At 34.6% G+C, this 115343-nt stretch carries 110 protein-coding genes, 3 pseudogenes, 1 riboswitch and 2 other annotated features (2 of these 116 only partly in view); of the genes and pseudogenes, 78 read left to right on the forward strand and 35 right to left on the reverse strand.

The genetic code is table 11. From position 1 onward, the window contains the following. The 7 genes from NX902_RS05375 to NX902_RS05405 all read left to right on the forward strand — a co-directional run. Positions 1-400 carry the 3' portion of a chromate transporter gene (locus NX902_RS05375; RefSeq protein ID WP_095330222.1) on the forward strand. 137 nt of this gene lie to the left of the window's left edge, so 400 of the gene's 537 nt are visible here — the last part of the coding sequence; the start codon falls outside the window, past its left edge; it ends in the stop codon at positions 398-400. A gap of 13 nt (positions 401-413) precedes the next feature. After that, positions 414-1409: a formylglycine-generating enzyme family protein gene (locus tag NX902_RS05380; RefSeq protein ID WP_095330221.1), complete on the forward strand. Its 996-nt coding sequence runs from the start codon at positions 414-416 to the stop codon at positions 1407-1409. 636 nt (positions 1410-2045) lie between these two features. Then, positions 2046-2882 carry a helix-turn-helix domain-containing protein gene (locus NX902_RS05385; RefSeq protein ID WP_171509389.1) on the forward strand — a complete coding sequence of 279 codons (837 nt, stop codon included), beginning with the start codon at positions 2046-2048 and terminating at the stop codon, positions 2880-2882. A 110-nt stretch (positions 2883-2992) separates the two neighbouring features. Beyond that, complete coding sequence (locus NX902_RS05390; RefSeq protein ID WP_341160593.1) at positions 2993-4396, forward strand: sucrose-specific PTS transporter subunit IIBC; 1404 nt, start codon at positions 2993-2995, stop codon at positions 4394-4396. Positions 4397-4412: 16 nt separating this feature from the next. Further along, on the forward strand, positions 4413-6653 hold the full coding sequence (gene bglX, locus NX902_RS05395) for a beta-glucosidase BglX (protein WP_341160594.1): 2241 nt from the start codon (positions 4413-4415) through the stop codon (positions 6651-6653). Then, positions 6654-6854: a hypothetical protein gene (locus tag NX902_RS05400; RefSeq protein ID WP_095330218.1), complete on the forward strand. Its 201-nt coding sequence runs from the start codon at positions 6654-6656 to the stop codon at positions 6852-6854. Between the two features lie 458 nt (positions 6855-7312). Beyond that, positions 7313-7783 carry an NUDIX hydrolase gene (locus NX902_RS05405; RefSeq protein ID WP_123259868.1) on the forward strand — a complete coding sequence of 157 codons (471 nt, stop codon included), beginning with the start codon at positions 7313-7315 and terminating at the stop codon, positions 7781-7783. 326 nt (positions 7784-8109) lie between these two features. Here the strand turns inward: NX902_RS05405 and NX902_RS05410 are convergent, their stop codons facing one another. From NX902_RS05410 to NX902_RS05420, 3 genes are read right to left on the reverse strand one after another with little or no spacing between them, the layout of a single operon-like run. Then, on the reverse strand, positions 8110-8637 hold the full coding sequence (locus NX902_RS05410) for a permease (protein ID WP_163188062.1): 528 nt from the start codon (positions 8635-8637) through the stop codon (positions 8110-8112). Then, positions 8634-9116, reverse strand: a complete 483-nt coding sequence (locus tag NX902_RS05415; RefSeq protein WP_163188064.1) for a hypothetical protein — start codon at positions 9114-9116, stop codon at positions 8634-8636. Before NX902_RS05415 ends, NX902_RS05410 begins: the two co-directional genes overlap by 4 nt. Then, positions 9109-9450, reverse strand: coding sequence for a PadR family transcriptional regulator (locus tag NX902_RS05420; RefSeq protein WP_123259041.1), 342 nt, complete (start codon positions 9448-9450; stop codon positions 9109-9111). Before NX902_RS05420 ends, NX902_RS05415 begins: the two co-directional genes overlap by 8 nt. 295 nt (positions 9451-9745) lie before the next feature. On the opposite strand from NX902_RS05420, the gene NX902_RS05425 reads away from it, so the two are divergent. Then, the gene (locus NX902_RS05425) at positions 9746-10243 is read left to right on the forward strand and encodes an AAA family ATPase (protein WP_123259867.1); all 498 of its coding nucleotides are present in this window, start codon (positions 9746-9748) and stop codon (positions 10241-10243) included. 109 nt (positions 10244-10352) lie between these two features. Next, the gene (locus NX902_RS05430) at positions 10353-11876 is read left to right on the forward strand and encodes an SIR2 family protein (protein WP_123259043.1); all 1524 of its coding nucleotides are present in this window, start codon (positions 10353-10355) and stop codon (positions 11874-11876) included. Positions 11877-12323: 447 nt separating this feature from the next. Here NX902_RS05430 and NX902_RS05435 read toward each other — a convergent pair whose 3' ends face one another. Further along, on the reverse strand, positions 12324-12851 hold the full coding sequence (locus tag NX902_RS05435) for a TetR/AcrR family transcriptional regulator (RefSeq protein ID WP_163188066.1): 528 nt from the start codon (positions 12849-12851) through the stop codon (positions 12324-12326). 131 nt (positions 12852-12982) lie between these two features. Between NX902_RS05435 and NX902_RS05440 the strand changes: the two genes are divergently transcribed. Then, on the forward strand, positions 12983-13909 hold the full coding sequence (locus NX902_RS05440) for a 2-dehydropantoate 2-reductase N-terminal domain-containing protein (RefSeq protein ID WP_163188068.1): 927 nt from the start codon (positions 12983-12985) through the stop codon (positions 13907-13909). 877 nt (positions 13910-14786) lie between these two features. Here NX902_RS05440 and NX902_RS05445 read toward each other — a convergent pair. After that, the gene (locus tag NX902_RS05445; RefSeq protein WP_047942800.1) at positions 14787-15164 is read right to left on the reverse strand and encodes a winged helix-turn-helix transcriptional regulator; all 378 of its coding nucleotides are present in this window, start codon (positions 15162-15164) and stop codon (positions 14787-14789) included. A gap of 167 nt (positions 15165-15331) precedes the next feature. Between NX902_RS05445 and NX902_RS05450 the strand changes: the two genes are divergently transcribed. The 8 genes and pseudogenes from NX902_RS05450 to NX902_RS05485 all read left to right on the forward strand — a co-directional run bounded on the left by NX902_RS05450 (position 15332) and on the right by NX902_RS05485 (position 21072). Continuing rightward, on the forward strand, positions 15332-16078 hold the full coding sequence (locus NX902_RS05450; protein ID WP_123259046.1) for an SDR family NAD(P)-dependent oxidoreductase: 747 nt from the start codon (positions 15332-15334) through the stop codon (positions 16076-16078). A 57-nt stretch (positions 16079-16135) separates the two neighbouring features. Next, a pseudogene (locus NX902_RS05455) lies at positions 16136-16272 on the forward strand (cysteine hydrolase); the annotation flags it as partial. A gap of 269 nt (positions 16273-16541) precedes the next feature. Continuing rightward, positions 16542-16955, forward strand: coding sequence for a DUF2992 family protein (locus NX902_RS05460; RefSeq protein WP_163188070.1), 414 nt, complete (start codon positions 16542-16544; stop codon positions 16953-16955). Positions 16956-17165: 210 nt separating this feature from the next. Beyond that, the gene (locus NX902_RS05465) at positions 17166-18080 is read left to right on the forward strand and encodes an alpha/beta fold hydrolase (RefSeq protein WP_235850272.1); all 915 of its coding nucleotides are present in this window, start codon (positions 17166-17168) and stop codon (positions 18078-18080) included. Between the two features lie 11 nt (positions 18081-18091). Further along, a complete protein-coding gene (locus NX902_RS05470; RefSeq protein ID WP_095330203.1) occupies positions 18092-18643 on the forward strand; it encodes a hypothetical protein in 552 nt (183 codons plus the stop codon). 68 nt (positions 18644-18711) lie between these two features. Continuing rightward, positions 18712-19038, forward strand: a complete 327-nt coding sequence (locus NX902_RS05475; RefSeq protein ID WP_095330202.1) for an antibiotic biosynthesis monooxygenase family protein — start codon at positions 18712-18714, stop codon at positions 19036-19038. 271 nt (positions 19039-19309) lie between these two features. Further along, complete coding sequence (locus tag NX902_RS05480; protein ID WP_061797809.1) at positions 19310-20134, forward strand: AraC family ligand binding domain-containing protein; 825 nt, start codon at positions 19310-19312, stop codon at positions 20132-20134. Between the two features lie 35 nt (positions 20135-20169). Beyond that, entirely contained in the window at positions 20170-21072 is a 903-nt protein-coding gene (locus NX902_RS05485) for a DMT family transporter (protein WP_163188072.1), read from the forward strand. Positions 21073-21517: 445 nt separating this feature from the next. Here the strand turns inward: NX902_RS05485 and NX902_RS05490 are convergent, their stop codons facing one another. Beyond that, positions 21518-21874: an MmcQ/YjbR family DNA-binding protein gene (locus tag NX902_RS05490; RefSeq protein ID WP_095330201.1), complete on the reverse strand. Its 357-nt coding sequence runs from the start codon at positions 21872-21874 to the stop codon at positions 21518-21520. Between the two features lie 217 nt (positions 21875-22091). Beyond that, on the reverse strand, positions 22092-23147 hold the full coding sequence (locus tag NX902_RS05495) for an AraC family transcriptional regulator (RefSeq protein ID WP_341160595.1): 1056 nt from the start codon (positions 23145-23147) through the stop codon (positions 22092-22094). A 496-nt stretch (positions 23148-23643) separates the two neighbouring features. On the opposite strand from NX902_RS05495, the gene NX902_RS05500 reads away from it, so the two are divergent. The 7 genes from NX902_RS05500 (at position 23644) to NX902_RS05530 (ending at position 31868) form a co-directional block, all read left to right on the forward strand. Then, a complete protein-coding gene (locus NX902_RS05500) occupies positions 23644-25017 on the forward strand; it encodes an MFS transporter (RefSeq protein ID WP_095330199.1) in 1374 nt (457 codons plus the stop codon). An 87-nt stretch (positions 25018-25104) separates the two neighbouring features. Next, positions 25105-26892: a beta-glucuronidase gene (uidA, locus tag NX902_RS05505; protein ID WP_163186772.1), complete on the forward strand. Its 1788-nt coding sequence runs from the start codon at positions 25105-25107 to the stop codon at positions 26890-26892. 60 nt (positions 26893-26952) lie between these two features. Beyond that, positions 26953-27870 carry an ROK family protein gene (locus tag NX902_RS05510; protein WP_341160596.1) on the forward strand — a complete coding sequence of 306 codons (918 nt, stop codon included), beginning with the start codon at positions 26953-26955 and terminating at the stop codon, positions 27868-27870. 148 nt (positions 27871-28018) lie between these two features. Beyond that, complete coding sequence (gene uxuA, locus NX902_RS05515) at positions 28019-29068, forward strand: mannonate dehydratase (RefSeq protein ID WP_163186776.1); 1050 nt, start codon at positions 28019-28021, stop codon at positions 29066-29068. Positions 29069-29080: 12 nt separating this feature from the next. Beyond that, the gene (locus tag NX902_RS05520) at positions 29081-29935 is read left to right on the forward strand and encodes an SDR family oxidoreductase (protein ID WP_123259851.1); all 855 of its coding nucleotides are present in this window, start codon (positions 29081-29083) and stop codon (positions 29933-29935) included. Between the two features lie 155 nt (positions 29936-30090). After that, on the forward strand, positions 30091-31005 hold the full coding sequence (locus tag NX902_RS05525; RefSeq protein ID WP_123259053.1) for a class I SAM-dependent methyltransferase: 915 nt from the start codon (positions 30091-30093) through the stop codon (positions 31003-31005). A 158-nt stretch (positions 31006-31163) separates the two neighbouring features. After that, the gene (locus NX902_RS05530; RefSeq protein WP_163186778.1) at positions 31164-31868 is read left to right on the forward strand and encodes a dihydropteridine reductase; all 705 of its coding nucleotides are present in this window, start codon (positions 31164-31166) and stop codon (positions 31866-31868) included. Positions 31869-31926: 58 nt separating this feature from the next. On the opposite strand, the gene NX902_RS05535 is transcribed toward NX902_RS05530, so the two are convergent. The 3 genes from NX902_RS05535 to NX902_RS05545 form a co-directional block, all read right to left on the reverse strand. Further along, positions 31927-32526, reverse strand: coding sequence for a response regulator transcription factor (locus NX902_RS05535; protein WP_095330192.1), 600 nt, complete (start codon positions 32524-32526; stop codon positions 31927-31929). Beyond that, entirely contained in the window at positions 32523-33656 is a 1134-nt protein-coding gene (locus tag NX902_RS05540; protein WP_163186780.1) for a sensor histidine kinase, read from the reverse strand. The genes NX902_RS05535 and NX902_RS05540 overlap by 4 nt, the downstream gene beginning before the upstream one ends. Positions 33657-33795: 139 nt before the next feature. Continuing rightward, complete coding sequence (locus NX902_RS05545) at positions 33796-34827, reverse strand: fatty acid desaturase (protein WP_095330241.1); 1032 nt, start codon at positions 34825-34827, stop codon at positions 33796-33798. Positions 34828-35050: 223 nt separating this feature from the next. Next, positions 35051-35279, forward strand: a binding site (T-box leader). 37 nt (positions 35280-35316) lie between these two features. Further along, positions 35317-35544: a binding site (T-box leader), on the forward strand. A gap of 51 nt (positions 35545-35595) precedes the next feature. On the opposite strand from NX902_RS05545, the gene thrS reads away from it, so the two are divergent. Then, positions 35596-37506 (forward strand): threonine--tRNA ligase, encoded by a 1911-nt coding sequence (gene thrS / locus NX902_RS05550; protein WP_163186782.1) that lies wholly within the window; start codon positions 35596-35598, stop codon positions 37504-37506. A gap of 41 nt (positions 37507-37547) precedes the next feature. Here thrS and NX902_RS05555 read toward each other — a convergent pair whose 3' ends face one another. Beyond that, positions 37548-37970, reverse strand: a complete 423-nt coding sequence (locus NX902_RS05555; protein ID WP_095330189.1) for a DUF4395 domain-containing protein — start codon at positions 37968-37970, stop codon at positions 37548-37550. A gap of 73 nt (positions 37971-38043) precedes the next feature. Further along, positions 38044-38433 carry a helix-turn-helix domain-containing protein gene (locus NX902_RS05560; RefSeq protein WP_095330188.1) on the reverse strand — a complete coding sequence of 130 codons (390 nt, stop codon included), beginning with the start codon at positions 38431-38433 and terminating at the stop codon, positions 38044-38046. A 169-nt stretch (positions 38434-38602) separates the two neighbouring features. On the opposite strand from NX902_RS05560, the gene NX902_RS05565 reads away from it, so the two are divergent. The 9 genes from NX902_RS05565 to NX902_RS05605 all read left to right on the forward strand — a co-directional run bounded on the left by NX902_RS05565 (position 38603) and on the right by NX902_RS05605 (position 50891). Further along, on the forward strand, positions 38603-38824 hold the full coding sequence (locus NX902_RS05565) for a helix-turn-helix transcriptional regulator (protein WP_095330187.1): 222 nt from the start codon (positions 38603-38605) through the stop codon (positions 38822-38824). 33 nt (positions 38825-38857) lie between these two features. Further along, complete coding sequence (locus NX902_RS05570; RefSeq protein WP_095330186.1) at positions 38858-39175, forward strand: hypothetical protein; 318 nt, start codon at positions 38858-38860, stop codon at positions 39173-39175. A gap of 92 nt (positions 39176-39267) precedes the next feature. Further along, the gene (gene proC, locus NX902_RS05575) at positions 39268-40083 is read left to right on the forward strand and encodes a pyrroline-5-carboxylate reductase (protein WP_095330185.1); all 816 of its coding nucleotides are present in this window, start codon (positions 39268-39270) and stop codon (positions 40081-40083) included. A 294-nt stretch (positions 40084-40377) separates the two neighbouring features. Continuing rightward, entirely contained in the window at positions 40378-41988 is a 1611-nt protein-coding gene (locus NX902_RS05580; protein WP_095330184.1) for a response regulator, read from the forward strand. Between the two features lies 1 nt (position 41989). Further along, entirely contained in the window at positions 41990-43027 is a 1038-nt protein-coding gene (locus NX902_RS05585) for a HEAT repeat domain-containing protein (protein WP_095330183.1), read from the forward strand. Position 43028: 1 nt separating this feature from the next. Continuing rightward, positions 43029-44441, forward strand: coding sequence for a glycosyltransferase family 2 protein (locus tag NX902_RS05590; RefSeq protein ID WP_095330182.1), 1413 nt, complete (start codon positions 43029-43031; stop codon positions 44439-44441). Then, positions 44438-47671 (forward strand): hypothetical protein, encoded by a 3234-nt coding sequence (locus NX902_RS05595; protein WP_095330181.1) that lies wholly within the window; start codon positions 44438-44440, stop codon positions 47669-47671. Before NX902_RS05590 ends, NX902_RS05595 begins: the two co-directional genes overlap by 4 nt. A 3-nt stretch (positions 47672-47674) precedes the next feature. Beyond that, entirely contained in the window at positions 47675-48040 is a 366-nt protein-coding gene (locus NX902_RS05600) for a response regulator (protein WP_095330180.1), read from the forward strand. Next, entirely contained in the window at positions 48030-50891 is a 2862-nt protein-coding gene (locus NX902_RS05605) for an ATP-binding protein (RefSeq protein WP_095330179.1), read from the forward strand. The genes NX902_RS05600 and NX902_RS05605 overlap by 11 nt, the downstream gene beginning before the upstream one ends. Positions 50892-50941: 50 nt before the next feature. Here NX902_RS05605 and NX902_RS05610 read toward each other — a convergent pair whose 3' ends face one another. Further along, complete coding sequence (locus NX902_RS05610) at positions 50942-51514, reverse strand: YitT family protein (RefSeq protein ID WP_341160597.1); 573 nt, start codon at positions 51512-51514, stop codon at positions 50942-50944. A gap of 701 nt (positions 51515-52215) precedes the next feature. Between NX902_RS05610 and NX902_RS05615 the strand changes: the two genes are divergently transcribed. After that, positions 52216-52452 carry a hypothetical protein gene (locus NX902_RS05615; protein ID WP_341160598.1) on the forward strand — a complete coding sequence of 79 codons (237 nt, stop codon included), beginning with the start codon at positions 52216-52218 and terminating at the stop codon, positions 52450-52452. Between the two features lie 92 nt (positions 52453-52544). Here the strand turns inward: NX902_RS05615 and NX902_RS05620 are convergent, their stop codons facing one another. Then, positions 52545-53543 (reverse strand): inorganic phosphate transporter, encoded by a 999-nt coding sequence (locus NX902_RS05620; RefSeq protein WP_095330175.1) that lies wholly within the window; start codon positions 53541-53543, stop codon positions 52545-52547. 14 nt (positions 53544-53557) lie between these two features. Beyond that, entirely contained in the window at positions 53558-54175 is a 618-nt protein-coding gene (locus tag NX902_RS05625; protein ID WP_047942753.1) for a DUF47 domain-containing protein, read from the reverse strand. Positions 54176-54461: 286 nt separating this feature from the next. Between NX902_RS05625 and NX902_RS05630 the strand changes: the two genes are divergently transcribed. The 4 genes from NX902_RS05630 (at position 54462) to NX902_RS05645 (ending at position 57020) form a co-directional block, all read left to right on the forward strand. Then, positions 54462-54608: a hypothetical protein gene (locus NX902_RS05630; protein ID WP_341122690.1), complete on the forward strand. Its 147-nt coding sequence runs from the start codon at positions 54462-54464 to the stop codon at positions 54606-54608. Positions 54609-54725: 117 nt separating this feature from the next. Further along, complete coding sequence (locus tag NX902_RS05635) at positions 54726-55565, forward strand: oxidoreductase (RefSeq protein ID WP_095330177.1); 840 nt, start codon at positions 54726-54728, stop codon at positions 55563-55565. A 110-nt stretch (positions 55566-55675) separates the two neighbouring features. After that, complete coding sequence (locus tag NX902_RS05640; protein ID WP_095330174.1) at positions 55676-56506, forward strand: aldo/keto reductase; 831 nt, start codon at positions 55676-55678, stop codon at positions 56504-56506. Positions 56507-56765: 259 nt separating this feature from the next. Then, complete coding sequence (locus tag NX902_RS05645) at positions 56766-57020, forward strand: GlsB/YeaQ/YmgE family stress response membrane protein (RefSeq protein ID WP_061797736.1); 255 nt, start codon at positions 56766-56768, stop codon at positions 57018-57020. Between the two features lie 66 nt (positions 57021-57086). On the opposite strand, the gene NX902_RS05650 is transcribed toward NX902_RS05645, so the two are convergent. Beyond that, positions 57087-58010 (reverse strand): RluA family pseudouridine synthase, encoded by a 924-nt coding sequence (locus NX902_RS05650; RefSeq protein ID WP_095330173.1) that lies wholly within the window; start codon positions 58008-58010, stop codon positions 57087-57089. Positions 58011-58184: 174 nt separating this feature from the next. On the opposite strand from NX902_RS05650, the gene NX902_RS05655 reads away from it, so the two are divergent. Beyond that, positions 58185-58592, forward strand: coding sequence for a DUF5365 family protein (locus tag NX902_RS05655; RefSeq protein WP_095330172.1), 408 nt, complete (start codon positions 58185-58187; stop codon positions 58590-58592). A gap of 101 nt (positions 58593-58693) precedes the next feature. On the opposite strand, the gene NX902_RS05660 is transcribed toward NX902_RS05655, so the two are convergent. Further along, positions 58694-59167: a thioredoxin family protein gene (locus tag NX902_RS05660; RefSeq protein WP_095330171.1), complete on the reverse strand. Its 474-nt coding sequence runs from the start codon at positions 59165-59167 to the stop codon at positions 58694-58696. Beyond that, positions 59164-59610 carry a disulfide oxidoreductase gene (locus NX902_RS05665; RefSeq protein ID WP_095330170.1) on the reverse strand — a complete coding sequence of 149 codons (447 nt, stop codon included), beginning with the start codon at positions 59608-59610 and terminating at the stop codon, positions 59164-59166. The genes NX902_RS05660 and NX902_RS05665 overlap by 4 nt, the downstream gene beginning before the upstream one ends. A 210-nt stretch (positions 59611-59820) precedes the next feature. Between NX902_RS05665 and NX902_RS05670 the strand changes: the two genes are divergently transcribed. Together NX902_RS05670 and NX902_RS05675 are read left to right on the forward strand one after the other, a co-directional pair. Next, the gene (locus NX902_RS05670) at positions 59821-61359 is read left to right on the forward strand and encodes a bifunctional GNAT family N-acetyltransferase/carbon-nitrogen hydrolase family protein (protein ID WP_095330169.1); all 1539 of its coding nucleotides are present in this window, start codon (positions 59821-59823) and stop codon (positions 61357-61359) included. A gap of 303 nt (positions 61360-61662) precedes the next feature. Further along, on the forward strand, positions 61663-62937 hold the full coding sequence (locus NX902_RS05675; RefSeq protein WP_047945042.1) for an IS110 family transposase: 1275 nt from the start codon (positions 61663-61665) through the stop codon (positions 62935-62937). 496 nt (positions 62938-63433) lie between these two features. On the opposite strand, the gene NX902_RS05680 is transcribed toward NX902_RS05675, so the two are convergent. Further along, positions 63434-63679: a YhdB family protein gene (locus NX902_RS05680; RefSeq protein WP_061797721.1), complete on the reverse strand. Its 246-nt coding sequence runs from the start codon at positions 63677-63679 to the stop codon at positions 63434-63436. Between the two features lie 205 nt (positions 63680-63884). Here NX902_RS05680 and NX902_RS05685 point away from each other — a divergent pair, with 205 nt between their 5' ends. The 5 genes from NX902_RS05685 (at position 63885) to NX902_RS05705 (ending at position 68681) form a co-directional block, all read left to right on the forward strand. Then, positions 63885-64889 carry a M14 family zinc carboxypeptidase gene (locus NX902_RS05685; RefSeq protein WP_144546724.1) on the forward strand — a complete coding sequence of 335 codons (1005 nt, stop codon included), beginning with the start codon at positions 63885-63887 and terminating at the stop codon, positions 64887-64889. A gap of 24 nt (positions 64890-64913) precedes the next feature. Beyond that, positions 64914-65246: a DUF3889 domain-containing protein gene (locus NX902_RS05690; RefSeq protein ID WP_163186794.1), complete on the forward strand. Its 333-nt coding sequence runs from the start codon at positions 64914-64916 to the stop codon at positions 65244-65246. Between the two features lie 146 nt (positions 65247-65392). Further along, positions 65393-65494, forward strand: a riboswitch (purine riboswitch). 191 nt (positions 65495-65685) lie between these two features. Further along, positions 65686-66141: an IS200/IS605 family transposase gene (gene tnpA / locus NX902_RS05695; protein WP_095330205.1), complete on the forward strand. Its 456-nt coding sequence runs from the start codon at positions 65686-65688 to the stop codon at positions 66139-66141. 201 nt (positions 66142-66342) lie between these two features. Continuing rightward, on the forward strand, positions 66343-67638 hold the full coding sequence (locus tag NX902_RS05700) for an NCS2 family permease (RefSeq protein WP_144546720.1): 1296 nt from the start codon (positions 66343-66345) through the stop codon (positions 67636-67638). A 245-nt stretch (positions 67639-67883) separates the two neighbouring features. Continuing rightward, on the forward strand, positions 67884-68681 hold the full coding sequence (locus NX902_RS05705) for an aminoglycoside adenylyltransferase domain-containing protein (protein ID WP_163186796.1): 798 nt from the start codon (positions 67884-67886) through the stop codon (positions 68679-68681). A gap of 294 nt (positions 68682-68975) precedes the next feature. Here NX902_RS05705 and NX902_RS05710 read toward each other — a convergent pair whose 3' ends face one another. Beyond that, a complete protein-coding gene (locus NX902_RS05710) occupies positions 68976-69725 on the reverse strand; it encodes a tautomerase family protein (RefSeq protein ID WP_328283652.1) in 750 nt (249 codons plus the stop codon). A gap of 110 nt (positions 69726-69835) precedes the next feature. Here NX902_RS05710 and NX902_RS05715 point away from each other — a divergent pair, with 110 nt between their 5' ends. From NX902_RS05715 to NX902_RS05780, 14 genes and pseudogenes are all read left to right on the forward strand, one after another. Beyond that, positions 69836-70717, forward strand: a complete 882-nt coding sequence (locus NX902_RS05715; protein WP_047942737.1) for a LysR family transcriptional regulator — start codon at positions 69836-69838, stop codon at positions 70715-70717. A gap of 462 nt (positions 70718-71179) precedes the next feature. Further along, positions 71180-71734: a TetR/AcrR family transcriptional regulator gene (locus NX902_RS05720; RefSeq protein WP_047942735.1), complete on the forward strand. Its 555-nt coding sequence runs from the start codon at positions 71180-71182 to the stop codon at positions 71732-71734. A 1-nt stretch (position 71735) separates the two neighbouring features. Continuing rightward, positions 71736-72092, forward strand: coding sequence for a DMT family transporter (locus NX902_RS05725; protein ID WP_047942879.1), 357 nt, complete (start codon positions 71736-71738; stop codon positions 72090-72092). Between the two features lie 142 nt (positions 72093-72234). Beyond that, positions 72235-72660, forward strand: a complete 426-nt coding sequence (locus NX902_RS05730) for a YvaD family protein (protein ID WP_047942734.1) — start codon at positions 72235-72237, stop codon at positions 72658-72660. Positions 72661-72671: 11 nt separating this feature from the next. After that, positions 72672-72866, forward strand: a pseudogene (locus tag NX902_RS05735) (IS1595 family transposase); the annotation flags it as partial. Between the two features lie 7 nt (positions 72867-72873). Beyond that, positions 72874-73014, forward strand: a complete 141-nt coding sequence (locus NX902_RS05740) for a hypothetical protein (protein ID WP_204259874.1) — start codon at positions 72874-72876, stop codon at positions 73012-73014. Further along, positions 72995-73828: an alpha/beta fold hydrolase gene (locus NX902_RS05745; protein WP_047942733.1), complete on the forward strand. Its 834-nt coding sequence runs from the start codon at positions 72995-72997 to the stop codon at positions 73826-73828. The genes NX902_RS05740 and NX902_RS05745 overlap by 20 nt, the downstream gene beginning before the upstream one ends. An 853-nt stretch (positions 73829-74681) precedes the next feature. Then, positions 74682-75686, forward strand: coding sequence for a DUF3231 family protein (locus NX902_RS05750; RefSeq protein ID WP_144546714.1), 1005 nt, complete (start codon positions 74682-74684; stop codon positions 75684-75686). Between the two features lie 391 nt (positions 75687-76077). Then, a complete protein-coding gene (locus tag NX902_RS05755) occupies positions 76078-77025 on the forward strand; it encodes a helix-turn-helix transcriptional regulator (protein ID WP_047942729.1) in 948 nt (315 codons plus the stop codon). Positions 77026-77092: 67 nt separating this feature from the next. After that, entirely contained in the window at positions 77093-77632 is a 540-nt protein-coding gene (locus NX902_RS05760; protein ID WP_047942728.1) for a DinB family protein, read from the forward strand. 11 nt (positions 77633-77643) lie between these two features. Beyond that, positions 77644-77787: a hypothetical protein gene (locus tag NX902_RS05765; RefSeq protein ID WP_235973255.1), complete on the forward strand. Its 144-nt coding sequence runs from the start codon at positions 77644-77646 to the stop codon at positions 77785-77787. 250 nt (positions 77788-78037) lie between these two features. After that, positions 78038-78421, forward strand: a complete 384-nt coding sequence (locus tag NX902_RS05770; RefSeq protein WP_047942727.1) for a VOC family protein — start codon at positions 78038-78040, stop codon at positions 78419-78421. Between the two features lie 232 nt (positions 78422-78653). Next, positions 78654-79229 carry a hypothetical protein gene (locus NX902_RS05775; protein WP_445668894.1) on the forward strand — a complete coding sequence of 192 codons (576 nt, stop codon included), beginning with the start codon at positions 78654-78656 and terminating at the stop codon, positions 79227-79229. Between the two features lie 177 nt (positions 79230-79406). Then, entirely contained in the window at positions 79407-79796 is a 390-nt protein-coding gene (locus NX902_RS05780; RefSeq protein ID WP_047942725.1) for a tautomerase family protein, read from the forward strand. A gap of 210 nt (positions 79797-80006) precedes the next feature. Here the strand turns inward: NX902_RS05780 and NX902_RS05785 are convergent, their stop codons facing one another. Further along, the gene (locus tag NX902_RS05785; RefSeq protein ID WP_341160600.1) at positions 80007-81014 is read right to left on the reverse strand and encodes a DUF3231 family protein; all 1008 of its coding nucleotides are present in this window, start codon (positions 81012-81014) and stop codon (positions 80007-80009) included. 286 nt (positions 81015-81300) lie between these two features. Here NX902_RS05785 and NX902_RS05790 point away from each other — a divergent pair, with 286 nt between their 5' ends. The 5 genes and pseudogenes from NX902_RS05790 (at position 81301) to NX902_RS05810 (ending at position 85963) form a co-directional block, all read left to right on the forward strand. Further along, the gene (locus NX902_RS05790; protein WP_047945070.1) at positions 81301-81756 is read left to right on the forward strand and encodes a GNAT family N-acetyltransferase; all 456 of its coding nucleotides are present in this window, start codon (positions 81301-81303) and stop codon (positions 81754-81756) included. Between the two features lie 107 nt (positions 81757-81863). Then, positions 81864-82703, forward strand: a pseudogene (locus tag NX902_RS05795) (tyrosine-type recombinase/integrase). 185 nt (positions 82704-82888) lie between these two features. Continuing rightward, the gene (locus NX902_RS05800) at positions 82889-83311 is read left to right on the forward strand and encodes a cytidine deaminase (RefSeq protein ID WP_047945071.1); all 423 of its coding nucleotides are present in this window, start codon (positions 82889-82891) and stop codon (positions 83309-83311) included. A 302-nt stretch (positions 83312-83613) separates the two neighbouring features. Continuing rightward, the gene (locus tag NX902_RS05805; RefSeq protein ID WP_047945072.1) at positions 83614-84516 is read left to right on the forward strand and encodes an alpha/beta fold hydrolase; all 903 of its coding nucleotides are present in this window, start codon (positions 83614-83616) and stop codon (positions 84514-84516) included. Between the two features lie 172 nt (positions 84517-84688). Continuing rightward, positions 84689-85963 (forward strand): IS110 family transposase, encoded by a 1275-nt coding sequence (locus NX902_RS05810; protein WP_341160568.1) that lies wholly within the window; start codon positions 84689-84691, stop codon positions 85961-85963. 1542 nt (positions 85964-87505) lie between these two features. Here NX902_RS05810 and NX902_RS05815 read toward each other — a convergent pair. From NX902_RS05815 to corA, 9 genes are all read right to left on the reverse strand, one after another. Next, the gene (locus NX902_RS05815; RefSeq protein WP_047945004.1) at positions 87506-87688 is read right to left on the reverse strand and encodes a hypothetical protein; all 183 of its coding nucleotides are present in this window, start codon (positions 87686-87688) and stop codon (positions 87506-87508) included. Next, positions 87681-88403 carry an ATP-binding cassette domain-containing protein gene (locus NX902_RS05820; RefSeq protein WP_053215823.1) on the reverse strand — a complete coding sequence of 241 codons (723 nt, stop codon included), beginning with the start codon at positions 88401-88403 and terminating at the stop codon, positions 87681-87683. Before NX902_RS05820 ends, NX902_RS05815 begins: the two co-directional genes overlap by 8 nt. A gap of 11 nt (positions 88404-88414) precedes the next feature. Then, positions 88415-90115 (reverse strand): hypothetical protein, encoded by a 1701-nt coding sequence (locus NX902_RS05825; RefSeq protein WP_341160601.1) that lies wholly within the window; start codon positions 90113-90115, stop codon positions 88415-88417. Positions 90116-90269: 154 nt separating this feature from the next. Further along, a complete protein-coding gene (locus tag NX902_RS05830) occupies positions 90270-90623 on the reverse strand; it encodes a PadR family transcriptional regulator (RefSeq protein ID WP_047945006.1) in 354 nt (117 codons plus the stop codon). 378 nt (positions 90624-91001) lie between these two features. Beyond that, positions 91002-91982, reverse strand: coding sequence for an ABC transporter permease subunit (locus NX902_RS05835; protein WP_144545347.1), 981 nt, complete (start codon positions 91980-91982; stop codon positions 91002-91004). Continuing rightward, entirely contained in the window at positions 91975-92889 is a 915-nt protein-coding gene (locus tag NX902_RS05840) for an ABC transporter ATP-binding protein (RefSeq protein ID WP_082138465.1), read from the reverse strand. Before NX902_RS05840 ends, NX902_RS05835 begins: the two co-directional genes overlap by 8 nt. Next, a complete protein-coding gene (locus tag NX902_RS05845) occupies positions 92882-93676 on the reverse strand; it encodes a GDSL-type esterase/lipase family protein (RefSeq protein ID WP_047945008.1) in 795 nt (264 codons plus the stop codon). Before NX902_RS05845 ends, NX902_RS05840 begins: the two co-directional genes overlap by 8 nt. Before the next feature lie 194 nt (positions 93677-93870). Beyond that, complete coding sequence (locus NX902_RS05850) at positions 93871-94716, reverse strand: YitT family protein (protein ID WP_371000152.1); 846 nt, start codon at positions 94714-94716, stop codon at positions 93871-93873. A 175-nt stretch (positions 94717-94891) separates the two neighbouring features. Continuing rightward, complete coding sequence (corA, locus tag NX902_RS05855; RefSeq protein WP_163188163.1) at positions 94892-95839, reverse strand: magnesium/cobalt transporter CorA; 948 nt, start codon at positions 95837-95839, stop codon at positions 94892-94894. 219 nt (positions 95840-96058) lie between these two features. On the opposite strand from corA, the gene NX902_RS05860 reads away from it, so the two are divergent. Continuing rightward, a complete protein-coding gene (locus NX902_RS05860; RefSeq protein WP_047945011.1) occupies positions 96059-96757 on the forward strand; it encodes a response regulator transcription factor in 699 nt (232 codons plus the stop codon). 196 nt (positions 96758-96953) lie between these two features. Here the strand turns inward: NX902_RS05860 and NX902_RS05865 are convergent, their stop codons facing one another. The 3 genes from NX902_RS05865 to NX902_RS05875 form a co-directional block, all read right to left on the reverse strand. Next, positions 96954-98330, reverse strand: coding sequence for a hemolysin family protein (locus NX902_RS05865; RefSeq protein ID WP_328283604.1), 1377 nt, complete (start codon positions 98328-98330; stop codon positions 96954-96956). A gap of 505 nt (positions 98331-98835) precedes the next feature. Then, a complete protein-coding gene (locus NX902_RS05870) occupies positions 98836-100167 on the reverse strand; it encodes a hemolysin family protein (RefSeq protein ID WP_249928588.1) in 1332 nt (443 codons plus the stop codon). 306 nt (positions 100168-100473) lie between these two features. After that, positions 100474-101022, reverse strand: coding sequence for a GNAT family N-acetyltransferase (locus tag NX902_RS05875; protein WP_095330142.1), 549 nt, complete (start codon positions 101020-101022; stop codon positions 100474-100476). A 311-nt stretch (positions 101023-101333) separates the two neighbouring features. Here NX902_RS05875 and NX902_RS05880 point away from each other — a divergent pair, with 311 nt between their 5' ends. The 6 genes from NX902_RS05880 (at position 101334) to NX902_RS05905 (ending at position 109225) form a co-directional block, all read left to right on the forward strand. Then, complete coding sequence (locus NX902_RS05880; protein ID WP_341160602.1) at positions 101334-102632, forward strand: methyl-accepting chemotaxis protein; 1299 nt, start codon at positions 101334-101336, stop codon at positions 102630-102632. Positions 102633-102870: 238 nt separating this feature from the next. Next, positions 102871-103323 carry a helix-turn-helix transcriptional regulator gene (locus NX902_RS05885; RefSeq protein ID WP_095330140.1) on the forward strand — a complete coding sequence of 151 codons (453 nt, stop codon included), beginning with the start codon at positions 102871-102873 and terminating at the stop codon, positions 103321-103323. 109 nt (positions 103324-103432) lie between these two features. Further along, positions 103433-103735, forward strand: coding sequence for a hypothetical protein (locus tag NX902_RS05890; protein ID WP_303981656.1), 303 nt, complete (start codon positions 103433-103435; stop codon positions 103733-103735). Between the two features lie 10 nt (positions 103736-103745). Continuing rightward, complete coding sequence (locus NX902_RS05895; protein WP_303981653.1) at positions 103746-105035, forward strand: MFS transporter; 1290 nt, start codon at positions 103746-103748, stop codon at positions 105033-105035. A gap of 420 nt (positions 105036-105455) precedes the next feature. Further along, the gene (locus NX902_RS05900; RefSeq protein WP_303981650.1) at positions 105456-107216 is read left to right on the forward strand and encodes an ABC transporter ATP-binding protein; all 1761 of its coding nucleotides are present in this window, start codon (positions 105456-105458) and stop codon (positions 107214-107216) included. Then, positions 107213-109225, forward strand: a complete 2013-nt coding sequence (locus NX902_RS05905; RefSeq protein WP_341160603.1) for an ABC transporter ATP-binding protein — start codon at positions 107213-107215, stop codon at positions 109223-109225. The genes NX902_RS05900 and NX902_RS05905 overlap by 4 nt, the downstream gene beginning before the upstream one ends. Before the next feature lie 183 nt (positions 109226-109408). Here NX902_RS05905 and NX902_RS05910 read toward each other — a convergent pair whose 3' ends face one another. Together NX902_RS05910 and NX902_RS05915 are read right to left on the reverse strand one after the other, a co-directional pair. Beyond that, entirely contained in the window at positions 109409-109531 is a 123-nt protein-coding gene (locus NX902_RS05910; RefSeq protein WP_341160604.1) for a hypothetical protein, read from the reverse strand. A gap of 151 nt (positions 109532-109682) precedes the next feature. After that, on the reverse strand, positions 109683-110492 hold the full coding sequence (locus NX902_RS05915) for an alpha/beta hydrolase (RefSeq protein WP_341160605.1): 810 nt from the start codon (positions 110490-110492) through the stop codon (positions 109683-109685). Between the two features lie 127 nt (positions 110493-110619). On the opposite strand from NX902_RS05915, the gene NX902_RS05920 reads away from it, so the two are divergent. From NX902_RS05920 to NX902_RS05935, 4 genes are all read left to right on the forward strand, one after another. Beyond that, entirely contained in the window at positions 110620-112239 is a 1620-nt protein-coding gene (locus NX902_RS05920) for an ABC transporter substrate-binding protein (RefSeq protein WP_341160606.1), read from the forward strand. Between the two features lie 103 nt (positions 112240-112342). Next, positions 112343-113299 (forward strand): iron-hydroxamate ABC transporter substrate-binding protein, encoded by a 957-nt coding sequence (locus NX902_RS05925; protein WP_123259078.1) that lies wholly within the window; start codon positions 112343-112345, stop codon positions 113297-113299. Between the two features lie 90 nt (positions 113300-113389). Continuing rightward, positions 113390-114412: a FecCD family ABC transporter permease gene (locus NX902_RS05930; protein ID WP_172860140.1), complete on the forward strand. Its 1023-nt coding sequence runs from the start codon at positions 113390-113392 to the stop codon at positions 114410-114412. Between the two features lie 25 nt (positions 114413-114437). After that, on the forward strand, positions 114438-115343 hold the 5' portion of the coding sequence (locus NX902_RS05935; RefSeq protein WP_163188177.1) for a FecCD family ABC transporter permease. Its footprint extends 87 nt past the window's final position; 906 of the gene's 993 nt are visible here — the first part of the coding sequence; it begins with the start codon at positions 114438-114440; its stop codon lies off the right edge, out of view.

A 115343-nucleotide genomic window follows, 5' to 3' on the forward strand; every position in this document is an offset into this window, starting at 1 on the left:
GGCGATTGCCGGCATGTCTCCAGGTCCAATTGCAACAAATAGTGCCACATTAGTTGGCTATCAGCTAGCAGGAGTTCCTGGAGGAATTATTTCTTCTTTAGCAATGACGATTCCTTCCCTGGTCATCATCCTGTTAATGGCTATTTGTTTTACAAAAGTAAATGAATATAAATTAGTAAAACAGAGTTTTTATGGACTAAGACCAATTGTTACTAGTTTAATTGTTTATGCTGCTTGGAAATTTGCTTATTCGAATCATGTTATTTCTTTAAATGTTAATATGGAAATGATTTCTCTTTTGCTTATATGTTTGGTCTCTCTCTATTTTTTATGGAGATGGAAGGCTCATCCTTTATTTGTTCTATTAGGTGCTGGCATCGCAGGGATTTTTGTTTTTTAGGAAGGAGACAAGTATGGATAAGGAATTACAAAGCAAATCATGTTGTTCTGCAAGTAGAGAGTCAATGGACTTTATAAATTTCGGAAGAGAAGATGCTACTTTCACAAAAAATAGTTCTTACTCCCGCAAAAATATGCTTCTTCTTCAAGGAGGAGAATTCTTAATGGGAACAGAGGATCAAGATGGTTTTCCCTTAGATGGAGAAGGACCAATCAGGAAAGTTAAGATAAGCCCCTTTTATATGGATAAATATGCAGTTACTAATGAGGAATTTGCACGTTTTATAGAAGAAACAAATTATAAAACAGATGCAGAAAAATTTGGCTGGTCCTTTGTATTTCATTTGCTGTTAGCAAAGGAAGATGCTGCTATATATACAAGAGCTCCCAGAAATACACCTTGGTGGCGTGTAGTAGAAGGAGCATATTGGAAAAAGCCAGAAGGTCCCAATTCTTCGATAGAAGATCGTTGGAATCACCCTGTTGTTCATATATCTTGGAATGATGCCATGGCTTATTGTAAGTGGGCTGGAAAAAGGCTGCCAACAGAAGCTGAATGGGAGTATGCAGCCCGCGGAGGATTAGAACAGAATAAATATCCATGGGGGAATGAGCTAAATCCGAACGGGAAGCATATGTGTAATATTTGGCAAGGGGAGTTTCCTACAGTGAATACCATAGAAGATGGTTATTTAGGGACAGCGCCAGTAGACAGTTTTGAAGAGAATGGATATGGTTTCTACAATATGGCGGGAAATGTCTGGGAATGGTGTTCAGACTGGTTTCATCCCACATACCATCAGAAAGATTCCCTGCAAGATCCAAAAGGACCTCCAAATGGTAACACAAAATCGCTGCGTGGCGGATCCTACTTATGCCATGATTCCTATTGTAATCGCTATCGAGTGGCAGCAAGGACAAGCAACACGATAGATAGCTCGAGTGGCAATTTAGGTTTTCGATGTGCCGCAGATGTGGATGAAGTAGAAGTAAATCAAAACAGAAAATGAGTATTTAGCAAGATGATATAGATGGAATTAGAATTAGACTCTACATTAATGTACAATCATAATATCTATAAGTTTAGGAAATACGAAAATTAAGGTTGTGAATGAATGATAGAGTTTTTTGCTATTTTTGGTTTTTATTTACTACCAGTTTATTGCATTATTTTCTGTTTAAATCTAGTATCCTTATTAAAGAAAATACAAGAGGAAGATAGCACTACTAAAAATACAATATGGTTTACCATTTCTTTTATTTTTATCATAATGACCGTTGCCTCCCTTATAGCTGTTAATTAAAAGAGGATGGAAGTAATGATGGGGAAAGGCTTAGTCTTTTAATCGTTTGATTAAAGATAAGCGTAAAATCAAAAAGCTAGAACGAGATTCCAGCTATTGAATATATTTTGAATAAGATCTGTATGAAAAGCAATATGAAATGGGACTTTCTTTTAAAGGAGTCCTTTTTTTGTATTAGAATAGACGGCATCAGAATTCAAAGATTATTAATAAATTCTGTTTGAAATGAGAAAACGATTAATAAGTTTTTATTAATACACTGATTATTTTAAATTCCTTCATTTTATTAATCTGCTATAATGTATGGAAAATGTTTAATAGGGGAGAAAGGATAAATTACTGATGGGTGAACTATATGAATATATTGAAATAAATCAGAAAAAAACAATAAAATTTTTCTCATTCAAAGCCAAAGATACAGAAAGAATTATACCTATGCATTGGCACGATAGTCCTGAACTAATTTATTGTGTAGAAGGAAAGCTAAAAGTCTGGTATGAAGGGAAAATTGTTACCCTAGGAAAGGGAGATTTGCTATTAATCAATTCTAATACCCCACATTCTACCCAAAGTATAACTCATAATAATGTATGCATTATTCAGTTTCCTGGAAATTTTCTTGAAGAAGAAAAAAAATCGATTCATTTAAGCACTTGCGAAAACAAATATGATGCGCAAGTAATAGACTATACTAGGAAAATAATAACTGAAATTATAGAATACCATGTATCGACGAACGAATATGACTACTTATTGGAACAGAGTAAAATACTTCATTTAAAATATTTATTGGTAACAAATTTTTCCTCTGGAGCTAATGGGAAATGTGAAGATAATAATCGCAAACAATTAAAATTGAAGCAACTTGAAATTGTAATAAGGCATCTAAAAAATAACTATAAAGATAATCCTAGCTTAAAGGAAATTGCCAATGCTTGTGGATATTCTGAAGCGTATCTCTCTCGATTATTTCATACAATAACAGGACAGACTTTCATAGATTTTAAAAGAAATCTTTGTTTAGAAAAAGCAATTGAGCTTATGAATACAACAGATAAAACCATTACACAAATTGCCTATGAATCAGGTTTTTCAAATGTAAAATCATTTAGAAACTATTTTCGATCAACTATGAATATTAATCCCAAATACTATAAAAGGTCAAAAAATGACCCTTAATTAGTAAGAAAATGCAACGTAATGTAAACGTATTCCTGTTATCCTTATTTGTGTGGTTAGCTAAATTACACGTGTTTTTGATAATTAATAAACAGAAATGAGGGGGAGAAATGAGTAATAAAAATTATAAAAATATTGCTCAAGAAGTAATACGTGGTATTGGTGGGACTGACAACATTATTTCGATGGCTCATTGTGCTACTAGGCTAAGATTAATTGTAAAAGATAGGGATATAATTGATGATGAATTGATTGAAAATATTGATTTTGCTAAAGGTTTCTTCTTTACTTCTGGTCAATATCAAATTATTTTTGGAACGGGTACAGTAAATCATGTTTATGATGCGATGTTACAAGAAGGCGTATCTGGAACAACAAAGTCTGAATTGAAAGAGATTGCTTCAGATAAAGATGATAATATCTTTTTAAGAATGATACGTTTGTTCGGCGATGTATTCGTGCCAATTATACCGGCATTGGTAGCTACTGGGTTATTTATGGGAGTAAGAGGATTGATTTTACAACCTGATATCCTCGCAGTATTTGGTTTAACGCCAGACCATATTTCAGATAATTTTATTAAGTTTACTCAAATATTAACAGATACTGCTTTTGCATTTCTTCCTGTATTAGTTTGTTGGTCTGCTTTCAAAGTATTTGGAGGTTCGCAATTATTAGGAATTCTGTTAGGGTTAATGCTTGTACATCCAAGTCTACCCACATCATGGGATGTTGCACAAAATGTAGCAGAACCTTTAAAGTTTTTCGGAATTATAAAAGTTGCAGGCTATCAAGGCTCTGTTCTTCCTGCATTTATTGTTGGGGCCTTGGGAGCAAAGGTGGAAGGATTTATTAGAAAAAGAGTGCCAAGTGCTCTCGATTTAATTTTATCTCCGTTCTTCACTTTATTAATTATGATAGTTTTAGCGTTTTTCTTAATTGGCCCTGTTTTTCATGAAGTAGAATTATTATTATTACATGCAGTAACATATGTTTTAGAATTACCATTTGGTATTGGTGGTTTAATTTATGGTGGGATTAATCAAGTAATCGTTATAACAGGATTGCACCATCCTCTTAATTTAATTGAAATCCAAATGCTTGCTGATACAGGAAAAAATTTGGTTAACCCGATAAGTACTGCTTCGATCTGTGCTCAAGCAGGAGCTGCATTTGCAGTCGCGGTTAAATCAAAAAATATGAAAACTAAGGCTATTGCATATCCCTCCACTATGTCTGCATTACTAGGGATTACTGAGCCAGCTATTTTTGGTGTTACATTAAGATACGGGAAGCCTTTTATTATGGGATTAATAGGGGGTGCTGCTGGTGGATTTGTAGCTGGGTTAATGCACTTATCAGCCACAGGAATGTCTATTACAGCTATTCCTGGGACTTTGCTATTTCTGAATAGTCAAATTTTTGGATATTTATTAGTATCCCTAATCGGATTTGGTGTGGCATTTATTCTTACCTATCTTTTTGGATATAAAGACAACCAACAAGCAAAATAATAAGGAGGGAGTATCGATGCAAAAAAATGAAGTAATGGCTCTAATCGATTCTCTTTCCGTTGAGGAAAAAATCGGTCAACTAGTGCAATTAACTGGAGATTTTTTTACTAATGAAACGGAAGAAACGATAACTGGTCCGATAAAAAAATTAGGATTAAATGAAAATTATAATATTTATCATACAGGATCAATCTTAAATATTACTAATGCTCATGAAATAATTAAAATTCAGGAGAAATATTTAGAAAACTCAAGCCATAAAATCCCTTTGCTTTTTATGGCAGATATTATATATGGATTTAGAACTATCTTTCCCATTCCATTGGCACAAACTTGTAGTTGGAACTTTGATTTAATAGAAGAAGCAGCTTCCATTAGTGCTAAGGAATCGTATGAAGAAGGATTACACGTTACATTTTCTCCTATGGTTGATATTGTAAGAGATCCAAGATGGGGCCGTGTTATGGAATCTCCTGGAGAAGATACGCTTATGGCCGAATTATTTGCAGAAAGAGTAATAAAAGGACTTCAAGGTAATTCCGAGCAAAAAATCCCGAAAGATAAAATTGCTGGATGTGTTAAACACTTTGCAGCATATGGAGCTCCTATAGCAGGGCGTGAGTATAATGCAGTAGATATGTCTGAGCATACATTGCGGGAGGTATATTTACCGGGTTACTTATCGGCAGTAAAAGCAAAAGTGAAGCTTGTTATGACGGCATTTAATACTTTAAATAGCGTACCTTCAACCGGTAACGAGTGGTTAAATAAGATGATATTAAGAGATGAATTTAAATTCGCGGGAGTACTTATTTCAGATTATGCAGCTGTTGAGGAATTAATTACTCATGGCTATGCTAATGGACCGAAAGAAGCAGCGCAGCTAGCATTAAAAGCAACAGTAGATATTGATATGAAAACATCGGTTTTTGCTAATGAATTAGGTGCAATTGTTAACAACAATGAGCAAATGATGGATTTACTAAATAAAGCAGTTTATAGGATTTTATCCTTAAAAAATGATCTGGGCTTATTCGAAGATCCATATAGAGGATTAAAAGAAAGATCAGCAGAAAACTCTAGTATCTTATGTTCTGAGCATAAAAAGACTGCTTTAATGTTAAGTGAGGAATCGATTGTTTTATTAAAGAATAATGGCGTCTTGCCATTAGAAAAGGGCAAAAAGGCTGCAATCATTGGACCATATCACGATGAAAAATCAACGCTAGGTATGTGGGCTATCAAAGGTGACATAAATGACACTATTACATTGAAAGATGGGATAAATGAGATTGTAGGGAATAATAAGAATCCTTTTTGCAGAGGATCACATCTAATAGAGAAGGAAACGGCACACTTACTTGGAAAATTTGAAGATAAAATTCCAAATGAAAGAATAAGTAATGATGAATTAATAGAAGAAGCTGTTAACTTAGCAAAGGACTCTGAAATTGTAATACTAGCATTAGGTGAAAGTATTTTTCAGAGTGGTGAAGGTGGATCACGTACAGAGATTACATTACCTAAACCTCAACAAAAATTATTCGATGCTATAAAAAAATTAAATAAACAAATAATTACTATCATTTATAGTGGACGTCCGTTAATTTTAACCGACGTAGAAAAACACTCAGATGCTCTTATACAGGCTTGGTTTCCAGGTATTATGGGAGGAAAGGCCTTAGCGAATATTCTCTATGGGATAAGTAATCCATCAGGAAAGCTGTCGATGTCTTTCCCAAGGAGTGTTGGACAAATACCAATCTATTATAATGAGTTAAACACAGGGAGACCAGATCTGCCAGAAAATGCTTTTTATCGCTTTGCTTCACGATATATTGATGAATCTAATAAACCATTATTCTCTTTTGGCTATGGATTATCTTATACAACTTATCAGTATAACTCTGTCTCACTTAATAAAAAGTTAATAAGGCAAAATAGCCATGATGAATTAATTGTAACAGTTGAGGTTGAAAATACTGGGGATTATGACGGTTATGAGATTGTGCAGCTTTACATAAGAGACCAGTTTGGCAGTACTGCTAGACCAGTAAAGGTACTAAAAGACTTCAAAAAGGTATTTATTAGAAAAGGCGAAGTGAAAACAATCTCATTTACAATTACAGAGGAGCAATTGAAAATTTATCAAAGTGATTTAAGCTTTGCTAGCGAGCCAGGTCAATTTGATGTTTATATCGGTTCTAGTAGTGAAGATTTACCTTTAAAAGAAAGCTTTGAATTAATTCAAAGCTAAATGAATTTATATAGAAATGCAATAAGTATAAGGCTGGAATATAACCACTTTTCCTTAGTTTTATGTATAAATTCACTACCATTAAAAGGTTTTCAAATTATAGGGGAAGAAACTCAATTACTAAATGATTTTATGGAATTGTTCGGTTCGGGTATAAAGGCTGCCGAATGGGGAAATCAAGAGTTACCAACGATTCATTAATTAATTCAGCTACTAAGAATTCAATTAAACAGAATAGAGCAAAATTTAGAAGATCGTTTAGATGATGAGATAATACCCTACACTACTTCTACAGGTCTTACCCTATCAACAGTGAAAGAATTAGTAAGTTTTTGTCTATATCATGAAGGAATGCATTTTAATGCAATTAAATCGATCAAAAGGAATATTTAGGATCACTAAAATAATAGCATTAAGAAATATATGTTAACTCTACATTGGTAGAATAAAAAATAAAAACGAAACGTCTAACCCCTTGATACATAAGGGTTAGACGTTTTCTTTATTATACCATAATTAAGATTAAGAAGGATTAATGCTTTTTTATTAAGTTATTAAACAAAAGGGAATTAGTGGAAGACGGAAAAATATAACTTGAAATACCATTTTATTCTATTTGGTATATAATTAACTTGTATTTTATATATAGGAGGAAATTTATGACTACATCTAGTGACTACATTCGCTATATTCGTGGAAAAGTGGGACAAGATTTAATATTTCTTAATTTTGCTGGAGGTATTGTTTATAACGAACGAAATGAGATTCTCTTACAAAAAAGGGGAGATGGAAATGAATGGGGTTTTCCAGGCGGTGCTATGGAACTAGGAGAATCTCTTGAAGAAACAACAAAACGAGAAATTCTTGAGGAAACAGGATTAAATGTTAAGGTTGAACATCTTATTGGTGTCTACTCTAAATATTCTGCTGAGTTTCCGAACGGAGATAAAGCTCAGACTATTACTCACTTTTTTCAATGTAAGCCAATTGATGGGGAACTTACTGCAGATGGTATTGAGACATTGGATTTGAAGTACTTTCCAATAAATAAAATACCGAAATTATTCACTAAGCAACACGAAGATGCCTTAGAAGATTGGCTTTGCAAAAGAAAAGGTGTATTTAAATAAGTTCAACTTCAAAATAATTATACATAGTCTTTAACCGAGGCTTTCTATAATAGATACTACGAGTACAATCCTAAGTAATCTAACAGTTTCTCGTTCAATGGCTTCACCCATAGAAACATATAATTGCCTTCCACCGGGAGATTGATCAAGAGGTTTCAGGCATTTTGGGCGAAGTGTATGTGACGCTAAATTAAATGAGTTTCTATAATTCGTTGGAGTTTTATTTGTATTGCTTTTAAAAAGACTAATAGAATGTTAACAATTTAATGACTACAGCTACTAAAGAATTTGGAATTGTGGGGTTTAAAATACTAAATGATTTAAATCTATTTTCCGATAGTTGTATCATACTTTAGCAACTTTTGTTGGCTATACATTTTTTCAAAAAGAATTCCTGTTAAATAGTAAAACACGAGTCCGAAATAAATATGAATAAGTGTGAATTTAGGACCAAATGAAGTAAATTCATACACTAGAACTGGCAATTTCACTGTTGACCAAGCCCCTAAAAAAAACACTATATAGCGGATGCTAGCTCCTTTTCTCAATAAAAGTACTGCGATTGGAAAGGCTATATAAAGAGGTCCAGCAGCTACTGTTGCTAATAATAAGGTGAAGAGGACACCAATTATACCTGATTTTTCCCCCATATATCTAACGAGTGTTTCTTTCTTTACCCATTGGTCCAATAATCCCACTAATATAAATACTGGAGGAAGTAGAATTAACATATCCAAAATATTTTTACCAGTTAACTGAACTGTTTTTGCAGCAATCGTTTGATTCATAAATGCTATAAGCAGAAGCCCTAATAATAAAATGAGAAAGAAGCGATATCTTTTTAGCTTTTTCATGTCATCACCACCCAAATAATTAATGCGAATAGAAGAGACATTATTATGGCAGAAATATTTCGGGCATAAGCAAAACTTTGACCAAAAGTTTTTTGCTCCATAAATAAACTTGCCAGTCCTACAGACATTAATGTCGACATTAATACAGCAACTTGTGGAAGAGCAGCGCCATTTTGAACTAATGTATGTCCAAGAGGAAAAACGATAAAGCTAGGGACTATAGCAATTGATCCAATGATTGTTGAGTAAAGGATACCAAGTAAACCGGAATTTTCCCCAATAATGGAAGAAATAAGAGACGGTGTCAATAAAGAAAGTGCCAGCCCAACGAAGAGCATAATGGCTAATAAATCCGGTAAAACATTGCGAAACATTTTCCATGAGCTTAATAAGGCTACCTTTGTTTTATATTTGTCTTTTATAAAAGACAGGCTCAGATAAATAGCAGTTATCGTATATAAAACAATTCCATTAACCATTATTTTCGCAATTCCATTTTTTGTATTTTTCTAGGAAAAATGATAAATTTTTAATTTTTTCTTGAATATCAATTTGAAATTCTTCTAATTTTCTTTTTCCAAGTGTAGTGATTTTATACATCCTTACCGGTTTATCTTGATCAGAAACATCTAAATAAGAATCAATGGCACCTTCTTCCTCTAATTTTTTTAGTGTGCGATATAGTATGGCGCTATCAATTGGATTGATGGGAAGCTCTTCCTTACATTTTTGCAACAGTTTTCCACCATAATTATCTCCCTCCATTAAAAACAGCAAAAGAAATGCACCAGTATGTCTCCCTGTATGTTTCATAAAAAATTGAGCCCCCTAATTTTAATGTAATGAACTTTTTATCAATATATTACTGTTATTAACAGTATAGTGTTATTGTTGGTTATGTGTCAATCTTTTTATAATGAAAATTAAATGTGAGGCTTACATTTTAACTAGACTTATATTTAGGAACAGAAGGTGCTACGGCATCTCTTTTTATGGAATTAAAGAGCGGGTTTGCTAAAAAAGGAAAATAAACGATATCGGTAGAATAAGTATACTGGATATAAATCTTAACGTTTAAATATTAATAAGAGGAGAATAACTAAAAAAAATGAAAAAATTGGGGACTCTATACTTTTTCTGTGGAAAAATGGGAGCTGGAAAATCAACTAAATCAAAGCAATTGGCGATAGATAAACATGCGGTACTGTTTTCTGAGGATGAGTGGCTTTCATCTCTTTATCCCAATCAAATTGCATCATTTGAGGACTATCTAAAATTCTCAGCGCAGCTCAAGCCATTGGTGAAAAAGCATGTCCAAAACATATTAAGTGTTGGTACAGATGTAGTAATGGATTTTCCAGCAAACACTCAAAAACTGCGAAAGTGGTTTTTTGATATGGCGTCAGAGGTCAATGCAAGCCATCAACTAATTTTCCTTAATCTAAATAACGAGCAATGCTTACGTCAAATCGCACAAAGGCGTAATGAACAACCAGAAAGATCAACTTTTGACACAGAAGCGGTGTTTATTCATGTTACTAAATTTTTTGAAGCACCAGAGGCATCTGAGGGTTTAAATATTTTAGAATATAGCGGAAAAGAATAACAAGGAGTTCAATGATTCATGTATGTAGAGTGCTTTTTTGGGGGAGGTGTTCTAACTTTTTGAATATTGAAGTAAAATAATAGAAAATAGATGGCTGAGGTGAAGATGCTTGAGTTTACCAACATTATCAGTATTTTTCGGAGCAGGTGCAGAAATAGGTTATGGTTTACCTTCTGGAGGGAAGTTTGCATTAGAAATATTTAGAGTTTCAAATGAAAAAGATAAAGAAACGTTTAGAAGCCAGATTCAAAGCCTAGACTCTAGGTCACAGATTGCTACTCAATGGCTTCCAGATAACTATGCGAGTAAGAGATTAAATGTTTTTGGAAAAGGAGAGTTTGAAGGCCTTATTGCCTCAAGTTTAGAAAATAGAAGAAGCAACATTTTGGATTATCTGGATCATTTTGATGAAAACGTTTCCGATCTGTTAAATAAATGGAAGTTTAATGAAACAATAATACGTGATAAGTTTACAAACGAAACAGGCGAACAAATTGGTGATATGAGATATAATCAAGCAATTCGGTTAAATGAGAAGCTTGCTTCCAGTGTATTGTTGTTTGAATCTGACTATTTTTCAGCATTCTTAAGATTATTAGAAAAATATCCAACAGATCGTTATTTGAAAAGAATTGTAAGGGCTTTTTTGGAATTATTGGTTGGAGCAATTGGTCAAAGTCTTGTTTCGCAGCTAAACGAAGAATTGTTTACTGCAGCACCTGATGAATTAAACGTATTTGATGATTTATCAGGGGTTTTTTCTTTGAATTATCAAGGTGTTGGACAAACTGGAATGGAAATTGTAATTGAAGAAACCTCTATTGATTTAAAGGAAGATACAGACGGACTTACAGTGTTTAGAGAACTTGGTAGAAGCATATTAGAAGAAATTTATTGCCAAGCAATGGATTACCAAGCTTTAATAGATAGTCATTTTAGATATCTGTATAATCCGAAAGCGCAATGGGCTAAATTTAGTCGGATTGCTATATTCCTTCATACTGTTCAAAGATATATTACTAACAAAGTCCATGTTGATGAAACAAGAATTTCAGATGGTCCCGGATATTATCACGACTTAATAAATTTAAGAAATTATTTTCATATTAAAGCTGTGGGAACTACCAATTATAACAATTTTGTACAACAGGTATTAGCAGGGACAGAATTAGCAGAAACACCTGTGTATCATTTAAATGGAAGTGTAAATGAATACTATGATCCATACAAAAATGAAATTTTAACAGAACCTTCTTCCGAGGAGAGACAAGGAAGAATTCTTGTACCATTTATGTTTACTCAAAGTGGAGTTAAACCTTTGACTTCTGTCAGTATGTCAAGAAAGTATGTTAATCTTTATGATCATTTTGTTGAATCAGACATAGTATGTGTGATTGGTTATGGTTTTAACGGAGATGATGGCCATATAAATGGAATGTTCAGAAGCTTGGTAGAGATAGAAAATAAAAGTTTAGTCATTTTACACTATAAAAGCGATAATCGTACGCAGCAGCAACTTTTAAGGTATTATCAACAAAAATTACGTTTAAGTTCTTCTGGGAACTTAAGAGTCGTTTTGGTAGATAATAACCGTATATTTAATGGAGATATTTGGTACAACGCCCTATTATAGAGGGTTTCTTTTGACCGAAAAGCTATTGCAATGTGTGTAATAAAGAAGTTGAACTTAAACGTTATAAAATAATAAAATCAGGCAATTGTTTAAAACAAGCTGGAGGAGTTAAGGCGAAAAATGTAAATAACGGTTCTAGTGTTAAGGAAAAGTAGGGGAGAAAGCTTCAAGTTTTACAAGATAATTAAATTTGCGGCGAAAAGCTATTAATAGCCTTTTATCGGCTAGCACGATTATAAATCCCCTACTAAACACGACAGTAACTATGATTACGCACTTACTAACACAGAATTTTGTTAGGTTAAAAGTCTTTCAAAAAGTTTAAAGCTGTTAATCACGAAAAAATCAACAATATCTCTTTAGAAAAGGAAATGGTATTTCGTGTTCTTACTATCGATACTCCCCAAGAGAAGCAGCCCATATTTAAACCAAGATTATATAATAAATTTATGTAATGATGGAAAAGATTATATCTTTTAATTCAGCAGCAATTTCTGATGGATCTGTGTTCAATTCATCTTCAGCTAACCACCATTCAATAGTTCCTAGAATAGTTGATATGATAGCCCTTCTTTTCAAAATACTAACAACGCGGAGATCAAATAAATCGGAAGTTTCAATAAAGGAAGATATAGATGACTTGAGTTCGTGTTGGAATAGTTGATACCCTTCATTCCTCAATAAGGGTTCAATAAAATTGTAATTTTCCTTTAAGTAATCAAAAGCTAAAGTAAGTGAGTTAATAGTCATTTCTTGATTATGAAGACAGTATTGGTCCATTTGATTTATATAGGTTTTAATGGTTTTTTCTAGTAATTCATATTTATCCTGATAATGAAGGTAAAAAGTGCCTCTGTTAATATCAGCTAATGTTGTAATTTGATTTACTGTGATTTTATCAAACGGTTTCTCATTAAGTAATAAGAAAAAAGTGTCTATTATTAGCTTTTGCGTTCTCCTTTTTCTTCTTTCCATCTCCACACCTCAACAATTTTAGTATGATGTTCATTAATCAACATATCATGGCTTTTGATGATTGTTTCCTGTAATACAAATGATACTATTAAATCAACAACTGTTCAATTAACGAACTGGAGGGGGATTTAATGAATATCTTAGTTATTGGGCGTGGGGTGATTTCTACTCAATATGCTTGGATCTTTAAAGAAAATGGAAATAATATTGCCTTTTATATTAGACCAGAATCAATAGATAAGTATACGCCAATGCTGAACTTACAGCTAGACGATCGGAGGAAACGGAAGTCTAAAAAGATTAATGTATCGTGGGAAACTAACTTAATATATGAAATTCCACAAAATCATAACTATGACTTGATTTTTGTGAGCGTCAATATTGAACAAATCAGTTCTGTTGTAAAAACATTGAATAATAAGGTGAATAACGCTACTGTACTGTTTTTTAATAACTTTTGGGAGGATCCAATCAAGCAGACAGAAATATTACCACAAACTCAAATTATATTCGGGTTTCCTGGTGCTGGCGGGGGAACAGTAGGGACAAACACAATTAATGGTGCGTTTTCTTCTATTATTATGATAGGTGATATAGGGAAGGCTTCGAAAGAACGAGTTCAGCAAGTATACACATTATTTGAGCAAGCAGAATTCAGCCTTAAAAGGCAGACTAACTTTAAAAAGTTCTTATTGAACCACTTCCTCTTAAATGTAGCTGTTGAAATAGAAGTTTTAAAAGAAGGGAGTTTTATAGGATTGATGGATTCTATCGATGCTTTAGGAAACATTTCCATCAATCTTAGACAGCTAAAGCCTATAATGAAGGAGCGAGGAATGAGTTATGATGCTTTAAATACTTTACTTTCAACGATATCACCAAAAATTATAGGGATTATAATGTCCAAGTTTATCTTTAAAAGTGGAAGTACAGCACGATCTTTAATGGAAGGAAATAATATTATAACTGGACGCAGTGCCAAATTAATTCTTGATGAAGCAAGAAGAAAAAATATACATGTAAATACACTCGAAAATATTAGTAAACTCCTAACCTAATGATATAAGCTTTTTTTACTTATAATAGGAAAGTGTTATAGTGTTGCAGTATTTTAACAAAGTTATAGAGAAGGGAAAATAGGAATAGGCAATGTCCAAGATAAATACGCAGTCAAAAATAAAGCGAATATTCGTGTGAATATAATAGAATTAGACTTTTACTGTTTTAAACCATAATTTAGGTTGAGAAGGATTAACGCTTAAACTGGCAGTTAATGCTTATTTCATTTCAAAAGAAGGAGTCCCTTGTAACTATAAGGGCAGGATAACGTAATAAAGATTAACTAGAATGTTATAAAAAATGGCCCACAAAAACACCTTCAATAAAGAAAGTTTTTTATTATAGTCTGTAAACCACTATTATGAAACAGGAAAGTCTAAATCTGATTTATCTAGTCCAAAAAAGTCTTTAAAGCCAGTTTTTCCCCGGTTAGTAATAACAATTTCGCGAGAATTTGCTTTAGTTTCTATCCAAACCATTTCGATAGATTAAGAAAGATTAACGCTTAGTTTAAGAGTTAACGCTTCTTTTTGTTAAAAAAGGTATTTCTAATATCACTATCAGGGCAGGATAATTGAATAACAAGCGAAAAGTTTAGACAATGAAAATAGCCGAGTTTATCTCGACTAATTTTTAATAGTATCATCTGAAATAATTTTTAATATATTGTTTTTCTCTTTTTGTAATTTTAGAAAATATATCAGATACACCAAACTATAAAGTTAAAATAATAATAAGAATCATCTAATCTAAAGTAGCTCCGTGTTTTTAGGTAATGCTGTATTACATTATGTAATTATATCTTGATAGTGCGTTCAAGTATTCCTAAACCTTATTCTGAAGGTATTGACTAAGATGACTAATCCCTTTAGATCTCTATGAAATGATATTATCTTGATATGAAACTTGTTCTGGTTGTACAATTTCATATTCACCTTCTGCATACTCTTGCTCCGCATAATGGCTTCCCCATTGACAGAGCTCCTGCAAGATAGGTTTAAGAGATTCTCCAAGTTCAGTGGATGAATATTCAACCTTCGGCGGTACTTGATTATACATCTTTCTGCTCACAAGTCCACTGGCTTCAAGCTCTCTAAGTGTTTGAATCAGCATTTTCTGAGTTATATTTGGGATAATGCGCTTTAATTCACTCGTTCTCTTTGGTCCATTCATTAAAAAGTATAATACAAGGCCTTTCCATTTTCCGCCAATAACTTCCTTTGTCACTTCAAACCCACAACTAAATTTTTTCATGTCTAAAGCTCTCCATTCCACATTTATTACTTTTTAGTTACTATATCACAAAAAAGTGGGTACTTCCGATAATGTGCTTACTGAAGGATACTATATCTTGTAAGTTGTTCTTCAAGTACTTAAGGTACTAGACATAAAATAAAATTAATTCTAAAGGAGTGTTAAGTATGGGTAAATTTGAAGGTAAAATAGCGCTTGTAACGGGTGGAACTAGTGGGATTGGTCTTGCTACAGCACAAAAATTTGTAAACGAAGGTGCATATGTTTATATCACGGGACGTAGACAAAACGAACTTGATAAAGCTGTTAACCAAATTGGCAAGAACGTAACCGGTGTTCAAGGTGATATTTCTAAGCTTGAAGACTTAGACAAACTATATGACATTATAAAGCAGGAAAAAGGTAAGTTGGACATTCTTTTTGCTAATGCAGGCATCGGCAACTTCCTTCCATTAGGTGAAATTACTGAAGAGCAGGTTGATAGAACGTTCGACATTAACGTTAAAGGAACCATCTTTACTGTTCAAAAAGCGTTATCACTATTCCCGGACAAAGTAGGTTCTATTATTGTAACAGGCTCTACTGCTGGATCAATTGGCAACCCAGCGTTTAGTGTATATGGAGCATCTAAAGCAGCATTAAGAGCACTAGTTCGCAACTGGATTCTTGACCTAAAAGGTACTGAAATCCGTGTAAATGTGGTTAGTCCAGGAGCTATTCTTACACCTGCATACGATGAACTTTTTGGTGATGCACTTGAAGAAGTAATGGAAAATAGCAAAAATACTGTTCCATCTGGAAAAGTTGGAACACCTGAAGAAGTAGCAAACGCTGTAACTTTCCTTGCTTCAGACGAAAGCAGTTACTTGACGGGAGTTGAATTGTTCGTAGATGGCGGGCTAGCACAGGTATAATTTCACTGTGCAGAGATTACAAATAGTCCCTAAAAAAGGGTTAATGGGGATTTCCTTGCAACAGCTGCTTTTGGTATGAAGGTCCAAGATGGTACATATTATGATGCAGCTACTATCCATAATCTCTAGCTACATTGCACGAAGAATTTGCCTCAATACTTACAACAGTTAAATTGCTAAACGAGTTTTTTTAATACGCTTACGGCACTAAGCGGCTTTCCAGTACTAAATAAAGAAATTCTTTTATCATAAATGTAGGAGAATAATTCAGTAGGATCAGTTACAGAGTTAAACAATCTTTTACCATTAACTCTACATAAAAAGTAAATTATTGTATAATATATTTTGGAATGAAAAAACACAATTCGGTTGGTAGTCCGAATGCATTAAAAAATTTAATGTCAGTAGCCTTCCCCTCCTCGGGATGTCCATCGTTCTAGTATAAATGGAGGAGGGACCTATAATGAAACTAACCATTTATTATGATGGTCAATTTTATATAGGGCTTATAGAAATTGTGTCTGAAAATAAACTTAAAGCCTGCCGATATATTTTCGGTAAAGAACCAAAAGATCAGGAAGTATTAGATTTTGTGAACAGAAAATTATTAAGGGTTATTGAATCTAATCAACAAATAGGGATACCTATTTGTCAGAAATCACAAAAGAAAATTAATCCTAAAAGAATTCAAAGAAAAGTCTCAAAAGAATTAAAGCAATGCTCTGTTTCTTCTAAAGCACAAGAAGCCATCAAGGCTGAATATGAACAACGGAAGAAAGCAAAATCAGCTAAAAATAAACAGCTAAGAGAAGAAAAAAGGACGTATATTAGAAATTGCAAGGTTCAAAAGGCTAAAAATAAACATAAAGGCAGGTAACATAATTTCTATTTTTTGCAGACAACTAATGTTGTCTGTTTTTATTTATCATCATTCACTTAAATAGAATTAATTGCTTTATCTTACTAAAAAACAAGGATGTTTTATCAAACTATCAGGGCATGGAACAGAAGAAGGAATATACAAGACTATATAGAATAAGTAAGTTATTGGAAAAGGAAGAGATAGAACTATTATTCCAAAGCAGGGGTGAATAAGATTAACCAATTTATAATGGTAAAAGAGAAGAAAATAGAACTTTTACATATAGGCAGTAAGGGAATTCCTATTGTTATACTTACAGGAATGGGTTGTTCGTTTTATGAGTGGTATCAAGTAACAAAATCATTAGCGAAATCAAACAGAGTCATTATGTTTCATAGACCAGGACTCGGGCTTAGTCCATTAAGTGAAGAGATACGTAATACGAACGCAGTTATAGATGAATTAAGTCAATTGTTGATCGGATTAAATATTTTTGAGCCCGTTATTTTAGTTGGACATTCTTATGGTGGTTTATGTGCACAGCATTATGCCAAGGTTTTTCCAGAAAAAATTGCCGGAATCGTATTGATTGATTCCACTTCTGTTGACTTAAAAGAATTAGATGAATTAGAGTTACCAGTGCTAGATGAGACTGGTACGGATGAGGTCTGGTTAGAGAAATGCCATTCTTACTCGCTAATGAAACCAGCTGAACTAAAAGAAATAGTAAAACCTACTCTTACGGATAAACAAAAAAATCTACCACTTCATCTCCAAGAGCATGTCCTTGACTTTCAGACAAGTCCTGCCTTATATAAAACGATGTACCTGGAAATGTGTAATTGGAAGAAGGATGGAGAACGAATAAAGAGGTTGGGGGTTTTTCCTAATTTGCCTCTAATAGTTATTGGACGAGATAAAGAATATAACATTCAATTGGGAATTGCGGAGGGACTGCCCGAGTGGGAGATGAGAAAATTAGAAGATAAGTGGGCAGAGCTTATTATGAAACAGGCCCTACTTAGTAAAGATAGTGAATTAATTTTTGCTGAGAATTCTAGTCATTCTATTTATCTTGATCGTCCAGACGTAGTAATAACAGCAATTAAAAGTTTGATTAAAATTAGAAATGGATTATAAGGGGTTAAACAATGCAACTGTTTAAAATCAATATCAAGAAACAATACTGGCTAGGATCAACTGATTCAGAAGAGGATCTATGCTCTCATGGAGAAATATATTTAAAGGTTAATGACACCGTTATTACTCAATCCGGAATAGATGAAGAATGGGGGATTAGTGAATCAGCATTAGCTTTGTTACGAACATTAGATAATGATTATCTTTGTGCTCCCGAGGATGATGAAGGGTTAATTCTCCATGGATGTGGTTTAATATTGATGACGAGTTGTCCTATTTCCATTCATTGGACAGTAAAACATTGTGGGGATGACGTATTTCTTTCAGATTTTGTTAAGTTTACTAGTACCGACAATCAATCAGGCAGCATCTACTATCCCGATTTAAATGTTAAGCTTAGTAGAAACGAATATACATTTCAAGTTTGTCAATTTGCAATAGAGGCAAGGGATTTCTTTCGTTCTTCAAAAGAGAAACGAATTGCTGATGACTTTGATAAAAATATGTATGATGAGTTTTGGAGTGAATATAATCAATTGTTAAATAGCAATTTACCAGACTAAACGTAAAACGATGTTATAATCATCTATTAAAAGTGATTGGAAAATAAGACGTATTGGAGGAACTAAAAATGAATGGGATTGCTAAAACTCCTAAACTACCTTACTATGCGGTTATCTTTTCTTCCCAGCGAACGGAAGGTGACAAAGGCTACGGAAAAATGGCGGAAAAAATGGTAGAGTTAGCTTCACAGCAGGAAGGTTTCTTAGGTGTAGAAAGTGCACGTGATGAGGGACTGGGCATTACTGTTTCCTATTGGGATTCCTTAGAGGCAATAAAGAATTGGAAGGAAAATTCCGTCCATCTTGCTGCGCAGAAATTGGGAAAAAAAGAGTGGTACCAGAGCTTTGCGCTAAGAGTGTGCAAAGTAGAAAGAGATAACTTCTTCGAAATGTAATAAAGCTAGTCTCTTTAGGCTAACCATAAAAGCAGAAGAGCATCTTTGCGGAAAATGATTCTTTGATTATAGGAAAAAATTTTGAAGATAAGTTTGAACTAAGCTATGGAAAAAATGCGGCAATTTTTTTCTTAGCAGCGTCTATTACCAGGATAAATGGTTTTGACGCTTTTTTTCTTTGATTAAAGCTTTTTTAGTCAATATCCTACAAGAACAACTAATAAAAGTATGCTAAGCTATTTAAACAGAAGACAAGGGGGAACAGTATCAGATGAGAAGGGAAGAAAGAAAAATTTGTTTTGATGAAGATTTGCAAATTGAAGCCTATCGATTTCACGGGATTATGCAAAAGTTTCCTAATCACTTTCATGAATACTACGTTATTGGCTTTATCGAGAGTGGTCAAAGAAAATTGACATGTAGAAACAAAGATTATGTTATTAATAGTGGAGATCTTATCTTTTTTAATCCATTTGATAATCATGCTTGTGAACAAATGGATGATGAGCCCTTAGATTATCGTTGTTTAAATATTACACCAGAAGTAATGCGAAAAGTGGTAGAAGAAATCACTGGTAAAGACTATCTGCCTTCCTTTAAAGATCCAGTCGTCTTCCGTAGTGAACATGCAGAATTATTACAGCGACTGCATCAAATGATCATGGCTGAGTTAGGAGATTTGGAGAAAGAAGAAACTTTTTATTTCTTAATGGAGCAATTGATTGAAGAATATAGTGCCATAGAGAAAAACATTAAATTGGATAAGATGACCAAGGAAATATCAAAAGTTTGTGAATTTATTGAAAGGCATTATGTTGATCCGATTTCTCTTGATGATTTGGTGGCGGTATGCAATATGAATAAATATACCTTATTACGTTCATTTGCGCGAATTCGCGGTATTACTCCTTATCGATATTTACAGACAGTGCGTATCAACAAAGCAAAGAAGCTATTAGAACAAGGGATGAAACCAACCGATGTAGCTGCTCAGACTGGTTTTGTGGATCAAAGCCATTTCAGTCATTATTTTATGGATTTTATTGGATTAACGCCTGGACAATACCGAAATATTTATATAGATAGTGTAAATTAAATTGTTTCAACTAGAAGGAAAGAGTGGCGAATAAGATGAATTTTGGACATATTTCAGCAATTATCACGATAATGATTTGGGGGACAACATACATATCTACAAAAATATTATTAACTGATTTTACTCCCATTGAGGTATTATTCTTTCGTTTTGTCATTGGAATTGTAGCCTTGAGCAGCATTTATCCATATCGACTAAAAATGAAAGATAGAAAGCATCATTATTTATTTTTACTTGCGGGGTTATGTGGGGTAACACTTTATTACCTCTTAGAAAATATTGCTTTGACCTTTACTACTGCTTCTAATGTAGGAGTAATAAGTGCGATGGTGCCATTTTTCACTGCTATTCTCACTTATTATTATTTGAAAAGTGAACCTTTGCGATTAAATTTCTTCATTGGTTTTATTCTAGCTTTAATAGGAATTTTTCTCATCAGTTTTAATGGCACTGCTAATTTTAAAGTAAATCCATTAGGTGATCTACTAGCTGTTGCAGCAACTCTAATATGGGCAATCTATTCCGTTATTACGAAGAAAATTAGTAGTTATGGATATAATACGATTCAAGCTACAAGGCGGATTTTTTTATACGGTATTTTATTTATGATCCCTGTTTTATATTTATTTGACTTTAAACTAGGAATCGAACGTTTTACCCAACCGATCTACTTATTTAATATCATTTTTCTAGGATTAGGCGCATCTGCAGTTTGCTTTGTTTCTTGGAATTTAGCCATTAAGAAATTAGGGGCAATTAAAGCAAGTGTATATATCTATCTTGTTCCTGTAATTACCGTTATCACGGCTATGATAGTCTTAAAAGAGCCTTTAACTTGGATGGCAGCTCTTGGTACATTGTTGACCCTAACTGGCCTTTTCGTTTCCGAATCTAAAATAATTACTAAGAAAAAAAAGGATTTGGTAAGTAGTTATTAGATGGAGGGATACTTATAGCAATGAGGGAGATTGCTTTTTTATAAGAGTGGTTCTTTATAAAATGAGACTGTTAAAATGATCTAATTTTTTCATGGAATGTAAAGTGTTGGCTAAGTGAAGGATATAGATAATATGCTTTTTGACAGATTGCTAGTTTGTATCTCAAGCTAGGAATGGCACATTCAACATTAAGGAAATAGTTCATATTGCTGTTCATATACACAGATTAATTTCATAATCAGCTTAAATGGTTTTATCTCCTGCCATATTGAATAGCTAGATTTAGGGTTTTATAAAGGACTCTTCCTTTTTTTAAAGCAGGGTCCTTTATTATGATATTACAAATGTAGATGTTATAAACAAGAGAGAACTGTAGATTTATGGACGAATTCATTATAATGCAAATTATCTCTTTGTAACCTTTTAAGGTTATAATAAACATATTTTATTTTGTTAAATAATAACTAGTATCTAGTAAATTATAGATGTCAGCTTTAGGGTATGGGCTATCAAGTATGATAGAAATCCAGTGTTCCTTATTCATATGGTATGCCGGTAAGATTCCCTCTTCTTTCTGAAGTAGATTTTTTAATTCTGGTTCACATTTTACATTTAAGACATCTACTACTTCTTCTCCTGATAATCCTAGTTTGTTTTTAGGAACATTCATCATTAACCCATACCATTTGCCCTGATTAACATGTCTTAACACAGCATAATTTTGGAATTTTTTCCACGGATACTCTGGATTTGTACCATACTTTTCTTTTGCATAAGAAAAAATTTCTTTTCTCGTTGTCATAAAGTTTAGCTCCTTTCTTTATTACTCTTTTATTAGTATAAACTGATTAGATAGGGGATGTCCTTGATTATGTTGCTTTTTTCGCTCCTGGGGTGGATTGTGCCCTAATCTCACAGATGTTTTACCTCATTCATTCCAAGCATTGTATGAAAATTAACAAATATCTTGATAACGGAAAGCTTATCAGAACCATCCAAATTAAAACGTACTTTTACGCTTAGCAATTTTTGTTTATATATTGTTTAGGAGTGATACCTGTAACCTGCTTGAATATTCTTGTGAAATAACTTTGGTCATGAAAGTTTAATAATGTTGAGATTTCTGTTAAGGAATAATTGGAATAGCTTAATAAGTTTTTTGCTTCGTCTATCTTAGTTTTTTGGATAAATGCCTTTATAGAAATTCCAACTTCCTTTTTAAAAAGGTTAGAGAGATAGTTTGGATTTAATCCAGTTAAATTAGCAAGTTCAGAAAGGGTTATATTTTCATAAAGATGGTTAAAAATATAAGTTTGACAAATATTAATGGGTTTCGAGTACTTATATTTTTTTGAATTCTCTACTCGCTCTGCAAAATCTATGAGAGCATTTTCGATAAGTTGGTCCACTGCTCTGCTGTTAGATAATTCTTCAAGCTTGATTATATAGGAATCACTAAGACTATAGGCAATTTCTTGGTACAGGCCTCCTTCCACTGCAGCTCTTGTTGCAAGTGTAATAAGAGATATTGCAATATTTTTTTGACTTCTTAAATAACTAGTTTTGGAAAGAATCCCTTTTTTACCTTGTTTGTTGATAGCATGAAAACTTTCTAATAATCCTGTTTTTTTTCCTATTTTAATATAATTTAAGAATTTCTTTTCGAGAGAAATATCTGTATGCACATTTTTATTTTGACGGCTCTCAATAATTTGGTTATCTATAGGCTCAATATTTAAATTTTCCTTTTCTATTTCTTTATTAGTTTGCACAATATCTAATATATTCAATTGTTTTTGATAAATCATATAATAGATCATCATACTGAATTTTATAAATTTTAGATTGCTTAGTATAGGAAGATTAGAGTAATAATGGAGCATTTCTTCTTTCGCCACTCTAATATCCATATCTCTTAAACTACTAGTGATGGTTTCATCAGTCATTCGGAAATTGATTACAGGACCGACAATGATATTTCCCTCAAAACGGTTATTAGAATAAATGCTTAGTGATACGTATTTTTCTAAAAAAGCTGTCTCCTTTAGGATGGGGATAGCTTTTTGTTTTTCCATTTTAGAAAATAGCTCAATAATAATGTCCGTATTAGATTGGTATATGGGATTATGATGAAAATTGGAATCTACTGCTTTATGGATAAGCTCCCCTACAGAGTTGAAAAAATAAGTAGGGATTTTAAACATACTGTAAGCTAGATGGCAAATATATTCTAAATCAGTTATTTGTTTAATAGATTGCATGAATAGTACCTCCAGATAAAATGAAATTAAAATAAATATGTGAATTTCACTATTATTCTGTAAAAAACACCATAATTTCTTAGGATGAGAATTTATACTCATATTTAGAAATCGATTTCAAAATATTTATCTATAAGTGATAACGTTATCAAAGATTATTTTCCTATTTAAAAAGTCTAGAGGGAAATAATCTAATCATTTATTTTATAAATAAAATAAATGTAATCGGATTCAAAAGTCAAGAAAGTATTAATCTACAAAATTTTTCATTCGTAATCTCTATAAAAAAAATATTTTTGAGGTGAATGGTATGCGTCCTTTTGGGATAAAAGACAAATTTGGATACTTGTTTGGTGATTTTGGAAACGATTTCTTTTTTGCTCTAGTTGGTTCATTTTTGATGGTTTATTATACAGATGTTTTTCATTTAAATCCGGCTGCTGTAGGGGGCTTATTCCTAATAGCGCGTTTATGGGATGCTATTGCGGACATTACATGGGGACGGTTTATAGATACTAGAAAAGCAGGGAAGCATGGAAAATTCAAGCCGTGGATTTATAGAATGTCATTTCCTCTTGTTATTTCAGGTGTTTTAATGTTTATTCATATTCCAGGTATGTCTAATGGTTTTTATACTGCATATGCCTATGTAACATATATTTTATGGGGAACATTATACAGTACGGTTAACATTCCATACGGATCAATGGCTTCCGTTATCACAGCCGATCCAGTAGAACGAACAACTTTGTCAACTTGGAGATCTCTCGGAGCGGCACTTGCTCAATTGATAGTTGGGGTTGCAGGACCTTTGATATTATTCGTTGATAATAAAGCGGATGCAAATCAATTTTTAGTAGGAGCAATAATTTTTGGTATTCTTTCTATATCCAGTTATATGGCATGCTACAAGCTAAGTATCGAACGAGTAGTAAGGAACGAGGATGAACAGCCGAATATTAATTTAGCAAAAACATTAAAGGGAATTTCTAAAAATAGACCGTTAATTGTGTTTTTAATTGGTTCACTATTATTCTTAATAAATTTAATGTTAATTGGTTCTGTAAATACGTATTTATTTAAGGATTATTTTGGCGATGCAAAGCTACTAAGTGTATTCAGTATGGTTCAATCAGCAACAATTTTTATCGGCATGCCAATGGCTAAGCCATTGGTAGCAAGATTCGGTAAGAAAGAAGTTGCATCTGCGGGATTTTTACTTTCTACACTTGCCTATTTAGTGTTATATTTCTTGCCTAATGTAACAGCAACAATATTCATTTGTATTTTATCAGTCGGATTATTTGGTTATGCTCTTTTTAACTTAATAAGCTGGGCATTTATCACAGATTTGGTTGATTACCATGAGTATCTAACAGGATTACGGGAGGATGCAACCATATACTCTATTTATTCTTTTTCTCGTAAAGTTGGCCAGGCGGTTGCAGGAGGCATTGGTGGAGTGGCAATAGCTGCAGCTGGCTATAATCCTACTCTTCAAGTTCAAACACAAGAAACCCTAGATGGCATTCATAGGCTTGCTACATTAATACCTGCGCTTGGTCTTTTATTAGTATTTATTTGTTTCGCTTTTCTTTATCCACTTAATAAAAAGCGGACAACACAACTTGTAAGCGATTTAGAAAGGAAAAGAAGTGAAAAAAATTCAAGTAAGCCTGCTTGAAAATACGGGCAGGGGTAGTTCAAGTTACTTTGATTTTTAAGAGGGATTTGTATTTCTATAGTTTAGAAGAAGGAAGGCGATTTATACATGTTATATCCAATTATCTCGGAAACACGAAATGTCATAGATTTAAATGGCATCTGGAATTTTAAGCTAGATTTAGGTGCTGGATTTCAAGAAGAGTGGCATAAAGCTGAACTTAACAACCCTATTAGTATGGCTGTGCCAGGATCATACAATGATATGGGGGTAAAAGCAGCTATTCGTGATCATGTTGGCTGGGTATGGTATGAGCGCGAATTAACTGTACCTAATATATTGATGGAAGAAAGAATTGTGTTGCGATTTGGTTCTGCTACGCATTTAGCAAATGTGTATGTAAATGGTGTACTTGTTATTCAACATAAAGGCGGCTTTTTACCATTTGAAGCAGAAATTAATAGCTATCTTCAAAAAGGTAAGAATCGATTGACAGTTGCAGTTAATAACATTGTAGATGAAACTACCTTACCAGTTGGGTTTGTGACAAAAAAAGAGACTGCACTAGATAGACATATAATCCGAAATCAGCCTAATTTTGATTTTTTCAACTATGCAGGTCTACATCGGCCAGTAAAAATATATACTACACCGAAAACGTACGTCAGAGATATAACAATTCTAACGGAATTAGATGGAAAGGTTCACTATTCAATTGATATGGCTGGCTCATCCAATATTATCGCAAAGGTAATAGATGAATCAGGTAAGGTTGTGGGTTCCTCAGAAGGGATTTCGAATACCATTTTAATCCCAAACGTAAAGCTTTGGGAACCATTAAATGCATACTTATATAAACTCAGAATCGAATTGCAAGATCAAAATGAAATAATGGATGTTTATGAGCAGCCATTTGGAGTAAGAACAGTCGAGATAAAAGATGGAAAGTTCCTTATTAATAATAAGCCATTCTATTTTAAAGGCTATGGTAAACATGAGGATACTCCCATTCATGGCCGAGGGTTTGATGAGGCTTCTAATGTATTAGATTTCAATCTCATGAAGTGGTCTGGAGCTAACTCTTTTCGCACAGCTCATTATCCATATTCAGAGGAAGTTATGCGTCTTGCAGATAAAGAAGGATTTGTTGTTATAGATGAAGTACCAGCAGTAGGGCTGCATCTAAATATGATGGTACTACATAGTGGCGGAAACCTTCGGAATACTTGGAAAGAATTAAAAACGTTCGAACATCATAAACAGGTGATTAAAGAGTTAATTGAAAGAGACAAGAATCATCCTTCCGTTGTAATGTGGAATATCGCTAATGAACCTGCATCAGAGGAGGAAGGCGCATATGAATACTTCAAGCCATTGGTTGATCTAACAAGAGATCTTGATCCACAGAAACGTCCGATAACTATTGTGACTCAAATTGAGTCTACCCCTAAAAAAGACAAAGTGGCAGAATTGGTAGATATACTTGCCTTTAATCGTTATTACGGCTGGTATGTAGATGGTGGGGATTTACTGTCGGCAAAAGAAAAGTTACGTGCTGAATTAAATGGGTGGCTTGAAAGATGTCCTAATACACCTTTTATGATGACAGAATATGGGGCAGATACAGTCGCCGGATTACATGATGTTGAACCAATTATGTTTACAGAAGAATATCAGATAGAATTCTATCGCGCGAACCATGAGGTGTTTGATGAGTTTGATCAGTTCATTGGAGAGCAGGTTTGGAACTTTGCGGATTTTGCAACGACTCAAGGGATTATTCGTGTTCAAGGAAATAAGAAAGGAATTTTCACGCGTGATCGCAAGCCGAAGTCTATTGCACATGAATTAAGAAGGCGCTGGACAGCTATTCCTAATTTTCATTATAAGGACTAATGTTTACTGTTTTGGTTTGTATGTCACTTTAGAATCTATTTATTTTAAAGGAGATAGTTTATGTATTTAGTTATAGATATTGGAGGAACGTTTGTTAAGTATGCACTTATGAATTCAGCAGCACAGATTATAAAAAAAGCAAAAATGACTACACCCAAAACAAATTTAATAGATTTTGAAAATGTGCTTTTTACTCTTATTGAAGAGCACGATTTATCGTCTATAAAAGGAATTGCGATCAGTTGTCCAGGAACCATCGATACTGATACTGGAATCGTTTATTATTGTGGTTCCTTTCCTTTTTTGCACGAGGTAAATTTAAAAAGAAGAATAGAAGAGAAATATGGAATAAAAGTTTCAATAGAAAATGATGCAAAGTGTGCTGCTTTAGCTGAGTTGTGGCTTGGAAGTGTAAAGGACTATAAAGACTCGGTCGTACTTGTGCTCGGAAGCGGCATAGGAGGCGGAATTATTATCGATGGAAAGGTTCATCGCGGTGTGCACTTATCTGCTGGGGAAATAAGTTATGTCATGAATGGGCTAAATCTGCAAACAAAAGAAGCAACTTATTTTGGGCTAATTTGTTCTGCGGTGGAAATGGTAAAAAGAATTGCTGTAATAAAGAAAATCGAAGATATAACAGATGGGGTAGCTGTGTTCAATTACATTAATAATAAGGATCCAGAAGCAGCAGCAATTTTTGATGAATACTGTCTCCACTTAGCTACACAAATATTAAATTTATCCTATATTTTGGATCCAGAGGTTGTCGCAATTGGTGGAGGGATCAGTGCTCAGCCAGTGTTGCTGCAAAGGATAAAGTGGGCTATTGAAGAAATAAAAAAAATGAATCCGTTTCATATGGCAACGCCGAAAGTTGTTGCCTGCAAATTTCAAAACGATGCCAATCTTTATGGTGCATTATATCAATTTTTCATCAGTAATGAAGGGGAAAACGTATTATCTCCAAACAAATAATAAGATTGGTAGACTAACAATTGCAATCTAGTAAGAAAATGTGATGATAAGAATAAAAAACTATTTTTAAATGATGTATAGGATGAATGATTAACCAATATAAATATTAGTAAATTCTTTGCAATTGTACTAATAGGGGGTAACAAAAATGGAAATGAGTTTTCGCTGGTACGGGAAAAATGATTCCATACCATTAGAGTACATTCGACAGATTCCTGGCATGAAAGGAATTGTGACGGCAATCTATGATATTCCTGTAGGGGAAGTCTGGTCTTTAGAGAAAATAATAGAATTGAAGAATGCAGTGGAAAAAGTAGGACTGTATATCTCCGTCATTGAAAGCGTCCCTGTTCATGAAGATATAAAAATTGGACTGCCTACCCGTGATCAATATATTGAAAATTATAAAGAAACAATCCGGAATATAGGAAAGGCTGGAATCGAGGTAGTCTGCTATAATTTCATGCCAATATTTGATTGGACGCGTTCATCCCTAGACTATGTTCTGCCAGATGGTTCGACAGCATTAATTTTTGAAGAAGAAGTAGTTGAACAGATGGATCCTTTGATTGGAGAATTGTCACTGCCGGGTTGGGATTCGAGTTATAAGGAAGATGATTTATATAAGCTTTTTGATCATTATAAGAATGTTAAGGAAGAAAAATTATGGGAAAACCTTGAGTATTTTTTAAAAGCAATAATTCCAGTAGCTGAGGAAGCAAATGTAAAGATGGCGATTCATCCAGATGATCCCCCTTGGAATATTTTTGGGTTACCGCGGATTATTACAAATAAAGCTAATCTAGAACGCTTACTTTCTATTATTGACAGCCCTTTTAACGGCTTAACGATGTGCAGCGGTTCTCTGGGGGCGGAACCAGCTAATGATTTCCCTCAAATGCTTCGATACTTTGGTAACAAGGGGCGAGTTCACTTTGTACATGCCCGAAATATTAAGTTGACAGGGAACAGATCATTTCAGGAATCTGCCCATATGACAGAGTATGGTTCTGTTGATATGTATGAAGTAATACATGCATTAAAAGAGTTTAATTACTCAGGGCCGATTCGTCCAGATCATGGCAGAATGATCTGGGGAGAAACAGGGAAACCCGGCTATGGTTTATATGACCGTGCGCTAGGAGCTGCTTACCTCCTCGGATTATGGGAAGCGGAAAATAAAAATAGAAAGATTTAGGGGGAATTAAATGTGGATATTCCATTACAAGTCAATTTATCAAATAAAGTTGCTGTAGTAACAGGTGGTAATGGAGTATTAGGTTCATACTTTTCGAAAGCGTTAGCAAGATGTGGGGCTAAAGTTGCTATTCTTGGTCGTAATCAGGATACCGCTGATCAGGTTGCGAGAGAGATTATAGAGGAAGGTGGAGAGGCATTAGGAGTAGCGGCAAATGTTCTCCAACGAGATTCACTGGAGAAGGCAAGAGAGTTAATAGAGAATAAGTTAGGAGCATGTGATATTCTCGTTAATAATGCGGGAGGAAATCATCCTCTTGGAACCACAGATGATGAATTTTTTGATAGGGAAAAAGCAAGAAATCATCCAGAATATAAGACGTTCTTTGATCTCGAATCAGAAGGTGTTGAATCTGTTTTTGAACTTAATTTTCTTGGAACATTTCTACCATCTCAAGTTTTCGCTAAAGCGATGACTGAGAGAGAGGGTGGGTGCATTATAAATATTTCATCGATGAATGCCTACACACCATTAACTAAAATACCGGCATATAGTGGGGCAAAGGCGGCGATAAACAATTTCACACAATGGTTATCTGTTTATTTTGCAAAAGCAGGTATTCGAGTTAATGCGATTGCACCGGGATTTTTTGTAACGAAGCAAAATGAATCTTTATTATATAAAGAAGATGGAAGCCCTTCGCCAAGAGCGGAAAATATATTGCATAATACGCCAATGGATCGATTCGGAGAACCCGAAGAGTTAGTTGGTGGATTATTATTTTTAGCCAGTGACAAAGCATCAAGCTTTATAACAGGCATGACACTGCCGATTGATGGAGGATTTTCTTCGTATTCTGGAGTTTGATATTCATTAAAGGTATTTTCTGGAAAGTGGTTATAAAACAAGTTGAAATATTTGACAAAAAAATCAGTTTGTGCTATAATTCACAATAATAAACATTACTGATATAATAAGATTCTCCTGGCCGGGGGGAATCTTTTTTTTTTGGGGTGTTAGCGATGAAGAATAATGAATCAAGTTTAACTTCTTTAGTTTCAGCATTTAGTCGAGCATATCATGTGAAAGAGGACTGCCCGATTATATTCAATGATTATATAGCGCAAGATTTCTTATCACCAGAAGAATATCAAGCCATTGCAGCAAATATGTCTAATGGCATTACTTTTTTTAGTTCTGAAATGGCTGAAAAATTTAAAGGTGATCAGGACGCAATATTAAAGTGGGTTACACAAATTCAACTATCACCAACACCACTTGCTAGAGCGGCCTACGCAGAAAATGTTGTACGGAACGAATGCCAGCACGGGGCGGAACAATATGTCATTATGGGTGCAGGTTTAGATACTTTTGCTTGGCGTCATGATACATTACCAAATGTTACTGTATATGAAGTTGACCACCCATCCACACAAAAATTTAAGATAGAACGGTTAGAGCAAGCAGGCTATGAAATTCCTTCCCATTTAAAGTTTGTAGCAATGGATTTCACGAAAGAGCTTTCGTTAGAAAAACTAGCTGCGGCAGGATTGGACCTGTCTAAGAAAACAGTTTTTAGTTTACTTGGGGTATCTTATTATTTAACAAAAGATGTGCTTCAACAGTTGCTGCATGCCTTCTTTAAAGACCTTTCAAAAGGAAGTTCAATTATTTTTGATTTTGCCGATGAGGGTTTGTTTACAGAACCTGGTATTTTTAATCGTGTGCAAAATATGGTCCAGATGGCACAAGCTGCCGGAGAACCAATGAAGTTTGCTGCTTCTCTTGCAGAATTAGAAGATTTACTTGCTAATGAGCAGTTATTAATTTATGAACATCTATCACCACAAGAAATTCAACAGCAGTTTTTTTCTGATCGGGATGATAACCTGCAAGCATTTGAAACCATTCACTATATACATGCAGTGAAAAATTAATAATGTTCTCATCTTACCAATCCTTATCCGGTCCTATTTATGACAATCGGGTAAGGATTTTTGTTTTTCTTTATAAAAGTTCTCTTTATAATTGAGAATAATTATCATTTGTTGTATAGTAGATAGTACGATACCGATAATGTAGAGGAGAATATAGCATGCAAATATACTGGACGAAAATAAATAAGATTGTTGAGGAAAACCCAGAGGTTAAAACTTACTTGCTTGACCGTCCGCAAGACTTTACATGGGAAGAAGGTTCCCACACACATTTCGCTTTGAGAGGTTTCAATGCCGGAGACAAACCAAATCGCAGTTTGATTCGTCATATGTCTATCTCTTCTTTACCACAGGAAAATGTAATCGGCATAACAACGCGCATTAGAGAGCAATGCTCAGAATTTAAATCGATTTTAAGAAATCTTGAAGTAGGCAATGAAGTCGCAATCTTTAAAACACATTCAAACTTACCGCTTAAAAGAGAAAACAAAAATGTTTATCTGCTATCCTCAGGTGTTGGGCTGGCAACTTTTAGACCGATTGTACTGGATTATTTGGAACGCGCTGACAACGTCACTCACATTCATTCTTTGAATATTGATTCATCAAAAGCCTTTTTATTTACAGATATTTTTACATCTGTACCTGACAAAAAGTTTGAAGCCCAGTTTGTCGATAACCGTAATGATTATTATGAAGAAGTGAAAAATTTAGCTGCAGACAGGGATGGTCTATTCTATGTTGTTGGCAGCGACGACTTCTTGATGCAGAACATTGAAGTATTGCATGAACAGGGCATCAAGCCAGAACAGATTATGCTCGATAAACGTGAAGATCAGCTGCCTAAGTTTCTTGCTCAGTAAATTGGCTATGGATAGAAATCTACTTTAAATAGAAAAGGACTGGAAAGCCAGTCCTTTTCTATTTAAACCATCCTTTTTCCTTAAATCTAGTGATAGCTTCTATGCGGTTTTTTACTTCGAGTTTATCAAGTATCATGCTGATATAGTTTCTTACAGTGCCTGTTTTAATGGAGAGCTCTTGGGCGATTTCTTTTGTGTTTTTGCCGTTCGCAACAAGCATCAGAACTTCTTTTTCCCGTTCAGTAAGAGGATTTTCTTCTTTGTAAACATCATCAACCAATTCTGGTGCGTAAATTCTTTTTCCTTCCATTACACTGCGGATGCTATTGGCTAAATCGTCGCTAGGACTGTCCTTGAGCAAATAGGCAGATACGCCAGCCTTCAATGCGCGCTGGAAATAACCAGATCTTGCAAAAGTAGTTAAGATAATGACTTTGCAAGGGTGGCTCATAAGTTCTTCCGCTGCTTCTAAACCCGTTTTAGCAGGCATTTCAATATCCATTATACAAATATCTGGATTCTTTTCCTTGACTAGCTGAATAGCTTCTTCTCCATTGTTTGCTTTGCCGACAACCGTGATATCGTCTTCTAAATCAAGCAATGAACCTAAAGCACCTAAAAGCAGGCGCTGGTCTTCGGCAATGACAATGCGGATCATATTAATTCCTCCTTTTCTATTATTTTTCCATCCCGTGGAACCGCAATTTTTACGATTGTTCCCTCCTCGGCACTAATTTCTAAAGTACCATTGATAAAATCTAATCTTTCTCTCATGCCCGCTAGTCCGTTTCCTTTGTGCATATTTTCTTCTTGAAAAGGAGTGCTTCCATTATCTTTAATTTCCATGACTGTTTCTTTTTTATTCTGGTTGATGCTTATAGAGCAAGCGGTGGCATTACTATGTCGAACCACATTAGTAACAGCCTCTTTTAGGCACATGCTGATAATATTTTCTGCAATCGATGAAATTCTTAGATTGGAAGCTATATCGCATGTCAGGCTTATCTCTGCCGCACCTAATATTTTTTGGACAAGAAGAAGCTCGTCTTTTAATCGTATGCCGCGCATTTCAGAGACCATTTTTCGGACTTCGTTCAGCGCTGATCGTGAAGTATGCTGAATATCTTTCAGTTCTATGCGGGCTTGTTCCGGATCTTTATAGATAAGTTTTCTTGCTAAATCACTTTTTAAGCCAATAAGAGATAGCTTTTGGCCGAGAGTATCATGAAGATCTCTGGCAATTCGCTGTCTTTCTTCGAGTTTAACTAAATGTGAAATACGTTTATTCGCATCTTCTAGTTGTTCCTGTAGCTGATCTTTCTCTTTGCGGTTCTGAATATTCAATGGCAATAGAATTACGCCGAACCAGATGATCAGTACAAAAGGCAGCTGCTTTATCAGCAAGGCATCGCCTATTATAATTTTGAAGTAAATGGCAAATGTAGTAACTGCCAAGTGGATAAAATAAAGGATAAAAAAAGGAATCCGCTTTTTAATATTGCCAATAAAATAGGAAAGAAAAAAGGAAAAATACACATAGCTGTATGTATAAATAGCAAAGGTAGAGATTCCGATTAATAAGGACGGCCATAAATAGATTGTCCAGCCTTTTGACAGATAAGCAATTCTATAAAAAATAAAAAATAAAATGGTAAGGATGATGCCTGATATTACATCAACTGCAGAAGAGGCATGGAATATGAAATAAAATGGCAAAATGGTAAGCAATGTCCAAATATAAGGAGAGATCCCCGTGCTTTTTTTTAAAACCTCTAATCTTTTCATCATCAGTTTCTAACCTCGTTTTATTGACTGTTATTTATTCATTTTAACATAATGGAGCAGCAATTAATGGCCTAATTGCTGCTCAGATAGTTGCTTAATGCAAACGGAATCTATAGTGGCCCCGGCTGATAGAAGCTTTTATTTATGGCATTTCTGATCTTGCAGACATGGCAAGGGATTTCTTTTGCTTCTTCCATTCATAAAAGCTGATAAATTTTTTGTCTTTTTCATCCCATAAACGGAACTTTAAAGATCGAAGACTGCTTGCAAGTGTTATCGTTGGAACATTTTGCAGAGGCTCTGTCTGTTTATGGACCTGCTCTAAATTGTAATTAGGAACCCTTGGACTTAAATGATGAACATGGTGATAGCCGATATTGCCAGTCAGCCACTGCATCCATTTTGGAAGGTGATAGAAGGAGCTTCCTTCTACAGCAGCCTTTACATAATCCCAATTTTTATCTTCCTCAAAGTACGTGTCTTCAAAAGTATGCTGTACATAAAACAGCCAAACGCCAACAGAGCCGGATATAAGAAAAATCGGCAGCTGTACAAGCAAGAAAGATGACCAGCCAAGTGTACTGCCAAGAAGCACAGCCAATAATACAATCGCCATATTCGTTATATACGTATTTAGTCTTTCCTTCGATCTGGCTCCTTTACGGTTGAAGCGGTTTGCTAAAAGAAATTCATAAATTGGTCCTAGTATAAACATGATGAACGGATTACGGTACAAACGATATTGGATTTTTACCATTAAAGAGGCATTTTCGTACTCTTCTATCGTCATCATCCATAAATCGCCGATTCCTCGTTTATCCAGGTTACTGCTTGTTGCGTGGTGAATAGAATGGCTATGCTGCCATTTGCTATAGGGGAATAAGGTTAAGATACCAGTAATCGTTCCTAAAACCTTGTTAGCTTTACGGTTTTTAAAGAAAGAAAAGTGACAGCAATCGTGAAAAATGATAAAAATCCTTACTAAAAATCCTGCGGCGGCAATTGCGAACACAAGGGTTAACAGATAAGAAATACTTAAGCTTTTATATGCAGCAAACCAAAGTAAAACAAAGGGCAAAATAGTGTTGGCAAGCTGCAAGATGCTAATACTTACAGTGGATTTCTCAAATGGTGCTACAGCAGTTCTTAATTGTTTTAAGTTTTTTATATTCATTTTTAATTTCCCTTCTCTTAATGGATATCTATAGTATAAATATGTACCAATTAAATTGGCAGACATACATGTCATGCTCGCTATATGACATTTGTCATATAGCGATTTTTCTCGCTTCAAAAAGTCCTGTAAACGAAAGAGGAAAGCATAAAGAGATAAATAAAATAAAAAATAAGGTTGCATAATTTTACACTTTGTAATAGAATATTTAAAAAATTGATTATAAAAAGCTTTGATAAGGACATGAGCTACTATTTCGGTTTCCAGAGAGGGAAGAATTGCTGAAAACTTCCTAACGCAGAATAAGTATCTTACCACCTTTGAGCCGTATTGGGGAATTTATAGTATCCAATACCGTAGATGCAAACGTTATTGTACCAAGCCATGAAAAACACTGTGTATTTTTCATGGGAATTTGGGTGGAACCACGGGTAAACGCACTCGTCCCTTTCATTAGGGATGAGTGCGTTTTTTGTTTTTACAATTTCATAATAGGCGATGAAAAGGACATGAATTATTTTTACTGTTATCAGAGAGGGAAGAATAGGTGTGAACTTCCTAGCAAAGGAAAATAATTTACCACCTTTGAGCTATATTGGTGAACGAGAAGTAGTCAATATCGTGTATGCAGCGTTACTGCACCAAGCCATAAGAAAACCACTGTGTTTTTTTATGGGAATTTGGGTGGAACCACGGGTTAAAACACTCGTCCCTTTCAGTAGGGACGAGTGTTTTTTTTGTTACCAAAAATTATAAGGAGTGAACAAAATGATTAAGGTAGTATTAGCGGATGGGAGTATGAAGGAATATCCAAAAGGAAGCACAGTCGCGGAAATTGCGGAGTCTATTAGTGTGAGCTTAAAGAAGAAAGCAGTTGGAGCAAAGATCAATGACGAATGGTTTGTAGATATGAGTCATCAAATAGAAGAGGATGTACATTTAGCAATCATCACAATAGATTCGGATGAAGGGGTATCGATTATGCGCCATTCCAGCGCCCACGTCATGGCACAAGCAATAAAAAGATTGTATCCCAATGTACAGTTAGCAATTGGACCAGTGGTAGAGGATGGTTTTTATTATGATATGAAGCTTGCTCACAGTTTAACTTCCCATGATTTGCAAGCCATTGAAAAAGAGATGAAGAAAATTATCAAGGAAAACCTTCCTTTTACTCGCAAAGAAGTATCGTTCGCGGAAGCGCAACAGCTTTTTGAAGAGAAAGAAGAGATATTTAAATTGGAGCTCTTAGAGACTATACCAAGCAATGAATCGATTTCCCTTTATCAGCAGGGAGAGTTTATTGATTTATGCCGTGGCACTCATCTTCCTTCGACTGGTTTTATTAAAGCTTTTAAATTAATGCGTGTATCTGGTGCCTACTGGAGAGGGGACAGTGATAAGGAAGTATTGCAACGTGTGTACGGTGTTGCCTTTTCTAGTCAACAGCAATTAGCAGATTACTTAGAAATGATCGAAGAAGCAGCCAAACGAGACCATCGGAAGCTAGGAAAGCAATTAGAGCTGTTTATGTTCTCAGAAGAAGCGCCTGGCATGCCGTTTTATTTACCGAAAGGACAAATCATTCGCAATGAATTAGAGCAATTTTCGAGAGAGCTTCAAGGCGAGGCGGATTATGAAGAAGTAAGAACTCCTTTAATGATGAATGAGCGAATGTGGAAGCAATCAGGCCACTGGGATCATTATCATGAAAACATGTACTTTTCCGAAGTGGATGAACAAAAGTTTGCCTTAAAGCCAATGAATTGTCCAGGACATATGCTTATCTTCAAAAATAGTCTCTATTCCTATCGCGATTTGCCGATTCGCTTATCGGAATTTGGGCAGGTACATCGTCATGAATATAGTGGTGCACTAAACGGAATGTTACGTGTTCGTACATTTTGCCAGGATGATGCCCATCTGTTTGTAAGAGAAGATCAAATAGAAGCAGAGATTAAAAGCATTTTTCAGTTAATCGATAAAGTTTACCGTACTTTTGGATTTGCATACACTGTAGAGCTGTCTACTAGACCAGAAGATTCATTGGATGGGGATGACATTTGGGAATTAGCAGAGGGAGCATTAAGAAATGTTTTAGAACAGCTAAAAATAGATTATATTCTTAATGAAGGTGATGGCGCATTTTATGGTCCGAAAATTGATTTTCATATAAAGGATGCTTTAAAAAGAAGCCATCAATGTGCAACAATTCAGCTTGATTTTCAAATGCCAAAGCTCTTTAACTTAGCCTATATCAACGAAAACAATGAAAAAGTCTGTCCAGTTGTTATTCACCGTGCTATCTATGGGTCGCTTGATCGATTCTTTGGCATATTAATTGAACATTTTGCAGGTGCCTTTCCTGTTTGGCTTGCACCAGTGCAGGTGGAAATTATTCCGGTATCCAATGTTCATCTAGATTATTGTCTAGAAGTTCAAGCGGTTTTAAAAGAAGCAGGAGTAAGAGTAAAGATAGACGACAGCAATGAAAAGTTAGGGTATAAAATCCGGGCAGGACAAATGCAAAAGATTCCCTATTTGCTTGTATTAGGGGATAAAGAAAAGGAACAAAATGCTGTAAATGTGAGAAAATATGGAGAAGAGCAGTCAAAAGGTTTTTCTTTAGAAGCGTTTAAACAAATGATCGAAATGCAAATAATAGAAAGAAGCTTATAAAAATCGGGGATTCAATCGAATTTGATTGAATCCCCTTTATATTATAAGCTCCGCTTATACTGATATTTTTTCCATTGAAACCTGATAAAGCAACCAATACAAAAACCTAGTATGGCAATAATCGAAGAAAGCCCAACTATAATAGAAAAGATATAGCCAAGAACATTCCAATCTAAGAAAAAGGAAAGGGAACCTATTGCCAAGCATACTACAGCAATTATCTGGTTAAATTGCTGCTGATCCCAATCCTCTTGATGATATTCCTTCATGGGTTTTTTTAGAAAGATACTCGCTGCTTTCATAATAGGATTCCATTGAAATAATAATCCACAGAGTCCTGCGATAAGTGGAATTAGCATGATCCAGTATTGCTGAAAAACTAAACTAAGTAATACAGATAGAAAAATAGTCCATTGATTTGTTCGGACTAATGGTACTGGAATTGTTTTAAGCAGATTAGTCATCAAAACCAACCTTTCTTATAAGAATTATGTATATTATACGCTCTTATAAGAAATTTGTTAAGTTAATAAGCTCTTATTTATTTTGCTTTTCGTCCTCTAAGAAACGCCAGAGTCTATATAGCTGTGAAACGGCCTTTTCTGGGTTGCTAATAAGATGGTTATATAGGGTCGGGTATTTCTGCAATTGAGTTAGCAGCTCTGCTTCTTCACTCGTCATACTATTATCCGATACTTTACTATGATAGCTAGCTCGAGTTTCCTTTGCTTCTGATCTACCTAGGAGGTAATCAGTGCTTACATCAAAATAATCTGCTAATTTTTGTAAGGTATCTGTATCAGGTTTTCGATTACCTGTTTCGTATCCTGAGATAGATACTTTTGTTACATTCATTGCATTCCCAAGCGTTTGTTGAGAAATGTTGGCAGATTTCCGCAATTGTCTCAATCTTTCTGGAAAATTCATCTAAACCAGCTCCTAATTTCGTTACTTCTATTATAAGTTAACGTTTAGCTAACAGTAAATAATGAATTTTTGTTAACAAATTCGGAATTATATATTGAAGTAAACCACTTGTTTACCGTATAATTTTAATAAGGAAAAAAATGAGAATGGGGAAGATGAGGTGTAAAAAATGCATCGGAATAAGCTGCGTATCATAAGAAAGCAATATGGCTATACCTATCAGATGATGGCTGATAAGTTAGGAATTACAAAGTCTTATTATTGGCAAATAGAAAATGGTAAACGAGGATTATCTTATGAGCAAGCAGTACAGATATCTAGTATTTTTTCCAAAACACCAGATGAGATTTTTCTTCCAGATTATATAAAGGTAAAAGACTGTTCGAGATAAGGGTAGAATTTCAAGTGAATTAGGAGGCTTAAAGTGAAGGAGCAAATATACGTAACCGAGGAAAATCTTTTATTAATAAAAGAAGCATTGGATTTTAGTATACGAAATGCATCCAGAGGAATTCTATTCATTTTAGAAATGGTAAAGGAAAAAGTAACAACCAGTAATGACAGTAGTTTGAAGCTGGATGGAATGGAAATGGAGATTATTCTTGTTTCCTTAATCGAATATGGTATTAGTTTAATATCTTTTCATGCAGATAAAGGGAATTTATGCATGGAAGAAGCAATCAGAATTGATCAAATTAAGCAGTATTATCAAAGAAAAAATGGTCCGAAAATGATGTGCTAATCATTCTAAACACTCAATAGCTTAGATGGATTGGTTGATTTTCTTCTCATACTATGTAAGAGTAAAAGGACAAACATGAGAGGAAGATCAGAGTGGAAAAAAGAAAAGTTGGTTTCATTGGCTGTGGAAAAATGGCTCAAGCAATGGTAAATGGAATGCTGCAGTCTTCTTTTTTGAGTAGAGAAGATATTTTGGCTAGTACAAAGTCTGTGGAAAGCGCGCAAATGGTAAGGGAAACCTTTCATATAGAAACGACATTAGATAATAAAAAAGTAGCAAGCTTCGCAGATGTACTTATTGTTGCAGTAAAACCACATTTATATGGAGAGGTCTTACAAGAAATTCTCTCCTATGTGAAGAATGAAACAATCATTGTTACAGTGGCAGCTGGAATAGAGATGGCATACATAGAATCACAGTTATCAAAAAATGCAAAGGTTATCCGCTCCATGCCAAATACTCCTTCTCTTGTCGGCGAAGGGATGACGGTATTTTGTGCAAATGAAAGAGTTACAGAGCCAGAAATTGCTTTTATAATAGAAATGTTTGCAGCATTTGGGCAAGTAGAAGTTGTGGAAGAAAACTTAATGGACTATATTCCAGCGATTAGTGGTTCTTCTCCAGCCTATGTCTATATGTTTATTGAAGCATTGGCAGATGGCGGCGTTCGCAGTGGAATACCGAGAGAGAAAGCTTACAAGTTAGCTGCACAATCTGTTTTAGGAGCAGCAAAAATGGTCTTAGAAACAGGTAAGCATCCAGGAATATTGAAAGATGAAGTATGCACACCTGGTGGAGCGACAATTGAAGCAATTACTGCATTGGAACAAAATCAATTTAGAGGGACAATTTTGGCAGCAATGGAAAGCTGCGATCGCAAAAATCGCAGAATGAAGAAGGAAAATTAATAAGTAATAAAAGTAGAAATTAGGAAATGTTTCACTATTATATTCTTTTTTCCTTTTATATAATATAAAAGAAAAATTTCATAATGAAGAAGAATATAATTTAATTATATACATTTATCGAAATGTTATATTTATTGTAGCAATCAGACCAGTTTAATGGTCTGTTTTTTTGTGTGCAATCTTTTGGTTTTCCTAATAATTAGGATGAAAAGTTTATGATTAATTTTTATATGTCGGGAAAAATATCAAAACAGTCTTAAATGGTGTGGTTAAAGAAGCGGGAGGAATTTAGTGTTGGATAAATATAAAGCAATATTTATTACGAGGATGACACAACAGTTAAATGAATTATTAAATAAACAAGCAACAGAGACCATAAAAAATGAGGAAGTCTATCGGTTATTGCATACGATTAAAGGTACTTCTGGTACATTAGACTTGGATTTGTTATTCCATTTAGTTTCAGGGTTAATGGCAAAGGTGGAAGAGAGAGAAGGAGACTGGATTCAATCTGAATTAAAGAACTTTTTAAGCGAGTTACTTGATATTTGTGAGGAATACGAGCATTTTCACGAAGAGATTAATAAAATTCCTGATTTTAGAGATATTGACGTACCGCTTATTCAGCTAATTGATGATGATGTTTCTTTATTGATTTTTTTAAAGGAAATGCTGGAACGTAAAGGCTGGATGGTAATGGCAAATTCTAATGCGGAGAAGGCGATTGAGCAATTTTACAGAATGCAGCCAGATTGTATCATTATTGATATTAACCTGCCATTTAAAACTGGTTTAGATATCTTAGATGATATTCAGATGCATACAAAACACTCATTTGTTCCAAAGGTTATATGCAGTATTGATACTTCAAGAGAAAAGAGAATAGCTGCATATAAGAAGGGCGCAGATGATTATATGGAAAAGCCACTCGATATGGAAGAATTTCTGATTCGAATTGAGAGACATATCGAGCGAAAGAAAATCTTTGACCAGTCTGTATTAATTGATGAATTAACAGAAGTATATAATCGCAAGTTTTTAAAGGATTCGTATACTCGTTTTATTAGTGATACAGTTCGGACAAAAACTTCTGGTACGATTGCTATTGTAGATATTGATTATTTTAAACGAGTCAATGATACATATGGTCACGTTGCAGGGGATAAGGTATTAAAAGCTTTTGCCCAGTTCTTGAAAATAAATATTCGAACTACAGATACTCTTTTTCGTTTTGGTGGAGAAGAGTTTGTCATTCTTTTTCAACGAGCGGGGGAATCTGAAGTTATCGATGTATTAAATAGAATGTTGAAGCGTTTTTCAGGAATAGAATTCGAAGAAAGTGGTGGCAAATTTTCTTTGACCTTTTCTGCTGGTGTATTTGAAGTCATTTCAAATGATATACCATTAAATAAAGCACTTGAGAAGGCAGATGAGGCGCTTTATTTAGCCAAGGAAGATGGACGTGCTTGCATTCGAAGCACCAATAAAAGAAAGGAAGCAGCGAATAAAAAATTATTAAATATTTCGATTGTTGATGATGATTCTTTCATTCGTTCCATTTTAAAAAATATATTAGATTCCATCGAGATAAATAACCTTACCATAAATGTCGCAGAATATGAAGATGGGATTCAATTTTTAGAATCCAAGCGATTACAAGAGAATGGGATGCATTTTCTCATCTTGGATGGAATGATGCCTGTAATGGAAGGCCTAGAGCTCCTGCAAATTGTTAAAAAGACGTCTTATCAGCATAATGCTCATATTTTAATGTTGACTGGCAGAAAAAGTGAACAAGATATTGCGGAAGCATTACGGTTAGGTGCAGATGATTATGTTACAAAACCATTCAGTATTAAAGAGTTACAGGCAAGAATAACAAGGTTAATTATGAGGATGATTTAATTTGGAACAAGAGGTAAGAGTATTACAAATTGTTAGTATCATCTTATTTGCTACTTTATTATGCTTATTAACTTATTTAGTCATTAGGAAAGTAATAGAGAATAGACAAAATAACCATATTAATGAGCGAAAAAAGCAGCTGGTTGGACCAATTTTTTCCTATCTTCGGGAGGGGAAGGAAAGAGTGAAGGATATAATGCAATCAAGAATAGACAAGCAGGCAATTGAACAGGTTCTCACTGATTTCTCTGAGAGAATAGAAGGGGAACAGGAGGAAGAACGGCTTCACGAACTTGCTGACTTTTACTTGAAAGATAAATATCGGAAAGAAATAAAGTCTAGATATTGGAGTAAACGGATGAATGTACTTTATAAAATAGAAGATTTTCATATGAAGGAAATGACACACCAGGTGATTAGTCGATTATCTAAAAGAAATTGTCATAAAGAAGAGAAAATCCAAATCTATCGGATTTTAGCAGCCTTTCAATATGATAACATTTGGAGCCTTATAAATAAGGATGAAGAGCTTACGGAAAAGAATTACCGTAGTATACTGCTCCGATTAAAGCCTGAGAGTTTTAGGAAACTTATTCAACCTTTTTATTATTGTCGAGAAGCGTTACAATTAGCAACTTTAGACGTAATAAGCATGAAAAAGAAGGTAGAGTACATTCAGTTTTTAGAGGATGTTTTCGCAAAGTATGAGGAAGAGATTAGATTAAGGGCTTTGAAGGCAATAGCTGCAATAGGCTATGTGAGAAATATGGAAGATTACGTTCTCTTGGCAGAGTCTGAAGTTTGGCAGGAAAGAATGATGGTTGCCAAACTATTAGGATCTAGAAGTAGCCTCGATAAATATATTCCTTTGTTAGTAAAGCTTCTTCATGATTCTTCTTGGTGGGTGCGATCTCAAGCAGCTGAATCCATCCTAAGCTTTAAAAAAGGCAGAGAGATTTTATTAGAAGTCATTAACGAATCAGAGGATAAGTTTGCTCAGGATATGGCCAGGGAATGGTTAAATAAAGGAGTTTATTAGCATGGTTTATCAATGGTGGTCAATTGCTGTACAAATCTTTGCCTCGTTTATTGCTGTTTATATGATAATCATTATATTGTTTTATACTGTTATTCTTTTCATTTCCATGCTTCAGCTTCGAAAGGAATATAAATTAAATAGAGAAGATACATTTGATGATGTTTCAAATGAATGGTATACGAAACCTGTATCTATCATTGTTCCAGCTTATAATGAAGAAGCTGGAATCATTCCAAGTGTACGGTCCTTGTTGAGCATTAATTATCCTCAATTCGAAATTATTGTTGTCAATGATGGATCAATAGACCAAACACTGCAGAAAATGATGGAACAGTATGAGATGGTTCATATAGAAAAGGTTGTCAGGAAACAACTTACGACAAAGCCTATTAAAGGCATTTACCAATCAAAGCTGCTGCCAAAATTATATTTAATCGATAAAGAAAATGGCGGAAAAGCAGATGCTTTAAATGCAGGACTGAACTTTTCTCATTTTCCTTATATTTGTTCATTAGATGGAGATTCAGTCTTAGAAAGAGATGCTTTTTTAAAGGTAATGAAGCCTATTATGGATAGTGATGAAGAAGTGATAGCATCAAGTGGAAGTATACGCATTGCTAATGGATGTAAGATTAAGAACGGACAAGTCCTCGAGATAGGATTGTCTCGCCATCCCTTGGTTATTATGCAAATAATCGAATACTTAAGAGCTTTTTTGATGGGGAGAATTGGATTAAGTAGACATAATTTATTATTAATTATTTCTGGAGCTTTTGGTGTTTTTTCAAAAAAATGGGTCCTAAAGGCTGGAGGCTATCAAACAAATACAGTCGGCGAAGATATGGAACTCGTTGTACGAATCCATCGTTTATTAAAAGAGACAAAGGAAAAAAAGAAAATTGTTTATGTGCCAGACCCAGTCTGCTGGACAGAAGTTCCGGAAGAAATAAAATATTTAAGAAGACAGAGAAGAAGGTGGCATCGTGGATTATATGAAAGTCTTTGGAATCATAGAAAGCTAACGCTTAACCCGAAATATGGAAATATCGGGCTCATATCTTTTCCATACTTCTGGCTAATTGAGTTTTTTGGCCCCATCATTGAATTTTTAGGATATGTTTATACGATTATTGCCTTGTTTTTTGGAGGCGTATATTTAGAATTTGCTATCTTAATTCTATTACTTTCCTGTATTTATGGCTCTATTTTTTCAATGGCAGCAGTGTTATTAGAAGAATGGAGTTTACGAAAATATCCGAAGGTTTCCCATATCATTTCATTGTTCTTCTATTCGTTGACAGAATCTTTTTGGTACCGCCCGTTAACTGTTTTTTGGCGATGCGAGGGCATTTGGCAATTAATAAGAAGAGATAAGAGTTGGGGGGAAATGAGCCGTAAAGGAGTATCCGAATGAAATGGAATAAATCGATTATTTTCTTTTTACTTATTCTCTTTGTTGTAGGACTTTTAACAAGTCCTTTTTGGCTTTGGCAGTTAAAGCATTCAAAGGAATTAAATGTCTTAATTATGGATAAAACAGTGTCGGATTCCTCCTATCGGGAACATGCGGGATTGATATGGGTCTTGAATAATCAAAAATATGTGAAAACTAACCATGCTCCTTATAGCAAACAACGTGATTATGTCGGATTTAATCCCCTAAAGGAAAAACACAAGCAATTAACCCATTTGCCAAAAGATTTATCTTCCTATGATGTGATATATATGACAGATCAATATGGAATCGATAAGAAAGATGCTTCCAGAATAAATTCGAAGCATATGGAAGGCGGATTAGCGTTAGAAGATGTTGAAAGGGTAGAGTCAGCTTTGCTTCAAAACACCAATAAAACATTGATTGCTGAATTTAATACCTTTGCAGATCCAACTAGTGATCAAGCTCGTGAAAAAATAACAAATCTTCTCCAACTTTCATGGAGTGGCTGGATTGGCAGATATTTTTCTGACATGGAAAGTGAGGAAATTCCTATATGGGTCAAAGAAAGATATGAGCGCATCTATGATGACAAGTGGTCATTTAAAGGATCAGGGTTAATCTTGATTAATAGCGATGATCATCTCATTGTATTGTCAGATCAAGAACTTAATAGCGGAGCGGTTCAATTTTCGACTACCGATAAAGGAAAGGGTTTGTTCAATCAACCTATTATATCGAATTATGGTTATTGGTTTGATATTGTTGCTGCAAAGGATAAAACTGATATTCTTGCTACATATACACTCCCAGTAAATAAAAAAGGGAAAGCAGTCTTATCAGAATATGGCTTACCTAGGCAGTTTCCAGCAGTCATTCAATACAAGAATAAACAATACACATCTTATTATTTTGCGGGTGACTATGCAGATGAAGCAGAGGTACCAGCTATTTATAAAACAGTCGGGTTAGATATGTGGAAAAGTTCTATTACTTATCGCCACTCCTTTTATTGGAACAGTTATGTACCTATTATGAAAGGGATTTTAAAGAACGGTTTACATGCCGAAGATCATGCTAGTACGAATGCGGAAATAACAACTGTGAATCATTTGAAGATAAATACGAAAACAGATGATACGTATATTCAAGTGTTAAAAGATAATAAGTGGACAAATCTCCTTGTTAAAGGAGTTAATATGGGGATTGCAAAGCCAGGAAGTTTTCCAGGAGAAACGGCGATAACGAAGGATGAGTATTTTCGCTGGTTTAAAGATATTGGCGCCTTGCATGCCAATGCAATTAGGGTGTATACCTTGCATCCACCCGCTTTCTATCAAGCATTGTATGAGTATAATCAGTTGGCAGAGGAGCCTTTATATCTTTTTCATGGTGCATGGATTAATGAAGAGACTCTCCTAGACAAACAGGATGCTTACGCGAAGGAAGTGGATAATGATTTTGATCGAGAGTTGAAGAATATGATAGATATCATTCATGGGAATGCATCTATAGCTGCTGCCCCTGGCCATGCTTCCGGTGAGTATACATATGATATATCCAAATATGTATTGGGCATTATGATCGGAATCGAATGGGATCCAGAGGTAGTAAAGAATACAAACGAGAAACATAAACGCATAGCTTCTTATGATGGCACTTACTTTGAAACAAAAGATGCTTCTCCTTTTGAAAGTTGGCTTGCGCAGAAGATGGATGAAACGGTGAAATATGAGGTTGATAAATATGACTGGCAGCATACAATGAGCTTTACCAATTGGGTAACAACGGACTTGCTTAAACATCGTTATGAGCCGAATCCAAAAGAAGATATGGCTATCGTAAATCCCAATCATATAAAGACAACAGAGAATTTTCATGCAGGATTCCTTGCTTCCTACCATGTCTATCCGTATTATCCAGATTTCTTAAACTATGAGCCTGCGTATAAAAGCTATATAAATAAACAAGGGAAGCAAAGTAATTATGGAGCTTATTTACAGGAGTTAAGAGAAGCGCATGATATGCCAGTTCTAATTGCTGAATTTGGTGTACCTGCAGCGAGAGGAAAAACGCATGAGAATGTAAATGGAATGACACAAGGATTTCTTTCTGAACAAGAACAAGGAAATTTCGATAAAGAAATGTTTCAAATGATTGTCGATGAAAATTATGCAGGTGGGCTACTATTTGCTTGGCAGGATGAATGGTTCAAGCGAACATGGAATACGATGGATTATGATAATCCTGATAGAAGACCATATTGGTCCAATCTGCAAACAAATGAACAGCATTTTGGCTTACTTAGCTTTGATCCTGGAAAATATGAGTCGCCCATTTATATAGATGGAAAGAAAAAGGACTGGGAAAAACTCGGCATTTCTCCTTTATATGAAGATAGAATGACACAAAAGGGAATAAAATCTATTTATGTAACTAGTGATGAACAGCAGGTCAATTTAAGAATTGATTATCAACAGCCAATAGACTTACAAACAGATACAACCTATCTATTGTTAAATACAATTGAGAAGCAAGGCCAACAAACGATTTCACTTAAAAACGAAACAATTAAATCAACATTTGGCGCTGACTTTCTTGTCAAAATAGCGAATGAACACAATTCGCAAATATTAGTGGATAGTTATTATGATTCTTTCCATTATCATTATGGATCTATCTTGCATATGATCAGGGAAGAAGCTTATGCAAAGAAAAAGGATAATGGAGTATTTCATCCTATTCGGCTGACCTTAAATAAGGAATTAGAGCTACCAGATACTAAAATACCATTTCAATCTTATATAACTGGACAACTTCTGTTTGGCAATGGAAATCCTGCTAGTAAAGAATTTAATAGCTTAACCGATATAAGCGTGAGCAAGGATAAAAAAACGATTGAAGTCCGGATACCTTGGGCCTTATTGAATATTAAAGATCCAAGCCGGAAGGAGATAATGGCTGATTTGTGGCAAAAGGGATTAGAGGAAAGTGTACAGGCTAAGGGAATCCAAATCGCAGCAGTAATGGAAAGAGAGAAGGAAATAATATCTTCCTTTCCCAAGCTTAATAGATATAATGAAATCCTAGCTGCTGATACTAAATGGTATACGTGGGAGGAATGGGAGATGCCAGCTTACCATGAACGCCTAAGGGCTTCATATTACCTCTTAAAGGATGCCTTTTCAGAAATAAATTTGGGGGATTAAAAGGTGAAAAGAATTTTATTAGCAGAAGATGAAGAAGTATTAAGAATGTTAATAGTTGATACATTGGAAGATGAGTATATTGTTGATGAAGCGCAAGATGGGGAAGAGGCATTGCAGTTAATTCATGAGAACCAATATGATTTACTGATCCTTGATTATATGATGCCAATTATTACAGGCTTAGAAGTCATTGAAAAAGTAAGAGCAGATAAAGAGAGAGAGCATCTTAAAATTATGATGCTCTCTGCCAAAAGCCAAGCGAGTGAGCAACATGAAATTAAGGGAGCAGGAGCAGATTACTTTATGGCAAAGCCATTTAGTCCGCTTGCTTTATTAGACACAGTGGGAGAAATATTGAATGAAGATTAAAGATTATTTTGGTAAAAGCATATCAAGACAGTTTGTAGCTTTACTGTTTTTTTTCAGTTTGCTTTTCCTTATTGGCTGTGCCTTTCTTGCACTTAGTCAAAAGCAATTGAATAATCGCTATGCAGAAGAAAGAGAAGTGATCCTTGAAAAAATATCCATCACTAGAGAGTTACAAGATAAGCTAGAAACTGCTCTTTCAGAAGCAAGAGGATACTTCGCGTTTAATAATCCTGAGATGCGATCATCCGCTTTAAAAATGGATGCTAAGACTAATAAACTGATTCAACGGCTAAAAGCTATTGCTACAACAGATGAAGATGCAGTGTTAGTAGAAGAATTAGTGAATTTTCATTCTTATTATTTTCAAGATATTCTCCCCAAAGCACTAAACTACTTTGATGAAGGAGAAGTCGACAAAGTGGTAAAAATCTCAGATGATGGGGGAACAGATCGAATAAATCATATAAAGGGTTCGTTAAATAACTATTTACACTCGATGACAAATGAGCTGAATGATAAGGTAAATGAACTCAATAAAAATATCATCATTTTTCAAATCTGTTTTCTTGTTTATATTATTTTCATTATGATGGTTATTTATTTTATAGGACGGGCTGGATTTAACAAAATTGGCAAACCGTTAGCCGATTTATCAGTTGCGGCAAATGAAATTGCGAAAGGAAATGATGCACAGATAAAGGTAGACACGAAGCGAGCTGATGAGATAGGGAAACTTTCTGTTGCTTTTTATCAAATGTATCAAAGTGTTCAAGATAAAGAACAAAACTTATTGGCGCAAAATGAGGAATTACTTGCACAGCAGGATGAACTTCATGCACAACAAATAGAATTAGAAGAGGTCTTAGAGACAGTTAGAGCAAATAGGGAATCATTAAAGCGAAGAAATAAATTAATTAATAGTATTTCGAATTCATTAGATAAAAATGAAGTGTTAGAGAGTATTATTACCCATCTAGCAGCAATTCTACAGGCAGACAGAGGAATTATCTTACTATTAAAGGATCAAGCATATGCATCCTACGGAATTGTCGAAGAAGGAGCAGAGCAATTTAAAAATTATGTATGGCAAGGAGTGCTTGATCGACTAAAAAAGGAGAAAGACCCATTTATTATTACAAGAGAAATGGTATTGGCTGAAAAAGGCTATCACCTTGAAAAAGGATTTACACATGATCTGTATATTCCTGTCTATAATTCGGAGGATGAAATTGCTGCGGTAATGATGCTGAGTCGTTTTAGTGATCCTTTCTCGGTGTTTGATAAGGAAGAATTTATTGCGTTGGCAAAACAAATTAGTATTTCTTTAGATAAAATTGAATTATTTGAGCAAACAGAAAATGATCGTGTATTAAACTACGATATCTTAAATACCATTCAAGAGGGTATCCAGGTAGTATGTGGAATAGGTGAAATAATATTTGTGAATGAAAAGCTTGAAGAAATGATTGGGGACACGAAGGAAGCAATATTTTATCCTGGCTGTGGATGGGATGAATGGAAGCATCCATTAACAGCTCATTTTATGGATGAGGAAGGATTGCTCCAGTATATAGAAGCATCCATTAAGGAAAAACAGACGGATTCTTATAGTGCTTTCATGAAAGATGGACGAGTAGTTAATATTTATGCGGAGGAACTTTTTAGAGGAAACACTAAGTTCGGAACAATCCTTGTTTATAGGGATATAACAAAAGAATATGAAGTGGATAGAATGAAGTCTGAGTTCGTAAGCACAGTAAGTCATGAGCTGCGAACACCGTTAGCAAGCATCCTTGGATTTACAGAATTAATGATTAATCGAGAGTTAAAAGTGGATAAGCAGAGGAAATACTTACAAACGATATATGGTGAAGCGAAGAGGCTCACTTCCTTAATAAATGATTTCTTAGACATTCAACGAATGGAAGCAGGAAAGCAAACCTATGAGAAGAAATACATTGATCTAATGCCAATAGTAGAGAGAGTCAAGGAAAAGCTATCTATTAATACTAGTTCCCATCGAATCGAAATAAACCAATTGATAGAGGAAACCATGATTATTGGTGATAAAGCGAAGATTGAACAAGTGCTGACGAATCTTTTAAGTAATGCTATTAAGTATTCCCCTGATGGAGGGACAATAGAGATTAATGTCTATAAAGAGAATAATCAGCTGCGAGTATCTTTTAAAGATGAAGGCTTAGGAATCCCAGAAGCAGAGATCAATAAATTATTTACGAAGTTTTATCGAGTCGATAATACGGACCGAAGAAAGATTGGTGGTACTGGCCTTGGACTTTCTATTGTTCAAGAAATTATGAATGCCCATGATGGCCAAGTGGTAGTAGAATCAGATTATGGGAAGGGAAGTACGTTTATACTTATTTTTCCCCTTGTCCATAAAATGGAGACTTCAGATGAAGCATCTAAAGAAAATAAGCAAACTTACTCGATCATGGTCATAGAAGATGATATTAGCTTGGGGGAATTAATCGTTCATGAATTGCAAGATAACGGCTTCCAAGTCGTGTATTATAAAAATGGTCAAGAGGCAATTCGAATGCTAGAAAAGAATCCGCCAGATGCATTGGTGCTTGATATCATGCTTGAAGATGAAAATTTTGATGGTTGGAACATCTTGAAGCATATCAAAAAATCAGAAAAACTCAGAAATATTCCGGTTATCGTATCATCTGCATTAGATGAGAAAGAAAAGGGATTATCATTAGGAGCGCTGGATTATCTCGTAAAACCATATCAAACTAGCCAACTTTCTAAAACCATTATGCAAACCTTATTAAAGATGGGGAAAGTGGGCCAAGTATTAGTACCAGAACAAGATAAAGAGTGAAAGAGTCGCTTTTAAAGGCAAGTGGAAGGAGAGGTAATAGCTACCTCTCCTTACTTTATAGGGGAGTTTTTAGATAATAAAGTTGTAAACACAGCCACACAGAAAATAGTTAAGAAAGAAGCTAAAAAAGTTGTCGGCCCAACTATTTTATAGCCGCTGGCTAAAACGATCCCATCTATTAGAAAAATGATGAAGCCTACCTGAATAGAAAGGATCTTTGATAGGACTTGGGCAAGGAGATCAGTCCCTCCAGTGCTGGTCTCAAATCGAAGCATTACGCCAATCCCTATGCCGATAATCACTCCACCCAAAATCGCACTTAATACAAGCTTCAGTGAAAATAAACCACGTAAAAAAGATAGGAAATCAATAGAGATGGAGGAAGCAAGGAAGCCAATTATGCCATAAATAAAGTATTTTCTATTATAAAACCACACCACAATATATAATGGAATGCTTAAAAGAATCATAGACAGACCTGTGGGAATCTCGTAGTGATAGTGAAGAATAAGGCCGATTCCAATTATACCCCCATCTAACAGATGATGTGGGACTAAAAATCCATTTACCCCAATGCCTATTAATAAGCTCCCTACAAATATCGCCGCTATTTTTTCTATCACTAAACATCATCCTATCTATTCCTTGTCCACTCATCTTATACATATGTTTAAAAACGTGAACATAGAAGAACTTAATCGGACAAGCAGGATGAAAATTGATCGAGCAATTGGGAATATGGAAGTTAGAAGTAAGATAGGAAAAAGTACTACTTTTGCTATTAAATTCTATAAACTGGTGATTTAGCGAAATAAAATAACAGAAGATTGCGAGCATTTATTTGCTGCAAGAAAAAAAGGTGTTCATAAAGAGAATGAAAGCCAGAAAGAGCTCGGCTGTAAGAAAAAGTGGTATTCATAAAGGGAATGAAAGCCAGAAAGAGCTCGTCTGTAAGAAAAAGTGGTGTTCATAAAGGAAATGAAAGCCAGAAAGAGCTCGGCTGCAAGAAAAAAAGGTGTTCATAGAGGGAATGAAAGCCAGAAAGAGCTTGGCTGTAAGAAAAAGTGGTGTTCATAAAGAGAATGAAAGCCAGAAAGAGCTCGGCTGTAAGAAAAAGTGGTATTCATAAAGGGAATGAAAGCCAGAAAGAGCTCGGCTGTAAGAAAAAGTGGTGTTCATAAAGGAAATGAAAGCCAGAAAGAGCTCGGCTGCAAGAAAAAAAGGTGTTCATAGAGGGAATGAAAGCCAGAAAGAGCTCGGCTGTAAGAAAAAGTGGTGTTCATAGAGGGAATGAAAGCCAGAAAGAGCTCGGCTGTAAGAAAAAGTGGTGTTCATAGAGGGAATGAAAGCCAAAAACTGCTTGGCTGCAAGAAAAAGTGGTGTTCATAAAGGAAATGAAAGCCAGAAAGAGCTCGGCTGCAAGAAAAAAAGGTGTTCAATCAAAGAATGTGCACAAGCTCATCATAAAATACACACAAAAAGCTACGAACTATTTAAAGTAACTAAAAGTGGCTTTTTTTTCTTAGATATCAGTTCTCTTCCAGCACTTTTTAACTTTTAAAGGGTCGCTTTAAATAAGAAAAACATCTTTACCCAATTAGGTGAAGATGTTTCTTATGGCCATTTATTAAGCCGTATATGATAATTTTTTACTTAAAAAAAGAAATGCAGGATATAGTAACAAATTGCAGCGATACTTGCTGAAATTGGCAATGTAATAACCCATGTAATAATCATTCGTTGTGCTGTTCCCCATTTAACTCCTTTTAAGCGATGCGCAGAACCAACACCGAGAATAGAAGAAGAGATAACATGGGTTGTACTAACTGGAAGGTGAATTAAGGTCGATCCGAAAATGATCATTGCTCCTGATAAATCAGCTGCTACCCCATTTACTGGTCGAATTTTCATAATATTTCCACCAACGGTTTTGATAATTCTCCAGCCACCTACAGAAGTCCCTAGTCCCATTGCAGTAGCACAGGCAAATTGTACCCAAAATGGCACCTCACCAGTTGAAACATAATTATTAGCTAATAAAGCCATCGTAATAATCCCCATGGCTTTTTGAGCATCATTTGTACCATGTGTATAAGACTGCAATGCTGCTGTGAATATTTGGAAATAGCGAAAACGTCTATTTGTTTTTGTTAAATTTAAATCCCTAAAAAAGAATTTAAAAATGGAGTAAATAGTAAAACCAACAATAAAGGCGATGATAGGCGAAAGAATCAATGCCTCAATGATTTTAATAAACCCAGTATAATTAAGGGAGGAGAAACCAGAAGAAGCAATTGCTGCTCCAGCGATTGATCCAATAATTGCATGGGAAGAACTACTCGGTATTCCAAAATACCAAGTAACTAAATTCCAGATGATAGCAGAAATCAATGCTGCAAGGATAACGAGAGAACCATTTGTTAATTGAAAAGGATCTACGATTCCTTTTGTAATTGTCTTTGCCACACCAGTAAAGGTCATCGCACCAATAAAGTTCATACATGCTGCCATAATAATGGCGTGCTTTGGTTTTAGTGCTTTTGTTGATACTGCAGTAGCAATGGAATTGGCTGTATCATGAAAGCCATTAATAAAATCAAATGCTAAGGCAAAGACAACGATTAAAATTGTAAGTATTAATAATGTATTCATTGGAAAAAGACTCCTTATGCGTTCTTCATAATGATACTTTCAAGTGTGTTGGCAACACTTTGACAGTAATCAGCGATATCCTCAAGATTTTCATACACTTCTTTATATTGGATAATACGAATCGGATCTTTTTCGACAGAGAAAAGGTTTTTAATCGATTGTCGTAAAATGCCATCACATTTTGATTCGTGATCTTTAATTCTAATTGCATATTCTCTAATTTTAGGTAATTTTTTAGTTGTAAGTAAATCTACTGCTTTATCAATTTCTACTGCACAGTTTTTGATTTCTTCCACAAAACGCAGCATATATTCATCTGCACTAATGATATTGTACATTTCGAAAAGTGCAGAAGTACTCTCAAGACCATCTAAAACATCATCCATACTCATTGTAAGAGCTAGAATGTCTTCTCTTTCAATCGGCGTAATAAAGGCTTTATTTAATTCTGTGATAACTTCATGAACATATGTATCACCTTTTGTTTCAATTTCCTTCATTGTTTCAGAAAAAGTTTTTAAATCGCTAACATTTGTTAGCTTATAGTCAGCAAAAAAGTCTGCTCCTTCTTTTAAATTTGAAGCGATATTTTTTAACATAACAGCAAACTTATCTTGTTTTTTAAAAACCATTATGGTTACCTCCATTAATATATAACAAATTATGACTAAGCCTTACATATTTTATAGGAAAGTTGTCGAATAGCATAGTATTTTGAAAAGAAATTTACAAAAACTTAATATTTGGTTTACAAACTTTTAAGAAAACTACATTACTTTTTTACAATATTTTCATTAATTTAATAATTTTCTCCAGGAAATTGAGTGCTTTTTCATAGCTCTATCCTAATATTGTGTCCAATTCTATATATAATAAAGTAATAGCAAAATGTCCAAATAAGAAGGAGAGCCACTGTTAATGATGAAATTATTATTATTCGAGAAAGATATGGCTTATAGGAAGAGAACAGAATCCCATAAACAAGTTCTATATATTACAATGGACATTACAGGAACTACGATTATCGAGAAGAAAGGAGATTCCTTATTAGGAGGGGAAGATTAAGTCCAATCCACTCTGTGAATCAAAAAGTTTTAATATAGAAAAGAAGCGTTAATAAGAACAACAGTCAATATAATGTCCATGTGAAGATAAGAATATGTGGCAGGAAAAGGGGAAAAAGTGGAGAAAAAAGTAGTCCTCATAACAGGAGCAAATAGTGGATTTGGGAAATGGATGACAATAGAATTTGCAAAAGCGAACTATACAGTTATAGCATCGATGAGAGATAGGAATAAAAGTAGGCAGTTGGTAGAAGAAGCAACAAAAATGGGGATAATCTCTAATATAGACATAGTTTCTTTAGATATTACTTCTGAGCAATCAGTAGAAAACTTAAGTTTATATGTACAGAGAATAGGCCAGATTGACTTACTGATAAATAATGCCGGCTATGCAGGAGCCGGTTTTTCAGAGGAGATATCAATCGAAGAATATCAACGTCAGCTGGATACGAATTTTTTTGGAGCGATTCGTGTAACGCAATGTATTCTTCCGCTTATGAGAAAGCAGCGGAGAGGAATGATTATTAATATAAGCAGCATAAGTGGCGAAATTGGATTTCCAGGCTTATCCCCATATGTTTCCTCTAAATTTGCACTAGAAGGATGGAGTGAGGCCTTGAGATTGGAGTTAGCTCCATTTTCTATTCCAGTCGTTCTAGTAGAGCCTGGTTCTTTTCAAACAAATATTTGGACAACAGGGAAGCAAATTGCTGAAAAATCTACCTTGTCTTCTTCACCTTATTATTCGTATATGAAACAGCTCGATACATATTTACATAATAGCAGCAAAAAAAATGGAAATCCAAGGTTGGTAGCTGAAAAGGTAGTTTCTATTGCAAAGAAAAAACATCCAAGATTACGTTATGTAGTTGGAAAAGGAACAAAAGGTACAATCTTTTTCAAGCATATTGTGCCATGGAAGTGGTGGGAGAAAATCGTTCTATATATTTTAAAATAAAAATATATTAGGAAGCAGGCAATTTTTTAAAAGGAATAATTCATATTTATAGAGAAGTATTCAAATAAGTGTTATTATATGGATAATTCTGATTTTTGGAGGTGTTTTGTTTGGTCAATAGCATCGAACAGAAAGTGACGCTACATAATGGAGTAGAAATACCACAATTAGGGATTGGTGTCTTTAAAGTAGAAGAGGGAGACACCGTATTCCAAACAGTAAAAACTGCTTTGGATCTTGGTTATCGTTCTATTGATACTGCTGCCATTTATAAGAATGAAGAAGGAGTAGGCAGAGCGATAAAAGAAAGCGCTATCCAAAGAGATGAGTTATTTGTTACTACTAAAGTATGGAATGATGATCAAGGATATGATTCCACTTTAAGAGCATTTGAAACGAGTTTGAAAAAATTAGACTTAGACTACCTAGATTTATATTTAATTCATTGGCCAGGAAAAGATAAATATGTGGAAACATGGAAAGCACTTGAGAAATTATATAAAGAAGGATTAGTTAGAGCTATTGGTGTAAGTAATTTTCATGAACATCATTTAGAACATTTACTTGCAAATGCAAATGAGAAGCCAACTGTTAACCAGATTGAATTACATCCAAGGCTTTCCCAAGAGAGCGTAAGAGAATATTGCAAGAAAAAAGATATCAAAGTGGAAGCATGGTCGCCGATTGCCAAAGGTCGGTTAGTAAATGAACCGACACTTAATTATATTGCGAAAAAGCATGAGAAAACCCCTGTTCAAGTTATTTTACGCTGGCATCTGCAACATGGAAATATTATAATTCCTAAGTCTGTTCATCCAGAAAGAATCAAAGAAAATGCAGAGATATTTGATTTTCAACTAAGCTTAGTGGAAATGGATCAAATCGATCGCTTAAATATGAATGAAAGACTTGGCAGTAATCCAGATGAATTATTATTTTAATTAAATTTAAAGACTATAAAACGGAACAAACAAAAGGTCTGCGCCTAATTAATTAGGCGTAGATTTTTTGTTAGGAAGCACTTAAATGAATCTTCTTAAAACAATGAATGTAATAGTTATGTTTAAAAGACTCAAAGGGTGGTAAATATAAGTACAAGCAGATAGTGAAAATAAACCGTACGGAAAAATCATTGCTGCAGCATGTTTTTCACTATCTCATTGAAAAATATCAACACTATAAGAAAAAGGAGTGTTAAATATGGGATTTTTATGGTCATTAATAATAGGTGGTATTATAGGATGGTTAGCAGGATTAATTACTGGTAAAGATATTCCTGGTGGAGTTATTGGTAATATTATTGCCGGTTTTGTTGGAGCTTGGTTAGGATCATTAATTTTAGGAGATTGGGGTCCATCCATTGCTGATTTCGCCATTATTCCGAGCATTATCGGTGCAGTCGTTTTAGTATTTATTCTAAGCCTGATTATGCGTGGTATGCGTAAAACAACATAAAGTATAGAGAAAAAAGGAAATGAGCTTTCTTAAGCCATTTCCTTTTTTTTGTTGAAAACATGCCCTTTAACTTAGCAATTCTTCCCAATCTTCATTAGGGAATATCGGCGGATTGTCTAATGGCGGAGCAAAGACTGTAATTTGTTCCTGCGAGATAGGGTGGGTGAATTGAATTTTCGCCGCGTGAAGTGCTTGTCGATGGAACATTGGTTTCCCGCCATAAAGTTTGTCTCCGGCAAGGGGATGCTTAATGGAGCTTAAATGGACTCTAATCTGATGTGTTCTGCCCGTGTCTAAAGTGCAAGAGATAAGGGTTAAATCTTCAGACGGCAGCCGCTTGATTCGTTTAAAATGGGTGATTGCCTGTTGGCCTGTTTCTGAAATTCTTCGACGGCTGCTATGATGTCGATCTTTCCCAATCGGCTTATTAATCGTTCCTTTTTTCTGTGCTAAAAAACCCTCAATAAGAGCGATATACGTTCTTTTAATTTTTCTTTCTCTTAATAGATAATCAAGCATGTTAGCGACTAAATCGTGTTTGGCAAAAAGAATACACCCGGTAGTATCCCGATCCAATCTGTGGATATGCTTTAATTGTCTTTCTTCTCCACTTAATAATAGATGATAGGCCACACCATTTAATAAGGAAGAAGTATCTTCGGGAGAATGAGGATGGGTATCGATGGAATCAGGTTTGTTTACGACTAAAAGGAAATCATCTTCATAAAGAATAGAAAGATCCATATAAATTGGGATAATGTTGTTAGGCTGCTGCTGAAAGAGATTAATTTTTAAAATATCTTCCTGCTTAAGCATGGAATTCCATGGAACATTTTGGTTATTTAATTGAACTTTTTTCTCCATTTTAAATAGATGAATTTGCTTTTTTGAAGCAAGTAAAACCTGTGAAAAGAACTCCTCGATCGATAATCCTTCCCATTGCACAGGGATTTTAAGCAGTAGCCAGTCTCCTTTTCTTTCATATATCATACATAAAATCTCCTTTGTTTTTTATACGAATGAATGATAAAAGTGTCTTAAATATAACTTAGTTATCATATCATGGTTTTAATTACCACAGAAATGGTTTTTGGGGATATGTTAGACTATGGGTAACAGTTAGGTTGTGTAAATTTATAAGAAATAAAGAGGGTGTTTCATTTCATGAAAGTCGTATTTGCATCAACACCAACACAAGAGGAAAGAATTAATGAGTTGATTCAGACCTTTTATTCGAAGGTATTTCCTTTTTACTTTTCAGATGAGGAAATTAATCAATTCGAACGATTAAAGGTTTTAGCTATTACTCCAGAAAAAGCGCAGTTATTAAGCACATTAAAAACATCTTATCAAGTAATTGCCAGTCTTCAAACCCTTGTGAACATATTGGAGGATCCAGAGAATAAGCACAAATATAAACAAGTTTTTGCAAAAAATGTCCACATTCTCGAGGAATTGGATATATTCTTTCCCTTCCATTTAGATAATTTTAGATCAAGCAGTAACGGGGATTCCTGCAATCAAGTGAATTTTAGTATGTATGCAGAGGCAAATAATTCATACTTACTTTAATTTTTTCTAACTTCCTATTGCTTATTCTTTAGGAAAGGAAAAAGGCCATCGCAGTCAATAGAAAGACGATGGCCTTTTTTATACAAAATTTTTTAGCACCCTTATTTTTTCACACTGTATTCTTCGAGCCACTGTTTAAAGACTGCAGGTTCTTTGTAGCCATTAATTCTGCTTACTTCTTTTCCATTTTTGTATTGGACAATAGTAGGAGTTGACTCGATATTGTATTTATCCCAGCCTTCCTCAAATTCCAATAAATTATATTGATCAATCGATACATTTAATTCTTTTGCAAGTGGCATTAATTCAGGAGTAGTTTTTAAACAATATTGACATTCTGAACTAAAGAAATAGACGGTCACATCTTCCTCGTTTTTTAATTTTTCCTCGAGTTCATCAGGAAGGATGATATTTTGGTAATTAGGATTCTCTAATAATTCAACTGTAGCTGGCTCCAGATCTGCTTTCTTATAGATATTGCCTTCCACAGCTTTTTCTTTTTTCATATGAGATAAAAAAGCTACCCCAGCAAATAAAATAATAATAAAGACAAGGAAAAACAGGACTTTTTTCATTCATTCATCTCCTTTGTTTTTTTCCAAATAATAAGGCTGCAAGTAAAGATAATGATAAATCCAATTAGCGCCATAAAGGGGATCGTGATAAAACCTAACCAATTTATGTACTCACCTGTGCAAGAAACTGGTCCGCAGGCTGATGACGATTCAAAGATGCTAGCTAACTTTTGGATGGAATAGTGATAAATGGAAACACATGCGCCAATCCCAGAAAGAATCATGGTATAAAAGCTGATTTTGTAATCTTTTCGAATTACCGCAATTCCTAAAATAATCACAAACGGGTACATTAAAATACGCTGATACCAACACAAAGTACATGGAACAAATTCTCTAATTTCGGAAAAGTAGAGACTGCCAAACATGCTGAGGACAGCTGCAATCCATGCCAAATATAAAATGTTCTCCCGTGAATCCTTTTGCTTTGTTTTTTCCTCCATAAGATTCTCCTTTATTGTGTTTATTGATTCCTAAAATTGATAGAAATATTTTCACTATAAAAAAAGTATAAAGGTAATCGGAATTGATGTAAACAAACTAGAATTCCAAAAGGAGAGAGATTATATCTGAAAAAAATGGGGAAATGTAAAAATAGTAAATAAAATGTAGAGTATGGATTAAGAAGATCATACATAAGGGAGTAAAATAGTATGCCAAAATTGGATTTATCGAAATTTGAGAAAAAACTCATTATCCGAAACACAGAATTTCAGGATATTGATAAAATCATGAAGCTTCAAGCGGAGTGCTTTCCAGGCATGGATCCGTGGACAAAGGATCAATTAAGAAGCCATATTGAGATTTTTCAAGAAGGACAATTTGTTGCAGAATATGATGGGGAAATTATTGGATCATGCTCTAGCTTGATTATAAATTTTGACGAATATGATGCCCGCCATACATGGGATGAAGTGACAGATGGCGGATATATCACAAATCATAATCCCCATGGCTATAATCTTTATGGAATTGAGGTAATGGTAGATCCAGAATACCGAAGAATGAAAATAGGACACCGTCTTTATGAAGCGAGAAAAGAGTTAGTGCGTCAGCTGAATTTACAAAGTATTATCATTGGCGGTAGAATACCGAATTATTATAAATATGAAGACCAAATGACAGCAAGAGAATATGTTCAAGAAGTACTTCATCATAAAATATATGATCCAGTACTGTCCTTTCAATTATTAAATGGTTTTACGTTAATGCGGATTAATCCAAATTACTTACCAGATGATGCCCAATCGAAAAGCTATGCAACGATTATGGAATGGAACAATGTAGAATACATGCCAAAATCTAAACGTTTTTTCAAAAGCAGTTATCCTGTGCGGATTTGCGTTGTTCAATATAAGATGAGACAGATAAAGAGTTTTGAGGATTTTGCCAATCAGGTAGAGTATTATACAGATGTAGCATCCAATGGGGAATCAGATTTTGTTGTATTTCCTGAATTGCTTACATCGCAATTAATGTCGTTTATGGATGAACGTGTTCCAAGTACGGCTATTAGAAAGGTAACAGAATATACAGAGCAGTATATTGAGCTTTTCACTAATTTAGCAATTCGCTATAACATTAATATTATCGGTGGTTCTCATTTTGTGAAAGAAGATGATGAAGAAATTTATAATATTGCCTATCTTTTTAGACGTGATGGCACGATTGAGAAACAATATAAATTACATATAACGCCTAATGAGCGGAAATGGTGGGGGATAAGACGAGGAGATGCCGTCAGGGTTTTTGATACAGATTGTGGGAAAATTGCGATTCAAATTTGCTATGATATTGAATTTCCAGAGCTAGCCCGGATTGCAACCGATATGGGGGCGAAAATTATTTTTACCCCGTTTTGTACAGAAGATCGCCAAGGTTATTTACGTGTCCGGTATTGTGCGCAAGCTCGAGCTGTAGAAAACCAAGTTTATACGGTGATTGCTGGGACTGTCGGTAATTTACCACAAACAGAAAATATGGATATTCAATATGCCCAATCGGCTATCTTCGCGCCATCTGATTTTGAATTTGCACGAGATGGGATTGTTGGGGAAACAAACCCAAATATAGAAATGGTTATGATCGGAGATGTAGATTTAGAAATACTAAGAAGACAACGACAAAGAGGAACAGTCCGCCAATTAAAAGATAGACGCTTTGACGTATACCGAATTGAATATAAGAAGTAATCAATTATAGATGTAATATGAAATGAACAGGTAAAACCACGACTGAAGAGTCGTGGTTTTACCTGTAGACAAACTAATCTCTTTGAATTATTAGGATGTTGCTTTCCGCTTCGGGGGTTCGCTTTCCGTGGGGCTCGCGCTGAACCGCGGTCTGCTTACAGCCTGCAGGGTCTCAGACTGTCTCGCTAATCCCACAGGAGCATTCCTGTGGGATTAGTTTCTGTGGTATTTCACAAAAAAAGATCCTCCTTTATGATGCTAATATTGAGACCAATCAACACAGCGTCAGAAGGAGAATCTATTATGAATAATACCCGTAATCACCGTTTAAATCAAGTGTCTACTTCCACTTTAATCATTGGAATTGACATTGCTAAAAATACACACTATGCATGTGCGGTGGACGATCGAGGGGTTGAGTTAAGTACCTCTTTTTCTATCCACCAGTCTCATCATGGTTTTCATCAATTTTATCTCAAGCTTCAAAATCTAAAGGCAATTCATCAAAAGGATGATTTATTGATTGGATTCGAGCCTACTGGGCACTATTGGATGAATTTAGCTGCTTTTCTTACCCAAAATGATATTCGTTTTGTCATGGTCAATCCTCTACATGTGAATCGTTCCAAGGAGTTGGATGATAACTTACAAACGAAGAATGATAAGAAGGATGCGAGAGTCATTGCTAAACTAATAACCAATGGATACTTTAGTGATCCTCGTCAAATAGAAGGAATAGAAGCAGAGCTTAGAGAAGGTTCCTCTATTCGGTGGAATCTGAAAAAGGACATTTCGAAAGTGAAGAATCGTATCATTCGCTGGACGGATCGTTACTTTCCTGAATTTAAAGTAGCATTTAAAGATTTAGGGCTGAATGCATGTGCCATATTAAAACATACCCCTTTACCAGTAGACTTAATGGAAAAAGAAATCGAGGAGTTAGTCCTTTTATACTTGGAAAAGGAAAAACTAAAGTATCCAGCAAGACCTAAAATAGCACAACTAAAGAGAGTGGCGGTACAATCTATTGGATTAACAGAAGGCTCCAATATGGCTCGTATAGAAATTTACTCTTTAATTACTCAATACGAACTTCTGACAAAGCAATTAGAACAGGTAAATGAAAGTTTAAAGACACTAGCAGAGCAACAAGCGGAATATCATTATTTATTATCAATCCCTGGCATTGGGGAAACTACCGTTATAGATTTACTAGCAGAAGTGGGTTCTCTCAAGCATTATAAACATCCACGCCAACTTATTAAATTAGCGGGATTAACCTTACGAGAGAACTCTTCTGGAAAGATGATTGGACAAAAGCGAATCTCCAAAAGAGGGAGAAGAAAGCTGCGAGCCCTTCTCTATCGTGCTGTCTTGCCTTTGATTAGAAATAATGAAACCTTTTATGATTTATATCAGTATTATATCTCTAGAAAAGAAAACCCTTTGAAGAAGAAAGAAGCATTAGTCGTTCTATGTAATAAAATGTTAAAGATTTTTCATGGACTTTGTCAGCAAGAAGTACTGTTTGATAAGGAGCGAATGAGACAAGATCTCTCTATCCTCCAACCCAAATAAAAATCTATAAGACGGTTATATTCAAAAAGATGACAGGAAAGCTGGCTTTTAGAGAGACTTACGACTTAGAGTCCATACAGGAGCATGATGCCAGCCTCTGCCTTATGATGAGACCAAACGAAGGAATGTAAGCGCGCGACGCTAAGAGACATGGGAGGGTACGTCCTCATAAGAAGAGTAGAGATACCGGATGCATCTAATAGTGTATATTTGTCAATAAATCCCTATTGGCTCTAGCGTCGCGTCCACTTACTTACCAAATATTATAATTAATGGAATAGTTAGTTAAAATATGATTCAAAGAGTTTTCCTAAAAAAATATTGGACTAAAAAAATAACGCTGTAAACGTTGGTATATCAACTTTCCTCGAGGGAGTCTCACCCCCTCCACTCCAATCAACACATAAAAATGTAATTCTTACTTCGCCAATATCTTTTTGTCGACAAACTCAAACCACGACTGAAGTGTCGTGGTTTTTTGGTGGGATTCTATCTATTACATGGTAGTTGTGTGAATCCATTCTTCTTCGGCTAAATCGTTGGCGTGATCGATGTAGCGTAATAAGGAATATAAATGTTTTTCTATGACTGAATAATCATGTTCAAAGTTGTAGGCATGCAGAAATTGTTCAATTTTTTTTGAGAGAAAGTTATCATGGGTTCTTACCATCAATATGAGAAGATTATCCCACTCTGATCGATGAGTATAGTATAGGGCTCGATCATAATCTGTTTTGTTCATCTTTATGCCTCCTTATGTGGGAAGGAGATGATTATATTATATGGATAAAGGTAAGAATGTTACCCACTAAAAGTTGGCTATATTGATTTAAAAGGGTTTTCTGTTTTTACCTGTATAATTCTTGTGGTTTCATGTGAGAATAAATTCAACGTAATATGAATAAGGACTCCTATATATCCACAATATAAAGAAAAAAGGGGTTATTATGAAAAGGCGACTTATTATTATTCTAACTGCAATCTCAGTCTTTCTTTGTGTAAATACAAAGGAGTCCTATGCGAAATCAGTTGTTGATACGAGTGAAGTGTATACATACGAAAACTTTCAAGATGATGTTTGGATTTTAAAAAGTAAATATAAGAAACAGCTCCAAGTCCATGCGATTGGAAAATCAGAATTTGGTCGAAAAATTTATGCGATTCAAATAGGGACAGGAAAGAAAAGTATCCTTTTGTCAGGTGCACATCATGGAAGGGAATGGATTACTTCTTTATTAACGATGAAAATGGCAGAGGATATTGCAGGGACAATAAAGAATGGAGACAATTTTCTTGGTTCCTATTCGATTTGGATTGTACCAATGATCAATCCAGATGGAGTCACCATTCAACAGGGGAAAATCAACAAATTTCCGTTTTTCTCGAAAAGAAAAATAAAGAAGATGAATGGCGGCCTAAATGATTTTACGCGTTGGAAAAGTAATGGGCTAGGAGTGGATCTAAATCGACAATATCCTGCTGGATGGGAGTATATAAAGGATTCCAAAAAAGAACCTTTTTATAAAAATTATAAAGGGAAAGCTCCATTTGAAGCAAAAGAGGTACAAGCCATTGTCGAGTTAACAGAAAAAATAAAACCAACGATTGCGGTTGCTTACCATTCTTCTGGTCAGGAGATTTTTTGGCAATATAATAATGGAGTGAATGAGGACAGAGATCGGATGATTGCAGAAGTTCTCGCAAAAGAAACTGGGTACAAGCTTGGGGTTCCACCTAAAGACGCCGTAGGGGGTGGATTTACAGATTGGTTTATTACGACCTATCATTTACCCGCATATACAATTGAAATATGTCCATTGGTAGATGAGCGCCACCCTTCCTTGACAAACTTTTCTAAAGAATGGGCCAGAAATAAAACCATTCCCAGAACGCTGATTGAGGAAGCCAAAAAAATAGATGCGATACATAAAAAAATGCTGGGAGATTCATAATAAGAAAAAACATTGGAGGTAAATATGAAGACTAAATCTTTATCCGTTCTTATTGTTACCATATCAGTATTAGTTATGGTATTTATGTTTCCATCCCATCATTTAGCTGTCCAGGAGTTAGATTATAAGAAATTTGGGACTGTTGAAATGGCTGTAGTAAAGGCAGATTATCCAGAAGAGTCTGTAACTGATTATAAATATTTAGGGCGCAAAAAAATATCTCCGCAAGAAGAACAAGATTCCTTTCAATTTCTCGTAAAAGAGGGTGGAAAGGAAAAAACAGTTATTGTTGCGGTGAATCATAATACAAAAAATGATAAATTCATCTCCTTAGTAGTAGAAGAAGCAAAGCCATAAAAAAGACCGAAATGGTCTTTTTTATGGCTTTTTCCGAGTTGGTTTGCTTTCAATTCTCAGTATTTTGCATTTGTTACTAGACAATTCTATTCCAATTTATACTATTGACATAATAAATTAATCTTGTTATCATTCTCCTATTGTTTTTAAAAAGAATAGATAGACCTTGTATAAATTCAAGAATATGGCTTGAAAGTTTCTACCAGCTACCAATAAATAGCTTGTCTACAAGGAATGGGAATTTTATAACATTTTTATTCCGTTTTGTAGAAAAGCTTTGACCAAATAAGGGTCAAAGTTTTTTTTATTACTCTTTTTAAACCACAGGCTCTGCCTGTGTGAAAATAAAACTTGTAGAGTCGTATTAGAAAAAAACTCCAATCGTTATAATAGAAGATGGCCGTCAAACCAACTTCAAATAACGAGAGGAGTTCTGCTCATGTCGAGCGACAATAGTTTATCACATACAAGATGGAATTGTAAGTATCATATCGTATTTATTCCCAAATACAGAAGGAAAGTAGTATATGGGAAATTAAGAAAAGATATAGGTGCTATATTGAGAAAACTATGTGAAATGAAAGATGTAGAAATAATGGAAGCACATGCCATGCCAGATCATATACACATGCTGGTAAAAATACCACCGAAAATGTCTGTTTCGTATTTCATGGGATATTTAAAAGGTAAAAGTTCATTGATGATCCATGATAGACATGCAAATTTAAAATATAATCATGGAAATCGAACGTTTTGGGCGAAAGGATATTACGTAAGTACGGTTGGATTAAACGAAAAAACAATTGCAAAGTATATACGAGAGCAAGAAGCAGAGGACCGTTTGCGAGATAATATGAGCAAACGAGAATACGTCGATCCATTTAAAGATAAGTAGGGAGAGTAAACGGTTGGCGGTCAATTTAGAGGTCCCTTTAGGGGCTTCGTTGGTAAAGTGCCCTTATAGGGCGAAATTAAAACCGCCGGTTCTACCGGCGGATACTTACTATCTAATGGGAAAATAAAATGAATTAGTGGTAAAACTAATCTTAGAATCACTCCCTATCGATCTATAATTTAGCAAATAGGAGACTACAACATGAGAGACTTTTTTAAATTTGCAGAACGGAACACTTCTTATGCGCAGGAAACACTTGCAGGAATAACAACTTTCCTATCGATAGCATATATATTAGTTGTAAATCCAATTATCTTAAGCCAATCCGGAATGGATAGCGGTGCTGTATTCACAGCAACTGCGCTCACGGCGATTATCGGAACATTACTTATAGGTTTACTTGCTAACTTTCCAATCGCAATTGCACCTAGTATGGGCCTGAATTCGTTCTTCACTTTTTCTGTATGTATTGGAATGGGAATAGAATGGCAGGTCGCTTTAACGGGTGTTTTTGTTGCAGGAATCATTTTTATGTTATTAAGTTTAATGAAAATCCGCGAGAAGATCATTAATATCATTCCAGCGAGTTTAAAGCATGCAATCGCTGCTGGAATTGGATTTTTCATTACGTTTATTGGGTTGAAAAATGGCGGAATTATTATTGGCAATCCAGATACATTTGTCTCGATTGGTGATTTAACGTCCCCTATGACCCTGCTGGCAATTATAGGTCTTGTCATTACAATTGTTATGTTAGTACGCGGCATTAACGGCGGGATTTTTTATGGCATGGTCATTACTACGATTGTGGGAATGATTTTTGGATTAATAGAAGTTCCTTCTTCGGTTGTTGGAGATATACCAAGCCTTAAACCAACATTTGGTGTTGTATTTTCTCATTTAGATGAGATTTTTACGCCAGAAATACTGACAGTTATCTTTACCTTTTTAATTGTTGCCTTCTTTGATACTGCAGGTGCATTAATTGCCTTAACTAGTCAAGCTGGAATGATGAAGGATAATAAGATTCCTAATATCGGTAAAGGGCTGCTTGCCGATTCTGCTGCCGGTGCCATTGGGGCTATTTTAGGCACATCGACACCTGCAACGAGTGTTGAATCTTCGGCAGGTATTGCTGTCGGAGGAAGAACAGGCTTTACGTCTGTCGTCATTGCAGCTTGTTTTGTAATCGCATTGTTCTTTTCACCACTTGTTGCCGTTATTTCAGTGGAAGTTACAGCTGCTGCATTAATTGTGGTAGGGGCATTAATGGCCATGGAAATTAGGAGAATAGACTGGACGAAGTTAGAAATTGTCATTCCATCCTTTTTAACAATTATTATGATGCCTCTTACTTCTAGTGTGGCAATCGGGATTGGATTAGGATTTGTTTTTTATCCAATATGTTTAGTATCACAAAAGCGTTATAAAGAAGTTCATCCAATTATGTATGTACTTTGCTTGTTATTTATTTTATACTTTGCTTTTATCGTGTGAAGCTTTAAGTAGGGAAGGATGATAAAATATCATACAGTATATGCATTGAAAGAAAAAGGATAGAAGAGTGGAAGGAATTCGCTCTATCTATCCTTTTTTTGTACAATATTCTTATTTCCCCACAGAACAGCAATATGATAGTTGTAAATGTTTACATTGGCGATAGTTAGTATTAATATTAACTAAAATTACTATTTTTAACAAATAAGCATATTGGTAACGGAGTAAGAACAGGGGGGAGAAAGATGGGGGATGTTTGGAAAACATGTTCTTCAGAAGTGAAGGATTTTGTCTTTCATCTAAATAAAAGTATGAAGGAAATTATAAAAGACAATTACCTTGGTTTTTATATACATGGTTCTTTGGCTATGGGAGGATTTAATCCTAAAAGCAGCGATGTGGATGCTTTGGTTATTACGCATCAATCATTAGAAGTAGAAGATAAAAGAAAATTAGCGCGGTTCTTATTAGGTTATTCCAATTCTCCATATCCCATTGAAATAAGTTTTCTAAATACGGATCAATTACGGCATTGGCAGCATCCATCTGCATTTGACTTCCATTATAGTGAGTTTTGGAGAGAACGCTTCGAAAGAGATTTGTTAAATGGTACCTATCAGTATCTAAATAGTGACATTCATTCAGATGCCGATTTAGCAGCTCATTTAACGATTACTTATCAAAGAGGCATCTGTGTAGAAGGTAAACCTATAAAGGAAGTATTTCCTTTAGTTCCAAGCGCAGATTATATATCGTCCATACTAGGTGACTATTACGATTGTTTGGAAAATATCGAAAAAGACCCCATTTATTGTTCGTTAAATTTAATAAGAGTATTTTGGTATCTTAAAGAAGGAGTCGTTTCCTCGAAGCAAGAAGCTGGTAATTGGGGGCTTAAAACTTTCCCTAAGGATGTAAGGACCATCATTCGTAAAGTCGTCGATTCTTATAATAATGGAAATGGTACTAATACTTTTGAGAAAGACGAACTTGTCTCATTAAGAGATTATATTGCTGATAAGGTTCAAAAACTATTAAGCTAACGAATGTTTATAGGGGAGATTAACTGCTAATCATGCATCTTCGATTATGTTATACAAAATGAAAATATCTTTGGATACATAGGAAAGAATGGGGAACTTTAGCTATAAAAAAAACTATTAAGTTACGTTATTGATAAGAGCTAATTGGTAGCAGGATTATAATTTCCAATGGAGAATCTTACAAATAATCAATCTAGCAAAATAGATAAAATAAGTATGGCTTTTTTTTATAAATAGAATGTTTACAATAAAAGTGTGTTGAACTATGCTCAACACACTTTTAGCCAATACAGATTATGATGAAAATACTTTTTTTGCTGCATCCAGTGCAGAAGTTGACTTAGGCCAACCAGTATAGAAGGCAAGGTGCGTAATTAACTCGATTATTTCATCTTCTTTGATTTTATTTTCCATCGCTAAATTGATGTGAAATGGTAATTGTTCTATGTTACCTGCTGTAATTAAGGAAGAAAGCGTAATTAGACTTCTATCTCGCATCGATAAGTTTTTTCTCTTCCATAAATCACCGAAAAGCACACTTTCAGTATAGTCTACAAATGCAGGAGCTAAATCTCCTAGCGTATTTCTAATATTTGATTTTATTTCTTTCTTAGATAAATGATTTTCTTTTATTATGGTAGTAGCAGCGTTCCAATTAGTAACCATCTGTGCTTCTCCCATACCAAATGACCAATTTTCCAATGGAGTCTCATTAAGAATGATAAAAACATTTTCTTTAGTTACAATATTTTTTTCACTAAGATTATCAGTTAGTGTATGGTATAGATTCCTCTTTTGCTCAATAGTTCTGCCTATTCCGCATGTAATTTGAATATACAAAAGTTTTTTAGTTCTTTTGGCATTGATTAAATAGTGGGAATTGAAATGGAACTGTTCTTTTTTGTGTGAATCAAATACTTGAAAAAAATAATCATATGGGACATTAAATTCTTTGATTAGAGAATTCATTATTTGTGTACTAATAAATTGTAATTCCTTCTTATTATATTGCTCTTCAAGATAACTAATTTTAATAAATGGCATATTATATCCTCCTCTATCTTATTAATATCATTGTAGTTTATAACTCTTGATCTATATAATTGAATTAATTGAATAACATAATTCGATAATTTCGATAAAGAGGGAAGATAATGGATTTAAAAGAACTAATTACTTTTCAAACGATACTAAGACAAGGGACATTTTCAAAAGCTGCAGAATCACTGCATTATGCACAATCAACAATTACGAATCAAATTCAAAGATTAGAAAAGGAATTGGGAATTAGCCTTTTTTATAGAGGATGGGAGGCTGAGTTAACACCTGCTGGGAAAATATTTGCGGAAGAAGTTGATGATCTTATCAACCATTGGAAGTTTGTTACGGAGCAGGCAAAGGCAATACAAAAAGAAGAAGTTGGAACTATTAATATAGGGATTATTGACTCAATAACGAATATAGTACCAAGTATTCTAGCTCGATTTAGTAGGGAAAAGCCTAAAATCGTTTGCAACTTTGTGGTAGGAAATACAAATTCTTTAGCAGCAGCTCTGGAGAAAAATGAAATAGACTTTGCCATATGTGCAGAAATTGCTGGACAGTTTCCATATACATTTGAATCTTTATATGAAGAGAAGCTAGCATTTATAGTCTCCAATATACACCCTTTCGCTAATAAAAGTAGAATGTACAGCTTAGAAGAGCTGTGCGATTATCCAATTGTTACAGGAGGAAAGAACTGCATTTATCAGTTAAAGTTAGAAAAAGAATTACTAACTATTTCTAAAAAGCCCTTTTGCTATACAATTAGCCAATTATCGATAATCCCACAGTTTATTATATCAATAGATGGAGCAATAGGCGTAATTGTCTCTTCCATGCCTATTCCCGACAACTGTAAAAAATTAGATGTAGAGATTAACAATTCAGATATTAAGATAGGTATTATGAGAAATTTGAGGTATGATAACATGACTTCTTCCAAACAATTACTTTTAAACTACTTAATAGAAAGCCTTTCAAGAGTTAAATAAAGGGAGAGGTGCGTTTAAAGATAATCATTCACTTAATATGATGAGATAATTAGTATTTTTTAAGGTATTTCTTTATTAACAAATAAAGAAATCCGTACATGATAAATAACTGTTCTTTATATATTCAAGGGATAATAATTGCAAATATGAACAAGGGACCATCTAATATTTGATGGTTTCTTTTAATGATCAAATTTGATTAGCTATTAAGATAGGTTTTAACTGAAGGTGGATTGTACGATTGAAATTGTTCTATGAAGACGCTGGCTCAGAATCATTCATAAGTAGAAGTTCTTGTTTATTTATTTGACTAAATAATGCAGCGCCTCTCATTCCGGAAATAGAGTTCGAGTATTTGTCATTATTACATTTTATAAAACTATTGTGCAATTTTAGATATTATACTATACTGGTACCAATAAAACCGAATGAGTTTCATTCGTATTGGTAGGAGGTCTGTTTTTGCATAATAGAATTATTGATGAAACAATTAGATTGATTCAAGTAAAAGGATTTAGTTTTACAGTGAGTGAGTTAGCTGCTAATTTAGGAACAAGCAAACGAACAATTTATCAATACTTTTCTTCAAAAGATCAGATTGTTGACGAGATTATCGAAAAACTTATTCATAGTATAAAGCAAAATGAACAAGAGATTGTTATGGATGAGAATACAAATGTGTTAGATAAGATTAAACTTATCCTTTGTAGTACTCCTGAAGAGTTCGGGATTATGGATATTCGCTTATTGTCCGATTTAAAAAAGCACCATTTTCAACAATGGGAGAAATTAGATATTTTCCTAAGAGAAGAATGGTCAACTGTTCTTACTTTGATGAAGCAAGGGATAAAACAAGGAAACCTTCGAGATATTAATCTAGATATCTTTATTGAGTTGTATCTAGGTGCTATAAATCAAATTTATGTTTCGCAAAGCTCATTAACAATTAAAGAAAAATTAGAAGCAGTTATGGATATATTGTTGAATGGCATTTCGAAATATAAGGAAGGTGATTAATATTTCTTGGCTATATTTATGTTTGGCAATAGTATTTGAGGTTGCTGGTACAACAAGTATGAAATTATCTGAAGGCTTAACAAAGTTATTACCAAGTATTTTATTAATATTCTTCTATCTAAACAGTTTAGTATTTTTAACGTTGGCATTAAAGACGATCGAAATCTCTGTGGCTTATGCAATCTGGTCAGGTATAGGAATCCTAATTATTTCAATTATTGGAGTATATTATTTTAATGAGAGTTTAAGTCTTGTGAAAATAACTGCGATTTTTCTTATTATTATCGGCGTTGTAACTCTTAACTTTACTGTCGATCATAGTGAAGCATCTGATCACAAGTCTCAGATGAGCGAGTAGTTATACTAGTTATTCAAATTTTATCCTATTTTACTTCTATTACCTGTAGGAATGAACTCTTATAATTGTTTATTGTAACTGTGACTACATTTGGTCTTATTTCAGCAGTAAAGAAATATTTAAATAAGAAAGGATTTTGTTAATGAAATATTTAAAGCCTTTTTTTCTCGTCACCGATATAGGCTTTATCATATATTGGATTATTACATATTTCAGTCTTATTCCTATAGAATGGGCCTTTAAGGATTATGATAATCCCATTATTATTGCTTGGAACTGGTCGTTTTTTCCTTTAGATATTTTCATCTCAGCAACAGGGCTCTATAGCTTATACTTATATAAGAAAACAAGTGCAAAATGGAAGCCGTATGCCTTAATTTCATTAGTGCTGACCTTTTGTTCGGGTTTGCAGGCTATTGCATTTTGGGGATTTAGTTTAGAGTTTGATATAAGCTGGTGGGCAGTAAATTTGTATTTAATGATTTACCCACTGTTTTTTATTCCCTTTTTTATTAATAGTGACAAATCAACTTCTAAAGAGTTGCCTTGTAAAGTAGATACAGTGTAATTAATACCTACACCAAGGGTCTATATCACATCCAGAACGTCCACAACTACCACCGAAGACTGAAAGGTGAAAGGTTGGATACAGCTTTTTAACGGCGTGGCGACCACGTATCTGAACAACTATCTTGGTGGTTTCAATTGTTAGAGAGCAATCATCATCAGCAAAATGAAGTCACTAAGAACGATATAATAGTAAAAGGGAATTAAATTCCAAATGCAGAAACATATGATAAACTTAGATTATCTAAGTTTACTGTATAAAGGGCTTTTCTTTATTCAACTATGGAGCAGTTTTATTGAAGAAGAAAATAAAGATATGAGAGGAAAAATAAAAATTGAAAAGGTACATAATTAATGACGGGGAAATCAATGTACACATAACAGAATGGGGTAGTGAAAATAAACCTGTAATTTTTTGCTTACACGGATTAGGAAGTACAAGCCTAAGTTTTATTGAAATCGCAGAAGAAATAAAGAATGATTATAGAATTTTTAGTATAGATGCTCCTGGTCACGGTAAAACAGATGGGTTTAATCGTGTAGAAAGGTATGAAATGCCCGCATTAGCAAAATGGTTGGAAAATATTATCGGAATCTTAAAAATTGAAAAGTTTTATTTTTTATCTCATTCTTGGGGAAGTTTTGTTTCTTTATTCTATATACTTAATTATCCTAAGAAAGTGCTGGGGACAATTCTAATTGACGGTGGCTACCAGACTAAAAGAAGAAATTCTACTTCAATAGAAGAAGAAATTGAGTATTACGAAAAGGATTTTGAAGAGTATGTAGGGACTTGGGAAAAGTTTTTGGATGTGGCTGTCTTTGGTGACTCCAGAAGAACTCCACTATTAATGACTGCGGCAAAGGATTTAGCTCTTGTTAAGGATGGAAAGTATTATTGGCACGCAAGGGGAAAAACGGCTGGTAACATTATTAAAGGTATGTACAAAGATGAAGCGGAGGATATCTATGAAAAACTCCCTAATAACTTAAATATCTTATTACTCCGTGCAACCCTTCCTAAGTCACAAGATACGTATAGGGATATAACTTCAGGCATCTTTGCACAAAAAACAGGAGCAACTGTAAATTTAGTACCTAATATTTCTCATATGTTACATTGGGATAATCCAGAAGTTGTCATAAAAGAAATTAGAGAAAGATGGTAGTTAGGTTATTCAACGATTGGGTGCGTTAGTTCAATAAGACAATAAAATCAAATAGAAGTTCCATTTTTATGGAACTTCCGTTATTTCTATTAATATCAACATTAAGCTTTAACAGAGGCTTAATTAAAAATCTTTGATTAAAAACACTTTTATTATTGTGCTAAAAGATGCTTTCCTGAATGAAGGAAAGCATCTTTTTATGGTTTTGAAAGCTCGTGGCTATACCGGGATTCCAGAGCTTCTAGCGAGTTAATAAAAAACCTCTTTTCACATGTATTTCCCGACCATTTTCTCTCTTTTTTTATTGTATCGATTATCATTTGAACAGTTTTTGCGCTATCTGCATTATTATATAATCCAACTCGAGATTGAGTTGGTTCTTTCCATTCTAGGCACCTAGTTTCCATCGCTTATTTTAGAGTCTCTTTATTCCAGTTTATTAATTCTGAAAGTCAGTTCACTATATAAAGACGGAGTACTCAAGAAAATGTTGAACAAATTATGCAATTGTTCGTGGTATCCATATAGAGGGGCTTGGAGGAGTAAAGTTATCTTTAAGCATAGACAGTTAGGCAGAGGGCCGAAACCATATTTTTAAAGGGATGGATTTCCATAAACTTTTGTTAACTGTGAGGGTTGTTATCTTTTACATGCGGCAGAAAGAAACGATCTTTAAATCAGTAGATATAATGTTATTATTCAGCTCATTTACATGATTAATGCTTACTATTTGAAAGAAGTGTATAGTTGGCAGAACAGGAATGATGTTATGGCAACTCGATCTCACGGTATATATAGCTTTGAACTGAGCATACTTAAATTAGAAAAAATTTTATTGAAAAGGAGATTTTCAATGGAGCCAAAACATTCAGTAGGCTTATCATCAACTGAAATTGCAGGTTTATGGGGAACTTATATATCTGATAGCTTGTCTATCTGTCTTACAAAGCATTTCTTACATCATTCGAACTACACAGATGTTAACCCTCTAATTCAACTAACTTTAGATATATCTAATAAACATATAGAAGAAATAGAAAGCATATTTAAAAGTGAAGGCTTCCCTATTCCAAAGGGATTTTCAGATGATGATCTTGACCTCACAGCACCACCTTTGTTTTTTGATTTATTTTCAGTAAGCTATATCTATGGTATGAGTCGGATAGGTTTAATGAACTATAGTATTCAGCTTTCTAATGTTGCAAGAGAAGATATTAGAACTTTTTTCTCTAATTGTTTGACTTCTTCATTAGACCTTTATAATAAATCAGTTGATCTGATGCTATCTAAAGGAATATATGATAGACCAACAATGATTCCATATCCTGATTCAGTCGAGTTTGTTACTAAAGAAGGCCTACTGTCTAAATTTATTGAACCAAAACGGCCACTAAATGTACTTGAAATTTCTGAAATGTTTTTTAACATTGAAAGGAACTATTTTGGTTTAATCTTACTCACAGGTTTTATTCAAGTTGTAAAAGATAAAGAGATAAAAAATTATTTAATTAAAGGAAAAGAGTTAGCTAAAAAACAAATACGCTTTCTGAATGATGCCTTAATTAAAGATGATTTAATTGGCACTATCATGATTAATACCGAAGTTTCAACTTCTACTATATCTCCATTTTCGGAAAAGTTAATTATGAACCTTGTAAACACGCTTAATACACAAGGGTTGACCTATATTGGGCATGCATTATCTATCACATCACGAATTGACCTGTCTACTGAATATTTGAAATTGATTCCTGAAATTTTGAAGTTTGGAAAGGATGGGGCTGATATTTTAATGGACAGGGGATGGATGGAGGAACCACCACATGCCCCAAATAGAAAAGAATTAGGGGGATATTAAAACGAGGAGCGTTGTTGATCTCAGTTCAACAACGCTTTTGTGTTAATGTAAGCTGTATCATTTTTCTTTATTGGACTAACGGGGGCATTTAGTACAAAATTTTTTATGATATTATAAGAAATAAATCTGCAAATTGAGGTAAGAGATGATTAATTCTGCTGAAGAATATTTGTTAGATTAAGAATTGGTGAACATGGATGGAAACCCGAGAGTTGCTATGGGGAATTTTTAGTTGGATAGCGAATTTTAGAATCGTTACGAGGCAACAAATCGAAGCATTTAGCGCGTATACATTGCGAAGATGATCCTCTCTTAGAGATCTGCATGCTGCTATTCAACTATGACGGATCATTAATATATTTTGAAAGATAAACTGTGGAGGACAGAAAAAATGAATAAAACTGAGCGGCAGCTTGCAATCACGCTTGAATTACAGCGAAGCAAAACGCTGAGGGCAGAAGACTTAGCTTCTCAATTTGAGACAAGTGTCCGTACGATATATAGGGACATTCAAGCACTAAGTGAGGCTGGGGTTCCGATTTTAGGCGCTCCTGGTCTGGGTTATTCCTTAATGGAAGGATATTTTCTGCCCCCGGTTAGTTTTACAGCAGAAGAGGCAGTATCTCTGCTCATGGGAGCTGATTTTATTGAACAAAGGTTGGATACTGATTACGGTATTTATGCTAAGACTGCTAAAAGAAAAATCGAGGCTACTTTATCGGAATCAGTCCGCAACCAATCAACACTTGTTCGGGAAACCATGCGACTGCTTCATGTAGGTGAACCATCAACTGAAGATAGGGTAAGAACTTATCTTAATCAAGTTCGTGACGCAATATTGAAACAATGCAAAATCAGTTTTGTGTATATCAAAAATATGCCAGGAACGGATGGGAAGCGGAAAAATAAGCGTAAGGTTTCTCCATATGGATTAACACTAGTTCATGGAAATTGGATATTAATCGCACACTGTGATTTGAGACAAGATATACGTCATTTTCGCTTGTCACGGATGACCGAACTTTCTGTGTTGGAGGAACGATTTCTTTTGCCAAATAATTTTGATCTAAGCAGCTATCGGCCACCTGACAATCGAGATGAAAAAATCTTAATCAGGGCAACCACAGAAATTGCCGACAAGATTATAGAGGCAGTTAATTTTTATATTGATACCATTGAGGAGCGGGAGAAGGAGGTTATCTTTCAATTTCGTGTTCGATATCCGGAGGAAATATTGCATTTTTTACTTGGCTTTGGCGGAGATATCGAGGTGATTGAACCGAAATCTTTGCGTCACAAGGTTCGAGAAGTAGCGAGAAAAATTTTAGAACACTACTGACATACACTTGTCAGTAGTGTTTTTTTATACTATGAATATATCAAAATAATGAGGAGTTGCTAGAAGGATGAGTAGTACAAAGGAAGTTTTGAAGTCATTTGAATTTACAGTCGAAAAATATTTGGCAGAACTAAAAAAACTCAATATGGAGAAATTAAATAGAAAGTTGAACGAGGAAGATTGGTCCATTGGACAGATGTATGTACATTTAATTCAATCAGCGTTTATTCATCTGCATAATGCCGAGCAATGTTTAGATGGCAGCGAATCGACATTGAATCCAGCGATGGAAAAAACGGAGCAGGGGAAGGCAGTGTTTAAATTAGAACAATTTCCTGCCGTTCGTATTAAGGTCCCTGCTTCGCCGAATTATACTCCGCAACCACCCGAGAGCATGGAGTATCTGGTAGATGGGCTTCATAGGGTTGTAGAACGGATGAGGAATATGGAGTCAATTTTACATCAATCGGTCGTAAGTAATAAGATGCTTCATCCGGGATTTGGTGCATTAAACGCACAGGAGTGGTTTTTGTTGATTGTAATGCATTACAGACATCATTTCTTACAACTAGATCGGTTGAAAACGAGTTTAGCATTTGAGGAGTAGGGGATTGGGGCATGGCGGATCTAACAAGTCAGAATAGCAGATATTGGATTGGTGTTGAATCCGCTTCTCATAAAAATGTAGCCATAGAAGGCGGGAGTGCAAAGCTGTGTCACGGTATGGCAGCAATCACTTTTGCGTCAAATGTCTGCAGGTGATTGGCTGCTATATTACATTTATTAATATCTAATGTAAGAAGCGGAGCAAAAGAAGGAATCTACAAGTGTACACTAACTGCCGAATGAATATTTTTTATGTAACTATAGGGTCAGGTTTATTGTAGAGAGAACCATTGCTTCTCCCGAAAATTGAGCTGACTTTATTATTCGCTCTTAATAGTATAATATAAACAAATAGTTAATGAGACTAGAGCAACATACATTTCAATATCAAAGGAGGCAAAGAAATATGAAAATCATTGTTACCAGTATATTCGTACAAGATCAAGACAAGGCACTGAAGTTTTATTCAGAAACCTTGGGCTTTGTAAAAAAGCATGACGTTCCAGCAGGAGAATATAGGTGGATAACGCTTGTTTCTCCCGAAGACAAAGAAGGTACCGAGCTTTTGCTCGAACCTAATAACCATCCAGCAGCTAAAGAGTATCAAAAGAAACTGTTTACCGAAGGCATCCCGGTAACAATGTTTGGCGTGGCAGATATTCGTAAAGAGTACGAACGATTACTGGAAAACGGCGTAAAGTTTACAATGGAGCCGACAAAAATGGGCGAAGTAACAATAGCTGTCTTCGACGATACATGCGGCAACCTTATTCAGATAATGCAGGAGTAACTTTATGATAGGATATATTATCCAATAATGTGTTTTTTCTAAACAATTTAACAACAACTTTATGACCCCTGTCTTAATATAGGACAGGGGTATCGCATTTTTTATTGAGGGAGGTTAGTTAAACAAGAAGATAAGGTATCATTGAGTTATATAAATCAATAAAGGAAGTGTACAAGTGTTTTATTTTTCAAAAAAGAAGAAAATACGAGGTTGGAAAAGACATAAAAGAAAAATCGAAAGATGGAAGCAAAATGCAATCAATTTAGATATGGACTACTTAAGGAATTATCAAAGACAATACGAAAAATTATGGATTCATCCTTTTTATAAATTAGAACGGAGAAACCCTCCTAATTGGTATAAAAGCCTTTTACTTGATGCAATGATCGAAGTTTACCTAGAGTGGCATCAAAAAATGAAAAAAGAAGAGGAAGACTTTTATTTGAAACTCTGGCTTTATGACCCTCATTTTATTAATTCACAAATTGTTGTCGCATATAGAAATTGTCTTGATTTTTATGATAAAACCTTCAAAAGAAGGCAAGAAAATAAGGAGTTTCCATTTGATAAATTTCATTCTTTGAGAGACAAGTTAGAACAATTTGAATGGGATTTGCATATAGAGAGTGATTATTACGATGAAAATGACTTAAATGAATGGTTAGAAGAAGGTGCTTTAACCGAAAAACAAGTATCAAGAATTAAGGGAAAAGCATATGATGCCGTAAGAATTAAAGATGAAGATGGGAGTTTCCTGCAATATAGTCTCGACAAGGGTGATGTTTGGATAGGGACTTTAAAGAGATAAGATAATACACTAGTTCTTTAGCTAACTGTTGCATTGATTCAAGATGGATGAATGAACTTTTATCTATTAAGGTATTAAAGGGTCAGGATAGTTAAAGAAGGATTTTTATAAAGTTTATTGAATATCTTTTAATTAAGTCAGATGAGTTTAGAGTAGATAAGGAAGGATGAATCGAGAATGGCACAAATTAGAGTGTTTGGTCTTAAAGAAAGTTTAAACCCAATTAAAAAACAATTATCTGAGGTAATACATTCTTGTGTTATGGATGCATTTCAGTATCCATCAGAAAAGAGGTTTCATCGCTTCTTTCCTATGGATAAAGATGATTTTTTATTTGCGGACGGAAGAACAGAGAATTATACCATAATTGAAATAAGTATATTTGAAGGTAGGACAGTAGAAAGTAAGAAGAAGTTGATTAATTTACTGTTCAAACGAATTAAAAACGAGTTAAACATAACCTCTCAGGATGTGGAAATCACCATATATGAAACCCCTAAACATAATTGGGGAATTAGGGGATTACCAGGTGATGAACTTACACTAAATTATAAAGTTAATATTTGAAAATAAGGTGGTCAGCTGATTGTTCAACTAACGAGTGCTGAGCACAAGAGGATTCGCTGCGGCGTTCCTTTTTTGTTATGGGGCTAACGTGGCAGGTTAGTGGAATAATGGCTTTCATATATCTAGTACACTCACCATTTCTTAAAGGAGATTTGGAATACTCCTTTGAAAAACAAAAAAGCTACCGTACTTTGGTAGCTTTATTTTTTTTTAGTCTTGAGCAAGCTTATCTCTATTTAGTGCAACAGGAGGTTTCTCCATCCACTCATTTTTTATCATAAAGGTTTTTATATTTTCTTCATATTGATACACATCTGCAATTATCTTTGCATATGTAGTTTTTAAATCTTTTCGGATACTTACTGCTGCACTATATCCATAACTGGCGATACTATCACGATTAAGTTGGTCTAATAGATAAGATATTAATTTATCTGAAAAAGGAGATGTTTTACCATCCAAAACATTCGTATCCCAAGTCATTGAAATAGGCAAATCATTTTGAACTAAAATATCACCTAATTTGTCTATAATATTTAAAGATAATTCTTTTCCATGTTGCAATAAACTCATTAATTGCTGATTAGATGTAGATTGTATAAATCCAATTAATAAGTTTTTACCAATATAATTCATAAAAACATTTTTGTGTAGCTCATTTGCTTCTCTTGCCGTTAATTCTCGATTATCATTAAAGAAGTTACCCAAAAATCCTTTATCTGCAATTGGGTTTGTTTCATGAGTGGAGGTAATTGAAGGAGGTCTTACAAATACTCCCTTTTCTAATAGAATAGTTGTTGTACGTTCAAATAAATTTGAAACGTTTTTTAATTGTTCATGGAAAAAATTGCGGATATCCTCCCTTACTGAATCGGATAGTGCCATACTTGTTAAGGACATTCCAATTTTAGACATATTATTTAAATAAAATAGTATAAAAACATCCGTATACATCTTAGGGGCATTTGGGTTTAAATCATCTTTAATGTTAAAGCCTTTAGGGATTGGATAGTTTTCACTTCGTAGAACAGATTCAAAAAATTGTACAGCAGATTTAGAAATAGAAACCGCCTCACTACAAAGAGATTTAACTTCTTCTAGTTCTGATGTTAGGGTAAGATACTCCAAAACAACATTTGACATACTATTATTCATGAACTGTTCCCAACAGTGTGCTAACTCACCCGCAGTTAACTTTGCAGCCTTTTTATTATCCATATAATCAATTCCTTTTTAAGATTAATTTTATATTCTATAACAAGTATCTGGTATTTTTTTATCAATTATGTATTATTGCATGGAAAATTAATAATTTTTTGGTTTGTCAAGGGAGATATCATAACTAAGAGGGCTTTTCAAATATTCAGCAATGGGGGACTTTAAAAAAGTTTGTGAAATATTGTACTTAAACTATCGGGGGCATTAATCCAAGATGGAGGAATGCTTTTTTATCTATTCGGGCACTAACGGGGCAGGAACTATATAAACTAGAGGGAGGATGAGTATGGAGAAGTTTGAGGTAAAGTACATTAACAATCTGTTGAATTTTGATTTGGTTAGCTTAGTAAAACAAAGCAAAGAAGATGGGTTTTGTTTTGTAGAAAGATTATTAAATGAATATCAAAATGGCAATAATACTTTCAACCATCTTGGTGAAGGCTTATTTGGGGTTTTTAATGAAGAAGGTTTACTTGTTGCTATTGGTGGGTTAAATAAAGACCCATTTTCAGGTGCTCAAAATATCGGTAGACTGAGAAGGTTTTATGTCTATAAAGAATATAGGCGAAATGGTATAGGAAGTCTTTTGGTAAAAAGGATAATAGAAGAAGCGAAAAGACATTATAAAATTTTGGTTCTTTATACAGATACCGAACAAGCTGATAGATTTTATTCTTCTATCGGATTTACAAGGGGAAATCTTTATCCAAATTCAAGTCACTTTATGGAGTTTAAAAGTTAATGCGTTATGGGTTAACGGGGGCATTTCTTACATAGAAAATCTTAAAAGAAGTATATTTTATATATTACTAGTTAATAATGTTCCTAAAAAGTTAGGAAGATTCGTAGATGATATTATCTGAAGCTTGGCATTTATATAAAGCCGATAAACAAATTCAAGGTTATTCATCACAGACATTAAAAGCATATAAGGTACAATCCATCCTATTAATAAATAATTTAGGAGATATTCTGCTAGAAGATATTACAAGAGAATCTATAAAATGGTATTTAGGGGAAGTAGCTAGTAAATTGAAAGCATCTAGTTTATGCCATCGAATCCGTTTTATTAAGTCTTTATTTAAATGGGCACAAGAAGAAAAATATATAACTTTTAATCCAGCACAAGCCATTAAAGAACCGAAATTAGAGAGTAAGATTCCAAAATTCTTAACGGAAGAGGAAATAGAGTTATTACGGGAAGCCTGTATAACTACTTTTGAAAAAGCCTTATTTGAGTTTATGTATTCGACTGGGTGTAGAATAGGTGAAATCATGAACTTGGATAAAAGTGCTATTAACTTTTCTGAACAGTCGGTTGTTGTATATGGAAAAGGGAAGAAGGAAAGAGAAGTATATTTTAATACAAGAAGTAGCATTTGGCTAAAGAGATATCTAGAGGAAAGAAAAGATAATGAGTAGGCTTTATTTGTTAATCTCCGTGCCCCACACCGAATGGGTGTTGCACAAATGAGATATGTCATTAAACAGATTTCGTTAAGAGCAAAAATTAGTAAGTGTATACATCCGCACCAATTAAGGCATAGTTATGCAACCACCTTAATTAATAATGGAGCACCATTAGAAGTTATTCAAAACTTGATGGGGCATGAGAAAAGTGAAACAACAAGGATTTACGCTTATCTAAGTGGACAATTAAGACGAGAATTATATAAGAAATATTTCTGAAAGAACTGCAGGGAAAATTGCAGTTCTTTATTTTTTTATCAGAGCCATATTGCAAGAATAAATGTTGTATGTCACAATCAGGTGCAGGATAGTGCAACAAGACATTGTAACAAGGACATTAAAATTCTGAATAATAAATGAAGATAACTAAATGCATAAATTCAACTAATGTAAGAGGAGTCCATATGAAAATATTTAACACAACTAAAGAAGATATAGAATTAGTAGAAGTAGCAACACAGAAGATAACAATGCTTTATGAAGACGATAAACATCATGTGGGAGCTGCCATTCGTACGAAAACAGGGGAGATTATTTCGGCAGTACACATTGAAGCGTATATTGGACGAGTGACGGTTTGTGCGGAAGCTATTGCAATCGGTAGTGCTATATCAAATGGACAAAAGGATTTTGATACAATCGTTGCAGTCAGACATCCCTATTCTGATGAAGTAGATAGACGTATAAAGGTAGTAAGTCCTTGTGGTATGTGTAGGGAGCTGATTTCTGACTATGCACCAGAATGTTTTGTCCTTCTAGAAATAAATGGCGAGTTAATTAAAACTGCAATTAGTGAACTCATCCCACTTAAGTATTCCCGAAATTAAAAGGTATTTTTAAAGATTAAGTTTCGAGTTAAATAAAATGGAGTTATAGTAATGCTTTGCATCTTCAGGAACTATGGAAGCATTCCTTGAAACTAGCCTATGGAAGAAACGGGGCAGGTTAGCGGAAGAAGGATTTTTTCAAATCACATCGAATATAATAAAAAACTTTATTTGGAGGAACTATTATATGAGATACTGTATCAAACCATTTCATTAACCCTTAATTTTTTGTCTATTCGCAAGACCTCCTCCTATATATGAATTTGAGTTTCTATTCATTAAAAGATGAGGAGGAGATATTAATGAAGAATGGGCAATTCATTGAGATTAATGGAAAAAAGCTGTACGTGGAAGTCAACGATACAAACTCTGATAAAGCAATACTATATTTACACGGAGGCCCTGGAGAAAGTTGTTTCGACTTTACTTATCATCAAACAAATAGATTGGGTCAGAACTTTCGATTGATTGCATTTGATCAAAGAGGCGTTTGTAGGTCTGAAGGTATTAGCGAGAATGAACCCTTTGGTCTTGATAATTTAGTCGAAGATTGTGAGGAACTTCGCCGTTGCCTGGGAATTAAGAAATGGTCTATAATAGGGCATTCTTTTGGTGGTTATCTAGCTGTGCTATATGCTTTTCGGTATCCCAACTCCATAGATAAAGTAATCTTTGAAGGACCAACATTTGACTTTAAATATACGGCTAAGGCACTTCTCGAAAAAACAGCCAGTTTATTTAAAAAATATAAGATGTCTGAAAGTCGATATAGGTGTCTAAAACTTTCTAATGACTCCTCCTGTACTACAAAAGAACTTGTAGAAGGCTATATGGAACTTAGTGAATTTCTAGAAGAAAAAAGGATGCATATATATACTCATAACTTTAATAATCCAACTGATACTAGTATGTATTCCGATGAACAGTGGGATATATTCTATGATAAATCCGAAATTCATTTTAACCGACTTAGAGATGAGGGGAAGATATTTGAATCAGCCTTACCATTATTAAAAGATATCAGGTTGCCTTGTCTTTTAATTTTAGGTCAGTATGATGTTGTTACTTGCCCAATTCAAATTGAAACTTATATAAATGATATACAACAAGGTGAAATTTATTTTATAGAAAATTGCGGTCACACTCCTCATTATGAGGCGGCAGATATATTCCGTGATGTGGTAACAGATTTTCTAACAAAATAATTTAAAAGGCTGCATTATTGCAGCCTTCAGACTGTCGACAAACTCCTAATTCGGTAATTCCCACAGGAGCATTCCTGTGGGATTAGTTTCTGTGGTATTGCACAAAAAAAGATCCTCCTTTATGATGCTAATATTGAGACCAATCAACACAGCGTCAGAAGGAGAATCTATTATGAATAATACCCGTAATCACCGTTTAAATCAAGTGTCTACTTCCACTTTAATCATTGGAATTGACATTGCTAAAAATACACACTATGCATGTGCGGTGGACGATCGAGGGGTTGAGTTAAGTACCTCTTTTTCTATCCACCAGTCTCATCATGGTTTTCATCAATTTTATCTCAAGCTTCAAAATCTAAAGGCAATTCATCAAAAGGATGATTTATTGATTGGATTCGAGCCTACTGGGCACTATTGGATGAATTTAGCTGCTTTTCTTACCCAAAATGATATTCGTTTTGTCATGGTCAATCCTCTACATGTGAATCGTTCCAAGGAGTTGGATGATAACTTACAAACGAAGAATGATAAGAAGGATGCGAGAGTCATTGCTAAACTAATAACCAATGGATACTTTAGTGATCCTCGTCAAATAGAAGGAATAGAAGCAGAGCTTAGAGAAGGTTCCTCTATTCGGTGGAATCTGAAAAAGGACATTTCGAAAGTGAAGAATCGTATCATTCGCTGGACGGATCGTTACTTTCCTGAATTTAAAGTAGCATTTAAAGATTTAGGGCTGAATGCATGTGCCATATTAAAACATACCCCTTTACCAGTAGACTTAATGGAAAAAGAAATCGAGGAGTTAGTCCTTTTATACTTGGAAAAGGAAAAACTAAAGTATCCAGCAAGACCTAAAATAGCACAACTAAAGAAAGTGGCGGTACAATCTATTGGATTAACAGAAGGCTCCAATATGGCTCGTATAGAAATTTACTCTTTAATTACTCAATACGAACTTCTGACAAAGCAATTAGAACAGGTAAATGAAAGTTTAAAGACACTAGCAGAGCAACAAGCGGAATATCATTATTTATTATCAATCCCTGGCATTGGGGAAACTACCGTTATAGATTTACTAGCAGAAGTGGGTTCTCTCAAGCATTATAAACATCCACGCCAACTTATTAAATTAGCGGGATTAACCTTACGAGAGAACTCTTCTGGAAAGATGATTGGACAAAAGCGAATCTCCAAAAGAGGGAGAAGAAAGCTGCGAGCCCTTCTCTATCGTGCTGTCTTGCCTTTGATTAGAAATAATGAAACCTTTTATGATTTATATCAGTATTATATCTCTAGAAAAGAAAACCCTTTGAAGAAGAAAGAAGCATTAGTCGTTCTATGTAATAAAATGTTAAAGATTTTTCATGGACTTTGTCAGCAAGAAGTACTGTTTGATAAGGAGCGAATGAGACAAGATCTCTCTATCCTCCAACCCAAATAAAAATCTATAAGACGGTTATATTCAAAAAGATGACAGGAAAGCTGGCTTTTAGAGAGACTTACGACTTAGAGTCCATACAGGAGCATGATGCCAGCCTCTGCCTTATGATGAGACCAAACGAAGGAATGTAAGCGCGCGACGCTAAGAGACATGGGAGGGTACGTCCTCATAAGAAGAGTAGAGATACCGGATGCATCTAATAGTGTATATTTGTCAATAAATCCCTATTGGCTCTAGCGTCGCGTCCACTTACTTACCAAATATTATAATTAATGGAATAGTTAGTTAAAATATGATTCAAAGAGTTTTCCTAAAAAAATATTGGACTAAAAAAATAACGCTGTAAACGTTGGTATATCAACTTTCCTCGAGGGAGTCTCACCCCTTTCACTCCAATCAATGCATAATAATTCCATTTACATTTCCTAAATTCCTTTTGTCAACAAGCTGAAGGCTGCATTATTGCAGCCTTTTGCCATAATAGTTGATTTATCTTGTGGAACAAACGGGGCAGGTTAGTCAAACAAGCTGATAGTATAAAAGCAAAAACGGAACTTCTCCCAAAATGGGAAGTTCCGTTTTTAGTGTGCCAGGCATGTTCATCAACTAGACGGTGAAAGTCCGTTATGGGCGTTGGGATATGCGAACCATTAGCCGAAAGCAAGGGTGTCCATGTGACTTGGAATCTAAAGGAAGCTCTAGGCAAACCCTCGGTCTGAGGTACACGAATCACATTCGAGGTTTCTGTTCCAGGACGAGTTTGCTAAACAAAACGAAGTCCTAAATATCCCCAGATGGTGCAGGAATAAATGTGCAGATGGATGAGGGGAAAGTGTATGAACTTACCCTGGGAGATCTCTTAGATACCTTAATTTAAGAACTTGCTTAGCGATAAGTAACTGAACTAAGAGAAGTCAGCAGATGTCATAGTACCAATCCTCAGGATTGGGAAGGACGGAATGAAAGGAGCGACCACGTTAGAGCGATTTACGGGGAAACAAAGACACAGCCAACTTATGACTTTATGACAGGAAGAATGTTCGGAAAACAGGATTCATCCATAAAGTGTGGAGTTCACCTCGTGTAACCTTGAGAACATGGGAACAATATGAAATCACAACGGACAATTATTGAACAAATTATGGACGAGGAAAATCTGAACCAAGCTTTTAAGAAGGTTAATAGAAATAAATGAGCAGCAGGAGTCGATGCGAAAGATATTGAAGCTACTCGCCTTTACTTAATAGAAAAAGGAACAGACTTAATTAATCTCATAAAAGAAGGAAAATACAAGCCCCAACCAGTAAGAAGAGTAGAAATCCCAAAACCAAGTGGAGGAAAGAGGCTGAGGAATTGCGAAATAGAAGTTGTAATAGCTGGAAATGAATAGCTTAATACTAATATCTTAAGAATACAAAATAAATTTACAGCATTCCACTCGACCACTATTTGGAGTCCGTGGTGAGGGAAATGCTGGTATATGATTGATTTAATTGGAATTTAGGATAAATAGATAACTTAAAACTAATCTATTCTACTGGGCTATTTTCCCTTCTTATTCTTTAAATTTTTATATTCAACAGTTAAAAATGCCAACACTGCAATAAGAATACAAGTGATAATAGTAGCATCTTTAATATGTCCCATATACAATGAAAAAACTAGTGGAATAACAGCAAATATAGAAAATACTAACGCTCCTATAATGTACAGCTTCTTATTCATAATCTTCCTCCGTTAGTCTTAATGTGGATAAAAAATAATCTTCTAATGTAGAATATTTGTCGGTTACCGAGGTAATTGACATGTTTTCCTCTAGGATTTCACCATTTTTAATCAAGATAAGAGTGTCACAAAAATGCTGAGCCACTTCTAATTGATGTGTAGATAAAAGTACTGCATTTCCTCTATTAGCATAATCTCTTAGTATAGTCTTAATTATCTTCATATTTAATGGGTCAATACCTGATATAAATTCATCTAGCAATAATAAGGATGGTTTACTTAAAAGAGTAGTAAATAAGGCAATCTTTTTTTTGTTTCCTAAAGAAAAATTCTTTATTTTTTTTGGTAATTCATTATCCATATCATATAGAGCAAGGTCTTCATAAGGATTTTTCAGTTTGATTTCAAAAAGACTAATCATCATTTCTATATATTCAAAGCCTGTTAATTCTTCATATAATAAAGGGTAATCAGGTATAAACATAACTGGATGAGATGTCTTATGGAGTGAATCTTTATTTGCTAGAATTAGTATTTCTCCTGAATCTTGTTTTAAAAGACCTGCCCCTATTTTAAGTGTGGTCGTTTTTCCTGCCCCATTCGGTCCTAAAAATGCAACAATTTTATTCTTTGGTAATGAAAAACTAAGATTCTTTAATATCTCTTTTCCTTCAATTATTTTATTTACGTTTTTAACCTCTAAAATATTTTCCAATTTATCCCCTCCTATAAAGAAAAATCATCTAAACTCTTATAGTTTATTAATTTAGATTTTATAAGCGCAATAATAGATCCTAAAAGTATAAAAAATAAGGCTATAGTTCCAAAAACATTTACTATTAGATATTGAGAGATACTTATGTAATCTGACATTAACAACGCTGCTGGTAACATTAAACACGGAATAAATACACCAACTGTTAAGTACTTTATAGAGTTCCGTATAGTTTTTTGATCTGGATAATCTTCAAGTTGTTCAAGATTCAAAAAGTTATAATGCGGACATATAACTGATGGTAAAAATAAAACAGTGCTTAATAGCAAATAAAATAGCATATGATTGATAACGATAATGATCGCAATCTTGCTGGGAATTCGATTAATAATCATAAAAACAATGTCACACACAATAAATAACGGCAGTGTAGTGATTAAAAATAGTCGAATCTTGTATAGAAATATAGACCAAACATTATTTTTGGAGATCAGATGTAATATGATACGATTTCCAATACTATCTAAAGAGTACATTCCGTTTAAATTCGAGAACATTGTAGACACATAAAAATATACAAAAAAGTAGAAATAAAAGGATAAAATAAGATGATACATCTTATCTGCTGGCTCAAATATTTGGATGAAACTAGTGTATATCCCAACCTGAATCCAGAAAGAGAAAGGTCCAAAAATTATCGGAAATCTATTAAAAAAATAGTCTGTGCGTAAATCGCTTTTAATTAAAAATGTAATATATGGTTTTGTTTTTATCATTCCACTTAAAGAGATAATCCACTTTTCATAAAAAGAAAGTGAGTAATTTTTATTAGAAGGTTTAGAGTTATCAAAGGCTAAAAAAACTGATAGTCCGCCTGCAATAAGAATTAATAAACAAAAAATGAGTAAATCATGAAACTCTAGGTCTCCAATTGCGTAATTTGCTAAAATGCTATTTGGCAAAATGTGAAAAGAAATCACATATTCTAGCGGTCCAAATAACTGTCCTAGAGATGTGATGCCAAGTTGCATCCATTCATAATATTCTTCAATCTCTATATTATTTGATGTTAATGGAAAGTCTTTAATCCAAGGCATTAATGATTTGCTCAACTCTAATGCTGTAACTAATAGAAATGATCTTATAAGAATACTTGTAACAATTCGAAATAAAGAATTTACTCTCTTTTTTTGTAAGTTTATATATCGGTTATGAAAAATGGAGCTCATTATTCCAAGTAGCAGGAAACACAAAAATGCAATTAAAGATATGAGGATTATCTTTATTGGTTTTAGACTTAACAAATGCCCAATTGATAGCATAATCGGCACATAGGTTATTAGGAAATTTCGCGAATCCCATATTAAAGTTTCCAAATAAATATAAATATTTGATTTTTGCGCACTAATCTTTAGATTAATAATTAACCAATCTCTATCAATAGACTGCAGCTGCCATTTAGAAGACGCAATACCGGCAACAATAGCATGTATGAATATGATAAAGAATAGTATTGACCATAGCAGATGATAATCTTCCCTTAGGGTAAAGAGGAAGCGCATAGCTAGAGTTGAAATGATACTGGATGGTTGCTCATTTATAATTAATCGTTCATTTAGGATAGTTGATTTAAAAAGGAAGTAACTTCCTCCTAAAAGGGTAAAAAAGTTAATGAAACTCCATATAACAATCCAAATCCATTTATTGTTCACCTGTTTATTTTTAAAAAAGAGAATATGGTTTATTTGATTTTCCCATCTGATTTTTAATTTCCATTTGATCCAATTGAGTAACAATATTTTCCCGCCTTTTACTGTGCTCTAAAAAAATGATTGTTCATAATCAGCTCTTTAATAAGTTATTTCATTAATTTGTATCATTATGGATCACACTACTTTTTCTTTTTAATAATAAATTACTAAACGAAACTGCAACTACTCTCCACTCTTTTGCGATGCTTTCAAATTCATTTTTACCATTGTCTGTTAAATAATAGTACTTTCTGTTATGCCCTGATGCAGCTGTCATTGTCTCACTGCGAATAAATCCGCTTTTCTGTAATCTGAGTAGTACTGGATATATGGTTCCTTTACTTATCTTAGGCAATCCAGCTTTTAGTAACTTTTTTGATAATTCATATCCATAGACTGGCTGTTCTTCTATAATGCCCAATATGCAGCCATCTAGGATTCCTTTTAACAATTGAGTTCTAATGGACAAACTCTATAACCTCCTCTACTAAATTGCATTGCAAGTTAGTTATTCTAATGACAGCTACCTTGCATAGCAAAGTAGCTGTCATAATTATAGAATAATTTCTTTGTGCTTTCAACCAAAAAAAGAATTTTTTATGATTTAGATTAAATTTGTATGAATAAAAGAATAAATATGACAGGAAAATTGTTAAAACCAGGAAAAGAGTGTATATTACCTCACACTCTTTTTGTATTAAATATTCCGATTCCTCTTCTTCGACCGTGAAGTATTGGACTTAAACTAACGTGGGCGTTAGTCAAACAAGCTGAAAGTATATAAGCAAAAACGGAACGTCTCCCAAAATGGGAAGTTCCGTTTTTATGCGTATAACAACATTAAACTTTAGTAAACATCCCTTCTCGTAAAGACAAGGAAGGAGATAATAATCCCGGCAAGTCCCCAAATAGATAGTACCATTAGGGAAAATGGCAGGGACATGCCTTCTATTGGCGGTATATTCCCTTGGAGATAATCTGTTAGACGCAAGTTTACCATGAAAAAGTATTTGGCTGATTCCCATGAAGAAGCGATCGAACTAATGATAGTACCAGAAATCAAGAATGCGAGCATAGCGCCCATTCCTGCAGCTGTACTTTTAATAAGGACAGAGAACATAAAGGAAAGTGTCCCTACGACAACAGACACAAACCAGCCGAGTCCAAAAATCATGAGAATGTATTGCCATTGCGGGACTAAATGAACATTGGCAGTATTTAATTCACCAGCCTCCACGGTAAACCCAGTTAGCATTGGTGCGGTCCACCCTGTATATCCAAAGAATAATCCGGAAATGAGATAAGAAAATAGCCCGAACATAAGTAAGATAAAGGAAACCGAGAGAATAAGCGTAATATATTTGCTTAAAAGGATTTTCCAACGCCGTACCGGTCTTGTCAGCAACAGCTTAATGGTCCCTAAACTTTTTTCCGAAGAAACCATATCAGCTGAAATAATCATTACCATTAACGGTAGCAGCAGCTGGATGGAATTATCGAGAAACACGCGCAAAAAGGTGGGAGCACCTGGATCTTGCGGGTTGATGTTATGGTCGAGATAATACTGACTTTGGTCGATGCGAACTTTTAACTGGGAGCGGAATTCTTCGGAAATCCCGCTTGAACCGATTCTGTTTTGCATATCGACAATTGATTGCTGCAGGGTGACGCGCCAGTCTGTATCGCCAATTCTTTTTTTGACATTTTCCATTTCACGATGCTGTGCATAGGTAAACATCATGATCATTATTCCGATGATAATCGTCACAACCAATAAGCGTTTACTTTTCACGAGCTTTAGCATTTCATTATAGATGAGTTTATTCACCGACAGAATCACCTCCTGTTAGCTCTAAGAATAGATGCTCAAGCGAAGGGATTTGCCGATTCATTTCTTTTATAGCGACATTGGCTTCCATCAATGAACGACTCCACTTAGAAACTTCTTCTTCTATATAGGGGGTAATCACCCTTTCTTCCTGGACTGTGACAGATGGAGCAAGTTTATTCAAGATTTCTATTCCCTTTTCTAACGGGGTAAATCGCCAAATTAATTTTTCCTTTTGCGTCAGTAAAGTACGTACTGATTCAGTATGGATGATTTTACCGTCTAAAATAATGGATACACGATCACATAAGAGCTGAATCTCACTTAATAAATGGCTGGAGACTAATACACTTAGACCTTCTTCTTTTGCCAGAAAACGAATGAACTGCCTCATTTCTCTTATCCCAGAAGGGTCTAATCCATTGGTTGGTTCATCTAGTATCAAAACTTTCGGCCTGCTTAATAATGCCTGTCCAATTCCAAGACGCTGGCGCATTCCTAGGGAATAAGTTTTTACTTTGTCATGAATACGCTCCGTTAATCCTACTAACTCTACAACTTCTGTTATTCGCTTATCATCTGCATTTGTCAGCATTCGTGCGAAGTATTTTAAGTTTTCCCATCCGGTCAAATAAGGATAAAGCTCTGGATTTTCTACAATACAGCCTAAACGCTCCATTGCTTTGGAAAAATCCTTTTTGACATCATAGCCGCAAATGGATATTTGACCAGAGGTAGGTTTGATTAATCCAACAAGCATCCGGATGGTTGTTGTTTTCCCAGCACCATTTGGTCCGAGAAAACCGAATACTTCTCCGCTTTTTAATTCAAAGCTAATGCCTTTAATAATAGCCCGCTTTCCGATTTTTTTCGTTAAATGCGAAACTGATAACGTAATGTCACTCATTGTCATTTACCTCCCAGGAAATAAGGGATGCTACCCGTTCAGCCATAAGCTGATAGCCCTTTTTATTTGGATGGAAATGGTCAGAATATAAATATTGCTGAACATTCTGCTGGAAAATATCATAGGTTGGAACAAAAATAGTTTGCGGATAATTAGCACATATTTCAGCAGTCGCATTATTCCAAGTGCGGACTACTTGGGAAGTTAAAGCACTATTGTCTAAATCATTAAAAGGATTATATAAGCCCATTAAATAGATGGTGGCGTCTTTATTAATGGATCGAATTGATGAAAGTACCGCCTGCAATTGCTCGGAATAAGCTTTCATTAATTTACTTATAGAATCTTCATTGAGTTCAGATAAAGATTCTCCCCCTTGAAAAAGATCGTTCCCGCCAATGGTTATAAAGAGAAGGTCAGCATGAGTTATTTGTCTTTGTACTTCGTCTTCTTTTACTTGTTCGGCCAATTTATCAGTCGTTAATCCTTTGATCCCATAGTTGGTAATGGTGATTTCTTCCTCTGTTTTTTCTTCTAAGGCATCAGAAAGATAACCAACATAACCCTTACCCGTATCATCACCGGTTCCACGGGTAAGGGAATCACCTAGAGCTAAAAGACGTATGCCATCTTTCTCCATTTCTTTTATTTTCTCTTCACTAGCTATTTTAGCGCTGCTTTCAGGCTGATTGTTATAGTCGATTAATACCCAGCTTAAGCCAATTAGCCAAAGTAAACAAACAATGCTTGATCCGATTAAAATCGATAATGTTATGTTTTTCCGCAAATCATAACCTCCTATCAAATGAAATTTTTCACAAAAAAGACGAGAAATAAACCTAGGAATGGTTTTGATTTTCTATTTTCCTGACTAAGTATGGAGTTATTTGGAAGGTTCCAAAGTTCCCATCGAAGGAAGATTGCGTAGAAAGAGGGTGCCTAAAAAATGCTTAGCTTTTTAGGCAATAACAAAGAGTAATATTAATGAATATCTTTTTTCTTGAACCTGCCTCCGCGAACTTCCGAGATGTTGGCAACGGCAAGAAAGGCAGCAGGGTCCAACTCTTCGATAATTGTTTTAAGTTTTGCTTCTTCGAGACGGTTAATGACACAAAAAATTACTTTTTTCGTGTCACCAGTATAGGCACCTTCGCCCTTTAGATATGTAACGCCACGCCCAAGCCTTGCCAATATCGTTTCTCCGATGATTTCTGAATGATCGCTAATAATCCAGACCGATTTTGATTCATCTAGACCAGCTATAACAATATCAATGACTTTAAAAGCGATAAAATAGGCAATTAATGAATACATAGCCCGATTCCATGAGAAAACAAATCCAGCACTAATAAAGATGAAGACGTTAAAAAACATAATGATTTCGCCAACAGAAAAGGGGCTTTTTTTACTGAAAAGGAGAGCTAATACCTCTGTTCCATCAAGGGAGCCGCCGAAACGGAGGACAATTCCCACGCCAATGCCGAGGATAATACCGCCAAATACCGTTGCGAGAAGTAAATCCGATGTAAATACAGGTACATCATGTAATAATATCGTAGTAAGAGAAAGGACTGTGATGCCTAGCATAGTGGAAAGAGTAAAAGTCTTGCCAATTTGCTTGTAGCCGATGTAGAAGAAGGGAATATTGAGTAAAAAGATAAAATAGCCTAATTTCGCGCCAGATAAATGGGAGAGAATGATAGAAATTCCGACAATTCCTCCATCTAATATTTTATTAGGAACAAGAAATTCCTCGATTCCTATTCCCATTAAAATACTGCCGATAATAATGAAAAATATCCTCTTTGCTAAAACTCTTTTCGGCATAATCCTATGCTGTGGTTTTTCTAAGATAGCCTCTGTTTGAAAATTTGATGACTCCATCGTTAATCCCCCCAAATTCTATGTAATAATCCTGTATGGTGAAAATAGTGATAATTCTATTTTATCATAATAGTTTTGAAATATAGTTAATCAATGCTCTGCATTTAATAACATATTTTTATTTAAACCATCCTTTTCTTTTGAACAATATAAACATGCCCACTCCTATGCTCACCATAACAAATAATAGAAGGAAGTAGCCATATTTCCAGTGCAGCTCCGGCATATTTAAAAAATTCATTCCGTATAAGCCTGCTAAGAAACTTAGTGGCATAAAAATAGTTGTAATAACCGTAAGGATTTGCATAATTCGATTGGAATGATGAGAATTATAGGATAGATAACTATCCCTTATGTCTGTTGTTAATTCACGATTGGATTCAATTAGTTCACTGATTTTTAATAAATGGTCATAGATATCAGAATAATATTCTCTTTTCATTAAGAGAGCAGCCAGTTTTTCCGTATTAATCATTTGATGTAATAAATCTTTCATTGGGACGACTGTATGTCGCAAGGAAAGCAGCTGATGCCTAGTAGAAAATAATTCATCCAGCAATGCTTCCATCGTTTTATTAGTAGGATTTTCATCGATTTCTGCGAGAGAATCCTCAATTTGATAGACAATAGGAAAATAATTATCTACGAGGTGATCGAGTAGCTGATAAAGAACCGTGTATTGTGTCCATGCTGCAGTTTCCTCTTTTAGTAACATTTCTTTTACGGCATTGACTTCCACAGAGGCATGATGATGGAAAGTAACGATAAAGTTTTTGCCCAAAAAAATATTAAGCTCGTCCTTCTTCACTGTTTTAGGGTTTAAACAATGAGTGACAAAAAAGGTATAGGTTTCAAAATAATCAATTTTAGGCCTTTGTAAATTATGAAGACAATCTTCAATAGATAAGGGGTGAAAATTAAAAGGATGATGTAATTTTTCAATTTCCTCATCGATTGGCTGATCAAAGTCAACCCAAAACCATTCATAATCACCTGCAACTAGATCTTCAACGGAATGATCAGTGAGTAGCTGCTTCTTTTTATTTATAGCGAGAGAATGAATCATATCAATAACTCCTTTATAGGTGGTGTTATTAACTAGGATAGTTCATTTTGTTAGTTTACTACAATTAAAAACCTTTTTATGCAGAAATATCGGTTGAATCGTTTGGGGTTGGTCATTTCAAATATTTCTTCCTTTAAGCTAGCAGGAAATGAAACTTGCTCATCACATCTGCTATAATAAGTAGCAAAGAAGGAATGCTAGAAAATAGGAAGTGTTAGGATGAAAATACTTGTAATCGAAGATAATGAGAGTGTTTGCTCCATGCTAGAAATGTTTTTCTTAAAAGAAGGCTATGAAGGAAAATTTATTCACAATGGAAAAGAAGCATTAGACTTTTTCCTAGAAAATCAAGACTGGGATATTATCATTATTGATTGGATGCTGCCAGGAATGGAAGGCGTTACGATTTGCCGTAAGATTAGAGAAGTTAGTTCCGTTCCGATTATTATGCTTACCGCAAAAGACAGCGAATCAGATCAAGTGCTCGGCCTGGAGATGGGAGCAGATGATTATGTAACAAAACCATTTAGTCCGTTGACGTTGATGGCTAGAATTAAAGCGGTAACGAGAAGATATCAAAAAGAAACAATGAACCAGGGTGATGATAAGTTTCTTACAACAGAGCATTTTAAAATAAGTAAGGAAACAAGAGAAGTCATCTACAATAATAAAGTAATGACTAATCTAACACCGAAAGAATTTGATCTACTTTATTATTTAATCAGTAATCCAAAACAAGTTTTCACAAGGGAACAGCTATTAGATCGAGTGTGGGGCTATCAGTTCTATGGGGATGAGAGAACGGTAGATGTCCATATCAAACGGTTAAGAAATAAGATTGGCACAAAGGAACAACCTTTTATCCATACTATTTGGGGTGTAGGTTATAAGTTTGATGAGTCAATGGTGAATGACTAAAGAAGAAAATTTATTTCCACTCTGCTTAAATCTGTTAAGGCTATTTGAATGAACAGCTAGAAGGAGAACATAGCGTTAACGAGAACCTTATGGAAAGCGAAATGTTTTAGGCTGGGGAAGCTTCAAGATTAAAATAAATACAAACCCAAACATCTCTGTACATTGTTTGGGTTTGTTTAAGCTGGTATTAAATGTTTTAGGACACAATCTCAGCCTCAGACGAAGGAGAGGGGATAGATTGTTGCACTGAAATATGCTTTGTTTGCTGTGCCGGGAAATCGGATATTTTTTTTACTTCGACGTATTTGATATGATGGTCCTCCATTTCTAAAATTTTAAAGGCGTAAGATTCGAACATAACCGTATCCCCTTCTGACGCTTCGTAATTAGAAGTGAGAATCCAGCCGCCTAATGTATCGATGACTTCATCGTTTATATCTATTTGCAGTAAAGCATTTACTTCATTTATTAGCACCTTAGCATCCAAGATATAATGATTTTCCTTTATGGTGCGCACAGTAGGGACTTCTTCCTGATCAAATTCATCCCATATATCGCCGACAATTTCCTCAATAATATCTTCCACCGTAACTAATCCAGATGTTCCACCATACTCATCCATTAAGATGGCCATATGAATACGATCTTTTTGCATTTTTAACAATAGATCTTGAATAGGATAGGTTTCAATTACACGGATGACAGGCCTTATATATGGCTTTAATGTTTTAGTCGTTAGATTTCTTGATTTAAGCAATTCTGTCATGATTTCTTTTACATTAATCATGCCGATAATATGATCTTTATCCCCATCTGTGATTGGATATCGAGTAAATTGTTCTTTTTGGATAAGGTTAAGCAACTCCTCTAATGTACTTGATTGTTCAAGAGAAGCAATTTCTGTTCGTGGAACCATAATTTCTTTAGCTATTCGATCATCAAAATCAAAAATATTATTTACATATTTAAACTCCGATTGGTTGATTTCACCGTTTTTATAACTTTCAGAGACAATAATCCGAAGTTCTTCTTCTGTATGTGCTAACTCATGCTCCGAAACAGCCTTTAATCCAAACATTCTTATAATAATTCTAGAGGAGCCATTCAAGGTCCATATAAAGGGATAAAGCAGTTTATAAAATAGGATTAATGGTTTTGCTACCCATAAAGTAATTTGTTCTGCCTTATGAATCGCGAATGTTTTGGGAGCAAGTTCACCGACTACTACATGTAAAAAAGTAATGAAGGCGAATGCTAAAGAGAAGGATAAGACGGTAATTACTGTAGCAGGAACATGGATAATTTGTAGTAATGGTGCTAAAACGTGCTGGACTGTTTCTTCGCCAATCCAACCAATACCGAGCGCTGTAACAGTTATACCTAATTGGCAGGCAGATAAGTATTCATCGAGATTGCTAGTAACCTTTTTGGCGGAAAGGGCATTTTTACGGCCTTCCTCTATAAGCTGATTAATCCTTGAACTACGAACTCTAATAATAGCAAACTCTGATGCTACAAAAAAAGCAGTCAAAGCAATTAAAATGGCTATTATAACCAAGTTAAATATGTCCAAATAAATTTCCTTATCTCGTTTACCGAGTAAGGAGTCACCTCCTGATTAATTCAGATTGAAATGAGTGAAATTTCTATCGAGTACAATCTCGTAATAAAGTTCTTTAATTTCCGCAAATAATCACAATTTTTCCAGCTGCGAGAATGCACCAGTGATTATATTTTATCAAAAGATTTGGGTTCATAAAGTAGGTCCGATGCGGAAGCTAGTATAATAATCGTTTGCATGAAAGAATTAATATGAAGTTCTTTAATTAGATAAACAATCCCATTATACCACCTCGCAATTGTTTAATTTTACTAATTATTATACGGTAAGCCAAACTATCAAGTCAAACTTGATAACGATTACTTTTTAAATTTTCTGTCTATAATATAAATATATAAGAAAAGCGGAATTTCATGTTAATTGTCTATTTATTTCCTAAGGTATAAAAGAGGAGGGAATAAAAGTGGTACGATGAATCGCTCTGTCACATGAAACGACTCATCGTACGGCAAGAAGCTTATTTTTCTTCTGTTAAGTGAGCAGGTATTTTTTGAACATCAAAGGTGAAAATATGCTGTCGAATCATTTTATCAATCTTGAATAAGCAGCCATTATATTCGATTGTTTCCCCTTTTTTTAAATTCGGATTTTGATATAAAATCCATCCACCAAGTGTATGAATATCTTCTCGATCGATTGATAGTGATAATACCTTGTTTACCTCTGTTAAGGGAAGCTTGGAATCAAGAATATAGTGATGATCATTAATTTTTTGAATAAGAGGCGTTTCCTCTTCATCAAATTCATCTCTAATCTCACCAACAATTTCTTCTAAGATATCTTCTGCGGAAATTAGACCAGCTGTTCCACCAAACTCATCATGAAGAATAGCAATAGATGTTCTTTCCTTCTGCATCTTCAAGAAAACAGCTTGAATTGGAGTTGTTTCGATTATATGAATAATCGGCTGTGCATAGTCCAATAATGATTTATTTTCATAACCTTCATTTTTTAACCAGTCCGTTAGTAATTGTTTAATATGGATAAAGCCAATAATGCTATCTTTATCATCATTTTTGGTAAGTGGATACCTCGTATAGCGTTCTTTTTGAATGATATTTATTGCTTCATCAATGGATAACTGGTCTGATAAAGTAACCATTTCTGTTCTTGGAATCATAATTTCATTTGCTAGCCGGTTATCAAAAGCAAAAATACGATTAACATAGTTGTATTCAGATAAACTAATTTCCCCATTATTGTAACTTTCCTTTAGTACAATCTGCAGTTCTTCTTCTGACAAGGCGTCACTATTGGTTGTAGGATTGGTAATTCCCCATAACTTCGCCACTTGTCTTGATGATTTATTAAGAATCCATATAAAAGGATACATAATGTTATAAAACCAGATTAATGGTTTACTCACTAATAAAGAGACCTTCTCTGTAAGGATAATAGCAACAGACTTCGGAAAGAGCTCTCCAATCACTACATTAATATATGTAATAATAGAAAAAGATAAAACAAAGGCTAAACCTTGTGATAAAGCAGCTGGTACAGCCAACTCATTCATTAAAGGTTGAATCAATTTTAAAATAGTAGGTTGTCCCAACCAGCCTAATCCTAAAGAAGTAATAGTAATTCCTAATTGGCAAGCCGAAAGATAAGCATCAATATTCTCAATGATTTTTTTTACAGTACGCGCATTTTTATGTCCTTCTTCTACAAGCTGTTCAATCCTTGCAGGTCGCACGCGAACAATAGAGAATTCTGTTGCTACAAAAAAAGCTGAAAAAGCAGTTAGTATGACAATTAATAGTAGTTGCATTCCAATCATAATTTCGTTCATCACCATTCTTTTGTTGTCAAAGAAGTATTAGTTTACAATTTTTTATATCCTAAAGCTTCTATTTTCTTATATTATACCTTTTCTTTTATAAAATAAAATCTTGGAAGATAAAGAGAGGAAGAGGATTCAAGCGATTCTTTGTTAGTATTCCACTCTTAACGGGCAATAAAACGGCTTAAAATAGAAAATGTGTGTTAGTAAAACTTGCCCGTAAAGATAGTTAAGTGCAATAAACTTCCAGTAAGAGGAGAAATACGTCCTGCAGATAAAAATTTCTTTATCCACATGTATATGTGGAATAGAAATCTAATATTTGGCTGCCCATTCTCTGGCTAGCATGCTATAGGAATAAAGATCATGGAAATGGTCATAAAGAAATTCGCCATCTCTGATTATTCCTTCTTTTTTAAAGGAAAGCTTCTCAGGAATTGCTTGGCTTTTGCCATTTTTTACCCCGCATTGTATTTCGATTCTGTTTAGCTTTAAATAATAAAACGCATAATTTAAGATAGCAACAACACATTTTGTCATAATGCCATGCCCTTGTGCATCTTCAGCTAAAAAATAGCCGATGCTAGCTTTGCGACTTGCCCAATCAATTTGTTGTAATGTGACCATACCTACTAATTTACCATTAAAAAAAATACCTGCATTTAGTTCTGTTTGCTCTGTGAAAAGTTGATGCCAAATGGGAATGATGGTTTGATATTGATAAGGAGAAGTTATTTGATCCACCCATGGAAGCCATTTTCTTAAATAATTTCTATTTTTATTCACTAATTGAAATAGTTCATGAGAGTCCGTCCGCTCTAATAAACGTAATCTAATCTGTTGATCTACAAATATATTAAACAACATTGGTCATCCTTTCTAATTTTCTAAGAAGGGGATATCGTTGTATTTTATGCGTAGAAAAGAATTTGGCTCGCAAACTTTCCGATTCTTACATGAATCCACTAAAAATTAGGCATTTTACTAATTTTATTTCTGTAAAAATATTTATAAAAAAATTACAAATAAAGGCTTAAAAATGGGTAAAAATTACCGATATTAAAGACATAGAGAAAAAACTAAGTTATTATATGTGAAAGCGTTTTAAGAATATCTAAAAGTGTTGCTAAGGAAATGGCCCCTTATTATGGACGGCGGAAGAGAGGATGTTTCAAATGAAAAAGAAAGATAGTTTTAAAGTAAAATCGCTTATTGGATTTAATATGCTTATCCTTATTACTACATGTATTAGTGCTTTTAGCGGATTTTTTATTGCCAAAAACGAAAACTTGCAAGGCTTGTTTTCCTTCACTTATAGTGATTATTTAATCATAGTAGCTGCAGTAATTATTCTTACTATATTAAGCGCACTTGTTTTTAATGTGTTAATGATGGGGAAATTAAAAGCCTTATCCCGTCTTAATGACAAGGTACATAGGTTGGCACATGGTGATTTATCTGTTGAATTCAAAGATACTTCGAAAGATGAAATTGGCCAACTGAATCGTTCTATTAGCGAATTGCAAGAAAAGTTTGCCTTTCTTGTTTCAAGCTTGAAAAATGTAAATGAAACAGGAATAAGTCAAGCAAGTGATGTATCTGTAATTGCTGAAGAAACATTGGCAAGTGCCGAAGAAATTGGTCGAGCAATGGCTGAAATTGCTGAGGGCGCTGTTAGCCAGGCTTCCGAATTAGAAGAAGTGAAAAGAGAAATAGATAGCTTAACCAATTCCATCGACAATATGGAAGGGAAAAATCAAATCATTAAGAAAGCAACTGAAAATGCTCAAGAAGCATCACATAATGGACAAAAGACCATTAATACTTTAAAAATTTGTAATGAAAATGCTAGCAAATCAACGAATGAGGTAAGTATTGGAATTAGTGGATTATATCAAAAGGTTTTAGATATCTCTAAAATTACTTCAACTATTAATAGAATAGCAGAACAAACAAACTTGCTTGCTTTAAATGCTAGTATTGAAGCTGCTAGAGCAGGTGAGCATGGAAAAGGTTTCTCGGTTGTTGCCAATGAAGTGCGTAATTTAGCTGAAGAGACCAATTCGGCTACTAAACAAATTCAAGATATGATTCAAAATATCGAGAAAGAAATGGAAAGCACGGTTATGTCCATTTATGAAACAACCAATCAAACCGCTGAATTAGATGTTGCCGTAAAGGATACGGAAAAAGAATTTACAGCGATTGCTAGAGCTGTAATTAATAGTATTGAAGCAGTGAAAGAAATGACAGTAGAGTTAAACCGAGTTGTAGAGCAAAATAATCATATTTCTAGCTCTATTGCAAAAGTATCAGAAGTATCAGAGTCAGTTGCGGCAGCAGTGGAACAAATTGCTTCTAGTACAGATGAACAAACTTCTGCTATTGGAAATGTCGCAAAAACAGCAGAAATAATGAAGAGCAGTAACGAGAAATTAAAGGATTCACTGACGAAATATAATCTAGCAAAATAATAAATAGGAAAGCCTTGTTTTCTATGGAGAACATAGGCTTTTTTTATGGTTATTTATCCTTTTTATTTACTAGTTCCTTTTTTAGGAAGTAAAGCAAATATTTAGTCAAATAAAATAGGGGAATAAAAATTAATTTTAAATAACAAATAGTTTTAAATTGAAATTTGTATAAAGGAAGCTTATAATATAATAGATATGGTGTAAAATTACACATAACTAATAAGGGAATGAAGAAACTTTGACTAGAGAAGAAATTATTGAGAGTGTATCAGAAAAGATGAGATTAATACGCACAGAAGCGGGATATACCCAAGATAAAATGGCAGAGGTCATTGGCTTATCAAAAAAGACGTTAGTGCAAATTGAGAAAGGTAGGCTATATGCTGGCTGGTCGACTGTAGTAGCAGTTTGCGCACTCTTTAGAGAAACTGAAACAGTTCGCTTCTTATTTGGTAATGAACCTTTAGAGGTGTTGGAGACCGTTGCTCGTGATGGAATGGATTACCGAAAAGAGAAAACATTGGGCGGAAAAGTATGGTGGAGAGAAGTAGAAAAAAAGAACGGGTTTATTCTGCAGCAGAATATCATTAGTCAGCATTTTCGTATTATTGATGAAGATCATTTCCGGATTTTTTCTAGCTTTGATGAAAAAGAATCAAAAGATCGTTTTAAGGAACTTTTAGGGGAATAAGCACAGTGAAATGAGATATAGGCTGTTTTTAAATTAATCTTGAATACCTTACCAATTCAAGGCTAATTTAGGGACAGCCTATTTGTTGTGGAGAAAAAGGGATATCTCCGTGCCAGTTTTGTTTGCGAAGGGGTACAGAAGCATTCTCTATGCCCGAAAGAAAGAGAAGCAAAGAAAAAAAGGGAAAAGAGGACCGGTCTCTGTACCGAAAGAAAGCAGAACAAAGAAAAATGGGAACAGAGAAGCACAGCCTCCCGCCTTGCAGATAAAGTTCCTTACACAAGTGAAAAGGAGGGGCATCAGCCTTTATAATGGAATTTATTTCCGCCTGCAGACCGACGAAGAAACCATCGGATGTATGTTCTTAATTCAATGGAAGAAAGCTAAAATGAACTCATCAACTAAAGGATGAGGGATAATAGATGAAGAAATTTGCAGAAATATTCAAAAATGTGAGCTTTACTAGACTTTTTATTGCCAATGTCACTTCTCAGATGGGCAGTGTAATTGGTTTAACGGCTTTTATGTTTTATATTCTCGATCGGTTTTCTGAGCAGCCTGCTTATGCAACAGTGACTGAATTAATGTTTTCTTTGCCAACTTTAGCTGTGTTTTTTTTAGTCGGAGTTGTAGCAGACCGAATGGACCGCCAAAAGATTGCCTATTATTGTGAGATAATCGCAGCTGCATTGTCACTATGTGTGCTAGGAGCTGTTCTTATTGGCTGGATGCCACTTATTTTTATAATGTTGTTTTTAAGAAGTGCCGTTCAAAAATTCTTTTTTCCAGCGGAACAAGGTATTCTTCAAGGTGTATTAAAAAAAGATGATTTTACAACAGCTGCAGGGTTAAATCAATTAGTGAATAGTATCTTCATGTTATTTGGTAATGCGATTGGAATATTTGTCTATTGGACACTAGGCATATATGGTGCAATCTTAGTGGATGTAGCAACCTTAACGATTAGTGGATTGCTTATTAAATCAATGAAGCTGGATGAAACTGTTCGAAAACCTAATGGCAGTCATACTTTAAAGGAATTAAATATTCGCTTTATATGGAGTGACTTTATGATTGGCTTAAAATATATTTTGACTAATAAGTTATTGATGGCATTAATATATGGATTTATTGCCTTTGGAGTGGTCAATGGTGGATTTAGCGTCATGCAGGTCTTTATTTTGAAATATAAACTAGCACCTGATAATTACGAACAAGTATCGATTTATTTTGGAATTGTCTTTGGAGCAGGGGTTATGATTGGAAGTTTCCTTTCCTCTCTTCTTGCACAGAAGGTTAAATTGTATAAGTTGATTATCATGGGCGCATTTTATATTGCCATAATGACTATTTTGGCATCTTATTCACCGAATATCTTAGTCTTCTTAACCATCTGTTTCTTCTTAGCACTGGGGCTTCCGCTGATTAATATTGCAATAGGAGGCTGGATGCCGACGATTATTGAGCCGAAGATGATGGGAAGAGTTCAAGGGTGGATAACCCCGTTAATGATGCTGTCACAGTCTATTACATTAGGACTTATCTCTATTGGTTATCCTCAATGGTTTTCTATTGAAATAATATACTGGTTTGTCGGTGCTTGCTTCCTTGTAGTCGGTTTTTATTACAGCCTAGTATTACCTAAATTGGCAAAAGAAAAGGAGGAAAAAGACGCAATAGCTGGAAAAGAAGAAGTTCAATTAAATTATTAAAAATCTTTAATTTTCGGAATAATGGCAATTGACATTATAAAACCTACATGTTAATCTCAATTATATTGGAAAATAAATGTAGAGAAAGGAGGAGTTACCGATGAGAAGACTAAATAGACATGATGTATTTATAACTTCATATGTCGGTAACCTTCTGCTTTCTTTTCGATCATTTTAATGCGGATGTAGATGGTTGCCACTATAGGTAGCCTGTGTAGTTTTCTGTCAAAAAAGAGATAGATCGCATGGTTGCGGTCTGTCTCTTTTTTTGTGGAAAAATGCTTAATTAGGTGATGGACATTTGTTTTCAAAAAATAAAGGAGGAGAAGGTAATGATTGTTATGATCAAAGAAGCAAGAAAGGCATTAAAGGACTTAGAAAGTGGCTAGTTGCAGATGAAGAGAGACAGGGGATGAGTGAATGTTTTCGATATTTTTTAAATTAAAATGGTTTTTTAAAGAACATTGGAAGAGTTATACAATAGCTATTATTCTTTTAATTTTTGTAGGGTTTATAGAAGTGTTACCGCCAAGAATTCTCGGGATGTTTATTGATGAACTAACGATTGGATCATTAACGAGCAATAAGACATTGGTCTATATACTTGGGGTAGCAGGGATCACCATAAGTACGTATATTATCACTTATTTTTGGATGTATAAGCTATTTGGTGGAGCCAATATTTTAGAATTGAAGTTAAGAAGTAAATTTATGAATCATCTATTTAAGATGACGCCAACTTTTTTTGAAAAAAATAAAACAGGCGATCTAATGGCCAGAGCGACCAATGATTTAAAGGCTGTTTCCGTTACAGCAGGATTTGGAATTTTGACATTGGTTGATTCTACGATTTTTATGCTGACGATTTTAATTACAATGGTGATTACCGTAAGCTGGAAATTAACATTGGCAGCAATTCTTCCACTGCCTATTATGGCCATTATCATGCAAATATATGGGGAAAGAATCCATAAACGCTTTATGGAAGCCCAGGACGCATTCGGTGATATGAATGATAGTGTTCTTCAGTCTATTTCAGGAGTTCGAGTAATCCGCGCTTATGTATTGGAAAAAGAAGAACAAAAACAATTTCATCATTTTACAGAAGATGTCTATAAGAAGAATTTACATGTGGCTAAAATAGATTCTTTATTTGATCCAACTGTGCGAATTCTTGTTGGTTTAAGCTATCTAATTGGACTCGGGTATGGTGCTTACTTAGTGTTTCAACAGCAGTTGACAATTGGGCAGCTTGTTACCTTCAATGTATATTTAGGAATGATTGTTTGGCCAATGTTTGCTGTTGGTGAATTAATGAATATTATGCAGCGAGGCAATGCTTCTTTAGATCGGGTCCAGGAAACATTAAGTTACAAGGCAGATGTAAGGAATCCGGAGAATGGAAAGAAAGAAGAAGTTCCTGAAATTATTCAATTCCAAGATGTGCAATTTCAATATCCATCGTCTAAACAAGAGAATCTCCGTGACATCTATTTAACCATAAGAAGAGGAGAAACAGTTGGGATTGTTGGGAAAACAGGTAGTGGAAAGACGACAATGATTAAACAGCTGCTTCGCGAATATCCGAAAGGAGAAGGGAAGCTGGTGATTAATGGGAATAGCATTGATTCCATTGATTTGCATACATTAAGAGGATGGATTGGTTATGTTCCCCAAGATCATGTCCTTTTTTCAAAAACAGTGAGAGAAAATATCTTATTTGGAAAAGAAGGTGCTGTGGAAGGAGAATTAGAAGAAGCAATTCGTCTTGCCTCTTTTGATCAGGATATCGAAATGCTTCCAGAGGGGTTAGAAACACTTGTAGGGGAAAAAGGAGTAGCTTTGTCAGGGGGACAAAAGCAACGGATATCGATTGCGAGAGCACTTATCCGTAAACCGGAAATTCTCATCTTAGATGATTCTTTATCAGCGGTAGATGCAAAAACAGAACAAAAAATTATCACGAATATAAAGAAAGAACGACAAGCAAAAACAACGATTATTTCGACTCATCGAATGACTGCTGTTCAGCATGCCGATCATATCATTGTGATGGAAGATGGCCATATTGCAGAACATGGAACACATGAGGAGTTAATGAAACAAAATGGCTGGTATAAGGAACAATATATAACGCAACAGACAAAAGTGGATGCAGATGAAGTGGAGGTGAAAGCATGACTACTGGTAAACGATTATTTCAATATGCATTAAAATTCAAAGGGATTATTATTGCTGCGTTAATCATGCTGACAATTGCTGTTATCGCCGATCTGGCTGGTCCATTTGTTGCAAAAAAGGTAATTGATGATCATATAACAGGGATTGAATCACAATGGTATCAAACAGAACCAACAAAAGAGGCAGTAAAATATAAGGGGAATTTCTACAAAAAAGCAGAATATCTTGATTCCGATAAAGAAAAGCTTGCAGAAGTAAGAATCCTCCAAGTGGGAAGACAATTTCTTTTTGTGGAAGGGAAGATTTCATTTGATGGAAGTCGCGAGTTTCATGACGGAACATTGACTATAAGGAAAGGGACAGATGCAAAAACATATCCTGCCACGCTGTTATCAAATGCGGAAGTATTTGATTTCTATAAACCCGAAATTACACCTATTTTAAAGCTGTTATCTTTTTATTTTGGATTAGTCATTATTTCTGCCATTTTCCAATATGGCCAGCACTATTTATTACAAAAATCAGCCAACCGAATTATTCAGAAAATGCGCGAGGATGTATTTGCCCAAATTCAGCGGCTGCCTATCAAATATTTCGATAATCTTCCTGCAGGTAAAGTAGTTGCTAGAGTAACAAACGATACAGAAGCAATTAGGGAACTATATGTAACAGTCCTATCTAACTTCTTCTCTAGTGGAATTAATATTATTGGAATTTATATTGCATTATTTATCTTAAATCCTCCGCTTGCGGCAATATGTTTAATTTTACTGCCGATTTTATATATATGGATGATCGGATATCGCAAATTTGCTTCCCGGTACAATCATGTTATTCGAGCGAAAATTAGTGATATTAATGGAATGGTTAATGAATCTATTCAAGGGATGCATATCATTCAGGCATTTAGCAAAGAAAAACAAACGAGAAAAGAATTTGAGAATTTAAATAACGAGCATTTTCGCTATCAAAATAAGATGCTGCGGTTAAACAGTCTTACTTCCCATAACTTAGTGAACGTGTTACGAAACATCGTATTTGTTGTATTCATCTGGTATGTTGCTGGTCAGTCTTTATCAGTAACAGCTGCACTTTCTCTCGGAATGCTCTATGCCTTTGTTGATTATATAAACCGACTATTCCAGCCAGTACAAGGAATTGTCAATCAATTGGCCAATTTAGAACAAGCACTTGTTGCAGGGGAACGAGTATTTGAATTATTGGATGAAGATGGAATAGATGTGGAAGATGTTACGTTAGAAAGATATAAAGGAAATGTCACCTTTGATCAAGTTAACTTTGCCTATAAAGATAACGACTATGTGTTAAAAAATATTTCTTTTGAAGCAAAGCAAGGTGAAACAGTCGCTTTAGTTGGTCATACGGGATCAGGAAAAAGCTCGATTATGAACCTTTTATTCCGTTTTTATGATATTCAATCAGGAAAGATTAAGATAGATGGAAAAGATATTATGTCTTTTTCAAAGCAAGATCTTCGTAAATATATGGGAATTGTTCTCCAAGATCCTTTTCTATTTACAGGAACCATCGCGTCCAATGTCACCTTAAATGATCCTTCTATTTCACGAGAAACTGTGGAGAAAGCATTGAAGGATGTTGGCGCAGATAGAGTATTAAAGCATTTAGAAAAGGGATATGATGAGCCAGTGATAGAAAAGGGAAGTACTTTATCTAGCGGACAAAGACAGCTGATTTCCTTTGCAAGAGCTCTGGCCTTTGATCCAGCAATCCTAATTCTAGACGAAGCAACAAGCAGTATTGATACAGAAACAGAACAAATAATTCAACATGCAATGGAAGTCCTAAAAGAAGGCAGAACGACTTTTATTATAGCCCATCGTTTATCAACGATTCGCAATGCGGATCAAATACTTGTCCTTGATCATGGAGAGATAGTAGAAAAAGGCAACCATGATGAATTAATGGCAAGAAAGGGCAAATATTATCAGATGTATCAGTTGCAGCAAGGGGAAAGTTTAGTAAGCTAGGGAAAGTTTATCTTTATGGAGAAATAGGAACACCCGAGATTTGCCGAATTAGTTTTATATGGCAAGCCTCAGGTGTTTTTTTGCAGTCTACCTTAACTTAGTCTATTATTTTCCAAATGATAGTGCCAGTTTTTTAGTGAAGGGAAGACTCCCTTCACTTAGTATTCAACGTTTTTGATGTTTCTATTTCTTTTTAAACATTGTTGTATTATCAAGAAGGATTGAATCGAATTCCCCACAGTCTAAACAAAATGTATAAATTTTATTTGCTCCATTAATAGACATTTTGTTTGTTTTAATAGGCATAAAGTCTGTCCCTTCTGGGCATTCACTTCTTCCACATTTAAGTCCATTTTAATTTTGATAATAACCATGCCTCCATCTCATCTATCCCGATTTAACCTCCAAAAAAGGGATTAGCCCACCTGATTGCTTTAAAACCTGTTTTTAGTAAAATTCATTTATCATTTATAAAACGTATCGTTTTATTGATTAATGGCAGTAATACAGTAAGATGGTCTTCTTCTTTAAATTCATGAAAAATATGCTGGAAGGAAGGAGAATGATAATTCTGCAATTTCTCAGAGAGAGTAATTGCCTTTTGATGCATTTGTGTAAAATGTGATTTTTCTTTTTCTCCAACGGTAAGCAGCAATTTATTTGTGTCTAGAGGGTTTAGTCTTTTTGGAAAAAAGTCTAGTTCTTTTAACAGCTGCTCTTCGTTCCAATGGATGGATGGGCTGCTTGCCAGATAATATTGAAACGAAGAAGGGGCCGTGAAGAGTGTAAAAAGAACAAAAAGTCCTCCGAGTGAATGACCAGTAATCATTTGCTTTTTTGTGTTTATCGGAATGTTCTGCTCTACTAAAGGCTTTAATTTCTGTTCGATAAAGGAAAGAAATTGTTTGCCGCCACCAAGAGGCGGCCATTGTGAGCCAGTTGGATTTTTAGGAAGCTGTGTCTGGTCTGCATGAAAGGTAAAGTCGAAATATCTTTCTACACTATAAGGCTCAGCAGTATCATAGCCTATACCAATGATAACAGCAGGATGTAATCCAGTTTTTTCACGTGTTCTAGTCTGCAAGCGTACCGCTTCTACATAACTACCAAAATTAGCGTTGCCGTCCAAAAGATAGAGGACAGGAAATCCATCTTCAGGAACGGGGATATTTGGGATATAGACAAAGATTTTATATTTTTTTGTCTCATCAATAGAATATGTCCAAATTTCTGTATTGGGAATATAAAAGCTTTCTTTCCATTTCATCAAGGATATCCCCACCTATTTCTTTCTATGCAATAATTTGGTAAAATAAGTGATAATGATTATCAATATTAATTAGGTGAATATATTGTACATATAAATTAAGAAAATAACAAGAGAGGAAAATGAGATGATTTATAACTGGGAGAGTATCGAAATAAACTATGGCCGTATAGAACGATTATATGCCAAGAAGATAGAGCGAGTTTTATCGACTAGTTATCTATTTATTTATATTAATAGTGGTGAAGGGATGTTATCGATTGATATCGATAAGTTTCTTTTCAGTAAAGGGGATCTATTATTTATTCCAGCGGAAAGCACCTATCATCTTCAATTTAAAAATACTTGCTGTGTAGACTATTATTTGCTGCCATTTCAATTGTATCAGACGAAAGCTATAAATAGGGATACATATACAAAAGTAGCGCTAAAGAATGAGAACAGTATCATGAAATCATTTGTTTTTCAGTCAGCTGACACAATTCAGCCTATGCTGGAGGACCTGTTCAAATTAGAACAAGACGAATCAATAAATAATCATTTTTTAAAAAAGGCAAAACGCTCGCTGATTTTCCATTATTTTGTGACCAATCAACCGCAAAAAATTCCGAAAAATACAATGATTGCGATAGAAGAGACCAAAAGATATATGGAGAAGCATTATGCTGATACCATTTCTACCGCTTTATTAGCAAAAAGAGCAGGGGTAAGCCCTAAATACTACTCCCAGCTTTTTAAAAAAGAGTATGGAATAGGTGTACAAGATTTTTTAACAGAAATCCGTATTCGCAGGGCAAAAGAATTACTCATCAAAACATCCAATAGTTTACGAGTGATTGCAGTAAGTGTTGGTTATGCTGATGAATTTTATCTAAGTAGAGTGTTCAAAAAAATCGTCGGGATTCCCCCAACGAATTATAGGAAGAAGCGAGAGGTGAAGATTGCTTCTTATGATTTTTCAACAACAGGTCATTTACTTGCACTTCAGATAATTCCCTACGCAGCTCCACTGCATCCTAAATGGACCAGTTATTATTATCAGAATTTTCGAGATGATATTCCTATTCATTTAAATACCTACAAGATTCATTTAGAATGGGAAAACAACATCCAAAAACTGTCTGCAGAGAAACCAGATAAAATAATCGCGAAGGATGACATATCAGCTGAAGAGAAGCAGGAACTCGAAAAAATAGCACCAGTCTATTATTATTCATTCAAAAATAGCAGTTGGAAAAGCCAATTGCTAGAAATAGCAACCTATATTAATTGCGAAATAGACGCAGAAAACTATTTAAAAAGATATGAAGATAAAGTAAAGGAAACAAGAAAGTTATGGAAGGAATCATTAGAGAGCGAAGTTGTTTTAGTAGTTAGCCTATTTAAAAATACATTAGTCCTCAATCGTTCTAGAACAGCTATTGATCTCGTGTATAAAGATTTAGGATTTACGTCAGCACAACCTGAAGAAGATATTCAATTAAGCGAAGCCATTACACTTTCTGACTTGGTAAGCTTAAATCCAACTTATTTATTTGTTAATATTCGCCAGGATATGGAGACAATTAGCGCTTGGGACAAACTGAAATGCTCAACAGAATGGAATCGTATAGCAGCAGTTAAAAATAAGAAAGTTGCTTTTATCCATTCAGATCCATGGAATGAGTATTCTGCAAGCTCCCACTTACGAGTTCTTGATAATCTCCGAGAGCTGATGATAGAGAAGGAAAAAGTACAAGCATATTAGCGGAAATTATCCATGTTATAATCGGAGCTTTTTTCAGTATAATTCTAATTGATAAAGGTTATCAATCTCAATTAGGATTATATAGAGAAAGGAAAGAGAGTATATGAAAAAGAATTTATTTTTTATTTTCCTAGCGGCTTTTTTATTATTAACAGCTTGTAGTCAAAAGGGAGAAAAAAATACATCTTCATCGATAAAAGATAGTAAAGGGGACGGACAAAGTACGACTCAAGAGGTTACCTATTTAGGGGAAAAATATGAAATTCCAGCTAAAGTAGAGACAATTGTAACAGCAAGCCAAGAAGCGATGGAAGATGCAGCGATGCTGGGTATTAAACCAGCAGGTGCCATTGCAACAGCTGGAAAATTCCCTGCTTATCTAGGCGACTCGATGTCGGAAGCAGAGCAAATTGGCGAAAAAATGCAGCCAAGTGTAGAAAAGCTCTTGCAGCTAAAACCAGATGTTATTCTGGGCACAAGTAAATTTCAACCAGAAGTGGCGGATAACTTAAATAAAGTGGCACCAATGATTCCTGTTTCTCACATTTCAACAAACTGGAAAGATAATTTATTATTACTAGGGCAATTGACAAATGAAACAAAAAAGGCAGAAACAATCATTGCGGATTATGAAAAAAACGTTACAGAGACAAAAGAAAGCATTCACGATAAGCTGGCAGGAAAAAAAGTTGTTATGCTGAGATTAAGAGGGGGCAGCTTATATATTTATCCTGAAACGGTATATTTTAACCCTGTTCTATATGCAGACCTTGGTTTAGAGGTTCCTGAAGAAGTAAAAAAAGCAAAAGCACAGGAAATGATTTCATTAGAGAAATTAGCGGAAATGAATCCAGATTACTTATTTATTCAGTTTGAGGAAACAGAAAACACTGATAGTCCAACAGCATTAGCTGATTTAGAGAATAATTCTATTTGGAAGAGCCTCGATGCTGTTAAAAATAATCAAGTGTATGAAAATGTAGTCGATCCATTGGCAGCTGGGGGAACTGCATGGAGTAAAACAACTTTTCTTAAAGCTTTTGCCGATTTATTTAAATAAGAGAGCGAACAAGGAAACGGAATTATCCCCACCTCATTTCTCCATCTTGGTGGGGGTCTTTTTTTGAAAGGAGGTTCATTCGATCAGGTGATGTCAAATTTGGATAAAGAGAAAGTAAGAGCATATGCGATTATATATAGTGCGCCTTTTTTATGTATTGCAGTTATTCTTTTATCTATTTCGTTAGGGACAATGAATATTTCATTAAAGGAAGTCTTTGATGCCTTTTTTTATTTTGATGCAGAAAATGTGGAGCATACCATTATCCGGACAGCCAGACTTCCTAGAGCAGTAGGAACTTTATTAATAGGCGGCCTTTTGGCAATGTCCGGAGCTATGATGCAGGGAATGACAAGGAATTATTTAGCATCGCCGTCCATAATGGGAGTTTCGGATGGTGCTGCATTTATGATAACACTTGCTTTTGTATTTGTTCCAGGACTAAATTCCTTTCAAATGGTAGCTTTTTCTTTTATCGGATCTGCTTTAGGTGTTTTCTTAGTTTTAGGTTTAGCTTCCATTGTGAAGAATGGTTTTTCTCCTTTAAGACTTGCCATTATAGGCACTGTTTTTGGATCTTTTTTAAGCAGTTTATCTTCTGCCATTGCCTCCTATTTTCAAGTATCTCAAAATATGAGCTTCTGGTATAATGCCCGCTTGCACCAGCTTAATAATGATCTATTGCTTATTTGCTTTCCTTTAGCCATTATTGGAATTATTCTGGCATTATCGCTTTCCAAATCAATTGCTATTTTATCGTTAGGAAAAGAAATTGCTACATCACTTGGCCAGAAAACATTCATTATTCAGCTTTTAACGATGGCATCTGTTGTGATGATGACGGGGATCTCTGTTTCGCTAGCCGGCAAAATAGGATTCGTCGGTTTAATTATTCCCCATATTACAAGAATGATGGTTGGGGTTGACTATCGAAAAATAATTCCATGCTCTGGAATTATAGGGGCCATATTTCTCGTCATATGTGATACTCTCAGTCGATTCATTAATTACCCTTTTGAATCGCCAATTGGCATAGTAACAGCCTTCTTAGGTGTCCCTTTCTTCTTGTATTTAATAAAGACAAAGGGAGGAGGGAATACTCAACGTGGATAAAGAAAGAAAAAGAACCTATCTATCGATGTATGTATTAATTGCTTTATGTCTCATCGTCATGTTCATTAGTTTATCCAAAGGAGAATATATTCTTTCTTTTCAAGAGATAGGAAGGAGTATTTTTCGTTATCATCCTGATGCTAATACGGATCTAGTTATATTTGAGTTCCGTCTGCCCAGAATTATCTTGGCCATTTTTGTTGGCTTCGGATTGGGGATTGCAGGTTCTATCCTGCAGAGTATAACGAAAAATGGTCTTGCGGATCCTGGAATATTAGGAATTAACAGTGGAGCCGGGGCTGCGATTGTTGCCTATATGTTTTTCTTTCATGGAGTGCTTAATCTTAATAAGGATAGCTTATGGTTTGTGTTAAGTATGCCGCTTATTGGCTTAGTTGGTGGATTTATTGCTGCATTTGTTATTTTTTTATTAGCAAAAGATAGAGAAAGACTGGACTCGCAAAAACTTATTTTAACTGGAATAGCCATAAATTCTGGGTTTGGTTCTTTGGCCATGTATATGTCCTTAAAAATGAAAGCACAGGATTTTGAAATGGCGACAGTATGGCTGACTGGAAGTATTTATAATGCCAATTGGCTATTTATTCTTGCAATGCTACCATGGTTTTTACTAATCATTCCATTTATTATTCGAAAGGCGTACTCGCTTGATTTATTTCAATTGCAAGAAACAGTAATGATTGGTTTAGGAGTAAAAGTGGAAAAAGAAAAATGGCTCTTACTATTATGTGCTGTTGGCATGATTGGAGCATGTGTGTCCGTTTCAGGAAGCATTGGTTTTATTGGACTAATGTCACCACATATGGCAAGACTGCTAGTTGGATTAAAAAATCGAAATTCCTTGATAGTTTGTGGGTTAATTGGCAGTCTCTTCATGTTAATAGCAGATTTTATCGGCAGAACAATTGTC

Source organism: Niallia sp. FSL W8-0954 (assembly GCF_038005605.1).
Classification (GTDB): domain Bacteria; phylum Bacillota; class Bacilli; order Bacillales; family Cytobacillaceae; genus Niallia; species Niallia circulans_A.

Coding starts and splice junctions, on each gene's coding strand:
- NX902_RS05480 (WP_061797809.1), top strand. CDS start 19,310: ATGAGAAGGGAAGAAAGAAAAATTTGTTTTGATGAAGATTTGCAAATT.
- NX902_RS05425 (WP_123259867.1), top strand. CDS start 9,746: ATGAAAAAATTGGGGACTCTATACTTTTTCTGTGGAAAAATGGGAGCT.
- NX902_RS05530 (WP_163186778.1), top strand. CDS start 31,164: ATGCAAATATACTGGACGAAAATAAATAAGATTGTTGAGGAAAACCCA.
- NX902_RS05470 (WP_095330203.1), top strand. CDS start 18,092: ATGCAACTGTTTAAAATCAATATCAAGAAACAATACTGGCTAGGATCA.
- NX902_RS05760 (WP_047942728.1), top strand. CDS start 77,093: ATGAGTAGTACAAAGGAAGTTTTGAAGTCATTTGAATTTACAGTCGAA.
- NX902_RS05880 (WP_341160602.1), top strand. CDS start 101,334: ATGAAAAAGAAAGATAGTTTTAAAGTAAAATCGCTTATTGGATTTAAT.
- NX902_RS05710 (WP_328283652.1), bottom strand. CDS start 69,725: ATGCCATTTATTAAAATTAGTTATCTTGAAGAGCAATATAATAAGAAG.
- NX902_RS05595 (WP_095330181.1), top strand. CDS start 44,438: ATGAAATGGAATAAATCGATTATTTTCTTTTTACTTATTCTCTTTGTT.
- NX902_RS05435 (WP_163188066.1), bottom strand. CDS start 12,851: ATGGAAAGAAGAAAAAGGAGAACGCAAAAGCTAATAATAGACACTTTT.
- NX902_RS05545 (WP_095330241.1), bottom strand. CDS start 34,827: ATGAATATAAAAAACTTAAAACAATTAAGAACTGCTGTAGCACCATTT.
- NX902_RS05740 (WP_204259874.1), top strand. CDS start 72,874: ATGCAGAAACATATGATAAACTTAGATTATCTAAGTTTACTGTATAAA.
- NX902_RS05850 (WP_371000152.1), bottom strand. CDS start 94,716: ATGCCGAAAAGAGTTTTAGCAAAGAGGATATTTTTCATTATTATCGGC.
- NX902_RS05490 (WP_095330201.1), bottom strand. CDS start 21,874: ATGACAACGAGAAAAGAAATTTTTTCTTATGCAAAAGAAAAGTATGGT.
- NX902_RS05380 (WP_095330221.1), top strand. CDS start 414: ATGGATAAGGAATTACAAAGCAAATCATGTTGTTCTGCAAGTAGAGAG.
- NX902_RS05930 (WP_172860140.1), top strand. CDS start 113,390: ATGTCAAATTTGGATAAAGAGAAAGTAAGAGCATATGCGATTATATAT.
- NX902_RS05620 (WP_095330175.1), bottom strand. CDS start 53,543: ATGAATACATTATTAATACTTACAATTTTAATCGTTGTCTTTGCCTTA.
- NX902_RS05410 (WP_163188062.1), bottom strand. CDS start 8,637: ATGAAAAAGCTAAAAAGATATCGCTTCTTTCTCATTTTATTATTAGGG.
- NX902_RS05420 (WP_123259041.1), bottom strand. CDS start 9,450: ATGAAACATACAGGGAGACATACTGGTGCATTTCTTTTGCTGTTTTTA.
- NX902_RS05460 (WP_163188070.1), top strand. CDS start 16,542: ATGAAACTAACCATTTATTATGATGGTCAATTTTATATAGGGCTTATA.
- NX902_RS05895 (WP_303981653.1), top strand. CDS start 103,746: ATGAAGAAATTTGCAGAAATATTCAAAAATGTGAGCTTTACTAGACTT.
- NX902_RS05790 (WP_047945070.1), top strand. CDS start 81,301: ATGGAGAAGTTTGAGGTAAAGTACATTAACAATCTGTTGAATTTTGAT.
- NX902_RS05485 (WP_163188072.1), top strand. CDS start 20,170: ATGAATTTTGGACATATTTCAGCAATTATCACGATAATGATTTGGGGG.
- NX902_RS05665 (WP_095330170.1), bottom strand. CDS start 59,610: ATGGAGGAAAAAACAAAGCAAAAGGATTCACGGGAGAACATTTTATAT.
- NX902_RS05405 (WP_123259868.1), top strand. CDS start 7,313: ATGACTACATCTAGTGACTACATTCGCTATATTCGTGGAAAAGTGGGA.
- NX902_RS05750 (WP_144546714.1), top strand. CDS start 74,682: ATGGAGCCAAAACATTCAGTAGGCTTATCATCAACTGAAATTGCAGGT.
- thrS (WP_163186782.1), top strand. CDS start 35,596: ATGATTAAGGTAGTATTAGCGGATGGGAGTATGAAGGAATATCCAAAA.
- NX902_RS05815 (WP_047945004.1), bottom strand. CDS start 87,688: ATGAATAAGAAGCTGTACATTATAGGAGCGTTAGTATTTTCTATATTT.
- NX902_RS05910 (WP_341160604.1), bottom strand. CDS start 109,531: ATGCCTATTAAAACAAACAAAATGTCTATTAATGGAGCAAATAAAATT.
- NX902_RS05625 (WP_047942753.1), bottom strand. CDS start 54,175: ATGGTTTTTAAAAAACAAGATAAGTTTGCTGTTATGTTAAAAAATATC.
- NX902_RS05780 (WP_047942725.1), top strand. CDS start 79,407: ATGGCACAAATTAGAGTGTTTGGTCTTAAAGAAAGTTTAAACCCAATT.
- NX902_RS05450 (WP_123259046.1), top strand. CDS start 15,332: ATGGGTAAATTTGAAGGTAAAATAGCGCTTGTAACGGGTGGAACTAGT.
- NX902_RS05770 (WP_047942727.1), top strand. CDS start 78,038: ATGAAAATCATTGTTACCAGTATATTCGTACAAGATCAAGACAAGGCA.
- NX902_RS05555 (WP_095330189.1), bottom strand. CDS start 37,970: ATGACTAATCTGCTTAAAACAATTCCAGTACCATTAGTCCGAACAAAT.
- NX902_RS05630 (WP_341122690.1), top strand. CDS start 54,462: ATGATGAAATTATTATTATTCGAGAAAGATATGGCTTATAGGAAGAGA.
- NX902_RS05715 (WP_047942737.1), top strand. CDS start 69,836: ATGGATTTAAAAGAACTAATTACTTTTCAAACGATACTAAGACAAGGG.
- NX902_RS05925 (WP_123259078.1), top strand. CDS start 112,343: ATGAAAAAGAATTTATTTTTTATTTTCCTAGCGGCTTTTTTATTATTA.
- NX902_RS05920 (WP_341160606.1), top strand. CDS start 110,620: ATGATTTATAACTGGGAGAGTATCGAAATAAACTATGGCCGTATAGAA.
- NX902_RS05475 (WP_095330202.1), top strand. CDS start 18,712: ATGAATGGGATTGCTAAAACTCCTAAACTACCTTACTATGCGGTTATC.
- NX902_RS05385 (WP_171509389.1), top strand. CDS start 2,046: ATGGGTGAACTATATGAATATATTGAAATAAATCAGAAAAAAACAATA.
- NX902_RS05560 (WP_095330188.1), bottom strand. CDS start 38,433: ATGAATTTTCCAGAAAGATTGAGACAATTGCGGAAATCTGCCAACATT.
- NX902_RS05525 (WP_123259053.1), top strand. CDS start 30,091: ATGAAGAATAATGAATCAAGTTTAACTTCTTTAGTTTCAGCATTTAGT.
- NX902_RS05660 (WP_095330171.1), bottom strand. CDS start 59,167: ATGAAAAAAGTCCTGTTTTTCCTTGTCTTTATTATTATTTTATTTGCT.
- tnpA (WP_095330205.1), top strand. CDS start 65,686: ATGTCGAGCGACAATAGTTTATCACATACAAGATGGAATTGTAAGTAT.
- NX902_RS05390 (WP_341160593.1), top strand. CDS start 2,993: ATGAGTAATAAAAATTATAAAAATATTGCTCAAGAAGTAATACGTGGT.
- NX902_RS05915 (WP_341160605.1), bottom strand. CDS start 110,492: ATGAAATGGAAAGAAAGCTTTTATATTCCCAATACAGAAATTTGGACA.
- NX902_RS05700 (WP_144546720.1), top strand. CDS start 66,343: ATGAGAGACTTTTTTAAATTTGCAGAACGGAACACTTCTTATGCGCAG.
- NX902_RS05415 (WP_163188064.1), bottom strand. CDS start 9,116: ATGGTTAATGGAATTGTTTTATATACGATAACTGCTATTTATCTGAGC.
- NX902_RS05495 (WP_341160595.1), bottom strand. CDS start 23,147: ATGGAAAAACAAAAAGCTATCCCCATCCTAAAGGAGACAGCTTTTTTA.
- NX902_RS05765 (WP_235973255.1), top strand. CDS start 77,644: ATGGCGGATCTAACAAGTCAGAATAGCAGATATTGGATTGGTGTTGAA.
- NX902_RS05690 (WP_163186794.1), top strand. CDS start 64,914: ATGAAGACTAAATCTTTATCCGTTCTTATTGTTACCATATCAGTATTA.
- NX902_RS05510 (WP_341160596.1), top strand. CDS start 26,953: ATGTATTTAGTTATAGATATTGGAGGAACGTTTGTTAAGTATGCACTT.
- NX902_RS05675 (WP_047945042.1), top strand. CDS start 61,663: ATGAATAATACCCGTAATCACCGTTTAAATCAAGTGTCTACTTCCACT.
- NX902_RS05685 (WP_144546724.1), top strand. CDS start 63,885: ATGAAAAGGCGACTTATTATTATTCTAACTGCAATCTCAGTCTTTCTT.
- NX902_RS05905 (WP_341160603.1), top strand. CDS start 107,213: ATGACTACTGGTAAACGATTATTTCAATATGCATTAAAATTCAAAGGG.
- NX902_RS05590 (WP_095330182.1), top strand. CDS start 43,029: ATGGTTTATCAATGGTGGTCAATTGCTGTACAAATCTTTGCCTCGTTT.
- bglX (WP_341160594.1), top strand. CDS start 4,413: ATGCAAAAAAATGAAGTAATGGCTCTAATCGATTCTCTTTCCGTTGAG.
- NX902_RS05445 (WP_047942800.1), bottom strand. CDS start 15,164: ATGAAAAAATTTAGTTGTGGGTTTGAAGTGACAAAGGAAGTTATTGGC.
- NX902_RS05440 (WP_163188068.1), top strand. CDS start 12,983: ATGAATATCTTAGTTATTGGGCGTGGGGTGATTTCTACTCAATATGCT.
- NX902_RS05565 (WP_095330187.1), top strand. CDS start 38,603: ATGCATCGGAATAAGCTGCGTATCATAAGAAAGCAATATGGCTATACC.
- NX902_RS05645 (WP_061797736.1), top strand. CDS start 56,766: ATGGGATTTTTATGGTCATTAATAATAGGTGGTATTATAGGATGGTTA.
- NX902_RS05810 (WP_341160568.1), top strand. CDS start 84,689: ATGAATAATACCCGTAATCACCGTTTAAATCAAGTGTCTACTTCCACT.
- NX902_RS05670 (WP_095330169.1), top strand. CDS start 59,821: ATGCCAAAATTGGATTTATCGAAATTTGAGAAAAAACTCATTATCCGA.
- NX902_RS05800 (WP_047945071.1), top strand. CDS start 82,889: ATGAAAATATTTAACACAACTAAAGAAGATATAGAATTAGTAGAAGTA.
- NX902_RS05650 (WP_095330173.1), bottom strand. CDS start 58,010: ATGATATATGAAAGAAAAGGAGACTGGCTACTGCTTAAAATCCCTGTG.
- NX902_RS05785 (WP_341160600.1), bottom strand. CDS start 81,014: ATGGATAATAAAAAGGCTGCAAAGTTAACTGCGGGTGAGTTAGCACAC.
- corA (WP_163188163.1), bottom strand. CDS start 95,839: ATGATTCATTCTCTCGCTATAAATAAAAAGAAGCAGCTACTCACTGAT.
- NX902_RS05755 (WP_047942729.1), top strand. CDS start 76,078: ATGAATAAAACTGAGCGGCAGCTTGCAATCACGCTTGAATTACAGCGA.
- NX902_RS05840 (WP_082138465.1), bottom strand. CDS start 92,889: ATGAGTGACATTACGTTATCAGTTTCGCATTTAACGAAAAAAATCGGA.
- uxuA (WP_163186776.1), top strand. CDS start 28,019: ATGGAAATGAGTTTTCGCTGGTACGGGAAAAATGATTCCATACCATTA.
- uidA (WP_163186772.1), top strand. CDS start 25,105: ATGTTATATCCAATTATCTCGGAAACACGAAATGTCATAGATTTAAAT.
- NX902_RS05540 (WP_163186780.1), bottom strand. CDS start 33,656: ATGATGAAAAGATTAGAGGTTTTAAAAAAAAGCACGGGGATCTCTCCT.
- NX902_RS05805 (WP_047945072.1), top strand. CDS start 83,614: ATGAAGAATGGGCAATTCATTGAGATTAATGGAAAAAAGCTGTACGTG.
- NX902_RS05870 (WP_249928588.1), bottom strand. CDS start 100,167: ATGAACGAAATTATGATTGGAATGCAACTACTATTAATTGTCATACTA.
- NX902_RS05655 (WP_095330172.1), top strand. CDS start 58,185: ATGAAAGTCGTATTTGCATCAACACCAACACAAGAGGAAAGAATTAAT.
- NX902_RS05900 (WP_303981650.1), top strand. CDS start 105,456: ATGTTTTCGATATTTTTTAAATTAAAATGGTTTTTTAAAGAACATTGG.
- NX902_RS05500 (WP_095330199.1), top strand. CDS start 23,644: ATGCGTCCTTTTGGGATAAAAGACAAATTTGGATACTTGTTTGGTGAT.
- NX902_RS05680 (WP_061797721.1), bottom strand. CDS start 63,679: ATGAACAAAACAGATTATGATCGAGCCCTATACTATACTCATCGATCA.
- NX902_RS05535 (WP_095330192.1), bottom strand. CDS start 32,526: ATGATCCGCATTGTCATTGCCGAAGACCAGCGCCTGCTTTTAGGTGCT.
- NX902_RS05400 (WP_095330218.1), top strand. CDS start 6,654: ATGAATTTATATAGAAATGCAATAAGTATAAGGCTGGAATATAACCAC.
- NX902_RS05730 (WP_047942734.1), top strand. CDS start 72,235: ATGAAATATTTAAAGCCTTTTTTTCTCGTCACCGATATAGGCTTTATC.
- NX902_RS05860 (WP_047945011.1), top strand. CDS start 96,059: ATGAAAATACTTGTAATCGAAGATAATGAGAGTGTTTGCTCCATGCTA.
- NX902_RS05605 (WP_095330179.1), top strand. CDS start 48,030: ATGAAGATTAAAGATTATTTTGGTAAAAGCATATCAAGACAGTTTGTA.
- NX902_RS05705 (WP_163186796.1), top strand. CDS start 67,884: ATGGGGGATGTTTGGAAAACATGTTCTTCAGAAGTGAAGGATTTTGTC.